83 protein-coding genes and 1 pseudogene are annotated in these 88,803 nt (G+C 46.3%); 49 read left to right on the forward strand and 35 right to left on the reverse strand.

The window, feature by feature from the left end; genetic code table 11:
* Positions 1-249: 249 nt before the first annotated feature.
* From A4R26_RS31985 to A4R26_RS32010, 6 genes are all read right to left on the reverse strand, one after another.
* Entirely contained in the window at positions 250-1,383 is a 1,134-nt protein-coding gene (locus tag A4R26_RS31985) for a T9SS type A sorting domain-containing protein (RefSeq protein WP_081170847.1), read from the reverse strand.
* A gap of 195 nt (positions 1,384-1,578) precedes the next feature.
* Positions 1,579-2,319, reverse strand: a complete 741-nt coding sequence (locus tag A4R26_RS31990; RefSeq protein WP_081170849.1) for a LytR/AlgR family response regulator transcription factor — start codon at positions 2,317-2,319, stop codon at positions 1,579-1,581.
* Positions 2,320-2,366: 47 nt separating this feature from the next.
* Positions 2,367-3,407, reverse strand: a complete 1,041-nt coding sequence (locus A4R26_RS31995) for a sensor histidine kinase (protein ID WP_081170851.1) — start codon at positions 3,405-3,407, stop codon at positions 2,367-2,369.
* Positions 3,408-3,473: 66 nt separating this feature from the next.
* Positions 3,474-3,833 carry a DUF4288 domain-containing protein gene (locus tag A4R26_RS32000; protein WP_081170853.1) on the reverse strand — a complete coding sequence of 120 codons (360 nt, stop codon included), beginning with the start codon at positions 3,831-3,833 and terminating at the stop codon, positions 3,474-3,476.
* A 32-nt stretch (positions 3,834-3,865) separates the two neighbouring features.
* A complete protein-coding gene (locus tag A4R26_RS32005; RefSeq protein WP_081170855.1) occupies positions 3,866-4,768 on the reverse strand; it encodes a LiaF transmembrane domain-containing protein in 903 nt (300 codons plus the stop codon).
* Positions 4,769-4,977: 209 nt separating this feature from the next.
* A complete protein-coding gene (locus A4R26_RS32010; protein ID WP_081170857.1) occupies positions 4,978-5,631 on the reverse strand; it encodes a Crp/Fnr family transcriptional regulator in 654 nt (217 codons plus the stop codon).
* Positions 5,632-5,883: 252 nt separating this feature from the next.
* Between A4R26_RS32010 and A4R26_RS32015 the strand changes: the two genes are divergently transcribed.
* From A4R26_RS32015 to A4R26_RS32035, 5 genes are read left to right on the forward strand one after another with little or no spacing between them, the layout of a single operon-like run.
* Positions 5,884-6,780: a MerR family transcriptional regulator gene (locus A4R26_RS32015; RefSeq protein ID WP_081170859.1), complete on the forward strand. Its 897-nt coding sequence runs from the start codon at positions 5,884-5,886 to the stop codon at positions 6,778-6,780.
* A gap of 37 nt (positions 6,781-6,817) precedes the next feature.
* A complete protein-coding gene (gene crtID, locus A4R26_RS32020) occupies positions 6,818-8,314 on the forward strand; it encodes a bifunctional phytoene desaturase/3,4-desaturase (protein ID WP_081170861.1) in 1,497 nt (498 codons plus the stop codon).
* Entirely contained in the window at positions 8,298-9,134 is an 837-nt protein-coding gene (locus A4R26_RS32025; protein ID WP_081170863.1) for a phytoene/squalene synthase family protein, read from the forward strand. The genes crtID and A4R26_RS32025 overlap by 17 nt, the downstream gene beginning before the upstream one ends.
* Positions 9,135-9,158: 24 nt before the next feature.
* On the forward strand, positions 9,159-9,620 hold the full coding sequence (locus A4R26_RS32030) for a sterol desaturase family protein (protein WP_081170865.1): 462 nt from the start codon (positions 9,159-9,161) through the stop codon (positions 9,618-9,620).
* Position 9,621: 1 nt separating this feature from the next.
* On the forward strand, positions 9,622-10,377 hold the full coding sequence (locus A4R26_RS32035) for a lycopene cyclase domain-containing protein (RefSeq protein WP_081170867.1): 756 nt from the start codon (positions 9,622-9,624) through the stop codon (positions 10,375-10,377).
* On the opposite strand, the gene ade is transcribed toward A4R26_RS32035, so the two are convergent.
* A complete protein-coding gene (gene ade, locus A4R26_RS32040) occupies positions 10,301-11,956 on the reverse strand; it encodes an adenine deaminase (protein ID WP_081170869.1) in 1,656 nt (551 codons plus the stop codon). The genes A4R26_RS32035 and ade overlap by 77 nt on opposite strands.
* A gap of 199 nt (positions 11,957-12,155) precedes the next feature.
* On the opposite strand from ade, the gene A4R26_RS32045 reads away from it, so the two are divergent.
* A complete protein-coding gene (locus A4R26_RS32045) occupies positions 12,156-12,878 on the forward strand; it encodes a LolA family protein (protein WP_133054846.1) in 723 nt (240 codons plus the stop codon).
* A gap of 151 nt (positions 12,879-13,029) precedes the next feature.
* Complete coding sequence (locus tag A4R26_RS32050) at positions 13,030-15,510, forward strand: TIM-barrel domain-containing protein (protein WP_165760486.1); 2,481 nt, start codon at positions 13,030-13,032, stop codon at positions 15,508-15,510.
* 437 nt (positions 15,511-15,947) lie between these two features.
* On the opposite strand, the gene trmD is transcribed toward A4R26_RS32050, so the two are convergent.
* Positions 15,948-16,628 carry a tRNA (guanosine(37)-N1)-methyltransferase TrmD gene (trmD, locus tag A4R26_RS32060; protein WP_081171034.1) on the reverse strand — a complete coding sequence of 227 codons (681 nt, stop codon included), beginning with the start codon at positions 16,626-16,628 and terminating at the stop codon, positions 15,948-15,950.
* A 111-nt stretch (positions 16,629-16,739) separates the two neighbouring features.
* On the opposite strand from trmD, the gene A4R26_RS32065 reads away from it, so the two are divergent.
* Both A4R26_RS32065 and A4R26_RS32070 read left to right on the forward strand, forming a co-directional pair.
* On the forward strand, positions 16,740-18,293 hold the full coding sequence (locus tag A4R26_RS32065) for a sensor histidine kinase (RefSeq protein ID WP_242675075.1): 1,554 nt from the start codon (positions 16,740-16,742) through the stop codon (positions 18,291-18,293).
* A 44-nt stretch (positions 18,294-18,337) separates the two neighbouring features.
* On the forward strand, positions 18,338-18,571 hold the full coding sequence (locus A4R26_RS32070) for a hypothetical protein (RefSeq protein WP_081170877.1): 234 nt from the start codon (positions 18,338-18,340) through the stop codon (positions 18,569-18,571).
* Here the strand turns inward: A4R26_RS32070 and A4R26_RS32075 are convergent.
* From A4R26_RS32075 to A4R26_RS32110, 8 genes are all read right to left on the reverse strand, one after another.
* Entirely contained in the window at positions 18,568-19,272 is a 705-nt protein-coding gene (locus A4R26_RS32075) for a sulfite exporter TauE/SafE family protein (RefSeq protein WP_081170879.1), read from the reverse strand. The two genes, A4R26_RS32070 and A4R26_RS32075, sit on opposite strands and share 4 nt — an antisense overlap.
* A gap of 18 nt (positions 19,273-19,290) precedes the next feature.
* Positions 19,291-19,734, reverse strand: coding sequence for a FixH family protein (locus A4R26_RS32080; RefSeq protein WP_081170881.1), 444 nt, complete (start codon positions 19,732-19,734; stop codon positions 19,291-19,293).
* 149 nt (positions 19,735-19,883) lie between these two features.
* Positions 19,884-21,311, reverse strand: coding sequence for a cytochrome c oxidase accessory protein CcoG (ccoG, locus tag A4R26_RS32085; RefSeq protein WP_081170883.1), 1,428 nt, complete (start codon positions 21,309-21,311; stop codon positions 19,884-19,886).
* An 8-nt stretch (positions 21,312-21,319) separates the two neighbouring features.
* Complete coding sequence (locus A4R26_RS32090) at positions 21,320-22,534, reverse strand: cbb3-type cytochrome c oxidase N-terminal domain-containing protein (protein WP_081170885.1); 1,215 nt, start codon at positions 22,532-22,534, stop codon at positions 21,320-21,322.
* A gap of 65 nt (positions 22,535-22,599) precedes the next feature.
* A complete protein-coding gene (locus tag A4R26_RS32095; RefSeq protein WP_081170887.1) occupies positions 22,600-22,758 on the reverse strand; it encodes a cytochrome C oxidase Cbb3 in 159 nt (52 codons plus the stop codon).
* 5 nt (positions 22,759-22,763) lie between these two features.
* Positions 22,764-24,878 (reverse strand): cytochrome-c oxidase, cbb3-type subunit I, encoded by a 2,115-nt coding sequence (gene ccoN / locus A4R26_RS32100; protein ID WP_081170889.1) that lies wholly within the window; start codon positions 24,876-24,878, stop codon positions 22,764-22,766.
* A gap of 38 nt (positions 24,879-24,916) precedes the next feature.
* Positions 24,917-25,081 (reverse strand): cbb3-type cytochrome oxidase assembly protein CcoS, encoded by a 165-nt coding sequence (ccoS, locus tag A4R26_RS32105; protein ID WP_081170891.1) that lies wholly within the window; start codon positions 25,079-25,081, stop codon positions 24,917-24,919.
* Positions 25,082-25,278: 197 nt separating this feature from the next.
* A complete protein-coding gene (locus A4R26_RS32110) occupies positions 25,279-27,675 on the reverse strand; it encodes a heavy metal translocating P-type ATPase (RefSeq protein WP_081170893.1) in 2,397 nt (798 codons plus the stop codon).
* Between the two features lie 138 nt (positions 27,676-27,813).
* Here A4R26_RS32110 and A4R26_RS32115 point away from each other — a divergent pair, with 138 nt between their 5' ends.
* Complete coding sequence (locus tag A4R26_RS32115; protein WP_081170895.1) at positions 27,814-28,872, forward strand: response regulator; 1,059 nt, start codon at positions 27,814-27,816, stop codon at positions 28,870-28,872.
* Here A4R26_RS32115 and A4R26_RS32120 read toward each other — a convergent pair.
* The 5 genes from A4R26_RS32120 to A4R26_RS32145 all read right to left on the reverse strand — a co-directional run bounded on the left by A4R26_RS32120 (position 28,869) and on the right by A4R26_RS32145 (position 34,083).
* On the reverse strand, positions 28,869-29,291 hold the full coding sequence (locus A4R26_RS32120) for a hypothetical protein (RefSeq protein WP_081170897.1): 423 nt from the start codon (positions 29,289-29,291) through the stop codon (positions 28,869-28,871). The genes A4R26_RS32115 and A4R26_RS32120 overlap by 4 nt on opposite strands.
* 102 nt (positions 29,292-29,393) lie before the next feature.
* Positions 29,394-29,843 (reverse strand): RNA-binding S4 domain-containing protein, encoded by a 450-nt coding sequence (locus A4R26_RS32125; protein WP_242675076.1) that lies wholly within the window; start codon positions 29,841-29,843, stop codon positions 29,394-29,396.
* 140 nt (positions 29,844-29,983) lie between these two features.
* Entirely contained in the window at positions 29,984-31,345 is a 1,362-nt protein-coding gene (locus A4R26_RS32130; protein WP_081171038.1) for a dipeptidase, read from the reverse strand.
* Between the two features lie 201 nt (positions 31,346-31,546).
* Positions 31,547-32,530: a cation diffusion facilitator family transporter gene (locus A4R26_RS32140; protein WP_081170903.1), complete on the reverse strand. Its 984-nt coding sequence runs from the start codon at positions 32,528-32,530 to the stop codon at positions 31,547-31,549.
* A 62-nt stretch (positions 32,531-32,592) separates the two neighbouring features.
* On the reverse strand, positions 32,593-34,083 hold the full coding sequence (locus tag A4R26_RS32145) for an LptF/LptG family permease (RefSeq protein WP_081170905.1): 1,491 nt from the start codon (positions 34,081-34,083) through the stop codon (positions 32,593-32,595).
* A gap of 161 nt (positions 34,084-34,244) precedes the next feature.
* Here A4R26_RS32145 and A4R26_RS32150 point away from each other — a divergent pair, with 161 nt between their 5' ends.
* Positions 34,245-34,853 (forward strand): hypothetical protein, encoded by a 609-nt coding sequence (locus tag A4R26_RS32150; RefSeq protein ID WP_081170907.1) that lies wholly within the window; start codon positions 34,245-34,247, stop codon positions 34,851-34,853.
* On the opposite strand, the gene A4R26_RS32155 is transcribed toward A4R26_RS32150, so the two are convergent.
* A complete protein-coding gene (locus tag A4R26_RS32155; RefSeq protein ID WP_081170909.1) occupies positions 34,850-35,230 on the reverse strand; it encodes an START-like domain-containing protein in 381 nt (126 codons plus the stop codon). The genes A4R26_RS32150 and A4R26_RS32155 overlap by 4 nt on opposite strands.
* Positions 35,231-35,560: 330 nt before the next feature.
* Here A4R26_RS32155 and A4R26_RS32160 point away from each other — a divergent pair, with 330 nt between their 5' ends.
* From A4R26_RS32160 to rimM, 4 genes are all read left to right on the forward strand, one after another.
* Positions 35,561-36,430: a sigma-70 family RNA polymerase sigma factor gene (locus A4R26_RS32160; protein WP_081171040.1), complete on the forward strand. Its 870-nt coding sequence runs from the start codon at positions 35,561-35,563 to the stop codon at positions 36,428-36,430.
* Between the two features lie 220 nt (positions 36,431-36,650).
* The gene (gene ffh, locus A4R26_RS32165; RefSeq protein WP_081170911.1) at positions 36,651-37,967 is read left to right on the forward strand and encodes a signal recognition particle protein; all 1,317 of its coding nucleotides are present in this window, start codon (positions 36,651-36,653) and stop codon (positions 37,965-37,967) included.
* 234 nt (positions 37,968-38,201) lie between these two features.
* Positions 38,202-38,630 carry a 30S ribosomal protein S16 gene (gene rpsP / locus A4R26_RS35995; RefSeq protein ID WP_081170913.1) on the forward strand — a complete coding sequence of 143 codons (429 nt, stop codon included), beginning with the start codon at positions 38,202-38,204 and terminating at the stop codon, positions 38,628-38,630.
* A 203-nt stretch (positions 38,631-38,833) separates the two neighbouring features.
* Positions 38,834-39,349: a ribosome maturation factor RimM gene (gene rimM / locus A4R26_RS32175; protein ID WP_081170915.1), complete on the forward strand. Its 516-nt coding sequence runs from the start codon at positions 38,834-38,836 to the stop codon at positions 39,347-39,349.
* 107 nt (positions 39,350-39,456) lie between these two features.
* Here rimM and A4R26_RS32180 read toward each other — a convergent pair whose 3' ends face one another.
* On the reverse strand, positions 39,457-40,011 hold the full coding sequence (locus A4R26_RS32180; RefSeq protein WP_081170917.1) for a DinB family protein: 555 nt from the start codon (positions 40,009-40,011) through the stop codon (positions 39,457-39,459).
* A 321-nt stretch (positions 40,012-40,332) separates the two neighbouring features.
* A complete protein-coding gene (locus tag A4R26_RS32185; RefSeq protein WP_081170919.1) occupies positions 40,333-40,917 on the reverse strand; it encodes a Crp/Fnr family transcriptional regulator in 585 nt (194 codons plus the stop codon).
* A gap of 118 nt (positions 40,918-41,035) precedes the next feature.
* Here A4R26_RS32185 and dinB point away from each other — a divergent pair, with 118 nt between their 5' ends.
* The 3 genes from dinB (at position 41,036) to A4R26_RS32200 (ending at position 44,400) form a co-directional block, all read left to right on the forward strand.
* Positions 41,036-42,190, forward strand: a complete 1,155-nt coding sequence (gene dinB, locus A4R26_RS32190) for a DNA polymerase IV (RefSeq protein WP_081170921.1) — start codon at positions 41,036-41,038, stop codon at positions 42,188-42,190.
* 149 nt (positions 42,191-42,339) lie between these two features.
* Positions 42,340-42,975 (forward strand): peroxiredoxin, encoded by a 636-nt coding sequence (locus tag A4R26_RS32195; RefSeq protein ID WP_081170923.1) that lies wholly within the window; start codon positions 42,340-42,342, stop codon positions 42,973-42,975.
* 153 nt (positions 42,976-43,128) lie between these two features.
* Positions 43,129-44,400, forward strand: a complete 1,272-nt coding sequence (locus A4R26_RS32200) for a metal-dependent hydrolase family protein (protein WP_081170925.1) — start codon at positions 43,129-43,131, stop codon at positions 44,398-44,400.
* A gap of 64 nt (positions 44,401-44,464) precedes the next feature.
* Here the strand turns inward: A4R26_RS32200 and A4R26_RS32205 are convergent, their stop codons facing one another.
* The 3 genes from A4R26_RS32205 to A4R26_RS32215 all read right to left on the reverse strand — a co-directional run bounded on the left by A4R26_RS32205 (position 44,465) and on the right by A4R26_RS32215 (position 47,247).
* Positions 44,465-45,184 carry an RluA family pseudouridine synthase gene (locus A4R26_RS32205; RefSeq protein ID WP_081170927.1) on the reverse strand — a complete coding sequence of 240 codons (720 nt, stop codon included), beginning with the start codon at positions 45,182-45,184 and terminating at the stop codon, positions 44,465-44,467.
* Positions 45,177-46,496: a pseudouridine synthase gene (locus A4R26_RS35750; RefSeq protein WP_242675077.1), complete on the reverse strand. Its 1,320-nt coding sequence runs from the start codon at positions 46,494-46,496 to the stop codon at positions 45,177-45,179. The genes A4R26_RS32205 and A4R26_RS35750 overlap by 8 nt, the downstream gene beginning before the upstream one ends.
* Before the next feature lie 103 nt (positions 46,497-46,599).
* Positions 46,600-47,247, reverse strand: a complete 648-nt coding sequence (locus A4R26_RS32215) for a hypothetical protein (protein ID WP_081170929.1) — start codon at positions 47,245-47,247, stop codon at positions 46,600-46,602.
* Positions 47,248-47,578: 331 nt separating this feature from the next.
* Between A4R26_RS32215 and A4R26_RS32220 the strand changes: the two genes are divergently transcribed.
* Complete coding sequence (locus tag A4R26_RS32220; RefSeq protein WP_133054847.1) at positions 47,579-48,352, forward strand: DUF2490 domain-containing protein; 774 nt, start codon at positions 47,579-47,581, stop codon at positions 48,350-48,352.
* 142 nt (positions 48,353-48,494) lie between these two features.
* Here A4R26_RS32220 and rlmN read toward each other — a convergent pair whose 3' ends face one another.
* On the reverse strand, positions 48,495-49,547 hold the full coding sequence (gene rlmN, locus A4R26_RS32225) for a dual-specificity RNA methyltransferase RlmN (protein ID WP_081170933.1): 1,053 nt from the start codon (positions 49,545-49,547) through the stop codon (positions 48,495-48,497).
* A 127-nt stretch (positions 49,548-49,674) separates the two neighbouring features.
* Positions 49,675-50,520 carry a DUF6438 domain-containing protein gene (locus A4R26_RS32230; protein WP_081170935.1) on the reverse strand — a complete coding sequence of 282 codons (846 nt, stop codon included), beginning with the start codon at positions 50,518-50,520 and terminating at the stop codon, positions 49,675-49,677.
* 179 nt (positions 50,521-50,699) lie between these two features.
* Here A4R26_RS32230 and A4R26_RS32235 point away from each other — a divergent pair, with 179 nt between their 5' ends.
* The 4 genes from A4R26_RS32235 to A4R26_RS32250 all read left to right on the forward strand — a co-directional run bounded on the left by A4R26_RS32235 (position 50,700) and on the right by A4R26_RS32250 (position 53,694).
* Positions 50,700-51,896, forward strand: coding sequence for a thiolase family protein (locus A4R26_RS32235; RefSeq protein WP_081170937.1), 1,197 nt, complete (start codon positions 50,700-50,702; stop codon positions 51,894-51,896).
* Between the two features lie 180 nt (positions 51,897-52,076).
* On the forward strand, positions 52,077-52,652 hold the full coding sequence (locus A4R26_RS32240) for a hypothetical protein (protein WP_081170939.1): 576 nt from the start codon (positions 52,077-52,079) through the stop codon (positions 52,650-52,652).
* 11 nt (positions 52,653-52,663) lie between these two features.
* Complete coding sequence (locus A4R26_RS32245) at positions 52,664-53,110, forward strand: DinB family protein (protein WP_081170941.1); 447 nt, start codon at positions 52,664-52,666, stop codon at positions 53,108-53,110.
* On the forward strand, positions 53,110-53,694 hold the full coding sequence (locus A4R26_RS32250) for a hypothetical protein (RefSeq protein ID WP_081170943.1): 585 nt from the start codon (positions 53,110-53,112) through the stop codon (positions 53,692-53,694). The genes A4R26_RS32245 and A4R26_RS32250 overlap by 1 nt, the downstream gene beginning before the upstream one ends.
* Before the next feature lie 13 nt (positions 53,695-53,707).
* Here the strand turns inward: A4R26_RS32250 and A4R26_RS32255 are convergent, their stop codons facing one another.
* The 5 genes from A4R26_RS32255 to A4R26_RS32275 all read right to left on the reverse strand — a co-directional run bounded on the left by A4R26_RS32255 (position 53,708) and on the right by A4R26_RS32275 (position 59,369).
* Positions 53,708-54,904, reverse strand: coding sequence for a transporter (locus A4R26_RS32255; protein WP_081170945.1), 1,197 nt, complete (start codon positions 54,902-54,904; stop codon positions 53,708-53,710).
* A gap of 9 nt (positions 54,905-54,913) precedes the next feature.
* Positions 54,914-55,555: an ATP-binding cassette domain-containing protein gene (locus tag A4R26_RS32260; RefSeq protein WP_081170947.1), complete on the reverse strand. Its 642-nt coding sequence runs from the start codon at positions 55,553-55,555 to the stop codon at positions 54,914-54,916.
* Positions 55,556-55,646: 91 nt separating this feature from the next.
* Positions 55,647-57,338 (reverse strand): DUF4836 family protein, encoded by a 1,692-nt coding sequence (locus tag A4R26_RS32265; protein WP_165760487.1) that lies wholly within the window; start codon positions 57,336-57,338, stop codon positions 55,647-55,649.
* Between the two features lie 28 nt (positions 57,339-57,366).
* The gene (hisS, locus tag A4R26_RS32270; RefSeq protein ID WP_081170950.1) at positions 57,367-58,743 is read right to left on the reverse strand and encodes a histidine--tRNA ligase; all 1,377 of its coding nucleotides are present in this window, start codon (positions 58,741-58,743) and stop codon (positions 57,367-57,369) included.
* A gap of 140 nt (positions 58,744-58,883) precedes the next feature.
* Complete coding sequence (locus A4R26_RS32275; protein WP_242675078.1) at positions 58,884-59,369, reverse strand: low molecular weight protein-tyrosine-phosphatase; 486 nt, start codon at positions 59,367-59,369, stop codon at positions 58,884-58,886.
* 159 nt (positions 59,370-59,528) lie between these two features.
* Here A4R26_RS32275 and A4R26_RS32280 point away from each other — a divergent pair, with 159 nt between their 5' ends.
* The 19 genes and pseudogenes from A4R26_RS32280 (at position 59,529) to A4R26_RS32370 (ending at position 78,485) form a co-directional block, all read left to right on the forward strand.
* Positions 59,529-59,768, forward strand: coding sequence for a hypothetical protein (locus A4R26_RS32280; RefSeq protein ID WP_081170952.1), 240 nt, complete (start codon positions 59,529-59,531; stop codon positions 59,766-59,768).
* A 147-nt stretch (positions 59,769-59,915) separates the two neighbouring features.
* Positions 59,916-60,863 carry a PstS family phosphate ABC transporter substrate-binding protein gene (locus A4R26_RS32285; protein ID WP_081170954.1) on the forward strand — a complete coding sequence of 316 codons (948 nt, stop codon included), beginning with the start codon at positions 59,916-59,918 and terminating at the stop codon, positions 60,861-60,863.
* A 57-nt stretch (positions 60,864-60,920) separates the two neighbouring features.
* On the forward strand, positions 60,921-62,603 hold the full coding sequence (locus A4R26_RS32290) for a tetratricopeptide repeat protein (RefSeq protein ID WP_081170956.1): 1,683 nt from the start codon (positions 60,921-60,923) through the stop codon (positions 62,601-62,603).
* Between the two features lie 272 nt (positions 62,604-62,875).
* Positions 62,876-63,172, forward strand: coding sequence for an NADH-quinone oxidoreductase subunit A (locus tag A4R26_RS32295; RefSeq protein ID WP_242675079.1), 297 nt, complete (start codon positions 62,876-62,878; stop codon positions 63,170-63,172).
* A gap of 173 nt (positions 63,173-63,345) precedes the next feature.
* The gene (locus tag A4R26_RS32300; RefSeq protein WP_081170958.1) at positions 63,346-63,924 is read left to right on the forward strand and encodes an NADH-quinone oxidoreductase subunit B; all 579 of its coding nucleotides are present in this window, start codon (positions 63,346-63,348) and stop codon (positions 63,922-63,924) included.
* 104 nt (positions 63,925-64,028) lie between these two features.
* Complete coding sequence (locus A4R26_RS32305; protein ID WP_081170960.1) at positions 64,029-64,532, forward strand: NADH-quinone oxidoreductase subunit C; 504 nt, start codon at positions 64,029-64,031, stop codon at positions 64,530-64,532.
* Positions 64,533-64,561: 29 nt separating this feature from the next.
* The gene (locus A4R26_RS32310; protein WP_081170962.1) at positions 64,562-65,785 is read left to right on the forward strand and encodes an NADH-quinone oxidoreductase subunit D; all 1,224 of its coding nucleotides are present in this window, start codon (positions 64,562-64,564) and stop codon (positions 65,783-65,785) included.
* 97 nt (positions 65,786-65,882) lie between these two features.
* Positions 65,883-66,383 carry an NADH-quinone oxidoreductase subunit NuoE gene (gene nuoE, locus A4R26_RS32315; protein ID WP_207625869.1) on the forward strand — a complete coding sequence of 167 codons (501 nt, stop codon included), beginning with the start codon at positions 65,883-65,885 and terminating at the stop codon, positions 66,381-66,383.
* A 92-nt stretch (positions 66,384-66,475) separates the two neighbouring features.
* Positions 66,476-67,840, forward strand: coding sequence for an NADH-quinone oxidoreductase subunit NuoF (gene nuoF, locus A4R26_RS32320; RefSeq protein WP_081170966.1), 1,365 nt, complete (start codon positions 66,476-66,478; stop codon positions 67,838-67,840).
* A 93-nt stretch (positions 67,841-67,933) separates the two neighbouring features.
* Positions 67,934-68,083: pseudogene (locus tag A4R26_RS36170) on the forward strand (endonuclease domain-containing protein); the annotation flags it as partial.
* A 124-nt stretch (positions 68,084-68,207) separates the two neighbouring features.
* Positions 68,208-69,299, forward strand: coding sequence for an NADH-quinone oxidoreductase subunit G (locus A4R26_RS32330; RefSeq protein ID WP_081170970.1), 1,092 nt, complete (start codon positions 68,208-68,210; stop codon positions 69,297-69,299).
* Between the two features lie 132 nt (positions 69,300-69,431).
* Positions 69,432-70,499, forward strand: coding sequence for an NADH-quinone oxidoreductase subunit NuoH (nuoH, locus tag A4R26_RS32335; RefSeq protein ID WP_081170972.1), 1,068 nt, complete (start codon positions 69,432-69,434; stop codon positions 70,497-70,499).
* Positions 70,500-70,604: 105 nt separating this feature from the next.
* Positions 70,605-71,162, forward strand: a complete 558-nt coding sequence (nuoI, locus tag A4R26_RS32340; RefSeq protein WP_081170974.1) for an NADH-quinone oxidoreductase subunit NuoI — start codon at positions 70,605-70,607, stop codon at positions 71,160-71,162.
* Between the two features lie 18 nt (positions 71,163-71,180).
* Positions 71,181-71,678, forward strand: coding sequence for an NADH-quinone oxidoreductase subunit J family protein (locus A4R26_RS32345; protein WP_081170976.1), 498 nt, complete (start codon positions 71,181-71,183; stop codon positions 71,676-71,678).
* Between the two features lie 62 nt (positions 71,679-71,740).
* Complete coding sequence (gene nuoK, locus A4R26_RS32350; protein WP_081170978.1) at positions 71,741-72,070, forward strand: NADH-quinone oxidoreductase subunit NuoK; 330 nt, start codon at positions 71,741-71,743, stop codon at positions 72,068-72,070.
* 129 nt (positions 72,071-72,199) lie between these two features.
* Positions 72,200-74,116, forward strand: a complete 1,917-nt coding sequence (gene nuoL / locus A4R26_RS32355) for an NADH-quinone oxidoreductase subunit L (protein WP_207625870.1) — start codon at positions 72,200-72,202, stop codon at positions 74,114-74,116.
* Between the two features lie 58 nt (positions 74,117-74,174).
* Positions 74,175-75,641 (forward strand): complex I subunit 4 family protein, encoded by a 1,467-nt coding sequence (locus tag A4R26_RS32360; RefSeq protein WP_081170980.1) that lies wholly within the window; start codon positions 74,175-74,177, stop codon positions 75,639-75,641.
* 60 nt (positions 75,642-75,701) lie between these two features.
* Positions 75,702-77,087 (forward strand): NADH-quinone oxidoreductase subunit N, encoded by a 1,386-nt coding sequence (locus A4R26_RS32365; RefSeq protein ID WP_081170982.1) that lies wholly within the window; start codon positions 75,702-75,704, stop codon positions 77,085-77,087.
* Positions 77,088-77,210: 123 nt separating this feature from the next.
* On the forward strand, positions 77,211-78,485 hold the full coding sequence (locus tag A4R26_RS32370; RefSeq protein WP_081170984.1) for an ABC transporter permease: 1,275 nt from the start codon (positions 77,211-77,213) through the stop codon (positions 78,483-78,485).
* A gap of 576 nt (positions 78,486-79,061) precedes the next feature.
* On the opposite strand, the gene A4R26_RS32380 is transcribed toward A4R26_RS32370, so the two are convergent.
* Positions 79,062-81,590 (reverse strand): zinc-dependent metalloprotease, encoded by a 2,529-nt coding sequence (locus A4R26_RS32380; RefSeq protein WP_081170988.1) that lies wholly within the window; start codon positions 81,588-81,590, stop codon positions 79,062-79,064.
* A gap of 575 nt (positions 81,591-82,165) precedes the next feature.
* Between A4R26_RS32380 and A4R26_RS32385 the strand changes: the two genes are divergently transcribed.
* From A4R26_RS32385 to mnmE, 7 genes are all read left to right on the forward strand, one after another.
* Positions 82,166-83,032, forward strand: coding sequence for a MotA/TolQ/ExbB proton channel family protein (locus A4R26_RS32385; RefSeq protein WP_081170990.1), 867 nt, complete (start codon positions 82,166-82,168; stop codon positions 83,030-83,032).
* 110 nt (positions 83,033-83,142) lie between these two features.
* The gene (locus tag A4R26_RS32390) at positions 83,143-83,802 is read left to right on the forward strand and encodes an ExbD/TolR family protein (protein WP_081170992.1); all 660 of its coding nucleotides are present in this window, start codon (positions 83,143-83,145) and stop codon (positions 83,800-83,802) included.
* Between the two features lie 37 nt (positions 83,803-83,839).
* On the forward strand, positions 83,840-84,379 hold the full coding sequence (locus A4R26_RS32395; protein WP_081170994.1) for an ExbD/TolR family protein: 540 nt from the start codon (positions 83,840-83,842) through the stop codon (positions 84,377-84,379).
* A gap of 55 nt (positions 84,380-84,434) precedes the next feature.
* Positions 84,435-85,271: an energy transducer TonB gene (locus tag A4R26_RS32400; RefSeq protein ID WP_081170996.1), complete on the forward strand. Its 837-nt coding sequence runs from the start codon at positions 84,435-84,437 to the stop codon at positions 85,269-85,271.
* Between the two features lie 60 nt (positions 85,272-85,331).
* On the forward strand, positions 85,332-85,511 hold the full coding sequence (locus A4R26_RS32405) for a hypothetical protein (protein WP_133054848.1): 180 nt from the start codon (positions 85,332-85,334) through the stop codon (positions 85,509-85,511).
* 314 nt (positions 85,512-85,825) lie between these two features.
* Complete coding sequence (locus tag A4R26_RS32410; protein WP_081171000.1) at positions 85,826-86,668, forward strand: energy transducer TonB; 843 nt, start codon at positions 85,826-85,828, stop codon at positions 86,666-86,668.
* 174 nt (positions 86,669-86,842) lie between these two features.
* Positions 86,843-88,228 carry a tRNA uridine-5-carboxymethylaminomethyl(34) synthesis GTPase MnmE gene (gene mnmE / locus A4R26_RS32415; RefSeq protein WP_081171002.1) on the forward strand — a complete coding sequence of 462 codons (1,386 nt, stop codon included), beginning with the start codon at positions 86,843-86,845 and terminating at the stop codon, positions 88,226-88,228.
* Positions 88,229-88,803 lie beyond the last annotated feature (575 nt).

The following is an 88,803-nucleotide window of genomic DNA, read 5'->3' on the forward strand; positions in this document are numbered from 1 at the left end:
GTGTCAGTTGCGTTTCGTAATGCAAACATACACCGGGTTATGAGAACCTGAAAACCAACAAAAGCCTGTTTTTAGTATGGGTAAGGCCCCTATGAAAAGTTAAAACCCGCTTTGGTAGCGGGTTTCAACGTATATAAGTCATGATGTCCAACGGTTATTCACGTGATCATATAGCCTCAAAAAATCTATTTCTAACGGAAATGAACGCAGCCAATGGGTGAATTCGGGCCGTGAAATAAGAGAGCCCGCTCACCTTTTCTCCACCTTCATCTTCCTGTTGCCTGCGCTTATAACATATACACCAGGTTGTAAATCGTTGATATTAACGGTCATGGTGTTGTTAATTGCCGGTGCCGAAAGGTACATGCATTGTCCGTACATATTGGTTACCGCTACCCGCTCACCCGCCATAATGCCTTTTACCTGTATATCCGATGTAAACGGATTGGGAAAGCAGGTTAAGGTTGTATGATCGATCAGCGCAAATGGCTGCGTAGTGGTATAACTTACACCGCCATCAGGAGTTGTCATTTTAATCCGGTAATACGATTTGCCGGTGAAAGGCTTTGTGTCTGTAAACGTATGCAATGAGCTGTTGCTATTTTTTTGCGTGCTGCCTTTCACCGTTTCCCAGGTACGCCCGTTGGCCGATCGTTCAACTACATACGAAGTGGTTTCCTCTGTGCTTTGCTTCCAGGAGAGAAGCGCCGAACGATTGGATGCATTGACTACATTGAATTGAATGGCTTGTGCAGACAATACAGTGGGATCGAGGTAATGAACCGTGATGCTGATTTGATCGATGCGTGCAGTGGGAAAGAGCGATACTGTGGTAATTATTTCCCCGGCTATGGAAAAACCAAAATTATTGCTATTGATATCTGAAGGCGACCAGGAGGTGCCCCAAAGATCGTTTACACCTCCATAGGTGATATAAGTATCCGATGCGCTCCATTGTGCGGGATCGGCCATATTGGGGCCGGTGAGTGAATTGTTTTTAATAATACGAACATTGTAGTCAGTCACAGATGCAAGGTTAAGCAAAACGTTGTCAGCGCTTTTAACCACGTGTACTTCTATGCCGCAGATGGAGGCGCCTGTGGGAATATTGAAGCCGAAGTTCTTTACCTGTAAATAATCTGTTTGCTGGTTGAACAAACTGAGAACGGAAGCGGCTGTAGAAACATTATTGTCATTGGCCAGTGCATTCGTCGGATTACTAAACGAATAATCGCTTCCCGAATATGGAACGCTGGCAGAACTGGCGGGACTATTGGGCCCTGATGCAATACACTGCGCCTGAGCGTAAGGGATAGAAAATAGAATAAAGCAAATAAAGAGCATGACGATCCTGAACGGTCGTTTTCCGGGTACTGGATACATGGTTAATAGGGTTAATGATTAGAGTAATTCGGTTTTTCACTTAACCAGCCTCACATGGTGTTTATAAAACACCGGAAGGCTACTCTATGAACCAATGTCAACCAGCAAAAAAATATGTAATAAGCAGTATGTGTATTTATTTATAAGTGTTTTGTATTATACGTGTTCGAGATACATATGTAGTAAAAGGGCGGTTTAAATTCCTAAAACGTTTTTCAATTTTGTATAACCCGTCTTGCTTACAGGCACCTGTGCGCCTGTTTTTAACTGGGCCAGAAAATTTTCTTTTTCATAAGGGTCTATACGGGTAACCAGCTGCACATTTACCATATAGGAGCGGTGGGTACGTACAAATTGCTGCGGGTTCAGCACCTTTTCAAAATGACCCATGGTTTTGTTTTTCAGGAACGCGCCTTCTTTTGTGTGGATCTTTACATAATCATCGGCCGATTCAAGATAGTGTACTTCATCAATTGGAATGATCTTGATCTTGTTACCGGTCTTTACCACAATGCGTTGGTTCTGTTGCGGTCCCTGGGCGGCGGTATCGAGCAGTTCGCGGGTATTGCCGGCAGTTATGGCGGCATCGCGTTCCGTTAAACGTTCTATGGCTTTATTAAAACGTTCCTGGCTGAAGGGTTTCAGCAGGTAATCTACCGCATGGCTTTCAAACGCTTTAATGGCATATTCATCGAAAGCGGTGGTAAAAATTACAGCCGGTGGTTGTTCAACCAGTTCAAGCATTTCAAAGCCGTTGATCTTTGGCATTTGTATATCGAGGAAGACCACATCGGGTTGATGCTGCATGATCGCCTTAATACCTTCAAAGCCATCATTACATTCCTGCACTACAGTGATGGCAGGGTGTTGCTGCAGGTATTCTTTAACTACCAGGCGGGCCAGCGGTTCATCATCTACAATAATGGCTGTTTTCATTCCTGTACAATGTTTTTTATATGATATCTATATAAGGTTTATATCGGTTATGAGGGCTGTGGTATTTTTATTACCGTAGTGAACGTGTTTTCGGTATGCCGCGTGTTTAACAGGTCGTTCCGCGCAAACAGCAGGTACAAACGGCGCTGAACCGAGCTCAACCCAAAGCCTGTTCCCTGTTTGGGCGATGCCGTTTCAGGGTCGAACGGGTTTTGTATGGTAACCACCAGGTAATTATTGTCATGGGCGGCCTCTATGCTGATGGTAACCGCTTCTGTGGTGTCATACAATCCGAACTTGATGCCATTTTCTACCAGTGGTTGCAACAGCATACTGGGTAGTTGAAGTTTGATATCGGAGCCGGCGCATTTTATTGAAGTATTTAACCGGTGACCGAACCGCACTTTCTCAATATCGAGGTATAACTGTAAATGTAGCAATTCATCTTCCAGGCTGATCCACTGGTTCTCTTCCTTCTTTAATGTGCCTCTTAAAAAATCAGATAACTGTTGTATCATTTTACGCGCCTGTGCCGGTTGAACGGTTATAAGGGCGCTGATCGAATTCAGGCTGTTGAATAGAAAATGCGGTTGTAACTGCTGCCGCAGTTTGTACAATTCCGCTTCGCGCGACAGCTTTTCGGCATCTGTCTTGCGGTGCTCGCTGTCTTTTTGTTCTTCCAGTGTATAGAACAGTTCGCTTACCAGCGCCACGCACAGCGTAATGAGGAGGGCGAAATAAAACCTGATAGGCATGAATTTATCGAGGAACTGCAGGTATGCTGTTTCCTTTGGAAAAATATTTAACATGGCATATTTCACCATCACGCTCCACAAACCGGCTTTAACCGCACACACAATGATGATATAAATGTACTTCCCTTTTTTAGGCCGGTAGTACCGCAGGTTATTGATAACGATAATGGTGATGGCTGCCAGCAATGTATTACTCACCAGGCTGTCGAGGGCTGCCATTTTCCACTCAAGCCCCCAGTCCTGCAATAGTTTAACCTGCATCAGCGACCAGATAAGCCATGCTGCTGCAAAAATTGTTTTATTCTTTAATGTACCGAGTGGTGATAGTGCCACAGATAAAATGTTTCAGGTTACAGGTTGCCGGTTCCGCATGCTGCGTTCATTCTTCCGCGTTCCGCGTTAAAATAACTGCAAATATTTGTGTGTGCTGCTCGATTTAATATGAGCGGCTTTTTTATGTACCAGTTCCTTATACGATTTGGCATCATCGGATTCCTGTATGCGTGAATAGAGTTCCGCACCATCGATAAGGGCCGATATTTTATACAGCTCACAAACATTCACAAACTGCCAGGTCACTAATTTCTGTTGCTGGTTCATGAACATTTCCTGCTCCTGTTCGCCAATGGCCCTGGCTTTATCAAAAGCTTCATTTTCGTCAACAGCCTGTATCAGGCGTAACTGTTCATCGAACTGGGCTGTGTGGTTTCCTTCTCCACAAACTATCTGGTATACTATTTTTGCCAGGAACCAGTGCATACAATAGGTTTTAATGGTTGTATTGAATAATTTTAATAGCTTTTTATTTCAATGCCGCCGAAGAAAGTAGTGCCTCGCAATACGACTACTTTATCTTCATCATAATTCATTTGCGGGGGGCGTTTATCTTCGACGCCGCCGAAAATGGCCACCATTTCAGAACGGATCTGCCAGTGGGGAGGAACGATCAGTTTGGCGCCGCCAAAGATCTGTACCATTTCTATAGAGATGGAACCGTTGAAGTCGGCCTGGCTTAAATTGATCTCTGAACCGCCGAAGATGGATACAATATCTCCTCCCTTGAAATTCTTCGAATACACGAGCTTTTTTACATTGCCGAAGATGGTGACGGTATCGAGCCAGTTATCGGCGCTTTTTTTTTCACTTTCATATGGCGCTTCAGCAGCCTGACCCGTAACGGTGGCCGCCTGGGTGAAAGTTGTGCCCTGTTTAACAGTGGGATCGGGAACATCCTGTGCCTGCTGCCATTTTTGTAGTTCGTTCATTTTTTCCTCTTCAACTATTTCCCTGAGCCTGGCTCTGCGCTCCTGCCACATGCGGTGGCGTTTGGGCGCCACGATAATAATTAAACCCACGGCCATTATAAGCACCGGCCATAGATGTTGAATAGGAATTTCCGGCCATATTTTGCCAAGAAGGAAAATGGTGCCTACGGCAGTGATTATCACCCAACCCGGATCGCGGAACGAATTACCGGCGCCGGCCAGTAAACCAAACGCAACTATGATCATGGGCCAGGTAAATAACCAGGCGGGAAAGGGAACGCCAAATTGTTTTAACAGCAAAATGGTACCCACGCACAGGATTATAAAGCCGGCCAAAACACTGCTGCTTCTTTTGCGCCTGCTTGTGAGTTCCTTCCTTCTTGCTTTTCTGTAGGCTTTCCGCTGTTCCTTTAACGTTCTGTCGCGCATGGGGTATTAATTTTCATCAAAGCTACCGCCCGCTGCGCTACGAGGCAAGCGCCTGCCGCCTAACAGAAAGGTTAAGTCGGTAAAACCGGCTGTTTTGCCGGTGAAAATGGAGAGGTTGATTGGGGTTGCCGGGTTAACTGGTTGACTAGGTTCCTCAGTGCGGCAACTTGCGTTTTACGTTTGCCGAAAATTCACCATTGACCATCGACCTAATTGAATTCATTAATGTTCCGCGACAACTTGCTTCTTATGCGGCTAAGCGTTTCCAGCGTCATGCCAAGGTAGGAGGCAATGAACTTCAGCGGTACCCGGTTCAGCAGGTCGCTTTTGGTGGCAATAAAATGTTTGTACTTGGATGTGGCTTCCATCAGCCGGGCAATGAACGCCCTTTCTTCCGCATCGCGGTAATATTTCTCCAGGATCTTCCGGCCTACGATGTTCAACTCGGGAAAATGCTCGTACAGGTATTGCAGGTCTTCCACGCTCAATACCCACAGCTCACAATCTTCCAGCGCCTGAATGTTCTCGCGTGCAGGTTGCTTTAACCCAAAACAGGTAATACAGGTGGCCAGTTCCTGTTCGGCCGAGATCCAGGTGGTAATTTCTTTTGCGCCCTCTTTTACAAAACTGCGCAGAATGCCTTTGCGTATAAGGTATACATTGTCGCACATGGCGCCGGCGGTAACAAGCATTTCGCCTTTTGCCGGCTCGCTGGGATAAGCTTTTCGATTGATAAAGTCCTGCGCGGCTGTACTAACAGGGTATATATTTTTTATATACTGCGTGAAAGGAGATTCGGAGATCGCATTTTTCGCAAGCCACTGCTCTACACCTGCGGTTGGGTTTACAGTTGTCGTCATCATGTAAGGTTTTTAGTTCCTGAATGGGATGTACGGTTTAAAACCTTCTGGCTTCAGAGGAAAGGTGCAGGTAATGATAAAGATGTTGTTTCTAAAGATATAAAGAATTATTTAGTTAAATGGTATTTATAATATATAGAAAGGGGGCGGGTAAATGGGGATTTTCAAGGGGCTTTGCCAACCAGGGGTTTAGAGCGGAATAATAATTTTTTGAAATTTGAATTTGTTTAAATAATTTGGTAAAAATTTAAACAATTGGATCTATTTTCCATTTCGCAACTGCAACAGTTCTCTGGTATTAAGGCCCATACGATCCGGATCTGGGAGCAGCGGTACAATGCTTTAACGCCAGGGCGCAGCGAAGGGAATACCCGGCATTACAACGGGGAACAGCTCAGGCGATTGTTGAATATCGTCAGCCTGATGAATACCAATAATAAGGTCTCGGAGCTCTGTACCATGAGCGATGAGAAATTACACCGGTTAATTGAAAAACAGGCGATACCTTTACAGTCTGCCGTTCCCGAATACGACTTTTATATATCGCAGATCGTAGCTGCAGCTCTTGAATATAATGAGGTCCGTTTTGATAAAGTGTTCTCCAATGCATTGATGCGTTACGGAATGAAGGACGTATACGTACATATCGTTTATCCTTCACTCGGGCGTTTGAGCCTGCTTTGGTCAACCAGTGTACTGGCCCCCGCGCAGGAGCATTTTATCACTAATTTGTTCAGGCAAAAATTCCTTGCCGCAACGGATGCCCTGCCGATTGCCACTTCCGCCGCTGCCGGCAAAGACGCCTGGCTGCTTTTTCTGGGGGAAGACGAATTTCATGAGCTGGGGCTGCTTTTGGCCGGTTACCTGCTTAGGCAGGCCGGCAAAAAAGTCTTCTACCTTGGCGCCAATGTTCCCTTTGATTCCCTTGCAGCTGCCGTAAAATCTATAAAACCCGCTAATCTTCTGTACTTCCTGGTGCATAAAAATGACACCGAAACCGACCAGGAACTGCTTACCCGCATGGGACAACAGTTTGGAAACCTGCACCTTTATCTGGCCTGTGATGTAGCCCGTTCAACCAGTTTCAAAAAGCCTAAGAATTGTACCCTGCTGCATGCAGCGGGCGATCTGATGGCTGTTTTGGAAAAGTGATGTTTAAATAATTTAAAAAAAATATAAACACTAATTGATGTCAAAAACTGCCGTCATAGGTGCAGGCTTTGCTGGTTTGAGTGCGGCTTGTTATTTATCGGCCGCCGGTCACGAAGTGCATGTGTTTGAAAAGAATGCCGGTGCCGGGGGCAGGGCCAGGCAGTTGCGCACAGCCAATGGCTTTGTGTTCGATATGGGACCCAGCTGGTACTGGATGCCAGCGGTGTTTGAACGTTTTTTTGCCGATTTCGGTCACCGTGTAAGCGATTTCTACCAATTGCACCTGCTGAGCCCTTCATTTGAGATCGTTTTTGATAAACAGGACACGCTGGTTGTTCCGCCTGCTTTTAAAGACCTGCAGGATCTGTTTGAATCGATAGAGCCGGGAAGCGGGGCCGCCTTGCAACAATTTTTACACGAAGGAGAGCAGAAATACCGGTTGGGTATGGAGGAACTGGTGTATAAACCGGCGCTTTCCTTAACCGAATACCTGTCGGCCAAACTCATTTGGAGAAGTTTGCAGGTAGATGTATTCACCGCCTTTGATAAACATGTTCGAAAGTTCTTTTCCAACCCACGACTGCAGGCGCTGATGGAATTTCCCGTGCTGTTCCTTGGCGCCAAACCTTCCCAAACGCCTGCGTTGTACAGTTTGATGAATTATGCCGGATTGAAACTGGGTACCTGGTACCCCATGGGCGGGTTTGGAAAGGTGATCGGGGCCATGGAAAAATTGGCACTTGAGCAGGGGGTTGTATTTCATTATAATGCCGGGGTTGAAAAGATCGTTACCGCAGCAGGCCGGGTTACCGGGTTGCAGGTGAACGGACAAACCGTACCATGTGATGGGGTTGTTGCCGCCGCCGACTACAATCACGTGGAGAAAAACCTGTTACCGGCCGGTGCAGAGAATTACAATGAAAAGTACTGGAACAAAAAAGTAATGGCGCCATCCTGCCTTATCTATTACCTCGGCATCGATAAAAAACTGCCGCGCCTGCACCATCATACCTTATTCTTCGATGAAGACCTTAACCACCATGCCGATCAGATCTACAAAGACCCGCAATGGCCAACAAAACCTTTGTTCTATGTATGCTGTCCGTCAAAGACCGATGATACCGTAGCGCCACCGGGGCATGAGAACCTGTTCCTGCTGATGCCCATTGCCGCCGGGTTAACCGATGATAAGGACACCAGGGACAAGTATTATACTATCATGATGAAGCGGCTCGAGGAATTTGCAGGCGAATCGGTACATAACCATGTGGTTTACCGGCAGAGCTATTGTGTAAACGATTTTATCAGCGACTACAATTCATACAAAGGGAACGCTTACGGGCTCGCCAATACCTTATCCCAAACCGCCATCCTGAAGCCCACCATCAGGAATAAACAATTAAAGAACCTCTTTTATTCAGGGCAGTTAACCGTACCCGGACCCGGCGTGCCGCCTTCGATCATTTCAGGAAAGATAGCCGCCGGATTATTGAATAAGCACTTAACAAAAAAGACGCATGAAATATTTGTTTGACAGGGTTTCGATAGAATGCAGCAGGCTGACAACGAAAACCTATAGTACGAGTTTTTCACTGGGCATACTTTTTCTGGCCAGGCCTTTACGCAACCCCATATACGCCATTTATGGCTTTGTGCGGTTTGCCGATGAAATTGTCGATAGCTTTCAGGGGTATAATAAAAAAGAACTATTGGCCACATTTCGCAACGATACCGAAGCGGCGCTTCGTGATAAGATATCGCTGAACCCGGTTTTAAATGCTTTTCAGGCAGTGGTGCATGAATATGGTATCGACAGGAAGTGGATCGATATTTTTCTCGACAGCATGGAAATGGACCTGTACTTTCAAACGTACAATGAAGAAAGCTATAAAAAATATATACTCGGTTCTGCCGAAGCGGTAGGTTTGATGTGTTTACATGTATTTACCAATGGCGATACCGGGTTGTACGAAAAACTCAAACCGTACGCTATGAGATTGGGTGCCGCTTTTCAGAAAGTGAATTTTTTACGCGATGCACAGGCCGATAACCTGCAACTGGGCCGTACTTACTTTCCTTCGGTAAATCTTCGTAACTTTTCAAAGGCCGATAAAGAAAAGATAGAAAAAGAAATAGCGGAGGATTTCGCTGAAGCGTTGAAGGGAATTAAAATGCTGCCGGCCTCATCAAAAAAAGGCGTATACCTGGCATACTATTATTATTGGGTGCTCTTTAAAAAAATAAAAAAGCTGCCGGCTGAAAAAATACTCAGCGAGCGCATCCGGATCCCCAATTATCAAAAACTGGTATTGATGGTAGAGTCGAACGTGAAATGCCAGTTGAATATATTTTAAGCAAGTTCATAAATAAACTTTATCATGGTAGTCATAAACATCCTGATCGTGCTGACCGCATTTGTAGCAATGGAAGGAGTTGCCTGGTTCACTCATAAATACATTATGCATGGGCTCTGCTGGTTCCTGCATAAAGATCATCATCGGAAGGAATCGGAAGGCTTTTTTGAACATAACGATTTTTTCTTTCTGATCTTCGCCATGCCCGGCATAGCCGGATTGTTCTGGGGCATGAAACAAAATTACAACTGGGCCTTCTGGGTTGGGCTCGGCATAACATTATACGGGCTCGCTTATTTCCTGGTGCATGATGTGTTCATTCATCAACGCTTCAGGATATTCAGAAACACCGACAACGCATATTTTAAAGCCATCAGGCGGGCGCATAAAATGCATCATAAACATTTGGGAAAAGAAGAAGGCGAGTGTTTCGGCATGTTATGGGTTCCGTTCAAATATTTTAAAATGAAAGCGCAGGGTAACTAAAATGCATTCAACATATTTGCTCATAAATATTTGCTCAGCCATTGTTCCGTTCCTGTTCTCATTTTACCCGGCGATCAGGTTCAGTAAACACTTTAAAGCTTTTTTTGCCGCAAACCTGATTGCTTCGGCATGTTTCATTGCCTGGGATATATTATTTACCGCTCAGGGCGTATGGGGGTTTAATGATACCTATATCCTTGGGCCTAAGATGTTTAACCTGCCTGCCGAAGAAGTGTTGTTCTTTATTTGTATTCCCTTTGCCTGTGTATTCACCTATCATTGTTTTAATACATTTTACCGTATCACCTGGCCTGAAAAGGTAGAAAGAGCCGTTGTTGCCGGATTGTCGTGCCTGTTGCTGGTGATCGGGTTCATGCATACCGGCAAAGCATATACTTCGGTAACGTGTATAAGCACAGCCATACTACTGATAGCATTGGAGTTTGTATTTAAAGTGAAATGGCTGCCGGGGTTTCTGAGCATTTATCCTTTATTGCTCATTCCTTTCTTTATGGTAAATGGTTTACTTACCGGAACCGGTTTGGAACAACCCGTGGTCTGGTACAATAATGACGAAAATGTAAGCATCAGGGTGCTTACCATACCGGTTGAAGATTTCGTATATGGGCTCGAGATGTTGTTGTTCAATCTCTTTTTCTACGAAAAATTTAAACCGCTGTTTATTGCACGGCCTTCACAAGTTGAAACGAATCCCCGTCAAACAATCCGAGGTCGCTCAGTTTCAAATGTGGAATAACCAGCAAAGCCATAAATGAGAGCGTCATGAACGGCGCCGACAGGGTAGCGCCCTGTGATTTTGCCATGGCATCGATGGTGGTATAAGCGTTCGCCACCTCATACCCGTCTTCAGCGCTCATTAAACCTGCAACCGGTAAGGGCAGTACCAGCGAGGCCTGCGGGCTTACGCAACTAACACCACCCTGTTGTTCAATTACGAGGTTCACCGCCTGGCAAAGGCTATCGTCATCAACACCAACCGCAACAATGTTATGGCTGTCGTGGGCAACCGAAGAGGCAATGGCGCCCTGTTGTAAACCGGTGTTCTTTATGAATGAAATGGCAACAACCGCATTGGCGTAACGGTTAACGACAGCTATTTTGAGTATATCCCTTTCCGTATCGCTTACCATTAGTCCATCACTTGTTTTGGGCGCCAGCATCAGTTTGTTGGTGATCAGCTGGCCGTCGAGCGCTTCAATTACGGCAATCTCTTTTTCGCCATTATACCGTAGCTGGAAATCAGCGGCCGTTTTTATGTTGCAATTGAAATTATTGATAACGCGCGATGGTTTTGATTCAATCTTCGGGTTCCCTTTGTCTGCCACCAGTTCGCCATTGATATAGGTTTGCAGCACATTGAACTGTTTCAGATCGGCGATTACGATGAAATCGGCGGCATCGCCGGGTTGCAACAACCCAACCGGAAGTTTATAATGCAGAACGGGATTTACACAGGCGGCCTGCAATACGTTAAAAATATCGATGCCTTTGGCCACGGCCCTTGCACAAAGCTGGTTAATATGGCCGGCCACCAGGCTATCGGGATGTTTGTCATCGCTGCCAAACATAATGTGTTGCGGATGATCGTTCAGCAGATCGATCAGCGCTTCAAAATTACGTGCGGCGCTTCCCTCCCTGATAATGATCTTCATGCCGTACTGCAGTTTGTCAAGCGCTTCTTCGCGGGTAAAACATTCATGGTCGGTGCTGATGGTCACCTGGCCGGGTTCTCCGGCCTCTATGTATTTACGGGCCTGTTCGCCCCGTAACCCCGGGGCATGCCCGTCAACAGGTTTGCCTGCCTGCCGCGCGGCCGCTATTTTTTTCATTACCGCCGGGTCGTTGTAGAGTACGCCGGGGAAATTCATCATTTCGCTTAAGTAGGGAATTTCTTCTTTTTGTAAAAGCGCCGCCACCTGGCCGGTATCGAGGGTAGCGCCTGCGGTTTCAAAAATGGTGGCCGGTACACAACTGGGCGCGCCAAAGAAGAATTTGAACGGAACGGTTTTGCCGTTTTCGATCATGTATTCAACCCCTTCTATGCCGCACACATTGGCAATTTCATGCGGATCGCTGACGGTGGCTACCGTACCATGCACCACGGCCAGCCGTGCAAACTGGCAGGGCACCAGCATGGAGCTTTCGATATGCACGTGACTATCAATAAATCCCGGCAAAATATAAGGCAGTTGCCCGGCGGCTTCCGTTTCAACCGGTGCTATGGTTTCAATTTTACCATTTACAACGGTTATGGCTGCAGGGTATATTTTTTTCTTCCATATGTCAACTAATTGGGCGTTTATTGTGAAATGCATAAAAGGTATATGTATGTTGAACTACTTTTTTTGTTAGCCGATTTCTTCCCGCCCACAATATTAATTTAAAAAGATATGATGCCGCTTGTAATAATTTAACACGGAACGGCACTAATAATTTGAGCCGCTACGTGCGAAAGTTCTATATTTAGAAACGGCCAATTTTCAAACAACCTAATTACCAATTAAAAGTCAAAAAATGAGATCCCTTCGAGTTGTTCTGATGGCAGCCAGCGTGCTGTCTGTAGTTTCTTTACATGCACAAACCGCCGACGAAATTGTCAATAAACATATTGAGGCGCTGGGTGGAAAGGATAAACTGTCTTCGATCAAGACCGTATACACCGAATACGATATGGAAGTAATGGGCCAAACACTTACAGGCACTACCTGGCTTGTAAATGGCAAAGCCTTTAAAAATGAAGTTGATCTGGCGGGCCAGAAAATGATCCAGTGTTTTACCGAAGAGGGTGGTTGGGGAATTAATCCCATGATGGGCCAAACCTCAGCTGAAGTGATGCCTGCAGACCAGGTAAAATCGGGCAAAGCGCAGCTGGATGCCGGTGGTCCGTTGTTCAATTACGTCACAAAGGGCAATACCGTTGAACTGGCAGGTAAAGAAGCTGTAAATGGAAAAGACGCTTTCAAGTTAAAATTAAAGACCAAAGATAGCGTTGAAAGCTTTATCTGGATAGATCCCACAACCTGGTACATTATGAAAAGCAATGTTAAGACCAAAATGGGAAATGATGAGGTAGAGACCACCGTCGCATTCTCGAACTACAAGAAAACCGACTTTGGTTATGTATTGCCAACCAATACCGAAGTAACAATGCCGCAAGGGGTGGTTTTGAACATTATCAGTAAAAAGACCGAGATCAACAAGGAAATGGATATGAAGATGTTCGAAATGCCGAAGTAATAACTTTAACATTTCCTGAACAAAAAATAGTACGACCACGGCGCAATCACCGGCGCCGTGGTTTTTTATGATATTGAGATAAGCCGGTGCTTCGGCAATTTAGTTTGCCGGTAACGGTTGTTTTTTTAATTTGATGCCTCAATCTGGTAATATGGCAATTATTAAAAGAAGCATTTGCGGTTTAATAGTATTGGTATTTGCTGTAACTGTGCAGGCGCAGCAGGTAACTATCAATACTGTTGGAAAAGACCCGTTCGTTGGAAAGACAACTGAAGTTATTTACAAAGGAAAAGAAGGCACCTGGACCTTCCAGGGTTTTAACAACACCGTTATTAAAACCACTTACAAGCCGAACGACTACAGTAAAACAGAACAGGTTACCGATGCGGTAATTGCCAAACCGCCGGCCGTGGGCACCAAAGTAACAAACGCGGTATCGCAAACCGTAGAGTGGGACAACCTTACCAGCGTGGTGGTGCAGCGCGATAAATTGTATTATAAAACCGGTAAGGAAGTAAAGGTAAAATCTGCTGTCTATTTTTCCCAGGGCGATATGCGTGGGTTCCGTTTTCAGCTTTTTGACAACGAACAGTTCTTTGGCGGCGGCGAAAGGGCATTGCCCATGAACCGGCGCGGTTACCGCCTCAATTTATATAACAGTCCGGCCTATGGTTATGGCCTCGGTGCTGAAAACCTGAACTTTTCCGTTCCGGTATTTATTTCATCAGCCGGTTATGCCCTGTTCTTTGATAATGCTTCAAAAGGATATGTTGATATAGGTTCAACCGAAAAAAATACATTCGAAGCCGGGTTTACCAGCGGTGAGTTAACCTATTATGTGGTTTTTGGAAAAAGCATCGATGAAATGATCAGTAACTACACGGCTATCACCGGCCGCCAGCCATTACCTCCGCGTTGGGTATTCGGCAATTTCGTTTCGCGTTTTGGTTACCGCAGCGAAGAGCAGGTGAAACAGGTGGTAAATAAAATGAAACAGGACCATTTTCCTATGGACGCGCTGGCATTCGACCTGTTCTGGTTTGGCGATGAGGTAAAAGGCACAATGGGTAACCTCGATTGGGTGAACACCCGGAAATGGCCCAACCCCAAACTTATGCTCACCGATCTTAAAACAAAAGACAACCTGAAATCGCTGTTGGTCACAGAGCCTTATATTTTGCAGAATACAAAAACCTATGCAGAGGCTACACCATTCCTGGCAACCGGCGCTGATGGCAGTGCCATGATGGTTCCCGATCTGTATTTCGGTACCGGCGGACTGCTTGATATTTTCCGCAGGCAATCGCAGGACTGGATCTGGAAACACTATAAAAAACAGGTGGGCAATGGCGTAAGCGGCTGGTGGCTCAATCTGGCGGAACCCGAAAAACACCCCGCCGGCATGATGCATAACCTGAAAGATTATGGCGTTACCCGCCCGATGGGCGCCGATGAGGTGCATAACGTATACGGGCACTACTACAGTAAGATGTTTTTCGAAAAATATAGCTCAGATGTAAGCGATCAGCGCCTGGTTTTGTTGAACCGGTCGGGTTTTGCCGGCAGCCAGCGGTATGGCGTGCTGCCCTGGACGGGCAATGTTGCCCGCAGCTGGAGCGGTTTGAAAGCGCAGCCGCTGGTGTTACTGGGAATGAGCCTGAGCGGGTTGCCATATATACATTCCGATGCCGGTGGTTTTGCCACAGCCGAAAAAATGGATGCGGAACTGTATACCCGCTGGTTGCAGTTTGCGGCGTTCACCCCGGTGTTCCGCCCGCATGGAACAGCGCTGGAAGATTATGATAAAAGCATAAAAAGTATTCCCTCGGAGCCCTGTTTTTTAGACGAACCACATAAAAGCATCGTGCGCAATTATATCAACCTGCGTTACCAGCTACTGCCTTATAACTATTCATTAAGCTATGATCAGGCAGTGTTGGGTAAACCATTGATGCGCCCATTGTATTATTACAATTTTGCCGACAGCGCTGCCTTACGGGCCGATGATGAATATTTATGGGGCGATAATATACTGGTGGCGCCGGTAACCACACAGGGCGCTACTGCGCGGATGCTGTATTTGCCGGCCGGTAAATGGTACAGCCTGGCCAACAATTCGGTTGTTGATGGTGGTAAAATGATCAGTCAGCCGGCTGATCTGAAACAGATCCCCGTGTTTGCCAGAGAAGGCGCATTCATTCCCTTATGGATCACAAAAGATACCATTAAGTCAACAGAGGCATTCGATTCAAAAAATGTAACGGTGCGGTACTATCCTTCTGCCAACGCCACTACTTATGTATGGTACGACGACGATGGCATCAGCACCAGAACGCTGGAGAAAGCCGATTATGAACTGGTAACGTTCAGGGGCGTTACCGCAGGCAATAAAGTAACCATCGATATTACTACAAACAATCCCAATCAGTACGGTAAGAAATTCAAACGCAAATTCAATCTTGAAATTCCGGTAGGCCTTGCTGTGGGGCAGCAGGTACTGGTTAATGGCAAGCCTGTAGATAAGGAAAGTACCGGCAAACAATTGGATCCGTTTCAGCAATTGTCGAATGATTTTGTAACGGTGGAATTTGCCGGCAAACCGGTAAAAGTGGAGCTTACAACAGCGAAATGAGAAAGGGGCCAGTTCCGGGGATTACAGGTTGCCGGTTTCCGGTTAAGCAATGTAAGGGCAGGTGAAATGTGAATAAATAAGTTTTTAGAAAAGAATTGATAGTCAGCACAGGAAGTGGATGTGTTAATTACGGCACGTATTTCTCCTATGCAAATAATTTCACTTTGGCACAGGACGTGCATTTGTATGTATACGTAAATCCACCCTTATGAAAAAGACAATAGTCTTAACACTGGCTATGCAGTTACTGATTTACCTTTTGATCTTTTTGATAGCATAGTTTACTATCCTGTTACTTGTAGCGGTTTGGTCTTTTGACCAGACCGTTTTTGTTTTACGATATGCAACGTTAATTTTGGTTTCACCCTCTGCTGGGGAATCAGGGTGTGCCACACATACCCCGGCGAAGCAAACGAAGTGTGGCACACCTGGCATTATTAATGTTTATCAAACAGATCGGGTCTTCTGTCTTTGGTGCGTTGCAGCGATTGTTCGTACCGCCAGTCATCCACCTTTTTGGGATCGCCGCTTAAGAGGATCTCGGGCACCTTCCAGCCCCTGAAATCGGCCGGTCGGGTATATACAGGGGGCGCTAATAAATTATCCTGGAATGAATCGGTAAGCGCTGAGGTTTCATCGTTCAATACACCCGGTAATAACCGGCCAACCGCATCAACTACAATAGCAGCCGCCAGCTCGCCGCCGCTCAATACAAAATCGCCGATAGAAATTTCCCGCGTTACAAAATGTTCGCGAATGCGTTCGTCTATTCCCTTATAGTGCCCGCAAATGATGATGATATTATCTTTCAGCGACAGTTGATTGGCAATCGACTGGCTGAACCGCTCCCCGTCGGGTGTCATAAATATAATTTCATCATATTTCCGGTCTTTCGACAGCGTTTCAATGGCATTGGCCAGCGGTTCGCACATCATCACCATGCCGGCGCCGCCCCCGTACTGGTAATCATCAACCTGCCCGTATTCATTAACCGCCCATTGGCGCAAATGGTGCACGTGCACCTGCAGCAACCCTTTTTCGCGGGCTCTTTTCATGATAGAGTGTGAAAAAGGGCTTTCGAGCAGCTCGGGTAAAACGGTGATTATATCAATACGCATAATGCAAAGATAATATTGAATAGAAGAATAATAGGGCCTGAATTTTAAGGCAGCGGGCATTGTCCTATATTGCAGCAATATCAGTAATTTGTTACTGATTTTATTTCAACCATGTTTAAAGAGAAACCTTTCAATGTTATATTATTCTGTTCGGTTGTGACGGTGAGCACAGCCGTACTGCAGTACCTGTATCCCCAGTTCAGTTTTTTGGACGGGGGCCTTATTACGGCCATTTTGCTTACCGTTTTTTTACAAAATGACCTTTATACCAAAATATTCGGCGTTGTATCCCTGGCGCTCATCATTGTTTCTACTTTTTATCCCAACGATGCCATGAGCCGGCAACAGGTGATCATGCAGCATTTGTTTTCGGGCATCATTGTATTGCTCACCATGATCTCGGTATTGTATGTGAAAAAGCTGTACGGCTCCATTGAATCGGATAAACAACAGGTGACCGCACTATTCGAACATGCAACGGAAGGCATCATCCTTACCAACCAGCGGGGCGAGATCGTTTTGATCAACCCGGCGGCGTTGACTATGTTCGGTTACAGGAAAGATGAATTATTGAGCAGGTCGATTGAAATACTGATACCCGGGCGTTTCAAACCTAACCACCACAAATACCGCGAGGGATTTTACAAAGCGCCTGCCAACCGATCCATGGGGCATGGCCGCGACCTGTTTGCCCGCATGAAGGACGGCACCGACCTGCCCGTGGAAGTGAGCCTGAGCTTTTATAAACAGAAAGGCGAATTCTACGTGATCGCATTTGTGGTTGATATTACCCAGCGCAAGGAAAGCGAGCGCCGGTTGATAGAACAAAAAGAACAACTGGAAAAAGTATCGGCCGATATCCGGAAATTAAATGCCGAGCTGGAGAATAAAGTAGAAGAAAGAACGCTCATTCTGAAAGAAGCGTTACAGGAACTGGAAAAATCGCAACAAGACCTGCACGATGCATTGAACAAGGAAAAGGAATTGAACGAGATCAAATCGCGGTTCGTGTCAACGGCCTCGCACGAGTTCAGAACGCCGTTAAGCACCGTGCTGTCGTCTGCCGCCCTGTTGTCGAAGTATGTACATACGGAAGACCAGGATAAACGGGAACGGCATATCAGGCGCATAAAAGATTCTGTAAAACATTTGAACGACCTGCTGGAAGACCTGTTGTCGCTGGGTAAACTCGAAGAAGGAAAATTACAGGCAAAACCGGAACCGGTAGAGATAAAAGAATTCCTCGACGACGCCGCTGAGGAAATGAAGGCTATTGCCAAACCCGGCCAGCAGATCCTGGTTGAACTGCATGGCGATACCTGGTTCACTACCGATAAAAAATTATTGAAGAACATTCTCATTAACCTGTTGAGCAACGCCGTGAAGTTCTCGCCCGAGGAAGGCATTATAGATCTTTCGGCCCGCAATCTCAACAACCAGCTGGTTATTTCGGTAAAAGACAGGGGCATTGGTATTGCAGAAGAAGACCAGCAGCATTTGTTCTCCAGTTTTTACCGGGGAAAAAATGCCATCAATATCCAGGGCACCGGTTTGGGACTGCACATTGTTAAAGGGTATGTTGAGCTGCTGCAGGGCGCCATCGCCCTGCAAAGCGCTATCGGCGAGGGTACTACCATCACCATCGATCTCCCCGCTTTGGCATAGATTTCGGGGTAATTTTCGTAACTTAATAACATAAAATTCCGAGTATGTTACGAAATCCTGCATTCGTTACAACTTTCGTTACCGTTTACCTGGTAATTTATACCAACCTGTTGCACACCGGCGCTTCGGAAAACATCACCACTTTGTTATTTGCCCTTTCGCCGTTTTTAGTAATATGGATGGCTGTCACTATTATGAAATACGGAAAATATACCGGACCCGAACTAAAAGAAGATGAAGAGTGGGGGTACCAGGATGTGGATAAAAGAAAGCCTTAATGGCAAGAGATGACCGGCTGCGGTGCATCGGCCAGTACCGGGCTTACGAAAGGGATGCCGAGGTTCATACCGCGTAAGATAAGCAGCACCGCCATGCCGGCAACGATGAAGGGCACCGCCTTTTTGATCTGCCGGCGTAATGATACCTTTATATGCACGCCAAAGAAAGACAGCAGTAGCATGGCAGGCAAAGTGCCTAACCCAAAGGCCGACATAAACAATACGCTTTCGTCGATCCCCGATGTGCTTAAGGCGCCGGCTATGGCGAGGTATACCATTCCGCAAGGCAATAAGCCGTTGGCCATTCCAAGCAGCAGGTAATTATGTAAACGGGGCGCCTGCAATAACTTACCCATAAGGTGTTGTATACCGTTATGAAAAGCGCGCAGCCAGCCCGGGCTGAAAGAACGGTTCAGAAAATAAAAAAGAAAAGCGAACGCAAGTATTATAATTCCCATCGTAATAGAGAACCATTGCTGAAAACCGGCGATGTAAATACCGCGGCCCAGCCACCCGAACAGGGCGCCCATCAAAGAATACGTGATCACTCTTCCGGCATTATACAACAATATGGCCAGCGCCTGCTGCATTCTTTGTAAATGATGCACGGGTAATGCCAGCGCCAGGGGGCCGCACATGCCTACGCAGTGAAAACTGCTGACCAGTCCCAATAAGATGCCTGCTATTGCTGCCTGCCACATGATGAGGTCATTGTTTCTTTAATGAATAGTTACCGGTACTTCGCTGTAATAGCTTGTTCCATTGCTTTCCCACCTGATCTTGGTGGTATAGTTTCCGGGAACGAACTGGCGGCTGTCGATGTTTTGAACCGCATTATCGTTTACCTGTAACGCTATTTTTTTATCTTTCTTTGAATTATCGGCACTGTAAAACCATAGTGAACCTGTTATTGATTTTTGTTGCATTTCTGCAGGAAACTGAATAACCAGCGTTTCATTTTGCTGCGTAATCGTGGTGCGGCTGCCAAGCTGGTTGGCGCGGCTGGTACCATCTATCACCTGCTGGTATTGCAGTTCGTCTTTGTAATATTCAGTCGATACAAGGTCGTAATGCGTATGCATACTTTGCACCACCATGTAAACGATCATTCCGGCAAAGGCCAGAAAGCCGAGTGTGAGTTTATGTCCCCAGTTGAATGTCATAATAAGTTATTTTGAGATGTAATGGTCTTTTGTAATTGTAATGATATTTTGTTTGTTGTTTGGCAATCGGCTAAATATTTCAAAATTTCGCGAGCCCTTTCACGTTTGCCGTTTCACGACTATCGATTCACCATTCACGATGCACATCCTCACTCCGCCACCGGCCCCAGGAAGTTAGTACTGATCTCATCAACCCGCTCATTCCCATTATACAATCCTATTCGAATGGGCAGCTTCCGTTGGTGAATGACGTTGGCCGGCAGTATCACGAAGAAGGTACCTGCTCCCTGTCCTTCTTCTTTTACCGTTATGGCATTTTGACCGCCAATGATCTCAATGTTCCCGCTTACACCTTCCAGTTTTAACTGCAGCGGTATTTTGTCGATGGTTTTGTTGGCTATTTTGATATTGTACAGGTTCGAAATGCTGTCCGTTCCTCTTTGCTGGTATAACATGCCCGGTGTTCGGATAATGGTAGCATCAACATCTTTACGGGTGAACAACAGGAAACCGAGAATGATCAGTAAGATGCTGAGCAGTACCGTATACAATTTCATGCGGCCGGTATATTTCAGCGGTTCGCGGTTCTCGATGCCGTTCTCCGAAGCGTAGCTGATCAGTCCCAGCGGCTTGTTGATCTTTTCCATGATAGCATCACAGGCATCTATGCAGGCGGTGCAGCCAACACATTCCAGTTGCGTGCCATTGCGAATGTCGATACCGGTTGGACAAACCTTAACGCATTGCATACAGTCGATGCAATCACCATGATCGCTGCCTGCTTTTTTGGTGAATTTGCCCCGTGGTTCACCACGTTTGTGGTCGTAGGCAACGATCATGGAATTGCGGTCTAACAATACACCCTGTAAGCGGCCGTATGGACATACGACAGTACAAGCTTGTTCGCGGAAAAAGGCATATACCGCATAAAATACGCCCGAGAACAGGAGGATGGAGAGCAATCCACCAACATGTTGGTTTACGGGTTCTGTAATAATTTTGCCCAGCTCTTTTACTCCGATTATATAGGCCAGGAAAAAGTTGGCGATTATAAATGAGAAGAAAAAGAAGACGAGATGTTTGCTGGTCTTTTTAAATATTTTGTTTCCGGTCCATGGCGCTTTAGCCAGTAACCGTTGTTCTGCGGCATTTCCCTCAATGAAATATTCAATTTTCCGAAAGAACATTTCCATGAATATGGTTTGCGGACAAACCCAGCCGCAGAACAAACGGCCAAAGGCTGCTGTGAACAAAACAACGAAAACAATGAAGGTGATCATGGCCAAACCGAAGATGAAAAAATCCTGGGGCCAGAATACTTTACCGAATATGATGAACTTGGCCTGCGTTACATCAAAAAGAAATAACGGCCGGCCATGTACATAAATAAAAGGCAGCGAAAAGAACACGATAAAAAAGAACCAGCTGATATAAGTGCGGGCTGAATACCATTTTCCCTTTGGCTTCTGCGCAAAGATCCATTTCCGTTTGCCTGATTCGTCTACCGTAGCTATCCGGTCGCGGAACGATTCGTTCACCTCTGTTGATACGGGCGGTATGTTTGTTTCAGTTTGCACCTGCTGGTTTATTTATTGGTAGCTGATGCTACCTTGTTGTTCAATGAATCTGCCGGGTTGGTATTACCCGCACCTTCTTCTTTATACAATTCGCCCTGTTGTGCTTTTGCATTGGGCGGGTTGGTTCCATGTATCGATTTTATATAACTGGAAACCTGGGCTATCTGCATGGGCGACAGGTCGTCTTTCCAGCTGCGCATCCCTTTTTCGGGCCAGCCGTATTTGATAGATTTGAAAACATCTTTTACGCTGCCGCCGTGTAACCAGTAATCATCGGTTAAGTTGGGACCTACGCTGCCTTCACCTGCCTTGCCGTGGCAGGCGGCGCAGTTCTGGATGAACACTTTTTCACCGCCGGCTATTTCAGCAGCATCTGTCAATACCTTCACCGTGTTCTCATCTACGTTACTGGCCGATTTTTTCAGGTACAATGCTTTTTGCTCTTCTGCTTTTACCATGGCTATTTGCAGCTCTTCGGCGCTCGAAGGCGCAGTATGCGAAACATGGAAACGCCATACATACACAGCCGCGAAAATGATGGAAACATAAAAGCCATACAACCACCATGGCGGTAACCGGTTATCAAGTTCCCTGATGCCATCGTAATCGTGACCCAGGTCGATCTGTGCTTCCTGTTCGATGGGTTTTAATTTGTTCATTTTATCCCAGAAGCTCACGCCGGGTTTTTTTACTACCTGCGCAGCCAGGTCCTGCTGTAATTTTTCTTTCGCCAGGAATACGCGCAGTTGATACAGCAGCATGAATACCACCAGCAGCTCGATGCCAATGACCCCAACGATAAAGTAAAAAGCAGTAGGTGATAAACCGCCAAAAGAGCTGGTTGCCTGAACGGTGGCGGCTGCATCAATGGCGGCATTGCCACCCTGTGCAAATACCGGTGCGGCAAACAGTAACAGTAAAACGGTAGTTACCGCTGCAACGGCAGAAGCGCCTGACTTTTGCTGTTCGCGTTCTTTTTCTTTCTGGTAGTAATAACTGGCGGCGCCCATTACCACATTCGCCAGCAAACCGATGGCCAGCAACAGAATGAGCATTATGATGATCATTGTTATTACAAACGGATCGTACATCGACGATTCCTTTGCAGGCTGTCCGCCGCCTGCTGCCAGGGCAGCAGGGGCAGCGCATAAAAGGACAGCACCTGTCAGGATGGATCTGTATGCTTTGTTGTTTAGTTTTTTATACCAATAAATACCGGACATATATTTATATTTTAAGTTGACGGGTTAACAAGTTGATGAGTTGACGAGTTAACGGGCGTCTGTTTTTAGTCTAAAGGAATACGGCTTACTTCATGTATCTTCTGCTTATCGGTCTTTATAACCCATATAAGCACTACCAGGAAGAACAAACCGAAAATGATGAAAGAGATCAGCGGATAGATACTTACACCGGTTATCTTTTCTAAATAATGTATAAACTTCATGGTACTTATTGTTTAGCGGTTGCTTTAATATCTTTTCCAAGGCGTTGCAGGTAGGCGATCAGCGCTACGATCTCTGCATCTTTGGGCGTTTCTATTTTATCCATCTTCAGGTTGATCCTGATGCCATTGGCCTGTGTCATCAGGTCTTTATTGGCAATTTTGTCGAACCCTGCGGGGTAAGGCACACCGAGTTTTTGCATGGCCCTGATCTTTGCCGGTGTAGATGCGGTATCGATCTTGTTATCGAGCAGCCAGCCATAGGCAGGCATAATAGAACCGGGCGACATAATGCGCGGGTCCATCATATGGTTATAATGCCAGCTGTCGGGGTATTTGCCGCCTTCACGCGCCAGGTCGGGCCCCGTTCTTTTTGAACCCCACTGGAACGGATGATCGTATACGAATTCGCCGGCTTTGGAGTATTCGCCATAGCGGGCAACCTCATCGCGGAACGGGCGGATCATTTGCGAGTGACAGGTATAACATCCTTCACGAACATAAATGTCGCGGCCCTGCAGTTCAAGCGGTGTATATGGCCGTACGCTGGCAATGGTTGGCACATTGCTTTTTACCAGGAAGGTGGGTATCATTTCAATAGCGCCGCCAATGGCTACTACGATCAAACTTAACACCAGCATGGTCATCGGCTTTTTCTCTATCCAGCGGTGCCAGTATTCTTTTGCATGGCTGGTATGTTTTTCCAGCGGCGCCGCTTCGGCGGCTTCGTTGGCAATGAACCGGCCTTTTTTAATCGTTTTATACAGGTTGTATACCATTAAGAATGCGCCGATCAGGTATAACGAACCGCCAATGCTGCGGGTAACGTACATAGGAATAATGTGCGTTACTGTTTCAAGGAACTGGAATTTCAACTGGCCTTCTTCGGTAAATGTCTTCCACATTTGCGCCTGGGTAAAACCAGCCCAGTATAACGGAATGGCATAGATCACAATTCCTATGGTACCCAGCCAGAAGTGGTTGGTGGCCAGCTTTTTCGAATGCAGCGGTGTGCCCCACATTCTTGGTATCAGCCAGTACAACATCCCGAAGGCCATAAAACCGTTCCAACCCAAACCGCCGATGTGCACGTGTGCGATCGTCCAGTCGGTAAAGTGAGAAATGGCGTTCACATTTTTCAACGACATCATAGGGCCTTCAAAAGTGGCCATACCATAACAGGTAACGGCAACCACAAAGAATTTCAGTACGGGTTCTTCACGCACTTTATCCCAGGCCCCGCGTAAAGTGAACAGACCGTTCAGCATACCGCCCCAACTGGGAGCGATGAGCATAATAGAGAAAACGGTACCCAGCGATTGCGCCCAGTCGGGCAGGGCGGTGTACAACAGGTGGTGCGGACCGGCCCAGATATAAATAAAGATCAGCGCCCAGAAGTGGATGATGGAAAGGCGGTAAGAATATACCGGCCTGTTGGCTGCCTTTGGCAGAAAATAATACATCAAACCAAGGATGGGCGTGGTGAGAAAGAAAGCCACGGCATTGTGGCCATACCACCATTGCACCAGTGCATCCTGTACACCGGCATACCAGCTATAGCTTTTAAAGAGTGAAACGGGTATTTCAACAGAGTTTACTATATGCAGCAGCGCTACGGTTACCCAGGTAGCTATATAGAACCAGATAGCTACGTACAGGTGCCGTTCTCTTCTTTTAATAATGGTGCCAAACATGTTGATGCCGAACACCACCCACACCAGCGTGATGGCAATATCGATTGGCCATTCAAGCTCGGCATATTCTTTACCTGTAGTGTAACCGAGAAGCAGGGTAAGTGCGGCGGCTACGATGATACCCTGCCAGCCCCAGAAGTGCAGCTTGCTTAATTTGTCACTGTACATACGCGCTTTACAAAGGCGTTGCAGTGAATAATAAACACCGGTGAAAATACAGTTGCCTACGAAGGCAAAGATCACGGCATTGGTATGCAGGGGGCGTAAGCGGCCAAAGGTGGTTGGTGCAAAGTTCAGGGTGGCGCCGGGTGCATAGAGCTGAATGGCTGCCCATAAACCGGCTATCATACCCACAATACCCCACAGCGCCGTGGCGTAGGCGAACTGTTTAACGATCTTGTTGTCATAATGGAATTGCTCTACTTGCATAGGTATATTCTTATTTGAAATTGGTTAGTTGGTTGCTTTTATTCGTTGTTATTGGTGGCAGAAGGTTTGTTATCGAAAAGAATGCGCTGCGGCGGGGAAAAATCATCATCGTATTGCCCGTTACGTACGCTCCAGATAAAAGCGGCCAGAAATATGGCGGCTACTGATATACTCGCGATCAAAAGAATGACTATGGCGCTCATAAAGACGGTTGTTTTACTACACTACAAAAGTATTTTCTAAGAGAAAGTCGTTTAATGACATGACTCAGCGTTGAAACTGATTTTAATCATAAAGCACTAACAGCGGTATGCCACACTTTCCCTGCCGTCGATGGCAGAAGTGTGGCATACCTGTGTTTCAATTGATATGAAAAAGTAAAGGCGTGTTTTTCTTATGCTCAAAAGCGAAACAGCTTCGCGGCTATATTGCTTGAGCCGAATGTTACCAGCAGAATGCTGAGTGAACTGGCCGGCATCAGGATGGCGGCAATCATGGGCGATAGCAGGCCCTGAACGGCAAAACTGAGACCTACGATATTGTAAAGTATGGAAAGTATAAAACTGGCGATCACTATCTGTTTGTTGGCCCTGCACAGGCGAATGAACCGGTACAGGTTGCGCAACTGCCCGGCCTCCATGATGGCATCGCTGGCCGGTGTAAAGTTGTTGCAGTCGTCGGTTAGGGCGATGCCCACATTGCTTTGCTTCAGGGCGCCGGCATCGTTGAGGCCGTCGCCTATCATCATTACGCGTTCACCCCCGTTCTGCAATTTTTTTATGTATTGAAGTTTATCGGCAGGTTGCTGATTGAACAACAGGCTGGCGTCATTGCCTGTCATCTGTTGCAGGGTTTTCCGTTCGGTTGGGTTATCGCCCGACAATACCGATAACCGGTACCGGGAGGCAAGTGTTTTTAGCAATGGCGCCGCAGATTCGCGGTAGTGGTTGTGGAATGAAAAATGACCGTATAACTTATCATCGATGGCAACATATACCTCGCCCGCCCGCCCGGCCGAACCCGGGGTACCAACAATAAACTGGTGCGATCCCAGCGAGATCCAGTCATCGCCCACCATGCCCTCTATTCCCCTGCCTGGTATTTCATGAAACTCTTCAACGGGCAGGCGTTTTATAATTCCGAAATAAGCTGCCAGCGCCCGGCTCAATGGATGGCTCGATTGTGCGGCGAGGCTGGCAATCGCCTGTTGCTGGTGTTTGCTCAATGTAAGTCCCTTATAATCGATCTCCTGTTGGGCGGTGGTTGTCAGTGTGCCTGTTTTGTCGAAAACTATATGCGTGATGCCGGCCATGTCTTCAATGGCCTGGGCGTTGCGCATGTACAATTTGTTACGGCCCAGGATGCGCAGGATATTGCCATTGGTGAAGGTATTCGACAGTAATAACGCGCAGGGGCATGCCACTATCAAAACCGCAGTGATCACGTTCCATACTTTTGAGCTGTCGGTAAATGCCCAGTAAACGGCTGCCGAAGCTGCAATGGTAAATAAAATGTAAGTGAAGTACCTGCTCAGCAGGTGAACAAATGAAATGCTTTTAGGCTCATTGTTCTTTTTAAATGCATCGGCCGACCATAACCGGGTTAAATAACTTTGGGCTACTTCTTTTATCACCAGTATCTCTATGGCGCTGCCGGTTTGTTTACCGCCGGCGTACACCATTTCACCCATTTCCTTATTTACGGGTAACGATTCGCCGGTTACAAAACTGTAATCGATACAGGCTTTGCCGCGGGTGCAGATGCCATCGGCCGGTATCAGTTCGTTGCTATGGATCAGCAGCGTGTCGCCGGCTTTTATGTCGGGCAATGATACGGGTGTTTCTTTCCCATCCTTAACCAGTGTGGCCGCTACGGGGAAGTAGGAAGTAAAATCGCGCTCGAACGACAATTGCTGATAGGTTTTATCCTGCAATACCCGGCCTACCAGCATAAAGAATACGATCCCCGTCATGGAATCGAAATACCCGGCGCCGGTTCCGCTTATCACCTCGTACAGGCTGCGCGAAAATGTTACGATGATGGCAAGCGCAATGGGGGCATCGATATTCAGGAATTTATGCCGTAAACCCTTCCAGCCGCTTTCATAAAACGGCCACGCGCTGTAAAAGAATACGGGTAATGCCAGCAATACGTTCAACCAGCGAAAGATGCCCTGTAATAGTATTTCGGCTGCTTCGAGGCCCAGGTATTCGGGAAAGCTCAGCAGCATGATATTGGCAAAACAGAAACCGGCCACGCCCAATTGATAAATAAGGCTTCTTTTTACACCGGGTTTATGGTTTTGCAGGTTCTGTAAACTGATATATGGTTCATAACCGATACTGGTTAACAGTTCGGCCAGTTTTTGCAGGGAGAGTTTATTGTGATCATAAATGATACTTATTTCCTTTCGGGTAAAATTTACGGTAGCGCTGATAACGGCCGGCTGCAACCGGTGCAGGTTTTCGAGCAGGTACAGGCACGAGCTGCAATGTACCTGCGGAAGGTAAAAAGTTATATGGGTTTGCTGGTCGTTGCTGAACGTGATCAGTTTCCGTTGAATGGCCTCATCCCCGAGAAAGGCAAATTTGTCTTTCCGTACGGGAATGCGCTGGTTAAGGCCCGGTTTGTCGTTCAGGGAATAATAATCGCATAATCCGCTTTTATTCAACAACTGGTACACCATTTTACAGCCTTCGCAGCAAAAATGTTTATCTTCAGCGGTAATGTTACCTGTTGGGCACACTTCGCCGCAATGGAAACACAGCAAATGATTGTGCACGCTGGCTTCAGCCATAGTTCTGCTTTTAAGCAACGAAAATAAAACGGGGTTTACCGGGGTGGAATGATGTGCATCATCCGGGGGTATGATCCTTATCAAGGCGAAAAAAAATACTAATTTGCCATTATTATTGAACCACTAATTAAAAATAACATGAGCAGGATACTTGTTATTGACGATAATACGGATATCAGGGAGAACACGGCTGAGATACTGGCGCTGGCAGGTTACCAAACCTATACCGCCGAAAATGGCAAAAAGGGCATGGAAGCGGCTATTAAAGAAAAACCTGATCTGATCATTTGTGATATCATGATGCCTGAGCTCGATGGCTACGGGGTTTTGCACCTGCTGCGAAAAAATCCGGAAACGGAAAATATTCCATTTATCTTCCTTACCGCCAAAGCCGAGCGAACCGATTTTCGTAAAGGAATGGAAATGGGCGCCGATGATTATATCACCAAACCGTTTGATGACCTCGAATTGCTGAAGGCGGTGGAGATCAGGTTAAAGAAACTGAACATTCTGCAAAGCCAGTACGAAACAGGGGAGAAGGGAGCCGGCAAACTGATGCAGGACCTCAGCGGCACCGGAATTATTCTGCCCGACCCTGAGAAATACGGCAGTGAATCATATATGAAAAAACAGGTGTTGTATACCGAAGGCAAACATGCGCGCCACCTGTACTTCCTGAAAAGCGGCAAGATCAAAACCTTCAAGATCCATGAGGATGGAAAGGAATACATTACCAATTTATACGGCGCCAATGAATATATAGGCCATGTGGCCCTGCTCGAGAACCAGCCTTATACCGATACGGCCGAGGTGTTGGAGAATGCGGAAGTGATCGCTATTCCCAAAGACAGTTTTCTGCAGGCGGTATATAACGATATGTCTGTTGCCGCCAAGTTCATCAAACTTATAACCAATGATGTAAAGGAGAAGGAAGAGCGGTTGTTGCGGCTGGCTTATGATTCGCTGCGCAAGCGGGTGGCCAAAGCGCTGATCGATGTGCACCAGAAATTCAATAAAGAAAAAAAGGATCCTGCGCTGATAGAGATCTCGCGTGAAGATTTTGCACAATACATCGGAACGGCTACCGAGTCGGTGATACGCACATTGAGTGACTTTAAATCGGAGAAGCTCATAGAGATAAAAGATGGGAAAATAAAGATCCTGAACCTCGAGAAGCTCAATAACCTGTTGTATTAAGCATCCCGGTTCAGTTCATAGTCGAAACGATCACGGTTATCTATGTGGGTATGGCCAACGGATATTTCGCGGCCATGATCGTTTTGTTGTTTCAGCGTCCAGTAGTCGGTAATGGTTGTTTCGAGCCAGAGGTTGCCCGAGCGGCGGAATACCTGGGCTGAAAGACCGAACTGGTCCATAAGGGCGTTCTCGAAATCGGTGACCGTCATGGTATCTGTAATGGCAAGCTGACCTTTATCCTGCTTATAATGCCAGGCGTTTTTTACCGGCTGGCTTGCGGGTATCAGTTTATTGACCGGATATCTGTCGCGGCGTATTTTACCGTTCCTGAAGAACTCTATTTTCAGAAAAGGATAAGCTGCGCCGAAATCCTTCTGTATCTCGCTGATCAATCGTTCCCCGTTTATTTCCAAATTCATACAGAATAGTTTAATAGTGAAATAACTAACACTGTCACAAAACTAATATGTAATGAAGGGAAGGGAAATGACTTAAAGGGTTAATGCGGCTGATTTTCATCATTAATCCATAAATTCATCGAGGTCACGGCGTTCCTTCTTCGTAGGCCGGCCAACTTTACTGAGGCGTTTACCGGTATGGAAGCTCGATGCCTGCCGTTGGAATTGAAGGCGTTCCAGTTCTTCGGCAGGTGTAATATCGGTGTAAAATTTTATAGCTTCTGAATATTGTACGCGGTTGTGCAAAAGACCGGTGACTTTTATGCGCCAGAGGCGTCCTTCCGTTCTCACATCATATTCGTCGCCCACATGTACCTGTTTGGCTGCTTTTACGGCGGTGCCTTCCTGCTTTACCTTTCCGCTATCGCACGCCGTTGCAGCCAGGGAGCGTGTTTTGAATAAACGGATTGACCACAGGTACTTATCCAGTCGAAGTTTTTCTTTTTTTTCGGTGTTGCTGCTCATTGCTTTCTCCTTTGATCTTGTCTGTTCAAAGGTAAATAAAAAAGACATTGGGGCTGTGAAGTTGCGAGCGGGCGGGGAAAGTGCAGAATGGGGCAGCGGAGGGCTGCGGTATTAAAATGTGAATGGTGGGCAGGGCGCCAAAATTTCCGGGTTCTCTACTCACCATTCACCATTGACCATTCACCTTCTTACGAAGTAAAATACTTATGGAAGTAAGGAATGGTCTCAATTCCCTTATAAAAGTTCACCAGGTCGAATTTTTCGTTCGGTGAATGCAGGTTATCGCTGTCGAGGCCAAAACCCATGAACACGATCTTAACACCCAGTTCTTTTTCGAGAATAGTGCAAATAGGTATACTGCCACCGCCGCGTACGGGGATTGGCTTTTTGCCAAAGGTTGTTTCAATGGCCTGTGCCGCCGCTTTGTAGGCTTTGGAATCTATCGGCGTCATATACGGTTCACCGCCATGCAGGTTATACGCTTCTACCGTAACGCCGGCCGGGGCTATCTTTTTGAAATACTGCAATAACATTTCCGTTATCTTTTCGCTCGACTGGTTAGGCACGAGGCGGGCCGAGATCTTTGCATATGCTTTTGACGGCAATACGGTTTTGGCGCCTTCGGCAGTATAACCGCCCCAGATCCCGTTTATTTCAAGGGTTGGGCGAATACCGGTTCGCTCATTGGTGGTAAACCCTTTTTCGCCCCATAGTTCTTTCACCCCAAGATCGTTCTTATATTCAGTTTCATCATAAGGCGCTTCGGCCATTAACTTTCTTTCTTCCGGTGTTGATTCAACCACATCGTCGTAAAAACCGGGAATGGTAATATGGTTGTTGGCATCGTGACAGGAAGCGATCATTTTCGCCAGCAGGGTAATAGGGTTGGCTACAGCGCCGCCGTACACGCCGCTGTGCAGATCGCGGTTGGCACCCGTAACCTCAACCTGTATATAGGCCAGGCCGCGCACGCCGATATCGATGCTGGGTGTTTCCATGCTGATCATAGAGCTGTCGCTGATAAGGATCACATCGCATTTCAGCAGGTCTTTATGAGCGGCCACGAAACCGGCGAGGTTGGGCGAGCCCACTTCTTCTTCGCCTTCGATCAGGAACTTGATATTGTTTTCAAGTGAATTGGTTTTGGAAAGAATTTCCAGCGCCTTCACATGCATATAGAACTGCCCCTTATCATCGGCTGAGCCGCGTGCATAAATACGGCCGTCTTTGATCACAGGTTCGAACGGACCGCTGTGCCAGAGGTTCAGCGGATCGGGTGGCTGTACATCATAGTGGCCATAAACCAGTACGGTTGGTTTGGAAGGATCAACGATCTTTTCGGCATACACTACCGGGTGACCGGCGGTTTCATATACCCGGGCGGTGGCGGCGCCCGCTTCCAGTAAACGCTGTTGTACTTTTTCCGCACATTTTCTCATATCGTCCTTATGGTCGCTGTTGGCGCTCACAGAAGGAATGCGTAACAATTCCAGTAATTCATCCAGGAAGCGATCTTTGTTCTTCTCCTGGTAATCTTTCCAGGCTTGCATAATCATGAGTTTATTTGAGTAATATGTTTTATGAGAATGGAAAGCGAATATAGGAAAACCAATGGGCAATTGGCAATTGGCAATGGGCAAATGGCAAAGGGTACCGGTACTCAGATGCTTGTATTCCTTGTCAACCTGTCAACTTTTCAACTTGTCAACATGCCTGTTTTGTTTCCTTCAGTCACATGTAGTGTACATAAGCTACAAACTATGTTTTTTATCCCTTAATACATTCTCCAGTGTCCACGCTACCTTTTTCTTAAAGTATTGCCTGCGAACCTGGCAATCTTCCTTTGTACATATAGGGCAGCTGAAATCGAGACAGGCATCGGTATGCACAAAGAGCTCGAATACGGTGCCGAATTCTTTTTTTATCAGCCGGCCCAGTTCTTCCACTTCTTTATGCGCTTCCACCACGTTCAGGTACCAGGGTACGGTGAGGTGGCAGTCGATATGGTACTGACCGCCGTATTTGATCACCCGCAAATTGTGCAGGTCTATCCAGTTGGGGCGGCGGTTGGCGTTGAGCACCGCCAGCATTTTTTGCAGCAGTTCTTTATCGGCCTCATCCATGATGCCAGCCAGTGAATGCCGCAGAATATGGTAACCGGTGTACATGATAATAAATGCAAATACAATTGCGGTTACACTATCGAGCCAGGCCAGCCTGGTAAGCCTGATCAACACCAGTCCGAGTATGATTCCGAGGGTAGACCAGGTATCGGTTTGCAGGTGTTTGCCGCTTGCCACCAGTGCAAGTGAATTGTTCTTTTTTCCGATACGGATGCTGATAAAGCCAACTATGAAGTTCACTACCGCGGTACTGGCTACCAGTATGATGCCGCTATCGAGCTGTTTAAGTTCGCGGGGATATATAAAGTGCAGAACAGCTTCGTAAATAATGACCAGGGCGGCCACAATGATAAGGGTGCCTTCCACGGCGGCCGATAAGAATTCGGCTTTACCATGACCGTAAGGATGGTTTTCATCGCGTGGCTTGGCTGCCACGTATAAGCTGTATAAGCCAATGAAACCGGCAATTACATTAACGGTACTTTCCAGCGCATCGGTGAGAATGGCTACTGAGCGGGTTACCCAGAATGCCACCATCTTAATGATGAAAAGCAGCACTGCCACCGCCACCACCCATTTCTGTATGCGAAGATTTTCCCTGCCGGTTGTCATTCCTGGTTGCAGTTCTTTGTTTGTTAATAACTGATTTATGCAATGGCCGGCGGAAGCATTCTCTACGCCGCCTGCGGCTGTTGCTTCGCTACCTTACCTTTCTTAACCAGTTTGCGCACGATCCTGAATATACGATAGTAGAATTCTTTATTGAACAACTGGGAATCGTGCAGGGCTTTGAAGATAAGAAAAACAGCGATGGGCATCAGTACGGCAGTGGCCAGCCACATACCCGCTGCGGGCTGCAAAACATCTTCCTTCACGAACTTTTTACCGAAGTTGTTCAACAGGAAGAAGATCACAAAGAAAATAACCGCAAACACCACCGGTGTTCCAATACCTCCTTTGCGTACAATAGAGCCCAGCGGGGCACCAATCAGGAACAATACCAGAACGGCAATCGACATGGTGATCTTTTCGTGGTAGGTCATCAATGTCATGCGCAATTCTTTCCGTTTGCCGTCATAATCGAAAGAGGGGCCTTCAATGGTTGATTTTATAGAGTTGGCATAGGAAATACTCTGATCTATCACATGCTGTTTTACACTCGCTTTTGAAACGTCGTTTGGCGACATTTTCAAGCTGTCGGGCAACTGATCGAGAAATGAAACGCCTTTTTTAACCGGCGGCGCTTTTACATCTACCCAACCGGTATCGAGATATTTTGAAAAGGTAAGGTAGCCCTGTAATTCGCGGCGGTCGCGTTCACTGAATTTCGCCAGGCTCTTGCTCAGCGAGTCGACATTTTTACTCAACTGCCGGGTACTAAGCATTTCATAACGGTCTTTATACGCGCTGTCAGATGTTCTGTTAAGCACCAGCGAACTCAGGTCGAGCACTTTTTTATATTCCTTGAAGCCAAGCCTGATAAACTCGGTATTGCCGGCATAGCGGTTACCCCGTTCTTCATAACGCCAGCCGTTGAACAAAAGGAATTCAAGAAAGCGTTGATCGGAAGAAATGCGCATGATGCCTTTTTCGGCGGCAACTATATTATCCTGCGGGCCGGCGGGATTGCTTTCAAAAATGATCACATTATGTAAGATGGAGTCTTTTTCTTTTTTCGACACCTTGATGGCGTAATCGGGAATGTTGGTATAGAATACGCCTTCCTTGAGATCGAAGGCCGGTTTTTTATTTACGAGATCATAGTGCAGGGTTTTCATTTTCAGGTTGGCTACCGGAATAACATAGTTGTTAAACATGAAGGCCATACCCGACAGCAGAATGGCTACCACGGTGAGGGGCAGCATAAAACGTAACAACCCGATGCCGGCCGATTTGATGGCCACCAGTTCGAACGTTTCGCCGAGGTTACCGAATGTCATGATAGAAGATAACAGAATGGCTAACGGCAGGGCCAGCGGAACAAGCGTTGCGCTCAGGTAAACAACCAGGCGCAGCATGGTAACGGCGTCGATACCCTTGCCCACAAAATCATCGATCCACAGCCAGAAGAACTGTAAGATGAGTACGAACAGCGTAAGGAAAAAGGTTGCGATAAACGGACCGATAAATGATCGCAATACGAGTATGTCTAATTTTTTTATCACAGGCTTAAGTTCTTATTTCTATGTTCTGCGTTTTAAAGTTGCAGGCTACAAGCTGCATGCTTCAAGCTGCAAGCGAATTCAAAATACCTGAAAGCAACTGCCTTTTGGGTTTTTCCTCGTTGCCATTATGCCTTGTTGCCACGTTGCCTTAATTTTATACTATGAACGTCGCAAAAATACAGCTTTCGGCAGAGGAATTGTCGCTGGTGCAAAATGCCGGCTGGCTTTTAACAAAGAATACGATAATAGAAAAAGTTTTTGCTTTGTTCGGCGATGTGGCCCATCAGATGCGTGATAATTTCGATTCCCGGCGTGGTATTTTACCGGCCGAAGTACTGGTTCCTTCACCAAAGATCTCAAAAGGGGAAAATTACAGGGGGCTGCCCTGGGTAATGCTCGATTACCCGCGATTATTTACCCGCCACGACGCGTTTGCCATTCGCACCATGTTCTGGTGGGGACATTTTTTAAGTGTGACCCTGCATTTAAAAGGGGAGTACAAAAAGCGGTACGAGCAACAACTGCTTAATAACTTTTCCTTACTTACCACAAAGCAATTCTATGTATGCGTTAGCGGGGAGGAGTGGCGGCATGAATTTGATGAAGACAATTACAAGCCTCTCACCCAGTTGAATTCATCTGCTGTAGAAGAAATTCTGCTGGCTAATAATTTTTGCAAGCTATCCGCTAAAATATCACTTCCTCAATGGAATCAGTCAAAGGCATTATTGATTGATCTACACGAAACAATTATCACATCCATCATTTAGTTTCCAAGCCGGTGAAACAGGTCTTTCACCTGGTAGCCCCATAGCTGGCTTTGGTCTTTAACATCGCCTTTGTCTGCGAAGTCTTTAATAACAAGGATGGTCTGATTTGTTACTTCTGATTTCTCAATTCTGAATTCGAAATATTCATCTTTGGGTGCGTGCAACCAATGAAACCTGATAAATTTTTCTTCTTCGCTTTCCATAACCTCAGCCTTGTCTGTAGTGCCGTTCCATGAAAAACTGAAAACGTTGTCTCTTTCGTCTACTTTATCGGCAAACCATTCCTGCAAACCTGCAGGGGTACTTAAGAATTCGTATAAAATGGAAGGAGAACATCTTACCGGATACTCTAACGTAAATATTTGTTTCTTACTCATCTAACCCTTGTATTGATCTTTATTAGAAAATACCAATGGTGCAATTATAGAAAAATAATGCTACCCTCAAAATTTTTTTTTGGCAAAATCAGGTAAAAAGCCCTAAAAATGAGTAAATAAGCAAAAAAATCTCATATATCTGAGGTTCAGCCGCTTATGAATATTTCTGAGGAAAATGGGAATAAATCGCTATATTAGGTGGAAAGATTTTTAGTTTTTTTTAAGAACTTAATGCTTGTTCATATAACAAATAGGACAGGTATTTCGTTTTTTGAAAACCATTGACCGTTATTAACCTAAAAAACCCTTTAAAATGTCCTACCTATGAGTATGCGGCAACTCAAGATCACGAAATCAATTACGAATCGTGAATCTCAGAGCCTTGAAAAATACTTGCAGGAAATCGGAAAAGTTGAATTGATCAGTCCCGAAGAAGAAGTAAAACTCGCGGGTTTGATCAAGCAAGGAAACCAGGCAGCCCTTGACAAACTAACGAAAGCGAATTTAAGGTTCGTTGTATCCGTAGCCAAGCAGTATCAGAATCAAGGTCTCTCATTACCAGACCTCATCAATGAGGGTAATTTGGGTCTCATTAAAGCAGCGCAACGTTTTGATGAAACCCGTGGTTTTAAGTTCATTTCTTACGCCGTGTGGTGGATTCGCCAAAGCATTCTTCAGGCATTAGCCGAGCAATCGCGCATTGTAAGGCTCCCATTGAACAAAGTAGGGTTAACAAACAAGATCCAGAAAGCGTTTTCGCAGCTGGAACAGGAGTTTGAGCGGGAACCCTCGCCCGAAGAACTGGCCGATCTGCTGGAGCTCGAAACCGAAGAAGTTTCTGCTACCCTGGGCATCGCAGCCCGCCACGTAAGCATGGATACTCCGCTCTCTGAAGGGGAAGACAATACCCTGATAGATGTACTGGAGAATCACAATGCCGAACGCGCAGAAACAAACATCGAGCACAAGGAATCCCTTAAACAGGAGATCGAGCGTTCGATGAAAATGCTTACCGAACGGCAAAAAGAAGTGATTTGCTATTTCTTTGGTTTGGGCGTCGATCATCCAATGAGCCTGGAAGATATCGGCGAGAAATTCAACCTTACCCGCGAACGGGTTCGCCAGATCAAAGACAAGGCAATTACCAAGTTGCGTACCAATTCACGTTCAAAGGCCCTGCGGGGATTTTTGGGCGTTTAACCTAAAAACTTATAGCCGGCAAAAGAAACTTTACACAACAAAATTTACTTCCTGTAAATTTGCAGTCCATAAAGTGAATATAACTTAGGGTATATTCACTTTTTTGCTTTTAGAAAAAGGCAAATAGGCAACAAGGCAACGGGGCATAAAGCCAGGATTCCCTCTCGTTGCCTTTATGCCTTGTTGCCTCGATGCCTTTTTCTCATTAAAACAGGAAGTTATGTTTGAAAATCTTACCGACCGGTTAGAATCGGCCTTTAAACAGATAAAAGGTGAAGGCCGCATCACCGACCTCAATATTGCCGCCACCGTAAAAGACATTCGCCGCGCCCTGGTGGATGCCGACGTGAACTATAAAATTGCCAAGGAATTTACCGATAGAGTAAAAGATAAAGCCCTGGGTCATAAAGTATTAAAGGCAGTAAGTCCCGGCCAGCTGATGGTGAAGATCGTGAAAGACGAGCTGGTTGAACTGATGGGGGGTACCGAAAGCGAATTCAATGCCAAGGGCAATCCCGCCGTTATCCTCATCGCCGGTTTACAGGGTTCCGGTAAAACCACCTTCAGCGCCAAACTGGCCAATTTCCTCAAATCAAGGGGCCGGCTTTCGCCCATGCTCGTAGCGGCCGATATTTACCGCCCCGCGGCCATCGACCAGTTGAAAGTACTGGGCGAACAAATTCAGGTTGATGTTTACAGTGAGCCCGAAAATAAAGATGCGGTTCAGATAGCTTCCAATGCAATCAAAGAAGCACGCGCTAAAAACAAGAACGTGGTCATCATCGATACCGCCGGCCGTTTGGCCATCGATGAGGCTATGATGACCGAAGTTGCCAATGTAAAATCGGCCGTCAGCCCGCAGGAGATCCTGTTCGTTGTTGACTCCATGACCGGTCAGGATGCCGTGAACACTGCAAAAGCGTTTAACGATCGGCTTAACTTCACCGGTGTGGTGCTCACCAAACTCGATGGTGATACCCGCGGTGGCGCCGCCCTTTCTATCAAATACACGGTTCAAAAGCCCATTAAGTTCGTAAGCAGCGGCGAAAAGCTCGATACGCTCGATGTTTTCTATCCCGAACGTATGGCGCAGCGTATCCTGGGTATGGGTGACATCACCACCCTGGTTGAAAAAGCACAGCAGCAGTTCGACGAGGAAGAAGCCCGCAAACTGGAAAAGAAGATCCGCAAGAACCAGTTCAATTTCGAAGATTTCAAACAACAGCTCGAACAGATAAAAAAGATGGGTAATATCAAAGACCTGTTGGGAATGATCCCCGGTGTTGGTAAAGCCATCAAGGACATCGACATCAGCGACGATGCGTTCAAAGGCATCGAGGCGATGATCAACTCCATGACGCCGGCCGAGCGTAACGATCCCGATCTGATCGATGCGCGCCGTAAACAACGGATTGCCAAAGGCGCCGGGAAAGATCTCACGGAAGTGAATGCCTTTCTGAAGCAGTTTGAGCAGATGAAACAGATGATGAAAATGATGAATAAGATGCCTATGGGCAGAATGGGCATGAAAAGATAAGGTGCCGGTTCCCCGTTCCCGGTTTCAGGTTTTCCCGGCAAGTGGTTCCCGGTAACCGGAATCGGTTGAGTTTTTGCTTTTTTTGCATGCGTTTTTCCTAGAGAAATAGTGCAGTTAGGTAAAAATTATTCACAAGGATTATTAAATTTGGAAAAATCAGTTCGATTGTTATTTTTGCAATCGTTATAATGGAAAGTAACCCTATTTGTTCACGCATTTAAATTTCTATTTAAGATGCCAGTTAAAATCAGACTGCAACGCCATGGGTCTAAGAAAAGACCTTTCTATTTCATCGTAGTGGCCGATGCACGCTCTCCGCGTGATGGTAAGTTTATCCAGAAGTTAGGTACTTACAACCCTCTTACAGTTCCTGCAACAATTCAGTTAGATCGCCAGAAAGCCCTCGATTGGCTGCACAAAGGCGCTCAACCTACTGATACTGTGCGCAGAATCCTGTCATACAAAGGTGTACTGTACCTGAAACATTTGTTGCGTGGTGTGAAACTGGGTCTATTCGACGAAGCTACCGCTATGGAGAAATTCCAGAAGTGGCATGCCGAGCACGAAGTTCAGGTTAAAAAACGCCAGGAAACCAATGCAAAGGATAGAAGACCTCGCAGAGGTGCTGGTGGACCACCTGTAAGACCACGCAGAGGCGAGTAAAAAGCAGTATAGCTAGCTGTCAACTTGTTAAATCCCGGTACTTAAGTGCCGGGATTTTTTTCTTTTGGGGCATCTTAAACGCCCGGGCCGGGTAGTTATTTCAGCAATGGAAGGCTACCGGAAACCCTCTTCCACAGCCCGGCCATTATCACATTATTCCATTATCGAATTATCACATTGGTTTTTCTACCTTTGCCCGGCATATGACTAACTATCACAGTGTTGGAAAAATAGTGGCCACTTTCGGCGTAAAGGGAGAGGTGGTACTGCACCACTCATTGGGCAAGAAAACCTCGCTGAAGGGCCTCGAAACCATTTTTATCGAGGTGAAGAAAGACGAAATGCTGCCCTACTTCCTGGAAAGTACCCGCATCAAAAATGATGAAGAACTGTTTCTCAAATTCGAAGGCATCGATACAAAGGAAGCCGCCCACCTGCTGATGCAAAAACGCGTTTGGCTGCCGCAGGAGGAGTTCGAGAAGTATGTGGCCAAATCGGCCCCTATTATGTTGCTGGGTTTTCATATCATCAATGAGGGCGAAGATATCGGTGAGATCCTGGAGGTGATAGAACAACCGCATCAATTGCTTTGCCGTATCGATTTAAAAGGCAGGGAAGCCCTGATACCCGTACATGAGGACTTCCTGCTCAAAATTGATAAAAAGAAGAAACAGGTGCATGTGGAGCTGCCTGAGGGGCTGCTTGATATCTATAGTTAATGTGCTGATGTGCTGATTGAGGAATTCGGCAGTTCTTATAAGAAGCGAAGTTCACGCGAAAGCATTCTCTAAAGCTGTATTCATTAGCATATTAGCACATTAGCAAATTAGCTAATTGTACTCTCTATTTGCACAAAATGCCGTTGATGGTGCGCAATGATAAACCCGAACACATCGCCCATTTTTAGTTTAATGAACGGCGCAATGGATACGGGAATACGGGAATGATTGATATTTACCTGCTGCGCTTTATTTAGCAATTGCAATAACAGGATCTCCTGCCGCTCAAACTCCTCCAATGCTTTAATGGCGTCAATGCCGGGGGCCGGACTATGATTCTTAAACGCCTTCATTTTGTTGCCAATGGTTCCATCGGGTTTGGGCATCATGCTTTTGGTAAAATAACCGCCCAGCAGGCCCGGCGTAAACCATTCGGCAGGTTCCCTTTTGTTATTGTCGATGGCCTGTTGCAGCTTTGGCAAATAATACCGGCCATACGTGTTCAGGTGCTCTATTACCTGGGCTACGCTCCAGCGCCCGGGCGCTGGCTGCTGTGCCAGCCGGCTTACCGGTAATTGTTTCAACTGAGCCGTTCTGAGCATGATCTGGCGGGTATCGGTCTCTAATGTCTCCAGCAGGGAAGAAGCCTGTATTTTTTTCATTTGTTAATATGTTTGGTGCTTTGTGCTTTTACAGATGCAAAGCTACCGGCGGTCTTTTTTTAAAATCTTGGCGCCCGCCAATATTTTTGAATGTAGACGTGTAATGCAGGGAAATGATGCGGAAGAAAGGAGTTGATAAGTTGATGGAGGTTGATGATGGTGACAGAGGGTATACAGAATGTTGAATGTGGAATATTCAATATCGAATGTAGAAGTGAGGGGAGGAAATGAAGGCGGGAAATGAGCTGTATTTATATTCGATTTGGGCTTTCGGCTTTGGGCTTTTGGCTGTAATACCTTGCGGCCCCGGCCAGCTGTATTTTACTCAATTCTTACCGTCGCCATCAGTTTACTGAATGTAGTGGCATCCATGCCCAGATAGGAGGCCAGGTATTTATGGGGGATCAGCTGCAATACGTGCGGACTGCGTTTCAGCAGGGTCCTGAACTTTTCTTCGGCGCTGTATGTTAGAAGTTCCACATGACGCTCCAGCACACCCATGAGTGCAAATGCGGTAAATGTGCTGATCAGTTTTTCTATGTCGCGGTGTTTTTCCATCAATTGCTGAAACTGGGTATGCGTGCTGCGCAGCAGGGTGCTGCTGGTGAGGGTTTCAAGAAAATACCGCGAAGGCAGGCGGGTAAGAAAGGAATCGGCGATGCCCGAAAAGGAATAGGGATACGTGAAAACAAGGGTGGCTTCATGATGGGCGTCGATATAAAAAATGCGTTGAACGCCGTTCAATACAAAATAAACATGACGCTCGGTTTCGCCGGCTGCCGTTAATATGGTTTTCCGTTTATAATGATGCAACTGCCAGATGCCCGCCAGGTCCTGCCAGGCTTCGTCGCTGAGCGGCTGCATGGCGAAAACGTGTTTTTTCAGGTGTTCAATTCCTTCTTCCAAGAGAGCGTGTTTCTGGTAAAATTATGAAAAAGGAAAGAAGTAAGTGGCGGGTGGCATTTACCAACATTCAGCAACTACCAGCCGATAATTAACCTAATTTCGTATTGATTTCCAAAACATGAGTAACCCGCAACGTATCATAGCGCATTTCGATCTCGATGCATTCTTCGTTTCAGTAGAATGCCTCAACGATCCGTCGTTGAAAGGAAAACCGCTGATCGTTGGCGGCCGTGAGCGTGGGGTGGTAGCAGCCTGTAGTTACGAGGCCCGCAAATATGGCATTCATTCAGCCATGCCAATGAAAACCGCTTTGCGTTTATGTTCGCACGCCACCGTTGTAAAAGGCAGCCGTGGCGAATACAGCCGTTATTCGCGCTGGGTAACAGAGATCATTGCCGCAAAAGCCCCTTTATTCGAAAAAGCTTCCATCGACGAGTTCTATCTCGATCTAACAGGGATGGACAAGTATTTCAACCCGTATCAATGGACCATCGATCTGCGGCAGGAGATCATCGATAAAACCGGGTTGCCTATTTCGTTCGGGCTGGCAGGCAATAAGATGGTTGCCAAGATCGCTACCGACGAAGCGAAACCGAACGGGTATTTATACATCGCCTTTGGCCGCGAAAAAGAATTCCTGGCCCCGCTAAAAGTGAACAAGATCCCCGGGGTAGGGGCACATACATACCAGTCGCTGCGCGACCTGGGTATAGATACCATTGAACAGGTGGCCGCTTATCCCATTGAACTGCTCGAAAAGGTGTTGGGCAAATATGGCGGCGAACTGTGGCACAAGGCTCATGGCATTCACCATAGCGAGGTAGTTCCTTATCATGAAGCAAAATCAATTTCAACAGAAAGCACGTTTGAAGAATATGTGACCGATACCGACTGGCTGCTTGCACAACTGGTGGGTATGACAGAGCGGGTTGCTTACGAGTTGAGACAGGATAATAAAATGGCCGGGTGCATTGCGGTAAAAATACGCTATCCCGATTTCGAGACCACTTCCCGCCAAACCGCCATTGCCTATACCTTTTATGATGATGAACTAATTCCAAAGGCTAAAGACCTGTTTCACAAGCTATACCGGAAAGGCCAGCCGGTAAGGTTACTTGGCGTACGGCTCAGCGAGCTTACCGATGAAGCAGTTCAAACGAATTTGTTCAGTAATGTTGAAAAAAAGACCGAGCTTTATAAGGCTATCGATGATGTAAAGAACCGGTTCGGCAGCAATTCCCTTACCAAGGCCACCCGGCGGAAAGATCGATAAACCAGCATCTGCAAAGTCCCTTAAAACCAACCGGTTCAATCCCTGAAAACAAAAATTCAGATATCAGTCTACTTTTTGAGTAGGATTTGTATCTTCGTACCCCATTTTAGCGTAAATAATCATTTTCTCAACCTTAAAATACTTAGTATATGAGTTTAAGATTAGGCGACATCGCTCCTAACTTCCAGGCTAAGACCACTGCCGGCGATATTGATTTCTACGAATACCTTGGAAACGGCTGGGGAATTTTGTTTTCCCATCCTGCTGATTATACACCGGTTTGTACTACCGAGTTAGGGAAAACTGCTTTGTTGCAGGAGGAATTTGCCAAACGCAATGTGAAAGTGCTGGCTGTTAGTGTTGATCCGCTCGATAAACACCTCGGTTGGGTTAATGATATCAACGAAACACAGAATTGCACAGTAGGTTTCCCAATCATCGCCGATGAAGACAGGAACGTAGCTACTTTGTACGATATGATCCACCCCAATGCTTCTGAAACTTTCACCGTTCGTTCACTGTTCGTGATCGGTCCCGATAAAAAAGTGAAGCTGATGATCACTTACCCTGCTTCCACAGGAAGAAACTTCTATGAAGTATTGCGCGTGGTTGATTCATTGCAACTGACCGCTAACTACAGCGTGGCTACGCCGGCCGACTGGAAAAATGGTGAAGATGTAATTGTGGTTCCTGCAGTTTCTACCGACGACGCTATCAAGAAGTTCCCTAAAGGTGTTAAAGTGGTAAAACCTTACCTGCGTTATACACCTCAGCCGAATCAGTAAGAATAAATTATTTCTTTATACATGCACAATGCCGTTCCGGTTCAACCGGAACGGCATTGTATTTTATTGCGGGTTGTTTGAATTAATGTTTACCCTGAATATCCGTTACCCACAAGCTGTTTAAATGTTTTATCTTCCGTAAAAATTCGTCACATGAAGAAACTACTGCTTGGGGTATTGATCTGTAACCCGTTACTGTTGCTTTCACAACGCACCATTCTTCACTGCGGTAAATTGATCGATGTAAAAAAAGGACAGGTACTGAATGAATATTCCATTGTCATAGAAGGCAACACCATCACCGATGTACAGGCTGGTTATTCCAAACCCGCCGGTACCGACAAAGTGATCGATCTTAAAAACAAAACGGTATTGCCGGGTTTGATCGACTGTCATGTGCATATGGAACATGAAACCAGCCCAACCCGCTATATGGAAACCTTCACTTACAACCCGGCCGACTATGCCTTTCAATCGGTTGTTTATGCCGAGCGTACGTTGATGACCGGTTTTACTACCGTGCGCGACCTGGGCGGTTCGGGTGTGAATATCTCGCTCCGCAATGCCATCAATAAAAAACTTATAAAAGGCCCCCGGATATACACAGCCGGTAAATCAATTGCCACTACGGGCGGCCATGCCGACCCCACCAATGGTTACCGCAACGACCTGATGGGCGATCCCGGTCCGGCAGCAGGTGTGGCCAATGGGGCCGACGAATGCAGAAAGGCTGTGCGGCAGCGTTATAAAGATGGCGCCGACCTCATAAAGATAACTGCCTCCGGCGGCGTATTGAGCGTTGCAAAAAGCGGGGAGAACCCCCAGTTTACGGAAGATGAGATAAAGGCCATTGTAGAAACGGCGCGTGATTACGGATTTAAAGTAGCCGCGCATTGTCACGGGGCCGAAGCCATGAAACGGGCGGTAAGGGCCGGTGTGAACAGCATAGAACATGGCACTTTAATGGACGATGAAGTGATGCAGTTGATGAAACAGTATGGCACTTATTATGTGCCTACCATTACAGCGGGAAAGGCCGTAGGCGATTCAGCAAAAAAGCCCGGTTATTATCCTGCACTGGTAACGCCCAAAGCACTGGCCATTGGCCCTAAAATTCAAAGCACGTTTGGCAAAGCCTATAAAGCCGGTGTGAAGATTGCGTTTGGCACCGATGCCGGCGTGTATGCGCATGGCCGTAACTGGCTCGAGTTTGTATATATGACAGAAGCAGGAATGCCGCCTATGGAAACCATTCAGTCAGCTACCGTTACGGCCGCCGGGTTGATAGGTGTTGCCGATAAAATAGGCAGTATTGAAAAAGGCAGGCTGGCAGATGTAATTGCGGTAGATGGCGATCCGGTTAAAGATATTCAGGCAATGGGAAGAGTGAGCTTTGTGATGAAGGACGGGGTGGTTTATAAATAAAGCTAAAAGGTGTGCCACATTTCTTTGGCGGCGATAATCAAATGCGGCACACCTCGTCAACTGGTTAACTGTTCTTTCTCAACTGCTGAAGCAGCGCCCTCATATCCTTTGGCATTTCAGCCTCGAGATCATACTGGTTCCCATTCATATCGGTAAATCGCAGCCGTTGGGCATGCAGCCCGGTGCGGGCGAGTATGGGCCTTTCTTCTTCCTCGTTTTTCGAAAGTTTATAATTCCGTTTGAAAGAAGAGATCTTAACCGGTAAACCATCGCCATATATTTCATCGCACACCAATGGGTGACCGAGGTATTGCATATGCACCCTGATCTGGTGCGTACGGCCGGTATGGATCTGGAATTGAACGAACGAGAACTTACCAAATTCTTCCAGCACCTTGTAATCGGTAATGGCGGGTTTGCCTCTTTTATGAATGATCATAACGCCCCGTTTAACGGTGTTCTCGGTAATGGGCGCTTCGATGGTCTTTTGTTTATCGGGCAATGTACCTGCAACCAGGCCTACATAATATTTCTCTACAGTTCTTTCTTCAAATGCCTGCGACAGGAACTTATGCGTTTCGGCGTCTTTGGCAAATACGATGATGCCGCTCGTTTCGCGGTCGAGCCGGTGCACGGTGAATATCTGCTCGTATTTCTGCTGTAAGATCTCTTTCAGCGAAGCTTCTTTCCCCTCCCGGTCGGGAATACTCAACAGGCCCGGCGGTTTATTGATGACTATAAAATGTTCGTTCTCTAAAATGATCTCCGGTGATACTTTAACCACGTGTAGCTGTTTTGTTTTTTGTATAAGAGGCGTTCAGGTATTTAAGGAGGCGTACTTCTTTTTCTGTTAAGAAGCGCCACTTGCCTCTGTCTACATTTTTCTTGGTGAGGTTGGCATACATTACCCTGTCGAGGTTACGCACATCATACCCCAGGTGTTCGAATATACGGCGAACGATACGGTTGCGGCCGCTGTGGATCTCGATTCCGATAACGCTTTTGTCTTTCGAATCGGCGTAGGCCAGCGAATCGGGTGAAACGAAACCGTCTTCGAGCGTAATGCCGTTCAGAAGGGTATCAAAATCTTTTTTTATAAGGGGCTTGTCGAGTTTTACTTCGTAGATCTTTTTGATCTCGTAGCTGGGGTGCGATAATTTTTGCGCCAGCTCGCCGTCGTTGGTAAGTAACAAAACACCGGTGGTGTTCCGGTCTAACCGGCCAATGGGATAAACGCGTTCTTCTGTTGCGTTCTTTACAATGTCAAGCACCGTTTTACGGCCTTGCGGGTCTTCGGTGGTGGTGATGAAATCCTTTGGTTTATTGAGCAGAATGTAAACGAGGTTCCTGCGCAGGAACAGCTTTTTGCCGTTCACTTTGATCTCGTCTTTATCGGAAACCTTATGGCCCGGTTCAGCGATCTTTTCGCCGTTCACGATCACCTTACCGGCTTTCACCAGGTCGGCTGCATCGCGGCGCGAGCAGATGCCGGCATGGGCGATGAATTTGTTGAGCGGCATAGCGCCGGCAACGGCGGTTCCACTTGTTTGTGGTTTGCTGTTTGTTGTTTGTGGTTGGGTGCCCGATTTGGCGGTTTGTGGTTTGTTGTTTGTGGTTTGTGGTTGGCTTCCTGAATTTTTGGCTTTTCCTTTGTCGGCTGTAGCCCTGGCGTAGGTGGAAGCTTTTTCTGTATTGCTTTCGGCTTTCGGCTTAAAACTTTTGGCTCTATCTGTATTGCCTGCAGCTTGCGGCTTGAAACCTGGGGTTTTCCTGTTGCCTTTATGCCTTGATGCCTCTGTGCCTTGCTCGTTGCCCCGCTGCCTCGTTGCCTCGTTGCCTTTAAAGCCTTTCCCTGTATTGCGTGAAGCGTTCGGCGTGGAGCTTGCAGCCTTTTTATCGCCATATTCCTTCCTGCCTCTTTCCGACTGATAACCACCGGCCTGGCCCTGGGCTCTTGCCTGGCGGGCTTCCTGCTTTTTCTTTTCGAAGTATGCTTTGGTTTCCTGGCGAAGCTTTTTCTTCTCCTGGCGGATGCGTTCTTTCTTTTTGGCGCCGCTGTCGCCTTTACTCATAAATTTCTTAAATCCTTGTGCCATGTGTAGTAGTTTGCTGTTTTTCAACAGTAATGAGCCGCAAAGGTACAAATAAAAAACTCTCCCCACGAAAGCGGGGAGAGCCTCAATTATAACAGCGTAACCTTTATGATTGAACAGGCGGTTGTTGCCTGTGATGTTTATGCTGATTCTTCTGCTGTTCAAGCTTTTGCAACTGTTCCGGCGTGAGGATCGATTTCAGGCTTTCGTGCTGTTGTTTCCTGAATTCTTTCATTTCGGCCTTCTTTTGATCTTCGCTCAGGTTCTTATCTTCCCTCATAGCTTTAAATTTTTGTGCCATGTCCTCACGGTTCTTTTTTAAAGCGTTTACCTGGTCATCGGTGAGGTTCAGCTCTTTCTTCATGTGCTCGAGGTTACGGCCGCCATGTTTGCGCATCTCGTGTTTGTTCTCATGCCGCATCTTTTTCATGCTGGCTTTTTGCTCATCGGTAAGCACCTTTTCTACTTTTTCATGGTGGTCTTTCCTGATGGTGGCCATCTTGCTTTTCCACTCGCTTACGGTAATTTTATCTTCACTCTTTTTAAGATCTGTCAGCTGCGTTTTAAAGTCCTCGTTAATGGCCTTCAGCTCGGTCTTTTGCTGGTCGGTTAAGTTGAGCTGTTCCATCTTTGCCATTTTATTACCACGGTGATGTTTTTTAGGGTGGCCAGAAAGGCTGTTCGACTGATCCTGTGCACTGGCGCCCAATGTGATACATGTGGCTATCGCTATTCCAAAAATTGCTTTTTTCATATTTCCTTATTTTACTGTTTAGATGCCGGGTGAGGTTTTTAGCCTGCGGCAGGGTTTGTTAAAATATCCTTTATACGGCATCATAGACCGCGGCCGGGCGTGCAGGTTTAACGTATGTAAGAAATTGTTCGTAGATGGCGGAAATCGCGGATGAGCGGGTTGGGAAAATGTTAAGGACGCTTAACGCTGAAGGCTTAACGCTTAAAGCCGGTTCCCGAACCTCTTTGCCGGTTTTGTTTCCGGGGCTTCGCTACAGGGCAGCCGTAATTACCCACCTGATTTATAGAGTAACATTTTGTAATTGGACAGGGCGGGGGTATTTTTGAACATCATGCACAGGAGGAATATATTTATTCTATTAGTATTTACAGCTGTATCCATCAAAACGTTTGGCCAAACTACCAGAAGCCATGGGGTGTTCTGGGGAAGGCTAATTCTGGCAGACCGTATTAACGACAGGTGGAAGTGGGAATTATTCCTGCAGAAAAGGACGCAGAACATTCCCCACGAGAAAAACATCTTTGGCGCGCTTCATTACAATAGTTTTTTGATCTGGACTAACTACTGCATCAATAAGAACCTGAAACTTTACCTTTCACCGTTGGGTTATTTCGATTCCTATCCTTTTCTTTCAGAACCTGAAGACATAGATCTTCCGGGCATAAAGGAGTTCCGGTTCAGCGCGCGGCTTGAACATGAATTAAAGGGTAAACATGTTGACTTCTCCAGCCGCTTTACAACGGAGTGCCGCAGACGCGATATAAATCAGAATGACGTGTATATTCCTAACTGGCGGCTACGTTATATGACGCGGTTTGAAAAACCGGTAATTGGCATATTACAGAATAATAAGCCTGTTTCGTTTTTTATCTCCGATGAGGTGTTGGTGCAATTCGGTAAAGCGGTTAAGAACAATGCCAGTATGTTCGATCAGAACAGGGCCGCTGCTGGTTTCTCACTGGAAGTGGTAAAAAATATAAAAGCTTCATTCAGCTATCTCAACATATTTCAGCAGCGTGCCAACGGTAAGGATTTCGACGATGCACACGCCCTTTGGGCCGTTGTTACGTTTGATAATTTATTCTCGCAGTTTAAAAGGCCGTAAAGCCGGTTGATAAGTTATTGAGTTATTCAGTTAGTAAGTGCGTGGGCTTGCAATTAATAGCGAATATAACTCACTAACTCAATAACCCGGTTCCCGATCCGGAGTTTCTATTCACTTAATGCCCCCTTTACGTGCTGGAATATTACAATTGATCTTTATTCGCCAACTGACCGCAGGCTGCATCGATATCTTTTCCCCGGCTGCGGCGAAGGCGGGCGTTTACGCGGTGCCGTTCGAGGTAAGCCATGAATTCATTAACGGTATTCTCCTCGGGTTTTTCAAAACGGGCGGCGTCGATGGGGTTATACTCAATGATGTTTACCAGGTCGGCAGGCACCTGCCGGCAAATCCTGATCAGTTCATCGGCATCCTTTATACTGTCGTTAAAGTCTTTGAAGAGGATATATTCGAAGGTGATCTCGTTCCCTGTTTTTTTATAGAAATAGTTCAGTGCCTCTATCAGTGCTTTGAGATTGTTGGTTTCGTTTATAGGCATGATCTCGTTCCGCTTGGTATCATTGGCGGCGTGCAGTGATAAAGCCAGTTTGAACTTCACATTATCATCACCCAGTTGTTTTATCATTTTGGCAACGCCGGCGGTAGAAACAGTTATACGGCGGGGGCTCATGCCCAATCCATCGGGTGAAGTAATACGTTCTATGGCATGTAATACGTTCTTGTAATTGAGCAGGGGCTCACCCATACCCATAAATACAATATTGGTGAGCTTTTTATTATACACGCGCTCGCTTTGCTGGTTTATAAGCACCACTTCGTCATAGATCTCATCAAACTCAAGGTTACGTTTGCGGTCCATATAACCGGTGGCGCAGAATTTACAGCTCAACGAACAACCGATCTGGGAAGAAACGCAGGCGGTCTTGCGTTCGTCGGTAGGGATCAGTACGCCTTCAACAAGGTGTTTGTCCTGCGTGCGAAAGCGCGACTTAATGGTGCCATCGGCAGAGTATTGCGTGGCGTCGACGGTTAAAGCGGGCAAAGAAAAGTTTTCGGTAAGCTTGGCCCGCAGTTCCTTACTGAGGTTGGTCATCGCCTCGAAGGAATGGGCCTGTTTCAGCCAAAGCCATTCGTACACCTGTCTGGCGCGGAATCTCTTCTCGCCCAGGGTTTCAAAATACTGTTCCAACTCACTGAGGTTCAGCTGCCTTATGTTCTTATGCGCCGTCTTTAACATGGTGCAAAGGTACAAAGGCCGCGGCGGATTAGCTAATGAGGCTTTGGCTGGCTTTGGGGAATAGGGGTATTTTCCTGAAATTCAGGATTATAGAATTGCAGGAGAATGTGAATTTCCTGGCGGGGGGTTATTCTTCTTTTCGTAATGCAGGTGGTGGCGGTGTGGTCACCGGCAGAACGCTTATTTTACGCTCGAAATAGTCTTTTGTCAGCGAAGGATCAGGCTGCATTTTTACCTGCCAGTTCAGGTCACTTAACTGGTTCAATAAAAAGTACAGTTCCATCGGTTCCCGGTAATGGCCATAGGTTGCAGAGCGAATGACCTTATCGCCATAAACAATGGAAACGCCCATCGTTTGATCGCCCTGCCAGGGGGCTACATAAATTAATTTTAAGGAATCGGCCGGTAGCTTTCTGATACTGCTGACAATGGAGTTATATGCTTTTTCGGTAAGCGTTCCTTTATACCCCTGTTTCGTTGAAGAATCCCGTATACCCCAAAAGCGTACGTTGCGTAATGAATCTATTTCAATATAGTACCGTGAATGAAGGAATTCCACGGGGCCTTCGTAACCAAAATAAATGGCAGCGGGAGTAATGTTGTTTTTCGGTTGCAGTTTTACATATTGAAATGAATCCTGCTGGTATCGGCCTGCTGTGCAAATGAAGGAGTCGTTTGTAAGTTTTGCAATATGGAAATAACGCAGGTGTACTTTTTTGTCATCATTGAAATCCTCAACGATCAGGGTATCTTCTTTGATCTGGTATTTCAGGCCAAACCTGTGCACCGACCTGCGGATCACCGTGTCGTCTATAAGCAAATACGCTGTTTGGGTTTGCCTGTTTTCCTGCAGTTTTTCTTTACCAATCCAATCACCTTTGATCAATTCAGCATAATTGGGTGGCTGCTTTTTTTGATCCCGGCAGGAAAAGGTAAGGCTGATGAATGACAATAAAGCAATATATTTCAGCATGTGCGGAACGGGTTTACTATTAGATGCCCAAAAGATAAGAATTCATAAATAGATTGGAGAATTTTAGTAGTATAAGTTGCTGTAACTGTTTTAATTATTAAAGTTTTTAATAAAGCATTCAAATCAGATAGTTTACAATTACTTTGCGAACGCAAATTCCAGCTCAAACAAAAACTAATATGAAGAAAGTATATGTCATAGATGCGGTAAGAACACCTATAGGTAAATATGGTGGCGCATTAAGTACTATTCGTCCCGACGATCTGCTCGCTCATGTGATAAAGTCATTATTACAACGCAATGCCGCTATAGATGTAAATGCAATAGAAGATGTTATTGCCGGCGATGCCAACCAGGCCGGGGAAGATAACCGCAATGTGGCCCGTATGGCCGCGCTGCTGGCTGGTTTACCCGTAACTGTTCCGGGCAACACGGTGAACCGTTTATGTGCCTCCGGTTTGCAGGCTATTATGGATGCCGCCCGCGCCATCATGTGCGGCGACGGCGAGCTGATGATTGCCGGTGGTGTTGAAAGCATGACCCGTGCGCCATTTGTACAGCTCAAGTCATCCGGCGCCTGGAACCGTACACCCGAAGTGGTTGATTCAACCATCGGCTGGCGTTTTCCGAATAAAAAACTTACCGACAAATATCATCCCTATTCCATGGGCGAAACCGCCGAGAACGTAGCCAAACAATGGAAGATCGGCCGCCAGGCCCAGGACGAGTTTGCCCTCCAAAGCCAGGAGAAATATTTTGCTGCGCTGGAGAAAGGAAAATGGAAAGAAGAGATCAGTGGGGTAGAGATCTTTGGCGGCAAGGAAGAAAAAATATTTCTTGAAAAGGACGAACCGCCGCGTGTTACTTCGCTCGAAAAGCTCAGCTCGCTGCGCCCCGCCTTTATAAAAGATGGAACGGTTACCGCAGGTAATTCATCGGGCATTAACGATGGCGCTGCCGCCATGCTGCTGGCCAGTGAAGAAGCGGTTCAAAAATATAATTTGAAACCCCTGGCCCGTATAGTATCGATGGCGGTTGCCGGGGTTGACCCCGCCATTATGGGTATTGGCCCGGTACCAGCCAGCCGGAAGGCATTGCAACGGGCAGGGTTGACTGCAGCCGATCTCGACCTGATAGAGTTGAATGAGGCATTCGCTGCGCAATCCATTGCCTGTATACAGGACCTGAAGTTCGATGTAAACAATGTGAATGTGAACGGCGGCTCCATTGCCATCGGCCATCCGCTGGGTTGCAGTGGGGTGCGCATTTCGGCTACGCTTGTTCATGAAATGAAAAAACGTGGTGCAAAACACGGGCTCGCTACCATGTGTGTGGGTGTAGGGCAGGGGGGCGCTATTGTGTATGAAGGGGTATAGTAAGTGAACGCCCTAAATGTGTTCTTTTTCTATTTGGTGGTTATGGTTTTAAATTTCCGAAGTAAGAAGTATGCTGCCGTTTAATTTCTGATTTTGCGATTTGAAGATTTGGAGATGTCCCCTGGTTCGAATCGTAAACAAATCTCTAAATCCCGAAATCTTTAAATTCTTTCCGATATTATGCGGGAAACCGAACTGACCACGCTGATATATAAATACAATCCGTACGCGCGTTTTCTCGTGGTACTGTATATGTTATGCATGTTCTTACTTTGTATGTTCCTGAGCGACTGGCTGCCCATGTATGTTATCTGGACGGCACTGTGCATTTGGGCCATACCCCTGGTGTATGCGGCTATTTCAAAAAAAACGGTTTTTAATTTCAGGGCGCTCGACAACCGCCTGCTCACGTTGTCGCCTTCGTTCATCAGGTTAGGCAGGGAATATTACCCTATTAAAGAGGTAGCGCTGGAACTGCATATAAACGCCTATGACGGGTTTGTTTACCGCATCAGGCAGGAAGGAATGCTGACCCCGCAAATAACCTATGGCGTAAATAATGTATTGCTGATCACTTATAAAGGCGTTACCCACGATCATGAGTTTCACCTGCGTAATTATGATGATTACACTATGTTGTGCCGGCTAACCGATGAGTGGCGCGCTGCCGGTGTAAAGCTGGTGGTAAAAGAAGCGTTCACACGCGAGTTCGTACATAAGCAATATGCGCGGTTGAACAAAAAGAAACGTCATTAAACCAATTCCATATGGACCTGCAAACTGCCATCCTTCATTTAGAAAAACATATTCAGGAAGTTCCTGAAAGGTTACAACAATTTGCTGCGGAGATCTTATTACAAAAGCCGGCCCCTGGCAAATGGTCGAAACAGGAGATCCTTGGCCACCTCATTGATTCGGCCATCAATAACCTGAAGCGCTTTACCGATACCCAATATTTTCCGCAGCCGTACACGGTGATCCGGTATAACCAGGACGAACTGGTAGCCATAAATCGTTACCAGCAATTACCGTTGGCGCATTTGCTGCAGTTGTGGAGCGTGTTGAACCGGCAGGTGGTAAATGTTATGAGAACGTTTCCTGCTGATAAACTTTCTTATACCGTCATCATTCCTTCCGGTGAACCTAAAACGCTCGAGTGGCTCGCTATTGACTATGTTGTGCACCTGGAGCATCATTTGAAACAGATAGATTGATGGAATTTTCTACCTATATCATTACAAGGAATACCGACAAAACGGTAGTAAAAGGTACCAACATTGTGCTGGTACTCATCGCAGGCGCACTGGTAGCCAGTTTAGCAGGATGGTATAAAACCGGAACTACCCTGTTTATTCTTGCTGTGGTTGCCGGAATTACTTTAGCCGTTATGAAGAAAGGCAATGTGCAGGCATATATTTTATCAAAGACCAAACTGGTGATAACTACAGCTTCAATAGAAATTGCGGGTGTAGTGTATGAAATGGAAAAAATAAGGAACCTGCGATTTGTTATTCATTCCTATGCGGGGCTGAAATATAAAGATAAAGGCAACATGATGTCGCAAACATCAGATGGTTTGCAGAATACTTTGAGTTTTACCTATGATGGTAAATCGATCGCTTGCCAGTTCTATCTAAATAGTGAAAAACATACATTTATTTTATGCCAGGTGCTTCAGGAGTTTTACTACAAAAAAATCCCTTTTGTTGAAGCAGACCGCAATGGTTATCAAACCTATCTGCTCAAGCAACTAAATGAAAAAGAATTAGCCGCATTTAAAGAAAAATACGGCTACTAAGTTCTATTGCCAATTACACCAGTTTATACAACAACTTCTTTACCATACGGTAATTGGTAAGCAGTGAAAGCCCAATTAAAAACAACGCGGTGGTAAGCACCGACCAGTGAAGCAGTGACGACAGCTCGGGGCGGTCGAACATGGCAAAATGATGAAAGGCCCACTGCATGCCTTCGGTAAACACCAGTGCGGTAAGCACTACCAGGATATATACCGGAATAAATTGTTTCGATACATTTTTGCTCAGCCAGTTGGGCGAGTAACCCAGCATCAGCAATAGCTGCAAATTGTCTTTACTGCGCGCGATCATCAGCTGCAGATAAAACGAAAACAACATCAATGCAAGAATAACCACCAGCATCCCGAAAATTCCCAGTCCGCTAAAGATGCCCTGCAGTACCTGTTTTACCCTGCCGAATTTTGTTTTATCCTTATTTACCTTATAGTTCTTCTGTTGCAGGTAAGAAAGAAAATCGGGGTTGTTGGCATCCTTTGTCTTTATGTATAAACGCGATGCTTTTACATCGTGCACATTCCCGAATTTCATATTGGCCCAGTCGAGAAAAGTCTTGGGAACAATGATGGAGTTAACCCGGTCGCTCAATGCCACAATGGAGCCGCGGAAAGTTTGCTGCAAGCCGTTGGCTCCGTAGCAGGTAATGTAAACCATAACCTGTGAGGCGGTTGCTTCGGACAATTGCGGTAATCCGTAACCGGGCGCAAATACGTTGTATATTTCCAGGAAGTCGGATGAGAAAACGATGGGAATATAATCCTGGCCTTCTTTCCAGGTAAAGTTGGGTGGAACGGTATCGATGAAAGTATTGTCAAGCGTTTCGAGGAACATATCGGTGCTGAAGGGAATAATTTCACCGGCGCTTAACTGTACGCGAAAGCGGTTGGCTACCAGCGGCGATACGCCCTGTACAAAAGGTTTGCTGCTTATTTCTTTTATGTCATTCTCATTGAACAGGTTCTTCTCCAGCTGGCCCATGGTTTCATTGGTAATGGTTTTCGAGATCGAAATGAAATCGTAACCTTCCTTTCGCTGGTTTTCACCCCCTAACAATTGCTGAATATTGATGAACATTTGAATGGAGCACAACAACAGCAATACGCCAATGCCTAAACCAATATAGGAGAACCAGCGGGAACCGGTGTTGGTACCGGTTTGCAATAATGTGCGGATGGGTTTGAAAGATACTGCCACGTGAAAGAATTACAAATGAAACAATCGGGTGTACGGAAAAAAGTCAATACGTTCCAGGTCGGCAAAGATGATGGCGGCATTGCGCAGCCTGGCTTCCTCCAGCATAAGTTGCATGGCGTTCTGCGAGTTCTTGTCATCGAGATGGCTGAAAGGTTCATCCAGCAACAGGAAGTCGAAGGGCTGCATGAGGGCGCGGATGATAGCCACACGTTGTTGTTCGCCATAGGAACAAATGCGGCTTTTATTTTTCAGCTTACTGCCGATACCCAGGCGTTCTGCCATTTCTTTTATCTTTTCAGCAGGGTGAAAGGAATTCAGCTGCCGTTTCAGCTCGATGTTCTCATACACGGTTTGTTCGGGAAAAAGACGCAGGTCCTGGAACACAATGCTTACCTGATCTTTCCGGTAAACGGCAAAATCTTCTGCGGTAAATTTCTTAAGGTCGTTGTTGTTGTAAGTTATGTTGCCGTTGTACTCATTGCGCAGGCCATACAAAAAATGCATGAGCGACGACTTGCCGCTGCCTGAAGGCGCTACGATCTTTATATACTCGCCTTTGTTGAACGTAAGGTCCTTCCGCCATACTTCAGATCCGTTGCGCTGGCTTTCATCGAAATAAACCGGTAATAGTTGCTGTAATTGAAGTTGCATGTTGGCCGCTGATTACTTGATCAAGCAACAAGCCTGCCCGTTGGTTATCCCGTGAGCAGGCTTGTTCCTGATGTATAAATATATTGTTTTACTAATGCAATGCAGGTTCAAGCGCAGCCAGGCTCAATGCGGCCGGGTCGCTGTATTTCAGATTTACCTGTGCATCGTACGGATTGCGTTTTGGGCTTACGATCTTAGTGATCGTATCGAGGTATTTGTTCAGTTGTTTTAAGCTGTTGGTGTTTTTGTCGACCAGGTTAATTTCACCTTCAGCTGTATAGGCGCCATTCTCTTCGCCGCCGCTGATCATGTAAACATCCTGCCACATATTGATCGATGCATCCAACGCTGCTTTGGCGCTGCTGTCGGTGGCGGCAGCGGTAGCCGTTTTCAGCAACTGTTGAATATTGATGTAACCGCCGAATGCTTTACCGCTGATGCGTTTTGTAAATTCGAAATTGTTATTGCCGCCGCTCAGGAAACTGGTTACCTGTTCAGGTGAGTTACCCGCGGCAAACCATTCGTTGTTCAGTTTAAAGTGAATATCCTTTGTATAAGGTTGAAATTCCTGGGCTTTTGATTGCAAAATACCGAACAGTTTATCGAAGGCCGGTTTGTCGTTCACTGAAGTAGCAACCAGTACATTGGCGTTCGGACTGGGCGCACCACCCTCAATGGTCATTGGTTTTCCATCGGGGCCTTCCATGGTTATGGAACGCGATTTCATTTCAAAATCGGTAACGGCTATCAGCATATCGCCATTATTGGCTTTAATGAATTCATCGGTGCTGTAACCAACGCCGCTGAAAAAGCTGTTCACAAGACCATCAACACCGAGCAGTTTGATAAGATCTCTCAACCCTTCGGGTGGGTATTTGAAAGCAAATGCAGCTACTACATTTTTTGAAGGAATGCGGTTGATGGTGGCTTCGCTAACCTTGCCGCCTGCATATTTCTTCATCAGTTCCTTCAGTTCTTTGTTGTACCAGCTTTTCGATTTCATGGTGATCTTGCCATTGTCGAAGCTGATGGTAGCGCCGTAGGCATTGCCTTCGAACAGTACATTCAGTTTAAGCATCGACAAATAACCGCCGAGTGCATTGTCGTATTGAGCGGCGTTGACCCAGTAGTGAATATCGCCGGCTTCTTTTGTCAAAGCCGCAAAACGATCGTCGTTGGCCAGGTTGTCACTGCCTTTCAGATCGAACAATTCAACAGCGAATTTCTGTAAACTGTCGGTTTTGAAAGAGAATGGTTCGTATGAACCGGGATTGCTATTGTTCAGCCTGGCGCTTGCAGTGGCCATGGGCATATCCATGATATAAATAAAACGGCTGTTCGTCCAGGCTACCAGGCTTTTAAGACCGGTGGCCAATACATTCACATCGCCTTCTTTTACCACTTTACCGCCTTTGTTCACTTTTGTCGTAAAAGCTTCAAAAGCAGCTGCATCCTGCACGCCGCCTTCAAATGCCATGTAACCGCCCTGGTTTTGTTTTTTGATAAAGAAAGCCAGGTCGGCTTTCAGATCGATACCTGTACTGGCGGGATTCTCCATTATTTTTTTACCGAGTGAATCGGTTTCCTCGTTATACAGTTTTTTGAACCACTCGTTTTGCTTGATCTCTTCCCAGCTCACTTTTGAGGTAAGGGAGCTGGTGCTAACTTGCACAGCTACAGAAGCGTCTTTGGGTATGGCTATACCAGATTTGTTGCTTTTGCAGGATACGATGCCTGATATTGCTATTGTGAGCAATGCCAGCGTTATTCGGTTTCGTTGCATTATCATGGGTTTGTTTGTGAAATAGAGCTCAAATAAACAATTTATTACTAAGGTTGGCAAGTGCCATGCTTTCCTGTACGCCGGTTTTAAGGTTTTTTACGACGGCCGTATTATTAAGTAGTTCCTGGCTGCCAATAATTACAACAAAACCTATATTTTTCTTTTCTGCATATTTGAACTGTTTGTCCATTTTGGCCTGTTCGTGGTATAATTCGCATCTAACGCCCTGGTTCCGCAACGATTGCATAGCCGAAAAGGCGGTGATGCTTTCTGCGGGGCCCAGATTAAAGAATAATACCTGGGTGCCGGTATAAACGCCCTCGGGGAACAATTTCAGTTCTTCCAGCACATCATAGATCCTGTCGACCCCGAAACTGATGCCTACACCGGGCATATTGGGTACACCAAACAAACCTGTAAGGTCGTCGTACCGGCCGCCGCCGCCAATGCTGCCCATTTTAACGGCAGGCGGTGCTTTTGCCTCGAAAATGATGCCGGTGTAGTAGTTAAGGCCGCGGGCCAGGGTGAAATCGATGATGATCGGTGAGCGTTGATTTTGTATCTGATTGTTGTTTATTACATATTCAAGCTCTTCAATTCCTTTGCTGCCGGTTTCCAGGTGGCCGATCAGTGTTTTGATCAGCTCTAATTTTTCCCTGTTATTTCCGGTGATGTTCAGGTACTTTTCGATGGTGGTTATCTGTTCTTCGTTCAACCCGCGTTGCGCCAGTTCCTCTTTTACTTTATCGATGCCGATTTTATCGAGCTTGTCAATGGCAATAGTGATATCGATCATTTTATCGGCGCCGCCGCACAACTCAGCCAGCGCGGCCAGAATTTTCCGGTTATTGATGCGCAGTTCGTAGTCGGCTATACCCAACTTTACAAATACTTCCTCATAAATGTTTACCAGTTCCAGTTCATTTAACAGGGACTTGCTGCCCACCACATCGGCATCGCATTGATAAAATTCGCGGTAGCGGCCCCGTTGGGGCCTGTCGGCCCGCCATACCGGTTGAATCTGGTAGCGTTTAAAGGGAAAGGTGAGTTGTCCCTGGTTCATGGCTACGTAGCGGGCAAACGGAATGGTGAGGTCGTATTTGAGCGCACGTTCGGTTATGCCCTTTACATTTTTGCCTTCCAGCACCTTCTCAAAATCTTCGCGGGCCTGTTGATGTTTGCCGGTATTATCGAGGCCGTTATTAAGAATTCTAAAGATCAGTTTATCGCCTTCTTCGCCGTATTTGCCCATCAGCGTTTCGAGGTTCTCCATGGCGGGCGTTTCAAGCGGTTGAAAGCCGTACAGTTCAAAAACACTGCGAATAGTATTGAAAATATATTGACGTTTGCGAACCACTTCCGGTCCGAAATCTCTTGTACCCTGTGGAATTGATGGTTTTGACATTTATAGTTACCTGATTTTTTAGACTCGCTATTATTAAATGTTGAATGTCGAATCGCAACGAAGCTCTGCTTGTCGGGATGCCAACCGAAAGCGTCGGCATATCCAATGTTGAATGTCGAAGTGAAAACAGAATTTTATTTTTACTTCGAAGTTCGAAATTCATCATTCAATATTCGATATTTATCTATGATCTTATCGCATGCCTGGTTTATCATGGCGAATACTTCATGGTAGCCGGGTTCGGTGCCATACCAGGGATCGGGCACATCCATGTTTTTACCGGGATGCAGTTCGTTCATCAGCAAATCTACCTTTGTTGCGTCGAAATCTTTCCGCGCAATGCGCTGCATTTCTTCTATCACGTCTTCGGCCATGGCGTATATCTTATCATACTCCCTGAAATCGGCAGCCGTAAAACGGCGGGCGCGCTGATGGCTGATATCTATTCCGTTCTGCAATGCCACTTTTTGCGATAACCGGTGCGGCTGTTCGCCCACATGATAGCCATTGGTGCCGGCGCTGTCGATGGTCCACGACAAACCTTCCTGTTGTGCCTTATGATGTAAAATGCCTTCGGCCAGCGGGCTTCTGCAAATATTGCCGAGGCAAACCATTAAAATCTTCATAGCCGGCAAAGATAGTTTGTAGTTTCACGAACGACAAACCGCAAACCATTTTATGGAAATCGCCCGTACCCGCATCTCATTTTTTGAATAAAGTCATTGCAACCGGGATTTTCGTAACGTGTTTATTTCTTATCTTGCCCGGACCCTAAAAATGTACCTATGGCGTCGGAATTTGATTATGAAGAAAAAAAGCAACGGGCTTATGTCAACAGGCGGGCTATAATGGACTTAGGCATGGGACTCTTATACAGCGGCATGGCCGTGGTTATGTTCTTCGCCCAAAAGTTCGGACTGGGTGAGGTGTTTTCCGTGCCTTTTAACTACATATTTGGTGGGCTGTGTTTGCTGTATGGCGGATTCAGGATCTACCGCGGCATTAAGAGGGACTATTTACGGTAAAGCATTTCTTCTGCAACGCAGCAAACGCTGCGGCAGAAATTGCAGGTGACACATGTAATCTGGCTGAACTCGTATTAAAATCTGATTAAACTGACAGGCTTTTAAAGGGTTTCTCCAGGCTTTGATAACTAAGAAGAAGATATACAGATGAAATGGAAAGGGTTAGCTCAACGGGTGTTTCGCGCACTGGTAGTGATCAGTTGCATCAACATATTTGTAACTGCATGTAAATCGCGCCCCGCAGACGCCACACATCCCCAGGAAACCAGTACCAGCGGCACTATCTACATTAGTGTGGATGAGAGTTTTAAGCCGGTGATCGACTCGCAGATAAAGGTTTTTGAATCGCAACATCCCGATGCACATATTGTAGTAAATTATAAGCCGGAAGCGGAATGCCTGCGCGATCTGAATGTTGACAGTATTCGCATGGTTATTGTAACAAGAGGTTTAAGTGAAACTGAGGAAACTACACTTACCAATAAGTTGCAATTCAAGCCGGCTTATGGTGTTATCGCTTACGACGCCGTTGCGGTGATCGTAAACAACGACGTAAAGGATACTTTGTTCACCATGCAGGATATACGTGCTATTGCCAAAGGCACAAGCGGTTATAAATATAAGATGCTGCTCGACGGAAAAACCGCCACCAGCACCGTGCGGTATGTGGTTGATTCATTGCTGAAAGGGCAGCCATTGAGCGAGAACATAGTAGCGGCGCAAAATACCGAGGCCGTTATAGATTACATATCAGAGAATAAGGATGCGATCGGCCTGCTGGGAGTGAGCTGGATCGGGAATAAAGACGATACAACACAACGTAGTTTCCTAAAAAAAGTTAAAATTGCACAAATAGAGAGTAAGGTTAAAGATGAAGCGGGAATTTACGTAGATCCGGTGCAATATAACATTGCTTATGACCGGTACCCGATGACAAGACCCCTTTACTATATTTTAAAGGAAAATTACGATGGGCTTGGCAACGGTTTTGCTAATTTTCTTATCTACGAAAAGGGACAGAAAATATTTTATCGGGCATACTTATTGCCGGCGAGAATGGCGTTTGAGAAAAGGAATATGCAGATAAGTAATTAGTTTTTAATCAGCGGATTCCTAATACATTATAAAACTTTAAAAAAATAGCGACTTACAATGAGCAAGCGATTCATTTGTTTTGTAACCATGGTTCTACTGGGTAGCAATATGCTATTTGCCCAGAGTGTGGAGCAGGGAAGGAAGTTTTTCTATTACGAACGGTACAAAAGTGCCAGGGAGAATTTTGAAAAAGTCCTGGCTGCGAATCCGAATAATATCGAAGCAACATACTGGCTCGGTCAAACCATGCTGGAGCAGAAAGATTCTACTGCAGCTAAAAACCTGTATCAAAAAGCACTGCAGCAAAATGGCAATGCCCCGTTGATTTTGGTAGGCATGGGCGAAATTGAGCTGCGTGAAGGTAAAACCAACGATGCCCGCCAGCGTTTTGAAACCGCCATCTCCCTCACAAAAGGCAGAGATGTGGAAGTGTTCAACGCAATCGGTCGTGCGAATGTAGATGCAAAAGCCGGCGATGCCAATTACGCTATCCAAAAGCTGAATGAGGCAACCCAGGTAAAGAAATTCGATAACGCCGAGACCTACCTCATCATGGGCGATGCTTACCGCAAATTGATCGACGGCGGAAATGCCATTACTTCTTATACCAAGGCCCTCAATCTCGATCCTAAATTGGCTGCAGCGCATCACAAGATCGCCAAGGTATATGTTACCCAGCGGAACAGTGAAATGTTCCTGCCTGGTTTTGAGAAAGCGATCGAGGCCGATCCCGCATATGCGCCTACTTATTTTGAATTGTTCTACTACTGGTATTTCAAAGATGTAAATAAAGCCGCTCCTTACCTCGACAAATTCATAGCCAATTCAGACCAGGGTCCCGATGTCGAGTATTTGAAGACCGACTTCCTGTTCGCTTCCGGTAAATTCGGCGAAGCGAAAGATAAAGCGTTAGGCCTCATCAGCCAGTATGGCGATAAGGTGGCGCCCCGTATGTACAAAATGGTGGCTTATGCCTGCGATACCCTCAAAGACATGAACTGCGCCAACAAGTACATGACCGAATATTTTGCAAAACAGAATCCCGATGATATCGTTTCTGCCGACTACGAAGAGCTGGCGAACATCAACGCACAAACACCCGGCAGCGAGGCGCAGGCTTTTGTAAATCTGCAAAAAGCGGTTGAAATAGATACACTTGAAGAAAACAAGATCAAATACATCAGCAAAGCTGCTGCACTGGCTAAAAAACAGGGCGACCGCAAACAGGAAGCCAACTGGCTCGGTATTGCCTACGGCCTGAAAAAAGATCCAACCCAAACCGACCTGTACAACTGGGGTATGGCTAACTACCAGGCTGCCAATTATGAAGCCGCAGACAGCATTTTCTGTAATATTTATCAAACCCAATATCCCGATCAGATCTATGGATACCTATGGTGCGCAAGAACCATTCAGGCCTGGGATACAACCATGCAATCGCCCAAATTTGCCCCTGCCCAGGAAAAGCTCGCAGAAATGGCCCTGAAACTGGATTCGGTAAAATTCAAGTCACAGGCCACCGGCGCGTATGCAGCCCTGACCTCATATTATAATGATGTTAAAAAAGACAGCAAAACGGCATTAACCTATGTCGACAAGATCCTGGCCATCGATCCGGCTAACTCTTTTGCCAACCAGGTGAAACCCATTTTGCAGAAACTGATCAATCAATCTTCGGCCCCTGCTAAAAAATCGGGCAGCAGCACCACGGCTAAACCGGGTTCCGCGGCGAAGAAATAGCGTTAATAAATGATTAACTAACAACTAATCGTACATATTTGATCCCCCCGAACGGGTTTTTTAAAAAATCTCTCGGGGGGATTTCTATTTTAATTCGTTAATAAGTTGAAAATCTAAAACCCTGTCTTATTTTTGCCCCTAAACCAAAACGGGTTATGATTATGTACCTGTTACAAGTCCAAGTTTCCGCCGTTGCCCAAGATCCCGATAGTTCCTACTGGTATCTCCCTATTGCTATTCAATTAATTTTCGCAGTCATTTTTGTTGCTGGTATGATGGGCATTACCCACTGGCTGGGGCCCAAACGTAATACTTCCGACAAATTAGAGACTTTTACCAGCGGTATTAAAAGTCATGGCGACGCCCGTCAGCCCATGGCCATTAAATACTTCCTGGTAGCGATCTTATTTGTTTTGTTCGATGTGGAAGTGATCTTTTTCTATCCCTATGCCGTAAATTTTAAACAGTTGGGATGGAGTGGTTTTGGCGCTGTATTGATGTTCATTGCATTTTTTCTGTGCGGCTTTATATACATAATAAAGAAAGGAGCGTTAAAGTGGGAAGATTAATAACCAATGTGATAATGTGATAATGAGATAATGGGATAATGCTTTTGCGCCGCCAGGAAGGCACTAATGCCTTTTTAATCCGGTGCGTAGAAACTTACGAGGTTGCAGGTTGTTATATTAAAGTGCATTGTCAATTATCAAATTATCAAATTAGCTAATTATCAAATTAAATTATGGCACGTCCTGTTCAATATAATATTTACGGTCAAACCGATGTGAAACTGGTAAAGGAAGGCCCTGAAGGGTATATGGGTGAAGGATTCTTTTCAACCAACCTCGATAAAGTGGTTGGGCTGGCCCGCAAGAACTCCATCTGGCCCCTGCCTTTTGCAACTTCCTGTTGTGGAATTGAATTTATGGCCACTATGGCTTCGCACTACGATCTGGCCCGTTTTGGCTCAGAGCGTGTGGGTTTTTCTCCCCGCCAGTGCGATCTGCTGATGGTAATGGGAACCATTGCCAAAAAAATGGCCCCTGTGGTAAAGCAGGTTTACCTGCAAATGGCCGAGCCCCGCTGGGTACTGGCCATGGGCGCCTGCGCCAGCAGTGGCGGCATCTTCGATACCTACAGCGTATTGCAGGGTATCGATCAGATCATTCCTGTAGATGTGTATGTACCTGGTTGTCCGCCCCGACCCGAAGCGGTTATCGATGGCATTCTGAAAGTGCAGGAACTTATAGGAAATGAAAGCCTCCGCAGAAGGAACAGCGATAAGTATAAACAATTAATGGAGAGCTACGGAATACAATAACAATTAGCTAATGTAATAATTAGCTGATGTGATAATTGAACTCCGTAATCTCGTCTTAATAATAAAATCTAAAATGTCTGCCGCCACACGGCGGGGATAGTTATATGGCATTAACGAACGAAATTATTCAACAGCGGTTAATTGAAAAGTTTGGCGATCAGGTGCAACAGTTCGGGGAACCTTTTGGCATGCTCACGTTTGAAGCGCCTAAAGACCTAAACCTGAAAGTGCTTCAGTTCCTGTATGACGATGAAGTATTGAAGTTTCAGTTCCTCACCGATCTGCAGGCGGTTCACTATCCCGATAACAAAGGACGTGAGCTGGCAGTTGTATACCACCTGCACAGCCTTACCAATAATGTACGCATCAGGTTCAAAGTGTTCACCGATATTCTTACACCCGATGTATACAGCGCCACCGCTTTATATTCATCGGCCAACTGGATGGAAAGAGAGACCTATGATTTTTACGGAGTGAACTTTGTGGGCCATCCCAACCTGAAGCGGATCCTGAATGTGGATGAAATGGATTACTTCCCGATGCGTAAAGAGTTTCCGCTGGAAGAACAAACGCGGGTTGACAAGGACGACGAAATGTTTGGACGATAAGTGAATTTTGCAAATTGCTAATTGAATTTATGAGTGATCATCATATAAAATTACCCGAAGGCTCAATTGAGAAGCTGACCACGACCCTGAATTTAGGGCCTACGCACCCGGCTACCCATGGTGTATTCCAGAACATCCTCGAACTGGATGGGGAACGCATCATTTCAGCCGAGCAAACGATAGGTTACATTCACCGTGCGTTTGAAAAGATCGCCGAGCGCAGACCCCTGTACCAGATCACCCCATTGACCGACCGGTTGAACTATTGCTCAGCGCCCATCAACAACATGGGCTGGCATATCACCTGCGAGAAATTACTGGGTGTAAAAATCCCCAAGCGGGTCGATTACCTCCGTGTGATCATTATGGAACTGGCGCGTATAGCCGATCACCTCATTTGTAACTCTATCGTTGGGGTTGATACCGGCGCATTTACCGGGTTCCTGTATGTGATGCAATACCGCGAATTGATTTACGAAATATACGAGGAAGTGTGCGGCTCGCGTCTTACGACCAACATTGGCCGTATCGGCGGGTTCGAAAGAAATTTCACGCCCACCGCATTCGAAAAGCTCGAGAAGTTCCTGCGCGAATATCCCAAAGTGCTGAGGGAATTCGAGAACCTGTTCACCCGTAACCGCATCTTTATGGAGCGTACCATAGGTTGCGGCCCTATCACTGGTGAAAGAGCGTTGAATTACGGTTTTACCGGACCAAACCTGCGCGCAGCGGGTGTCGATTACGATGTACGCGTACATACGCCGTACAGCAGCTACGAGGAATTTGAATTCGATATACCGGTGGGCAGCACCGGCGACTGTTACGATCGTTTCCTGGTGCGTAACCAGGAGATGTGGCAATCGCTTCGCATCATTGAGCAGGCATTTCGTAAGGTGAAAGAGTTCAAGGGCAAAGACGCTGAAATATTTCATGCCGAAGTGCCTGAGTATTACCTGCCCGAGAAAAAGGATGTATACACGAAGATGGAAGCATTGATCTGGCACTTCAAGATCATCATGGGTGAAATTGATATGCCTGCAGGTGAGGTGTACCAGTCGGTTGAAGGCGCCAATGGAGAGTTGGGTTTTTACCTCATAACCGATGGAGGCCGTACGCCCTACAGGCTGCACTTCCGCCGACCCTGTTTTGTTTACTACCAGGCATACGAAGAAATTTCAAAAGGGGCCATGTTGAGTGACGCCATCATTACCCTGAGTAGCCTGAACCTGATAGCAGGTGAAATGGACGCTTAAAGCTAATGTGATAATTCGATAAGGTGCTAATGTGCTAATGGAAAACAATATCCGATAGAACATTTAGCTGATTATAAACATAAATCTTTCAAAGAAAGTGGCTCAATTTTCTGCAGAGAAACTGGCAAAAGTAAACGAGATCATTGCACGCTATCCGCAAGGAAAGCAAAAAAGTGCATTGATACCGGTACTGCATATTGCACAGGAAGAATTTGGTGGCTGGTTAAGTGCTGAAACCATGGATTATGTGGCTTCGATACTCAAAATAGAACCTATTGAAGTGTACGAAGTGGCCACGTTCTATAGCATGTACAACCTGAAACCTGTTGGTAAATACGTGTTTGAAGTTTGCCAAACCGGTCCGTGCATGTTGAACGGCAGCGACGATATAATTGAATATATAAAGAACAAACTGGGCATTAAAGTAGGGGAAACCACCGCCGATGGTTTGTTTACGCTGAAAACAGTGGAATGTTTGGGCGCCTGTGGTTATGCTCCCATGATGCAGTTGGGTAAACATTACCGCGAGCACCTGACGAAAGAAAAGATAGATGCTATTATAGATGAGTGTGAGAGGAATGCAGTAACAAATAACTAAGATATCAGTTACCAGTTGCCAGGTCCCGGGCCTGCCCCGATAAAGTTGGGGTTTACGGGAAACTGGAAACCGGTAACAGGCAACGAATAAATATGGGAAGAAAACTATTATTAGAAAAAGCGCATGTTCCGGGGATCCGTAATTACGATGTATACCGTCGTGAGGGCGGTTACCGCAGCGTAGAGAAAGCGCTCAAGACCATGAGTCCCGACCAGGTAACCGAAGAAGTAAAGAAAAGCGGATTGCGCGGCCGTGGCGGCGCAGGTTTCCCTGCCGGTATGAAGTGGAGCTTTCTGGCCAAACCCGAAGGGGTTCCCCGTTACCTGGTATGTAATGCCGATGAATCGGAGCCCGGTACTTTCAAGGACCGTTACCTGATGGAGTTCATTCCCCACCTGCTGGTGGAAGGGCTGATCGTTGCATCCTATGCGTTAGGTTCAGGCAGAACATTCATTTATATCCGCGGCGAATACGCGTGGATCGTTGATATACTCGAGCAGGCCATTGCCGAAGCAAAACAAAATGGCTGGCTGGGTAAGAATATCCTTGGCACCGGGTTCGATTGTGAAATATATGTACAGCGTGGAGCAGGCGCCTATATCTGCGGTGAAGAAACGGCATTGATCGAATCGCTGGAAGGAAAAAGAGGCAACCCAAGAATTAAACCGCCGTTCCCCGCCGTGAAAGGGTTGTGGGACTGCCCAACGGTAGTGAACAACGTAGAAACGATCGCCGCTGTAGTACCGATCATAAACATTACCGGGGAAGAGTACGCCAAAATAGGTGTGGGAAAATCAACCGGCACCAAGCTCATCTCTGCCTGCGGTAACATCAATAAACCCGGCGTGTATGAAATAGACATGACCATTTCGGTGGAAGAATTTATATACAGCGATGAATATTGCGGTGGTATTGCCCATGGCAAACGCCTCAAGGCATGTATACCGGGTGGTTCATCGGTTCCCATTCTGCCTGCCAACCTGTTGTTGAAAACGGCAAAAGGGGAGAACCGCATGATGAACTATGAAAGCCTTTCCGATGGTGGTTTTGCCACCGGTACCATGATGGGCTCTGGCGGTTTTATCGTGTTGGATGAAGACCAGTGCGTGGTGCGTCATACGTTAACGCTGGCGCGTTTCTACCGCCATGAAAGTTGCGGACAATGTTCGCCCTGCCGTGAAGGAACCGGCTGGATGGAGAAGATCCTGAAGAATATCGAGTACGGAAAAGGCAAGAAGAGCGATATCGATCTGTTGTGGGATATTCAACGTAAGATAGAAGGCAATACGATTTGCCCGTTAGGCGATGCCGCCGCCTGGCCGGTAGCTGCCGCCATCCGTCATTTCAGAGATGAATTTGAATGGCATGTGCAGTACCCGAATGCGGCGCAGAACAGGAATTATGGAATAGCGCATTATGCCGACCCGCTGCCCGCAGCGGCTGCCAAAACCTCCTGACCCCCTGAAGGGGAGTAAAGGGCATCTGAAACAAAAGGAACATATGAAAAAGAAAATGTTCTACGGTGCTTCTCACTTGCTCTTAAAGTTAAGAAGTTGCGCGGGAACATGACAGAGGCAGAAGTTGTTCTTTGGAAATATTTGAGACAACATCCTTTGGGATATAAGTTCAGGCGACAACATCCATTAGGAATACATATAGTGGATTTTTATTGCCACAAACGTGGAAAGGTTTACAAATGAAGAAGTTTTGAAGAAAAAGGAAGTGGTAATAGGAAAAATAATATTATTAATCAACGAACGAGTAGGAACTGCTTAAAGTTTCGCGAGTTCAAAAAGCCCCTTTAGGGGTTTGGGGTGTGGTTTTATGGCTGATCAACCTAAATTATTTAAAGTAACCATTGATAACATCACCATTGAGGTGGAAGCGGGAACCAGTATCCTGAATGCAGCCCGGATGATCGGCGGCGAAGTAGCGCCACCGGCCATGTGTTATTACAGCAAACTGAAAGGCAGCGGCGGTAAATGCCGTACCTGTTTGGTGGAAGTAGCAGCAGGCTCAACAGCTGATCCCCGCCCGATGCCGAAACTGGTTGCCAGCTGCCGTACCAATGTAATGGACGGTATGGTGGTAAAGAACATCACCAGTGAACGCGTACAGGAAGCAAGAAAAGGTGTGGTAGAGTTGTTGCTTATCAACCATCCGCTCGATTGTCCTATCTGCGACCAGGCCGGTGAATGTCACCTGCAGGACCTCAGCTACGAACATGGTGCGGAAGGAACCCGTTACGAATTTCCCCGCCGTCAATTTGCAAAACATGACCTGGGGCCCTATATACAACTGCACATGACGCGCTGCATCCTGTGTTACCGTTGTGTATTCACCGCCGACCAGCTCACCAATAAACGTGTTCACGGTGTACTCGATCGCGGCGACCATGCCGAGATCGCAACCTACATCGAGAAAGCACTCGATAACGACTTTATCGGTAACGTCATTGACGTTTGTCCGGTAGGCGCATTGACCGACAAAACCTTCCGTTTCAAAAACCGCGTATGGTTCCTGAAACCGGAAGATGCACATTGCAGTTGTTCTAAATGCAGCGGTAAAGTAACCCTGTGGCGCCGTGGTGATGAAGTGTTCCGCGTTACCGGCCGTAAAGACCAGTGGGGCGAAGTACAGGATTGGATCTGTAACGAATGCCGCTTCGAGAAGAAGAAAGTGAGCGACTGGGTAATTGAAGGCCCGGCCAACGTAAGCCGTCATTCGGTGATCAGCGCCAACCATTATGTAGGTACGGTAAAACCACATGAATCCTTACCGGAAGTGATGGGTGGCCGCCAACCCCGCCTGCTGATGGATATTCATTCAATAAGTGAAGTGAACAAGCCGAATATCGATCTGTCGAAGATCCAGGGACCGGCGCACTCGACTGACTTTAAAGAGAGCAAGTCCTGAAGTTTTAAGCGTTCTGAATAAAAGAAGAGAAGGAAGTAAGAAGTACGAGGGAAGAAAAGAAATTAAAGATTTGGAATGGCGGCGGCCAATTGACCATTGACCATTCACCATTGACGATAATAAATAACAAAAATGCATTCTGCTTTATTAGCTATCGATTTGTTTTTTGTGATTGAGAAACTGGTGCTCATTGTGGCAATCGTTTCCATATCATTGGTAATTGCCATGTACGAAACTTATGCCGAACGTAAAGTAGCTGCTTTTATCCAGGACCGCCGCGGTCCTAACCGGGCAGGCCCCTTTGGTCTTTTACAACCACTGGCCGATGGGGTGAAACTGTTCATGAAAGAGGAAATTATTCCCAACACCTCGAACCGTTTCCTGTTCATTCTGGGCCCATGCCTTGCTATGCTGGCCGCTATGATGACATCGGCGGTTGTGCCCTGGGGCGGTACAATCGATTTTTTTGGCCGCCAGGTGAATTTGCAAATTGCCGATATCAATATCGGGATCTTATACGTGTTTGGCGTTGTGAGCATGGGCGTATATGGTATTATGATCGGAGGCTGGGCTTCCAACAACAAATTCTCGCTTATGGCCGCCCTGCGCGGCGCATCGCAGGTGATCAGTTACGAACTGCCTATGGGGCTTTCGTTGATCGCATTGCTGATGCTCACCGGTTCTTTGAAAATGAGCGAGATCGTAGCGCAGCAGATCGATGGCTGGTACAATGTGTTGTACCAACCGCTGGGATTCTTTATTTTCCTGGTGTGCGCATTTGCAGAATGTAACCGTACGCCATTCGATTTACCCGAAGCCGAAAACGAATTGAACTTTGGATACCACCAGGAATATTCATCCATGAAACTGGGCTTTTACCTGTTTGCCGAATACATCAACATGTTCATAAGCAGTGTAATAATGGCAACCCTGTTCTTTGGTGGTTATGATATTCCGTTTGTAAATGATGCAAGCCTGAGTGGTTTGGGCAACTGGCTGGCGCTGCTGCAGGGGCTGTCGCTGATCATCAAGGTGTGCATCTTCATCTTTGTGTTCATGTGGGTACGCTGGACCATTCCACGTTTCCGCTACGACCAGTTGATGAACCTGGGCTGGAAAACGTTGATTCCCCTGGCCCTGGTCAATATGGTGGTAACCGCAGCCATCGTATTGTTGAAAAGCAACGGCTGGAAATTTTAATACCGCGAAAACGCGGCACGATTTAATTGGAGTATTGAAAGGATAAAATACTTTTGCGGTTTCAATAGTGAAGCAAGTTTAAGAAGATCAAGTTAACTAATTATAATGCAAGCATTAACAAACAGAGCCAAACCGGTAAGTCGTAAACCCATGACACTTGTGGAGAAACTCTACATGTGGAATATTCTGAAGGGTATGATGATCACCCTGCGGCATCTATTTAAAAAGAAAGCGACCATCAGCTACCCCGAGGAGAAACGCCCATTTAGCCCGGTGTTCCGTGGTTTGCACATTCTGAATCGCGATGAGGAAGGACGTGAACGTTGTACGGCCTGTGGCTTGTGCGCATTGGCTTGTCCGGCCGAGGCCATAACCATGGAAGCGGCCGAGCGTTTACCGGGCGAAGAGAACAAGTACCGCGAAGAGAAGTATGCCGCCAAATACGAGATCAACATGCTGCGGTGTATCTTCTGCGGATTGTGTGAAGAAGCATGTCCCAAGGATGCAATATACCTGAGTGAAACCTTTGCGCCTTCGAACTACCAGCGTAAAGGCTTTATATATGGAAAAGAGGATCTGTTGATCCCCAGCCCTAAAGAGAACCCCGGCGAATACTGGAAAGCGGTGGGTAACCGGAAAGCAAATAAAGAACAGTCCAATTAACAGAACCAACAAGCTGCAATGGATATATCACAAGTATTATTTTATGCTTTAAGTGCAATGGCACTGGGCAGCGCCATTATGGTCGTTATCAGTCGTAACCCGGTACATAGTGTATTGTGGCTCATTATTACATTTTTTGCTATTTCAGGACATTATATTTTACTGAATGCCCAGTTCCTGGGTATCGTGAACCTGATCGTTTACGCAGGCGCCATCATGGTATTGTTCCTGTTCGTGATCATGTTGATGAACCTGAATGCCGAAACCGAACCGCAAAAGAATAAATGGCTCAAACTGGCCGGTGTGGTGGCAGGCGGATGTTTACTGCTGGTACTGGTAGCTGCATTGAAACAGGCTGAGGTAAAAGGAAAAGTGGCTATGCTGGGAACCGGTGACATCGGGTTGATCAAAAACCTGGGACATGCCCTGTTCACCGATTACGTAGTGCCTTTCGAGCTCAGCAGTATCCTGTTCCTGAGCGCCATGGTTGGTGCTGTTGTTATAGGCAAGAAGTAAATAACCGACGGATCCCGAACACTTCGGCGTTCGACATTCAATATTCGATATTAAAAGAGATTATGTTAATTGAAAGATATATCTACCTGGCTATCGCACTTTTTTGTATAGGTATTGTGGGAGTGCTGGCCCGCCGGAACGCCATCATCATTTTCATGTGCATCGAGCTTATGCTGAATGCCGTAAACCTGTTGCTGGTTGCATTTTCAAAAATGCATCATGCGGCCGGTGTTGGTAAAGCTGCTGCAGCCGGTATCGACGGACAGCTATTCGTATTCTTCATTATGGTGGTGGCTGCTGCGGAAGTGAGTGTGGGCCTTGCCATTATTGTAATGATGTATCGCAATACGCATTCGGTGGATGTAAATTTTTTAAACAGGTTAAAACACTAAAAGGCGAAATGCTCAAGGCTTAAGGCTGAACGCCACACCCCGCACTTCGAGGTGTTTGGGTTATAGCGGAAAGCCTGAATTTCGGAGAATAGCCTTAAGCGTTTAGCCTTTAGCCTTCAGCTTAAAAATATGAACGTGTTACAATTAGTTTGGTTGGTTCCCTTTTTTCCACTGGTTGGCTTTCTGATCAATGGCTTGCTCAGAAAACAACTTTCCAAACCGTTGATCAGTATTATCGGCAGCGGTATGGTATTGGCCTCGTTTATTGTGAGTGTGCTGCTTTTTACCGAGGTAAAAAACGGGAACACCCATGTAGCCAACCTGTTTGACTTTATCAGCTTCGGACAATTATCGATTCCCTTCGCCTTTCAGATAGACCAGCTTTCTTCCCTCTTTCTGCTGATCATTACCGGTATCGGTTTTCTGATACATGTATATTCAGCGGCGTATATGCACGAAGAGCGCAATGAGCATTTCGGTCGCTTCTTCTGTTACCTCAACCTGTTCGTGTTCTCCATGTTGCTGCTCGTACTGGGCGCCAACTATGTGATCATGTTCATCGGTTGGGAAGGTGTTGGTTTGTGTTCTTACCTCCTTATCGGATACTGGTTCAAGAATACCGAATACAACAATGCGGCCAAGAAAGCCTTTATCATGAACCGTATCGGCGACCTCGGCTTTCTGATCGCTATCTTCTGGCTTATTTCGAAACTGGGTACTGTTACATATACTACACCTGAGGGTACCGGAGTGTTCGATCTGTACAGCAAATTATCACCTGTTGATATTACCGGTATTACCATTTTGCTGTTTGTAGGCGCTACCGGTAAAAGTGCGCAAATTCCCTTATATACCTGGCTGCCCGATGCGATGGCGGGTCCAACCCCGGTTTCGGCGTTGATCCACGCGGCAACGATGGTTACCGCCGGTATTTATATGATCGCGCGCAGCAACATTTTATATACCCTGGCGCCAACTACCCAAAGCCTGGTGGCAGCCATTGGCCTCGCAACCGCACTGTTTGCGGCAACCATTGCCATTAAACAGAACGATATTAAAAAAGTACTGGCTTACAGTACCGTTAGCCAGCTGGGTTACATGTTCCTCGGTTTGGGCGTAGGCGCTTACACCGGAGCGGTATTCCATGTAATGACGCACGCGTTCTTCAAAGCCCTGTTGTTCCTTGGAGCTGGTTCTGTAATTCACGCCATGCACCACGAACAGGATATTCGCCGTATGGGCGGGCTGGCAAAGAAATTACCGGTCACGCACTTCACTTTCCTGATGGGTTGTATCGCCATTGCGGGTATCTTTCCCTTCAGCGGCTTCTTTTCAAAAGATGAGATATTAGCGGCTGCATATGCCAAAGACCCCATGTATTATTACCTGGGTGTTGCCGGCGCTGTAATGACCGCTTTCTATATGTTCCGGTTATACGCTACCACCTTCCTGGGTAAATTCCGCGGTACCGAAGAACAAAAGCATCACCTGCATGAAAGCCCTGCTGCCATGACCATTCCATTGATCGTGCTGGCTATCCTGAGTGTTGTGGGTGGTTTTCTGGGAACGCCCGAAGTACTGCATATGGGCGAGCACAGGCTGGAGCATTTCCTGGCGCCGGTATTCGAGGCCTCGGCCGGTTTAAAAGAAGCGCATCACCTCGATCATAATACCGAGTATATGCTGATGGGGGTTGCCATGGCACTGGCCATTATTGCCATACTTGTTGCCCTGTTCCGTTACAGCAAAAAGCCTGAAGTGCATGAACCCGCAGGTTTCGGAAAAGTACTGGCCGACAAATGGTACATCGATGAGCTGTATAGTTTCGTAGTGGTAAAACCGATGAACTGGCTGGCTAAATTCCTGAATAATATTTTTGAAAAGAGAATAGTTGACTGGCTGGTGAACGGTGTTGGCCGTGCGGTGAATTACACAAGCCGCCAGGTGCGCCTGTTACAAAGCGGGCTGGTTGGCAACTATGTGCTGTTGATGGTGTTGAGCATGCTGGCGCTGTTTGTAGTGACGTTCTTTTTTAATAAGAAATAGTTAGCGGCAAGGAGAGATACAATCCATAAATCTAGAAATCAGAAATCAAGAAATTATAATGATACCTGTATTGCTGATAGTTATTCCGTTGGTGAGTGGTTTGCTTGGGTTCCTCATTAAAGAGGAAAAGAGCGTGAAAGTATGGTCATTGTTTACATCCATTTTAACGATGGTGGTGGCTATATTGGGCATCGCTTTTTTACACAAGCCGGAGTACCTGCAAACCGATGTAGCCTGGTTGCCGTCACTGGGCAGCCGTTTCTCGCTCACTATGGATGGAATGAGCAAGCTGATGTGTTTGCTTACAGGTATTGCTTATCCCGGTATTTTCATTGCCACCTGGAACGCTACCTACCGGAATGCGAATAAGTTCTATGCGCTCATGTTGCTGATGCAAACCGGTTTAATGGGTGTGTTTGTAGCTTCCGATGCATTGTTGTTCTACTTCTTCTGGGAACTGGCGCTTATTCCCGCTTACTTCCTCTGTTCTATCTGGGGTGGCGAAAGAAGGATCGCGGTTACATTCAAATTCTTTATTTACACATTTGTAGGATCATTGCTGATGCTGGTTGGCATCATCTGGATCTATTTCCATACCGCCGACCGCTCATTTGCCATGAGTGCGTTCTACAATGTGAACCTGCCCGGTAATGTTCAGGGCTGGTTGTTCTGGCTGTTCTTCCTGGCATTCGCCATTAAAATACCATTATGGCCATTTCATACCTGGCAGCCCGATACCTATGAGCAATCGCCCACGGCGGTTACCATGGTACTCAGCGGCATCATGGTTAAAATGGGTGTGTTTGGGATCCTGCGGTGGCTGGCGCCGGTATTACCGGTTGGTTTGTGGGGCTGGGGCGATCCCGCGGCATCCATGTGTGTGATAGGAATGATCTATGCATCGTTCGTGGCCATGCAACAGGACGACCTCAAACGCCTGATCGCTTATTCATCTATTGCCCACATGGGGTTAATGGGCCTAGCTATATTCGTTACCTCTTCTATAGGAATACAGGGGGTAATGGTGCAAATGTTCAACCATGGTATCAACATCATCGGGTTGTGGATAGTGGTGGAACTGATAGAGCGTCAGTTTGGAACCCGTAAAATGAGCGAACTGGGCGGCCTGGCGCAGAAAGCGCCTTCCCTGGCTATTATGCTGGTGGTAGTGGCGCTGGCTAACGTAGCCCTGCCATTGACCAATGCCTTTATCGGCGAGTTCATGATGTTCAATGGCGTTTTTGGTTCAAAGGCTTCCAACTACCATTACATATTCATGGTAGCGGGTGGTATCAGTATCATTCTGTCGGCCATTTATACGCTGAACATGATCCAGAAAGTATTGTATGGCAACACCAGTACGCTTACTGCCAATGCCCGCGATATACGGGTAAATGAAAAGTTTGTGCTGGTGGTATTACTGATAGGCATTGTAGTAATGGGTGTTTATCCAAAACCAATGATAGAGGCAACGAAGCATGCGGTAGATGCCATTTATTCAAAAATGTTTATCAAATTACCTTAACAAGGGAACGAATAAAATATGCGTCCTGATCGATCGGGATTCAAATTTTCAAATTGATTTATGAATGCAATTGTAATTTCGGCTGTTCTGGGTGTAGTGATGATGTTTAGTGGCGTGCTCACGAATAGTAAAACCGCTGTGCGCACTGTAGCTATTATTGGCCTGCTGGGTTTAATAGTAGCCAATGTGCTCGATATGGGCGGCTATCATTTTTTCAATGTGAACGTAAAGGGCATGCTGTCCTTCGATGTTTTCGGCCTGCTGTTCAATACCATTGCCTTTGCCAGCACCTGGATCTATTTTCTGCTATCGGGCCGCGATATGGAACGTGTTGGGATTAACCTGGCCGAGTACTTTGCATTGATATTTTTTGTGCTTTGCGGAATTGCCATCGTGTCGTCGTTCAATTCGCTGCTGATGCTGTTCCTCGGTATCGAAATCATTTCAATTCCTTTATACATATTAACAGGTAGCGACAAACGCAACCTTAAAAGTAATGAGGCCGCACTGAAATATTTCCTGATGGGTTCTTTTTCAACCGGCATCATGCTCATGGGTATTACACTGCTCTATGGCGTAAAAGGCAGTTTCGATATGGATGTTATCCGCGCGGGCACTACCAGTTTAACGCCAATGATCACAGCCGGTTTATTGCTGCTGTTATTTGCCATGTCGTTCAAAGTATCGGCTGCGCCTTTCCACTTCTGGACGCCCGATGCCTATGACGGTTCGCCCACCGTATTCACCTCCTTTATGGCAACTATAGTAAAGGTGGCCGGTTTTATTGCCTTCATCCGTTTGTTCGAAGGATGTTTTGGCGATGTAAAAGGGCAATGGCAATTGCTGGCAGCTATCATAACCGCCGCCACCCTGTTCATTGGTAACATTACAGCGGTGTTCCAGCAAAGCGTAAAAAGAATGCTGTCGTATTCAAGTATTGCGCAGGCAGGTTTTATGTTGTTCGCCCTGGTTGCCATGAACGATATGGCAAAAGAAGGGATGATCTTTTATGCAGCCGCCTATAGCCTGGCCACCATCGGCATCTTCGCCATACTGTTGAAGATGAAAGATTATACGTTCGAAGGCTTTAACGGACTGGCCAAACGCCAACCCGTGCTGGCCGCCACCAATACGATCTTTTTATTATCACTTGCCGGTATTCCTGCCACCGCAGGTTTCTGGGCCAAGTTCTATATGTTATCGGCTGCCATCAACGATGGAAAAGTATTGTGGCTGGTTATTGTTGGGGTGTTGTGCGCCGCCATCAGCGTATATTATTATTTCCGCGTAATACAGGCAATGTATTTTAAAGATGGCGAGCCGCAGGATATCGAAACCTCAAAAGGTTTCAGGGGCCTGCTTATTGGCATAGCGGCGGTAGTGGTCTTACTGGGTATTTTCCCGCACTGGCTGCTCGATCAGTTGTCGAATTTCCTTTACCTCTAATATCATTAGGTGTGCCACGTCTCGAAGACGTGGCACACCTCTTTTTAGCCGGCTCGCTTACCTTTCATCCATCTTCTGCACCGGGCGCCGTAATATTTACTAAATTAGGCTCACTAATTCAGTATGACACTTCGCGATACGCTTTCCCTGTCTTTTCGTACGGTACGCAGTAACAGATTGCGTACGGGTATCACTGTGGCCATTATTGCCCTCGGTATCACTGCCCTTATTGGTATCAATACCGCTATCGTGGCCATAAAGCAAAAGTTCCTTGAAAGCTTCTCCTCTATGGGGGCCATGGGTTTTACCATCCGGTACCAGGAGCCGCGCCGGAATTTCAACAACGATGAAATAAAAAAAGAAAAGAAAGGGGCGAAGAAGGAGAAGAAATCGAACATGGGCAGGCCCATAACCGAAAAACAGGCCGAAGCGTTTAAAGAAGCATATAAGTTCCCTGCGCTGGTAAGCGCCAATCTTATGGGAACGCGCAATGCAATTGTTGCCTATGGTAATAAGAAAACCAATCCCAACGTATGGGTGGTTGGCGGCGACGAGAACTACACCAGCCTGAACGGGTTTACGGTTTTATTTGGCCGCGATCTGAATACGCTCGATATTCAATCGAGCCGTAATGTGTGTCTGATTGGGAGCGACGTAGCTACCCGGTTCTTTGGTGAAAATGTGGAACGGCCGTTAGATAAGGTAATTCGCATTGATAACATCCCTTTCAGGATAATAGGCACTTTGAAACCAAAGGGTTCCACCTTTGGCCGCAGTCTCGATAACGTTATCATCACTTCCTACACCAATGTGCGCCGGTTCTTCAATAACAATCCCAACGCCTCCTTCAATATACAGGTAAAGGTGCCCGATATTAAATATGTAGATGGCGCTATAGGCGAAGCCACCGGAGTTTTCCGCACCATTCGCCAGCTATCGGTTACCGAAACCGATAATTTCAAGATAGACAAAAGCGACAGCTTTGCCGAAATGCTGATCCGCAACCTGAGCTTTATTACCGTGGCTGCATTGCTTATTGGGGTAATTACCCTGGTTGGCGCGGCCATTGGGTTAATGAATATTATGCTGGTGGCGGTTACCGAGCGCACGAAAGAAATAGGGCTGGTAAAGGCCATTGGCGGAAAAAGAAAGAATGTTCGCTACCAGTTCCTGTACGAATCGATCATCATCAGTTTGCTGGGCGCTGCCTTCGGTATTGTACTGGGAGTGATTTTAGGCAATATCGTGGGCTTATTATTGAGCACCAGTTTTGTGATCCCCTGGGACTGGGTGTTTACCGGGGTGTTCATTTGTACGCTGGTTGGACTGCTGGCGGGCTTATATCCTGCTATAAAAGCGGCCAAGCTGAACCCGATCGAGGCGTTGAGGTATGAATAATGCCTACCGGGGAAAATTTCAAAGCACACCCCTGGTTTGAATTTTAATCACCCGTAAAAGCCATTTCCTCCCCATTTCCCGCAGGGAATTGCGATTTCCCGTATGGTTTTGCCAATTCCCTTTTGCTTTTCCATTTTCCTGTAAGGTTTTTCCTTTTGCCGGTTTCTTTTCTGTTATCCTGAAGGCTTTTTTGAAATCCCGTAGGGAAAAGGGAATTCCTGTGTCATTTCCTGGTTTCCCTGAAGATTTCGTATTTACCTGTTGGATGCTGCGATTTCCCGGAAGGAAAAGGCAATTTCTGCAGGGTTTCTTTTCCGGATAAAACAGGACTGGCAGCCGGCGGAGCCGTTAGCGTTAAATTGAGAAAAGTGTTCATTTTCAATGTATACGAGCGGTGAAGCCCAGGGAGCATTAACCGGTTATAGAGGCACAAACATAAAAAAAGCCCGAAAGCGTGTTCCGCCATGGCGAACTCACTTTCGGGCTTTGTTATTTTAAATTATGAGTTTCGGAATTGCAGCAGGGTGCATTAAAGCAACCATAAACTACAAACAGGAAACCATAACCTGCTCCCGGTTACTTCGGGTCCAGTACCCGGTCAATACGCTCTTTCAGGTCCTGCAAATGATAGCGGCTCATTTTGTCGCTATAGGCAGGGATCGCAGCGGCGATCTCGGCCCTCAGTGAACGCAGTGTTCCGCGGGCAACCGATATGATATCGGTCTTTTTAACGTCAACCGACGGACCGAAGCTGATCGTAATTCCGCCACCGCCGCCACCGGATGCAGGCGGGGTGATGTTGGCCAGCGCGTTCAGCCTTTCAACATATGCCTTTTGCAGGTTGCGGCGGTAGTTGTCGATAGGTTTGCGGGCAGGCAGTTCGCTCCAGATGCCTTTTTTCAGATCATTCATATACTCATCGATGCGGTAAGCGCCCGCATCGCGGTTGGTTGATGCAATAAGGCGTTGTAAACGCAGGGGGCTGAACAGGGAGTTCAACCAGCTGTCCTGCAGGCTGCTGATCTTATCTTCAACGGGCCTCGTAACCTTTTCCATGATAGATTTGTGTAACAGCCACGTAGGGGTGGTGAACAGGTTTTTCTGAATAAAGGCCATCGCCTCTTTTTGAATGGCTTTAGGCACAACGGTATATACAGCGCCTTCCTGTTCGGTTGTTTTCAGATCGGTATATATGCCGCCGATATGCATGGCGGCATGGCCGATATACCTGCTGAAAGTATTGTAAACTTCGTCGTACACCTGATCGAGGTTCTTGTAATCTTCTCCCTTTTCGTTCAGCCATGCAGGCAATTGCGGAACGATCCATTTCAGGTTTTTGATACCGTATTCATTTGCCTTCATGGGGTTGTCGCCCAGGCTTTCGGTTTGAGCGCGGGGGTCCATGCCATCGGCATGCAAAAAGCGCAGGCTTTTATTGTTGAAACGGCTTTTAACCCAATCGTTCAGGATCTCTTTTTCTTCTTCTTCGGTTTTGCCGGGGAGCATTTTATAACCCCACTCAATTGACCACATGTCGTATTCGCCAATACGGGGGTATAAACCGGCAATGCCGATACTGTCGTTAGGCTGGGCCACGTAGTTGAAGCGGGCATAGTCCATGATCGACGATGTATGGCCATGTTCTTCAACCCAGGCTTTATTGCGCAGTTTTTCAACCGGCGTGGCCGATGATGAACCCATGTTATGAGGTAAACCGAGGGTGTGGCCAACTTCGTGCGATGATACAAAGCGAATGAGATCGCCCATCAACTCATCGTCGAAATGGGCTTTACGGGCGCGCGGGTCGCTGGGCGAAGCCTGGATCAGGTACCAGTTGCGGAGCAATGACATTACGTTATGGTACCAGTTGATATGCGATTCGAGGATCTCGCCGCTGCGGGGATCGTGCACATGAGGGCCGCTGGCATTGGGGATCTCAGATGGTTTATAAACAATGGCCGAATAACGGGCGTCTTCGAGGCTCCATGTACTGTCTTCCTCTCTGGTAGGCGCGCGTTTGGCGATGATGGCGTTTTTGAACCCGGCCTTTTCGAAGGCTTTTTGCCAGTCGTTCACCCCGAGGATGAGGTAAGGCACCCATTTTTCGGGGGTGTGCGGGTCAATGTAATAAATGATCGGTTTTTTAGGTTCAACCAGTTCGCCCCGTTTGTATTTCTCCATGTCTTCCTCTTTGGGCTCAAGGCGCCAGCGGGTAATAAGGCTAACGTCTTTAACGCCTTGCGGGTCGGCATCGAAATCGGTGTATTCGGTAGTGAAATAAGCTACGCGATCGTCGTAATAGCGGGGCTGCATGGCAGTTTTCGGCAATAGTACGAGTGAGCTGTTGAGCTCGAATGTAGCATTACCTGCAGGCCCTGCTGATGGCATGCCGGGGAACAGGGCGGGAGCAGGCATTTTAGCATATGTTTTAACCGTTTTTATTTCGGTATTGATGGGGTAGGTCTTTATATCGGCGATATAAGACTTGTCGGGCTGAACGCCGCCAATACGAAGTGATGATTTAAAGAAGGAAGCGAAGTACAGGATATCATTATCGCTGTTGACGAAATCGGTGACATCGATAACAAATCCACTGCTGTCTTTTGTGAAGGCCTTAATATCGAAGGCGGCTGCGATGGGTTGAATATTGCTGTTCTGAACCGATTTGTACATGGGTTTCGATGAGTCCTTCGCATATACGGAATATGAAATATTACGGAGGAAGATCTTGTTATTGGGGCCTTTTTCAAAGCGGATAACGTTCTCATTGATCTCATCACCGGCATAACCAAAAAAGCCAGCACGGGTATTGATAGGTGCTTTCGAAATGCGGTTCACCACAAGTACGTCTCTTCCCAATAAGGAGTCACCCATTTCAAAGTACCATTTGTCTTCCAGTTTATGCACTGCAAACAATCCTTTGCGGGTATTTGCTTTATCGGTGATAACTTCTTTGTAAGGTTTGGGGCCGGTTTGGGGTGGCCTGGGAGCGGCAGGGCGTTTGGCAGTATCTGCGGCGGCGGGTGGTGCGGATTTTTTTTGTTGAGCGAAAGACATTACACTACAACAGCCCAGCAACACCAGTAAAGAAAAACATTTTTTCATTATTAATAGTAATTGTTTTTGGGGCCAGAAAGTTTGGGAGCGATGCATAAAATCCATGATTGTGCGTTAATGGAAAGTTTCATTATCCCAGCCATCTGAATGATTAAACCATTGAAAAATATAATGGATGAAGGTAGGGAAAACAAAATGAGAGCAGAAGCGGGCGATTTACCGCTGATCAAATAAATGTAATATGGCGTTTTTATAGACAATCGGCAACTGCCAACGGGTTATGGTAAAGCCCGCCGCATGGGGGCAGAACAGGGAAATCAGTGAGCCGGCAATGGATAATATGAAATCAATTAATATAAGAGCCCCCGGCAATTGCATATTGTCAATTGTCTATTGACTTAATCGCTTGTTTTGTTTCTAATTATGACATATATTGTCGCCGTTCTATTCAATCAAATCGCCTGTTTTTTAGGCGATCAGTTAAGAAATTTCTTAACTTGTGAACCTTATCAAAATTTTTCTTGATCAATTTGATCGAGGGAAATAACTTTTTCCATAAAATTGTGAGCCCATTTAGAATCTACTGATAGCTTAAAATTTATAAAACACTAAAAAACACAATCATGGCTGAAACAAGACCCGTTGCGACTGCAACCGCAGCGAAGAGTAGTACATCCGTTCAACCAAAAAAAAGATCCAATGCCATTTCATGGGTAGCCCCTGTAACTTGTATCCTTGCCGGTTATGTAATCTGGCGTTTTGTTCTTGGAGATCCCAGCAATTTTACTCAACCTGATCCAGCCGGTGGATTCTGGCCTCATCATAAAGGACCTAAAGGTGGTTTGGTGAGAATGTATGAAGGTGGTATAGTAGTACCTGTGTTGATCGCCACTTTTTTAACAGCGATCACCTTTGTTATCGAGCGTTTGCTGACCATCACAAAAGCTACCGGTACAGGTAACATTGCTGAATTCATTCGTAAAGTACAATATCACCTGGCTAACAAGAATGTTGATCAGGCTATTTCCGAGTGCGATCGTCAGCGCGGAAGTGTTGGTAATGTGATGAAAGCCGGTTTGCGCAAGTACAAAGAAATGATCTCTAATACGGAGCTTGATACCGAGCAAAAAGTTTTAGCTATTCAGAAAGAGGTTGAAGAAGCTACAGCCCTCGAACTGCCTATGCTCGAAAAGAACCTGGTTTTCCTGTCAACTATCGCTTCGGTAGCTACCCTGTTGGGTCTGTTCGGAACGGTATTGGGGATGATCACTTCGTTCGCTGCCCTGGCTGCTGAAGGTGGTGGCGGTGCTGCCGCAGAGTTGTCACGCGGTATCTCCGAGGCCCTGTACAATACGGCCCTGGGTATCGGTACATCTGCTGTTGCCATCATCATGTATAACATCTTTACCACTAAGATCGACTCTATAACATATGGTATCGATGAGTCTGGTTTCACACTGACCCAAAGTTTCGCTTCCTTATATAAGTAGTTGGTGTTCCCCAAAATGGGGAAACCTGCTTTTTTAAAAAAATAAGCAGGAACTTTATATGGAAATCGGAATGAAGTGAATCTTATACCAGAATCAAGAAAATTTAAGATATGCCTAAAGTCAAAATGCCGCGTAAGAGTACCAATGTTGACATGACCGCGATGTGCGATGTGGCATTCCTGTTACTTTCTTTCTTCATCCTTACTACCAAGTTCAAATCACCTGATAGTGTGGAAGTTGTAACCCCAAAATCGGTTTCAACCAAACCTGTTGACGAGAAGAATGTGGTGATCGTAACCATGGATAAGGAAGGAAAAGTATACTATTCTGTGGGCGACGATAATGTCGAACAAAAGCAGGAAATTATCGATATGATCGACCAGGGTAAAAGCCTTGGGTTGAGCGATAAGGAAAAAGCTGCATTTGCAAAAAGCGGTTCGTTCATCGGGGTGCCTTTTTCAATGTTGAAGTCGTACCTGCAATTGAACGAGGAGCAGGTTAAAAATTATAAGGCTCCGGGTATTCCCATCGATTCAGCTAACAATGAACTGAGTGTGTGGATGAATGCCACGACGCGTGCCTTCTCTGGTGCCAAAATGACCCTGTTGGTAAAAGGCGACAACAACGCGAAGTACCCAACATTCAAAGGAGTGATTGATGCATTCAAAGCGAATGAGATCTTCAAGTTCTCGATGGTGACTGACCCCGAAGGGGTTCCTGAAGGTACCGCGCTGTCTGCAAAAAGGGCTTCCGGTTCAAAAGAGGAATAACAGCGAATTAAATTCTTAACTTTAAAAAAAGTGCGAAATGGCAGAAATGGATACCTCCTCCGGAGGGGGACATAAAAAAGGACCAGGCGTTAAGAAAGGGAAGAAACTTTCTACACGCGTTGATCTAACGCCAATGGTGGATTTGGGATTCCTGCTGATCACGTTCTTCATATTCACTACCACTATGAGCCAGCCCACTGCTATGAAGCTTTTCCTGCCGAAAGACACGGAAAAGCCCGAAGAGCAGAATAAGATCAAAGCGTCTGGCGCTTTGAGCATTATGCTGGGTAAAAACAATGGGGTGTTTTATTATGAAGGCGAATTGTTACCAGATGGTTCCAACTTCAAATCGAGCAACTTTAAAGAGATCAGGGATGTGATCATCAATAAAAGGAAATCAACGAATCCCCAGGATTTTGTAGTGGTTATCAAACCCGGCCCCGAGGCCACCTACAAAAACACCGTTGATATGCTTGACGAAATGACCATAAACGATGTAAAGCGTTATGCAATGGTTGATATTTTCGACGTTGAAGTGCAGTTAATGCAGAAAACCGAAGAAAATTCAGGCCAGTAAAAGTTGCTTTATGGAAACTTGCATTCAATGCATCTAATTACAAAGATTTTTTAATATGGAAGTCAATAAAATATTAAGCGCTGATGTTCTTGACATCATCTTCGAGGGCCGGAATAAGGACTACGGTGCTTATCAGTTGCGCAAGACCTATAACAGGCGGTTGGTCACATCGCTTCTTATAGTGGCGGCTATTTGTCTTCTGTTGTTCCTCGGATATTTTATATCCGCGTTACTGGAAGATAAAACGCAGTCCAAAGAAGTGGTGGTGCAGGACGTGCAGCTCGAAGAAATAAAACAAGAAGAGAAAAAAGAGGAGCCGCCACCTCCTCCGCCACCAAAGCCACCAGAGCCACCAAAAGTGGAAATGGCAAAATTCACACCTCCCAAGATCGTAAAAGATGAAGAGGTGAAGGAAGAGGAAAAACCACCAGAAGTTGAGAAACTCGAAGAGACCAAGATCGGTACAATGAACCAGGAAGGTCAGAAGGATGAAGGTATTGTTGCTCCTCCTGTTGAAGATGCCGGAAAAGGGGTGGTGGAAGCACCCAAAAAAGACGATGAAGACTGGGATAAAACCTTTACTAAGGTTGAAATCGAGTCGGAGTATCCCGGTGGAGCAGCTGCCTGGCAGCGCTACCTGAACAGGAACCTCCGCTATCCCCAGGAAGCTATCGATAACGAAGTACAGGGTGCTGTAGTTGTACAGTTCATCGTTGACAAAGAGGGAAATGTGAGTGATGTTGAAGCCATCAGCGGTCCGCAGGAATTACGCGGCGAAGCTGTACGGGTTATCAAAAAGAGTGGTAAATGGACCCCCGCTGTACAAAACGGACGCCAGGTTAAATCGTACAAGAAGCAACCGATCGTGTTCCGTCTCGAATCAGAAGGATAATCTTTCACGATAAAGAGATGTAAGTCCTCTCCAGCAATGGGGAGGACTTTTTTTTGTTTTATGGAAAATTCAAATGCCAACATCTTAGTGAAGAGTGTGGTTACGAAGCCGGCTGCTGTACCCCTTGCCGTTATATTGTTGATCACTGCTGCATTATTGATTGGTGATTCATTTGCTACTGATAAAGAGACAGGAGAAGACACGCTAATTGATAATAAAAAAATCATTGGAAGAAGATAAAGCAGCGGCATTGCCAGCCATTCATCAGTTGTATTGAAAAAGAATAAAGCAGCCTTGTATCAGGCTGCAAATATGTAAGTGTGAACATAAGTATAGCCATTTCCGTTAGCCGCATTGTGGTGTAGAACCATGATGCGGTTTTTTTATGCCCGGGCATAGTCGACGCGCATTGAAAATGTATTTGTATTCAATTATCAAATTATCGAATTATCACATTTGCATTTTGTTCCGGTTTGCATCATGTTAATACCAAACTTAGTTATGAAAATATATGGAATAAATTAGTGTGCGCGTCTTAGTAATAAAGAATAGCTATGGAAAAGTCTACCATTCTAACCGCAGATGTACTCGATATTTTATTCGAGGGACGTAATAAAGCATACGGTGCTTATGATTTACGAAAAACGTACAACAAACGAATGACAGTGTCCATCACTGTTATGTTGTCGTCGGTTTGTTTAATGTCGATGGGTTTTGCATTTTCTGGTAAAAAAGGAAAGGCGGCAGGCGATATCATTCAGTCTGATACGGTAACGCTAATTGTAATAGAACCGCCGGTAAAACCAATAGAACCGCCACCGCCCCCAGCGCTAAAGCCACCTGCGCCGCCGCAGGACCTCAACATTAAAACACTTAAGAACACGGTTTACAAAATCGTTCAGGACAACCAGGTGTCTGAGAACGAAAGGCCGCCGGAAGTAAAAGATCTGGAAACCGCCAGGATCGGCGCTTTCAACAGTATTGGAGGTGAGGATGAGGGCCTCGTGATCGCACCGCCCGGAGATCCGAAAGGAACAACAGGAGTAACTGAGATCAAAAGGGATGACGAAGATGACGACGGCATTTTTGTATCCGTGCAAATTGAATCGGAGTATCCCGGTGGCACGTCGGCATGGCAACGTTTTCTAAACCGTAATCTCCGCTACCCCCAGGATGCCATCGATCAGGGAGTGGAAGGCTTTGTGACCGTGCAGTTCGTTGTAGATAAAGAAGGCAATGTAAGTAACGTGGAAGCGGTGAGCGGTCCGGCAGAATTGCGTGCAGAAGCGATAAGGGTAATTAAGAAAAGTGGAAAATGGACGCCCGCCATTCAAAACGGCCGCCAGGTAAAATCGTACAAAAAGCAGCCTATCGGGTTCAGGTTGAATGTAGATTAGGCCGCCCTGGCTCAAATGCGTTTACGGTGCTACGGCTGCCAGCCGCGGCACCGTTGTTTTTTACGGGGCATTGGTGCGCGCCGGCTGATGTGACCATTTTCTACCGGCAGCCTGCCTGCAGCTTCTTCTGTCTTTTTTCAACGTACTTTTGCACGCAAAGAGACGAAAAAAAATATGCAGGGAAAATCAATAGGTTGGGAAGATACTATCGTGGCGTTGGCAACTGCCCAGGGAATTGGCGCCATTGGCGTTATCAGGCTCAGCGGCCGGCAGGCGTTCGGCATTATCAATAATTTATTCCCGTCGAAAGACCTCACCAGACAGCCTTCGCACACCCTGCATGTTGGTTATTTGAAGGAGAATGGGAAGATGCTCGACGAAGTGGTTGTATCGCTGTTTAAAGGCCCAAAATCGTACACGGGTGAAGATGTGGTAGAAATCTCCGGTCACGGTTCGCCCTTCGTTTTACAGCAGATAATGCAGGCCTGCGTGAACCAGGGGGCCAGGCTGGCAAAGCCGGGGGAATTTACCCAGCGCGCATTTTTAAACGGTAAGCTCGATCTGGCACAGGCGGAGGCCGTTGCCGATCTTATTGCCAGCAATACCGAAGCCTCGCGCAAAACGGCGCTGCACAATATCCGCGGTGGTTTTTCAGAACGGTTAAAGAACCTGCGCGAACGGCTGATCATGTTCTCGGCATTGATAGAACTGGAGCTCGATTTTTCGCAGGAAGATGTAGAGTTTGCCGACCGCAGCCAGTTGTTCGCGCTGCTTGACGAGGCGCAAAACACCACGCAGCAGCTGGCCAATAGTTTTCAACTGGGTAATGTGATCAAGAACGGCGTAAGCGTTGCTATTATCGGGGCGCCCAACGCCGGTAAATCAACCCTGCTGAATACCCTGCTTAACGAAAACCGCGCCATCGTAAGCGATATTGCCGGCACTACCCGCGATACCATCGAGGAAGTGCTGAATATCGATGGCATCCTATTCCGTTTAATTGACACGGCCGGCATCCGCGAACATACCCACGATGTGATAGAAAGTATTGGTATGGAAAAAGCGCTGGCCAAAATGCAGCAGGCCGATGTGGTCATTTATCTGTTCGATGTAAATGAAACAACGGCGCAGCAGCTGCAAAACACCGTCAATGAGCTCAACAGCAAAAAAGTAAAATATATCCTCGCCGGCAATAAAGCCGATGTTTTACCCGAGCCTGCACTTCGCGAAAAGTTCAGTACCATTTCCGGTATCATTTTTATCTCGGCCAAAGCAAACCAGCATACCGAAGTATTAAAAGAAAAACTGGTTGACCTGGTGCTACAGGGCAAAATACAAACCGACGACACCATCATCACCAATGCACGGCATTATCATGCCCTGCAGGAAGTGCTGCAATCGCTCATCGATATCCGAAATGGATTTGAGAACAAAGTGCCCGCCGATCTGGTGGCGCTTGACATCCGCCGCTGCCTGCACTATTTAGGAGAGATAACGGGTGAGATCACAACGGAAGATCAGTTGGATTATATATTTAGTAAGTTTTGTATCGGGAAGTAGACGCATACACAAATAATGCGGGTTTTACACGATTTCCGCTGATTCTGAAAGGTTTACAATTGCCTTTCATTGCCTTTTTCTGCCTTTAATAGCCGTTTTCTTGTTGTGATGTTGGTTACTACTTAAAAAATACGGGAATTTCATGGTCACTACTGTGAAAAATTGATACGGTATGATACGCAATGATACGGTATGATACGATTTTTGATCTGTTCCTGAATTATGTTATATTCGCTTTCAATTTTTTAATTCTGCATAAGGATTACCCACATAAAACTTTTGGCGATAAGCGTATTAGCTATATCCTGCTTATGGCATCCCTTGCTGAACGAAGTCAGTTTTTTTTACACCCTTTTTGTTAATGTTGATTCACCTTTTAAAGGTGATATAAGAGTTATTCTTAATTAGGATATTATTTACTAATATTCATTTCAAACATCTTTTAATTAATAGATTCTATGTCTAAAATGTTCAAAATTAAAGCTTCTAAAGACGCATCATTTGAAGAACTCGAAGCAGCATATAAAGATGCAACTGGTAATCCCGAGTTTAAATTAACCCCGGAAGACTATGAC

The organism is Niastella populi, from assembly GCF_002078015.1.
GTDB lineage: Bacteria > Bacteroidota > Bacteroidia > Chitinophagales > Chitinophagaceae > Niastella > Niastella populi.

What these genes read in the sequence shown, in the direction of transcription:
- A4R26_RS31985 (WP_081170847.1), bottom strand. Translation starts at nt 1,383, where the DNA reads ATGTATCCAGTACCCGGAAAACGACCGTTCAGGATCGTCATGCTCTTT.
- A4R26_RS31990 (WP_081170849.1), bottom strand. Translation starts at nt 2,319, where the DNA reads ATGAAAACAGCCATTATTGTAGATGATGAACCGCTGGCCCGCCTGGTA.
- A4R26_RS32000 (WP_081170853.1), bottom strand. Translation starts at nt 3,833, where the DNA reads ATGCACTGGTTCCTGGCAAAAATAGTATACCAGATAGTTTGTGGAGAA.
- A4R26_RS32005 (WP_081170855.1), bottom strand. Translation starts at nt 4,768, where the DNA reads ATGCGCGACAGAACGTTAAAGGAACAGCGGAAAGCCTACAGAAAAGCA.
- A4R26_RS32010 (WP_081170857.1), bottom strand. Translation starts at nt 5,631, where the DNA reads ATGATGACGACAACTGTAAACCCAACCGCAGGTGTAGAGCAGTGGCTT.
- crtID (WP_081170861.1), top strand. Translation starts at nt 6,818, where the DNA reads ATGTCAAAAACTGCCGTCATAGGTGCAGGCTTTGCTGGTTTGAGTGCG.
- A4R26_RS32025 (WP_081170863.1), top strand. Translation starts at nt 8,298, where the DNA reads ATGAAATATTTGTTTGACAGGGTTTCGATAGAATGCAGCAGGCTGACA.
- A4R26_RS32030 (WP_081170865.1), top strand. Translation starts at nt 9,159, where the DNA reads ATGGTAGTCATAAACATCCTGATCGTGCTGACCGCATTTGTAGCAATG.
- A4R26_RS32035 (WP_081170867.1), top strand. Translation starts at nt 9,622, where the DNA reads ATGCATTCAACATATTTGCTCATAAATATTTGCTCAGCCATTGTTCCG.
- ade (WP_081170869.1), bottom strand. Translation starts at nt 11,956, where the DNA reads ATGCATTTCACAATAAACGCCCAATTAGTTGACATATGGAAGAAAAAA.
- A4R26_RS32045 (WP_133054846.1), top strand. Translation starts at nt 12,156, where the DNA reads ATGAGATCCCTTCGAGTTGTTCTGATGGCAGCCAGCGTGCTGTCTGTA.
- A4R26_RS32050 (WP_165760486.1), top strand. Translation starts at nt 13,030, where the DNA reads ATGGCAATTATTAAAAGAAGCATTTGCGGTTTAATAGTATTGGTATTT.
- trmD (WP_081171034.1), bottom strand. Translation starts at nt 16,628, where the DNA reads ATGCGTATTGATATAATCACCGTTTTACCCGAGCTGCTCGAAAGCCCT.
- A4R26_RS32065 (WP_242675075.1), top strand. Translation starts at nt 16,740, where the DNA reads ATGTTTAAAGAGAAACCTTTCAATGTTATATTATTCTGTTCGGTTGTG.
- A4R26_RS32070 (WP_081170877.1), top strand. Translation starts at nt 18,338, where the DNA reads ATGTTACGAAATCCTGCATTCGTTACAACTTTCGTTACCGTTTACCTG.
- A4R26_RS32075 (WP_081170879.1), bottom strand. Translation starts at nt 19,272, where the DNA reads ATGTGGCAGGCAGCAATAGCAGGCATCTTATTGGGACTGGTCAGCAGT.
- A4R26_RS32080 (WP_081170881.1), bottom strand. Translation starts at nt 19,734, where the DNA reads ATGACATTCAACTGGGGACATAAACTCACACTCGGCTTTCTGGCCTTT.
- A4R26_RS32090 (WP_081170885.1), bottom strand. Translation starts at nt 22,534, where the DNA reads ATGTCCGGTATTTATTGGTATAAAAAACTAAACAACAAAGCATACAGA.
- A4R26_RS32095 (WP_081170887.1), bottom strand. Translation starts at nt 22,758, where the DNA reads ATGAAGTTTATACATTATTTAGAAAAGATAACCGGTGTAAGTATCTAT.
- ccoN (WP_081170889.1), bottom strand. Translation starts at nt 24,878, where the DNA reads ATGCAAGTAGAGCAATTCCATTATGACAACAAGATCGTTAAACAGTTC.
- ccoS (WP_081170891.1), bottom strand. Translation starts at nt 25,081, where the DNA reads ATGAGCGCCATAGTCATTCTTTTGATCGCGAGTATATCAGTAGCCGCC.
- A4R26_RS32110 (WP_081170893.1), bottom strand. Translation starts at nt 27,675, where the DNA reads ATGGCTGAAGCCAGCGTGCACAATCATTTGCTGTGTTTCCATTGCGGC.
- A4R26_RS32115 (WP_081170895.1), top strand. Translation starts at nt 27,814, where the DNA reads ATGAGCAGGATACTTGTTATTGACGATAATACGGATATCAGGGAGAAC.
- A4R26_RS32120 (WP_081170897.1), bottom strand. Translation starts at nt 29,291, where the DNA reads ATGAATTTGGAAATAAACGGGGAACGATTGATCAGCGAGATACAGAAG.
- A4R26_RS32125 (WP_242675076.1), bottom strand. Translation starts at nt 29,843, where the DNA reads ATGTCTTTTTTATTTACCTTTGAACAGACAAGATCAAAGGAGAAAGCA.
- A4R26_RS32130 (WP_081171038.1), bottom strand. Translation starts at nt 31,345, where the DNA reads ATGCAAGCCTGGAAAGATTACCAGGAGAAGAACAAAGATCGCTTCCTG.
- A4R26_RS32140 (WP_081170903.1), bottom strand. Translation starts at nt 32,530, where the DNA reads ATGACAACCGGCAGGGAAAATCTTCGCATACAGAAATGGGTGGTGGCG.
- A4R26_RS32150 (WP_081170907.1), top strand. Translation starts at nt 34,245, where the DNA reads ATGAACGTCGCAAAAATACAGCTTTCGGCAGAGGAATTGTCGCTGGTG.
- A4R26_RS32155 (WP_081170909.1), bottom strand. Translation starts at nt 35,230, where the DNA reads ATGAGTAAGAAACAAATATTTACGTTAGAGTATCCGGTAAGATGTTCT.
- A4R26_RS32160 (WP_081171040.1), top strand. Translation starts at nt 35,561, where the DNA reads ATGCGGCAACTCAAGATCACGAAATCAATTACGAATCGTGAATCTCAG.
- ffh (WP_081170911.1), top strand. Translation starts at nt 36,651, where the DNA reads ATGTTTGAAAATCTTACCGACCGGTTAGAATCGGCCTTTAAACAGATA.
- rpsP (WP_081170913.1), top strand. Translation starts at nt 38,202, where the DNA reads ATGCCAGTTAAAATCAGACTGCAACGCCATGGGTCTAAGAAAAGACCT.
- rimM (WP_081170915.1), top strand. Translation starts at nt 38,834, where the DNA reads ATGACTAACTATCACAGTGTTGGAAAAATAGTGGCCACTTTCGGCGTA.
- A4R26_RS32180 (WP_081170917.1), bottom strand. Translation starts at nt 40,011, where the DNA reads ATGAAAAAAATACAGGCTTCTTCCCTGCTGGAGACATTAGAGACCGAT.
- dinB (WP_081170921.1), top strand. Translation starts at nt 41,036, where the DNA reads ATGAGTAACCCGCAACGTATCATAGCGCATTTCGATCTCGATGCATTC.
- A4R26_RS32195 (WP_081170923.1), top strand. Translation starts at nt 42,340, where the DNA reads ATGAGTTTAAGATTAGGCGACATCGCTCCTAACTTCCAGGCTAAGACC.
- A4R26_RS32200 (WP_081170925.1), top strand. Translation starts at nt 43,129, where the DNA reads ATGAAGAAACTACTGCTTGGGGTATTGATCTGTAACCCGTTACTGTTG.
- A4R26_RS35750 (WP_242675077.1), bottom strand. Translation starts at nt 46,496, where the DNA reads ATGGCACAAGGATTTAAGAAATTTATGAGTAAAGGCGACAGCGGCGCC.
- A4R26_RS32215 (WP_081170929.1), bottom strand. Translation starts at nt 47,247, where the DNA reads ATGAAAAAAGCAATTTTTGGAATAGCGATAGCCACATGTATCACATTG.
- A4R26_RS32220 (WP_133054847.1), top strand. Translation starts at nt 47,579, where the DNA reads ATGCACAGGAGGAATATATTTATTCTATTAGTATTTACAGCTGTATCC.
- rlmN (WP_081170933.1), bottom strand. Translation starts at nt 49,547, where the DNA reads ATGTTAAAGACGGCGCATAAGAACATAAGGCAGCTGAACCTCAGTGAG.
- A4R26_RS32230 (WP_081170935.1), bottom strand. Translation starts at nt 50,520, where the DNA reads ATGCTGAAATATATTGCTTTATTGTCATTCATCAGCCTTACCTTTTCC.
- A4R26_RS32235 (WP_081170937.1), top strand. Translation starts at nt 50,700, where the DNA reads ATGAAGAAAGTATATGTCATAGATGCGGTAAGAACACCTATAGGTAAA.
- A4R26_RS32240 (WP_081170939.1), top strand. Translation starts at nt 52,077, where the DNA reads ATGCGGGAAACCGAACTGACCACGCTGATATATAAATACAATCCGTAC.
- A4R26_RS32245 (WP_081170941.1), top strand. Translation starts at nt 52,664, where the DNA reads ATGGACCTGCAAACTGCCATCCTTCATTTAGAAAAACATATTCAGGAA.
- A4R26_RS32250 (WP_081170943.1), top strand. Translation starts at nt 53,110, where the DNA reads ATGGAATTTTCTACCTATATCATTACAAGGAATACCGACAAAACGGTA.
- A4R26_RS32260 (WP_081170947.1), bottom strand. Translation starts at nt 55,555, where the DNA reads ATGCAACTTCAATTACAGCAACTATTACCGGTTTATTTCGATGAAAGC.
- A4R26_RS32265 (WP_165760487.1), bottom strand. Translation starts at nt 57,338, where the DNA reads ATGCAACGAAACCGAATAACGCTGGCATTGCTCACAATAGCAATATCA.
- hisS (WP_081170950.1), bottom strand. Translation starts at nt 58,743, where the DNA reads ATGTCAAAACCATCAATTCCACAGGGTACAAGAGATTTCGGACCGGAA.
- A4R26_RS32275 (WP_242675078.1), bottom strand. Translation starts at nt 59,369, where the DNA reads ATGAAGATTTTAATGGTTTGCCTCGGCAATATTTGCAGAAGCCCGCTG.
- A4R26_RS32280 (WP_081170952.1), top strand. Translation starts at nt 59,529, where the DNA reads ATGGCGTCGGAATTTGATTATGAAGAAAAAAAGCAACGGGCTTATGTC.
- A4R26_RS32285 (WP_081170954.1), top strand. Translation starts at nt 59,916, where the DNA reads ATGAAATGGAAAGGGTTAGCTCAACGGGTGTTTCGCGCACTGGTAGTG.
- A4R26_RS32290 (WP_081170956.1), top strand. Translation starts at nt 60,921, where the DNA reads ATGAGCAAGCGATTCATTTGTTTTGTAACCATGGTTCTACTGGGTAGC.
- A4R26_RS32295 (WP_242675079.1), top strand. Translation starts at nt 62,876, where the DNA reads ATGATGGGCATTACCCACTGGCTGGGGCCCAAACGTAATACTTCCGAC.
- A4R26_RS32300 (WP_081170958.1), top strand. Translation starts at nt 63,346, where the DNA reads ATGGCACGTCCTGTTCAATATAATATTTACGGTCAAACCGATGTGAAA.
- A4R26_RS32305 (WP_081170960.1), top strand. Translation starts at nt 64,029, where the DNA reads ATGGCATTAACGAACGAAATTATTCAACAGCGGTTAATTGAAAAGTTT.
- A4R26_RS32310 (WP_081170962.1), top strand. Translation starts at nt 64,562, where the DNA reads ATGAGTGATCATCATATAAAATTACCCGAAGGCTCAATTGAGAAGCTG.
- nuoF (WP_081170966.1), top strand. Translation starts at nt 66,476, where the DNA reads ATGGGAAGAAAACTATTATTAGAAAAAGCGCATGTTCCGGGGATCCGT.
- A4R26_RS32330 (WP_081170970.1), top strand. Translation starts at nt 68,208, where the DNA reads ATGGCTGATCAACCTAAATTATTTAAAGTAACCATTGATAACATCACC.
- nuoH (WP_081170972.1), top strand. Translation starts at nt 69,432, where the DNA reads ATGCATTCTGCTTTATTAGCTATCGATTTGTTTTTTGTGATTGAGAAA.
- nuoI (WP_081170974.1), top strand. Translation starts at nt 70,605, where the DNA reads ATGCAAGCATTAACAAACAGAGCCAAACCGGTAAGTCGTAAACCCATG.
- A4R26_RS32345 (WP_081170976.1), top strand. Translation starts at nt 71,181, where the DNA reads ATGGATATATCACAAGTATTATTTTATGCTTTAAGTGCAATGGCACTG.
- nuoK (WP_081170978.1), top strand. Translation starts at nt 71,741, where the DNA reads ATGTTAATTGAAAGATATATCTACCTGGCTATCGCACTTTTTTGTATA.
- nuoL (WP_207625870.1), top strand. Translation starts at nt 72,200, where the DNA reads ATGAACGTGTTACAATTAGTTTGGTTGGTTCCCTTTTTTCCACTGGTT.
- A4R26_RS32360 (WP_081170980.1), top strand. Translation starts at nt 74,175, where the DNA reads ATGATACCTGTATTGCTGATAGTTATTCCGTTGGTGAGTGGTTTGCTT.
- A4R26_RS32365 (WP_081170982.1), top strand. Translation starts at nt 75,702, where the DNA reads ATGAATGCAATTGTAATTTCGGCTGTTCTGGGTGTAGTGATGATGTTT.
- A4R26_RS32370 (WP_081170984.1), top strand. Translation starts at nt 77,211, where the DNA reads ATGACACTTCGCGATACGCTTTCCCTGTCTTTTCGTACGGTACGCAGT.
- A4R26_RS32380 (WP_081170988.1), bottom strand. Translation starts at nt 81,590, where the DNA reads ATGAAAAAATGTTTTTCTTTACTGGTGTTGCTGGGCTGTTGTAGTGTA.
- A4R26_RS32385 (WP_081170990.1), top strand. Translation starts at nt 82,166, where the DNA reads ATGGCTGAAACAAGACCCGTTGCGACTGCAACCGCAGCGAAGAGTAGT.
- A4R26_RS32390 (WP_081170992.1), top strand. Translation starts at nt 83,143, where the DNA reads ATGCCTAAAGTCAAAATGCCGCGTAAGAGTACCAATGTTGACATGACC.
- A4R26_RS32395 (WP_081170994.1), top strand. Translation starts at nt 83,840, where the DNA reads ATGGCAGAAATGGATACCTCCTCCGGAGGGGGACATAAAAAAGGACCA.
- A4R26_RS32400 (WP_081170996.1), top strand. Translation starts at nt 84,435, where the DNA reads ATGGAAGTCAATAAAATATTAAGCGCTGATGTTCTTGACATCATCTTC.
- A4R26_RS32405 (WP_133054848.1), top strand. Translation starts at nt 85,332, where the DNA reads ATGGAAAATTCAAATGCCAACATCTTAGTGAAGAGTGTGGTTACGAAG.
- A4R26_RS32410 (WP_081171000.1), top strand. Translation starts at nt 85,826, where the DNA reads ATGGAAAAGTCTACCATTCTAACCGCAGATGTACTCGATATTTTATTC.
- mnmE (WP_081171002.1), top strand. Translation starts at nt 86,843, where the DNA reads ATGCAGGGAAAATCAATAGGTTGGGAAGATACTATCGTGGCGTTGGCA.